87 protein-coding genes and 2 pseudogenes (1 of these 89 running past the window's edge) are annotated in these 83,215 nt (G+C 60.6%); 43 read left to right on the top strand and 46 right to left on the bottom strand.

Going from position 1 to position 83,215, the window contains the following annotated elements; translation table 11 throughout:
- Window positions 1-204: 204 nt before the first annotated feature.
- Entirely contained in the window at window positions 205-651 is a 447-nt protein-coding gene (locus FHT87_RS30305) for a DUF4168 domain-containing protein (protein ID WP_183806432.1), read from the bottom strand.
- A gap of 754 nt (window positions 652-1,405) precedes the next feature.
- Here FHT87_RS30305 and FHT87_RS30300 point away from each other — a divergent pair.
- On the top strand, window positions 1,406-1,606 hold the full coding sequence (locus tag FHT87_RS30300) for a hypothetical protein (RefSeq protein WP_183735913.1): 201 nt from the start codon (window positions 1,406-1,408) through the stop codon (window positions 1,604-1,606).
- Window positions 1,607-1,747: 141 nt separating this feature from the next.
- On the opposite strand, the gene FHT87_RS30295 is transcribed toward FHT87_RS30300, so the two are convergent.
- A complete protein-coding gene (locus tag FHT87_RS30295) occupies window positions 1,748-2,224 on the bottom strand; it encodes an Lrp/AsnC family transcriptional regulator (RefSeq protein ID WP_183806415.1) in 477 nt (158 codons plus the stop codon).
- Window positions 2,225-2,382: 158 nt separating this feature from the next.
- Between FHT87_RS30295 and FHT87_RS30290 the strand changes: the two genes are divergently transcribed.
- Window positions 2,383-2,916 (top strand): alpha/beta fold hydrolase, encoded by a 534-nt coding sequence (locus FHT87_RS30290; protein WP_183806413.1) that lies wholly within the window; start codon window positions 2,383-2,385, stop codon window positions 2,914-2,916.
- A gap of 76 nt (window positions 2,917-2,992) precedes the next feature.
- A complete protein-coding gene (locus FHT87_RS30285) occupies window positions 2,993-3,853 on the top strand; it encodes a transglutaminase-like domain-containing protein (RefSeq protein ID WP_183735910.1) in 861 nt (286 codons plus the stop codon).
- A gap of 88 nt (window positions 3,854-3,941) precedes the next feature.
- Here the strand turns inward: FHT87_RS30285 and FHT87_RS30280 are convergent, their stop codons facing one another.
- Both FHT87_RS30280 and FHT87_RS30275 read right to left on the bottom strand, forming a co-directional pair.
- Complete coding sequence (locus FHT87_RS30280) at window positions 3,942-5,816, bottom strand: methyl-accepting chemotaxis protein (protein ID WP_183806411.1); 1,875 nt, start codon at window positions 5,814-5,816, stop codon at window positions 3,942-3,944.
- 257 nt (window positions 5,817-6,073) lie between these two features.
- Window positions 6,074-7,045, bottom strand: a complete 972-nt coding sequence (locus FHT87_RS30275; protein ID WP_183806409.1) for a quinone oxidoreductase — start codon at window positions 7,043-7,045, stop codon at window positions 6,074-6,076.
- An 85-nt stretch (window positions 7,046-7,130) separates the two neighbouring features.
- Here FHT87_RS30275 and FHT87_RS30270 point away from each other — a divergent pair, with 85 nt between their 5' ends.
- Window positions 7,131-8,003 carry a LysR family transcriptional regulator gene (locus tag FHT87_RS30270; RefSeq protein ID WP_183806407.1) on the top strand — a complete coding sequence of 291 codons (873 nt, stop codon included), beginning with the start codon at window positions 7,131-7,133 and terminating at the stop codon, window positions 8,001-8,003.
- Between the two features lie 20 nt (window positions 8,004-8,023).
- On the opposite strand, the gene FHT87_RS30265 is transcribed toward FHT87_RS30270, so the two are convergent.
- The 3 genes from FHT87_RS30265 to FHT87_RS30255 all read right to left on the bottom strand — a co-directional run bounded on the left by FHT87_RS30265 (window position 8,024) and on the right by FHT87_RS30255 (window position 10,374).
- Complete coding sequence (locus tag FHT87_RS30265) at window positions 8,024-8,365, bottom strand: hypothetical protein (RefSeq protein ID WP_183735906.1); 342 nt, start codon at window positions 8,363-8,365, stop codon at window positions 8,024-8,026.
- Between the two features lie 253 nt (window positions 8,366-8,618).
- Window positions 8,619-9,572, bottom strand: a complete 954-nt coding sequence (locus FHT87_RS30260; RefSeq protein WP_183806406.1) for a glycoside hydrolase family 75 protein — start codon at window positions 9,570-9,572, stop codon at window positions 8,619-8,621.
- Entirely contained in the window at window positions 9,487-10,374 is an 888-nt protein-coding gene (locus tag FHT87_RS30255) for a M15 family metallopeptidase (protein WP_183806404.1), read from the bottom strand. The genes FHT87_RS30260 and FHT87_RS30255 overlap by 86 nt, the downstream gene beginning before the upstream one ends.
- A 1,042-nt stretch (window positions 10,375-11,416) precedes the next feature.
- Here FHT87_RS30255 and FHT87_RS30250 point away from each other — a divergent pair.
- From FHT87_RS30250 to FHT87_RS30240, 3 genes are all read left to right on the top strand, one after another.
- Window positions 11,417-11,617 (top strand): hypothetical protein, encoded by a 201-nt coding sequence (locus FHT87_RS30250; protein WP_183806402.1) that lies wholly within the window; start codon window positions 11,417-11,419, stop codon window positions 11,615-11,617.
- Between the two features lie 252 nt (window positions 11,618-11,869).
- Window positions 11,870-12,526, top strand: a complete 657-nt coding sequence (locus tag FHT87_RS30245; RefSeq protein WP_183806400.1) for a glutathione S-transferase family protein — start codon at window positions 11,870-11,872, stop codon at window positions 12,524-12,526.
- A gap of 191 nt (window positions 12,527-12,717) precedes the next feature.
- Window positions 12,718-13,260 carry a CbrC family protein gene (locus tag FHT87_RS30240; protein ID WP_183806398.1) on the top strand — a complete coding sequence of 181 codons (543 nt, stop codon included), beginning with the start codon at window positions 12,718-12,720 and terminating at the stop codon, window positions 13,258-13,260.
- A gap of 134 nt (window positions 13,261-13,394) precedes the next feature.
- On the opposite strand, the gene FHT87_RS30235 is transcribed toward FHT87_RS30240, so the two are convergent.
- A complete protein-coding gene (locus FHT87_RS30235) occupies window positions 13,395-13,868 on the bottom strand; it encodes a hypothetical protein (RefSeq protein WP_183806396.1) in 474 nt (157 codons plus the stop codon).
- A 234-nt stretch (window positions 13,869-14,102) separates the two neighbouring features.
- Between FHT87_RS30235 and FHT87_RS30230 the strand changes: the two genes are divergently transcribed.
- Both FHT87_RS30230 and gltS read left to right on the top strand, forming a co-directional pair.
- Window positions 14,103-14,837, top strand: a complete 735-nt coding sequence (locus FHT87_RS30230; RefSeq protein ID WP_183806394.1) for a phosphotransferase — start codon at window positions 14,103-14,105, stop codon at window positions 14,835-14,837.
- A 209-nt stretch (window positions 14,838-15,046) separates the two neighbouring features.
- Window positions 15,047-16,252, top strand: a complete 1,206-nt coding sequence (gene gltS / locus FHT87_RS30225; RefSeq protein ID WP_183806392.1) for a sodium/glutamate symporter — start codon at window positions 15,047-15,049, stop codon at window positions 16,250-16,252.
- A gap of 124 nt (window positions 16,253-16,376) precedes the next feature.
- Here the strand turns inward: gltS and FHT87_RS30220 are convergent, their stop codons facing one another.
- A complete protein-coding gene (locus FHT87_RS30220) occupies window positions 16,377-17,105 on the bottom strand; it encodes an SDR family NAD(P)-dependent oxidoreductase (RefSeq protein ID WP_183806390.1) in 729 nt (242 codons plus the stop codon).
- A gap of 89 nt (window positions 17,106-17,194) precedes the next feature.
- Here FHT87_RS30220 and FHT87_RS30215 point away from each other — a divergent pair, with 89 nt between their 5' ends.
- Window positions 17,195-17,578 carry a helix-turn-helix domain-containing protein gene (locus FHT87_RS30215; RefSeq protein ID WP_183806388.1) on the top strand — a complete coding sequence of 128 codons (384 nt, stop codon included), beginning with the start codon at window positions 17,195-17,197 and terminating at the stop codon, window positions 17,576-17,578.
- Between the two features lie 39 nt (window positions 17,579-17,617).
- Here FHT87_RS30215 and FHT87_RS30210 read toward each other — a convergent pair whose 3' ends face one another.
- Window positions 17,618-18,511 (bottom strand): LysR family transcriptional regulator, encoded by an 894-nt coding sequence (locus tag FHT87_RS30210; protein ID WP_183806386.1) that lies wholly within the window; start codon window positions 18,509-18,511, stop codon window positions 17,618-17,620.
- 157 nt (window positions 18,512-18,668) lie between these two features.
- On the opposite strand from FHT87_RS30210, the gene FHT87_RS30205 reads away from it, so the two are divergent.
- The gene (locus FHT87_RS30205; protein ID WP_183735890.1) at window positions 18,669-19,316 is read left to right on the top strand and encodes a hydrolase; all 648 of its coding nucleotides are present in this window, start codon (window positions 18,669-18,671) and stop codon (window positions 19,314-19,316) included.
- 180 nt (window positions 19,317-19,496) lie between these two features.
- On the opposite strand, the gene FHT87_RS30200 is transcribed toward FHT87_RS30205, so the two are convergent.
- Entirely contained in the window at window positions 19,497-19,955 is a 459-nt protein-coding gene (locus tag FHT87_RS30200) for a helix-turn-helix domain-containing protein (protein ID WP_183806384.1), read from the bottom strand.
- A gap of 111 nt (window positions 19,956-20,066) precedes the next feature.
- On the opposite strand from FHT87_RS30200, the gene FHT87_RS30195 reads away from it, so the two are divergent.
- Entirely contained in the window at window positions 20,067-20,789 is a 723-nt protein-coding gene (locus FHT87_RS30195; protein WP_183806382.1) for a hypothetical protein, read from the top strand.
- A 37-nt stretch (window positions 20,790-20,826) separates the two neighbouring features.
- Here the strand turns inward: FHT87_RS30195 and FHT87_RS30190 are convergent, their stop codons facing one another.
- The gene (locus FHT87_RS30190) at window positions 20,827-21,333 is read right to left on the bottom strand and encodes a GFA family protein (RefSeq protein ID WP_183806381.1); all 507 of its coding nucleotides are present in this window, start codon (window positions 21,331-21,333) and stop codon (window positions 20,827-20,829) included.
- Window positions 21,334-21,608: 275 nt separating this feature from the next.
- The gene (locus FHT87_RS30185; protein ID WP_183806379.1) at window positions 21,609-22,136 is read right to left on the bottom strand and encodes a DUF4142 domain-containing protein; all 528 of its coding nucleotides are present in this window, start codon (window positions 22,134-22,136) and stop codon (window positions 21,609-21,611) included.
- A 213-nt stretch (window positions 22,137-22,349) separates the two neighbouring features.
- Here FHT87_RS30185 and FHT87_RS30180 point away from each other — a divergent pair, with 213 nt between their 5' ends.
- The gene (locus tag FHT87_RS30180; protein ID WP_183806377.1) at window positions 22,350-22,730 is read left to right on the top strand and encodes a pentapeptide repeat-containing protein; all 381 of its coding nucleotides are present in this window, start codon (window positions 22,350-22,352) and stop codon (window positions 22,728-22,730) included.
- Window positions 22,731-22,884: 154 nt separating this feature from the next.
- Here the strand turns inward: FHT87_RS30180 and FHT87_RS30175 are convergent, their stop codons facing one another.
- Window positions 22,885-23,289 carry a PAS domain-containing protein gene (locus FHT87_RS30175; protein ID WP_183806375.1) on the bottom strand — a complete coding sequence of 135 codons (405 nt, stop codon included), beginning with the start codon at window positions 23,287-23,289 and terminating at the stop codon, window positions 22,885-22,887.
- 77 nt (window positions 23,290-23,366) lie between these two features.
- Here FHT87_RS30175 and FHT87_RS30170 point away from each other — a divergent pair, with 77 nt between their 5' ends.
- The gene (locus FHT87_RS30170; RefSeq protein ID WP_183806373.1) at window positions 23,367-23,729 is read left to right on the top strand and encodes a hypothetical protein; all 363 of its coding nucleotides are present in this window, start codon (window positions 23,367-23,369) and stop codon (window positions 23,727-23,729) included.
- A gap of 95 nt (window positions 23,730-23,824) precedes the next feature.
- Here the strand turns inward: FHT87_RS30170 and FHT87_RS30165 are convergent, their stop codons facing one another.
- On the bottom strand, window positions 23,825-24,544 hold the full coding sequence (locus tag FHT87_RS30165; protein WP_183806371.1) for a WYL domain-containing protein: 720 nt from the start codon (window positions 24,542-24,544) through the stop codon (window positions 23,825-23,827).
- Window positions 24,545-24,646: 102 nt separating this feature from the next.
- Between FHT87_RS30165 and FHT87_RS30160 the strand changes: the two genes are divergently transcribed.
- The 3 genes from FHT87_RS30160 (at window position 24,647) to FHT87_RS30150 (ending at window position 25,753) form a co-directional block, all read left to right on the top strand.
- Entirely contained in the window at window positions 24,647-25,078 is a 432-nt protein-coding gene (locus FHT87_RS30160) for a Rid family hydrolase (protein WP_183806369.1), read from the top strand.
- 30 nt (window positions 25,079-25,108) lie between these two features.
- Window positions 25,109-25,348: a hypothetical protein gene (locus FHT87_RS31350; protein ID WP_246699694.1), complete on the top strand. Its 240-nt coding sequence runs from the start codon at window positions 25,109-25,111 to the stop codon at window positions 25,346-25,348.
- Window positions 25,349-25,561: 213 nt separating this feature from the next.
- A complete protein-coding gene (locus FHT87_RS30150) occupies window positions 25,562-25,753 on the top strand; it encodes a DUF6494 family protein (RefSeq protein ID WP_183735878.1) in 192 nt (63 codons plus the stop codon).
- A gap of 51 nt (window positions 25,754-25,804) precedes the next feature.
- Here FHT87_RS30150 and FHT87_RS30145 read toward each other — a convergent pair whose 3' ends face one another.
- The gene (locus tag FHT87_RS30145) at window positions 25,805-26,302 is read right to left on the bottom strand and encodes a BA14K family protein (protein ID WP_183806367.1); all 498 of its coding nucleotides are present in this window, start codon (window positions 26,300-26,302) and stop codon (window positions 25,805-25,807) included.
- 258 nt (window positions 26,303-26,560) lie between these two features.
- Between FHT87_RS30145 and FHT87_RS30140 the strand changes: the two genes are divergently transcribed.
- Window positions 26,561-27,622, top strand: coding sequence for a class I SAM-dependent methyltransferase (locus FHT87_RS30140; RefSeq protein WP_183806430.1), 1,062 nt, complete (start codon window positions 26,561-26,563; stop codon window positions 27,620-27,622).
- Window positions 27,623-27,998: 376 nt separating this feature from the next.
- On the opposite strand, the gene FHT87_RS30135 is transcribed toward FHT87_RS30140, so the two are convergent.
- Entirely contained in the window at window positions 27,999-30,083 is a 2,085-nt protein-coding gene (locus FHT87_RS30135; protein WP_183806365.1) for a hypothetical protein, read from the bottom strand.
- Window positions 30,084-30,369: 286 nt separating this feature from the next.
- Window positions 30,370-30,539, bottom strand: a pseudogene (locus FHT87_RS30130) (IS66 family transposase); the annotation flags it as partial.
- A 1-nt stretch (window position 30,540) separates the two neighbouring features.
- On the opposite strand from FHT87_RS30130, the pseudogene FHT87_RS30125 reads away from it, so the two are divergent.
- From FHT87_RS30125 to FHT87_RS30115, 3 genes and pseudogenes are all read left to right on the top strand, one after another.
- Window positions 30,541-30,654, top strand: a pseudogene (locus FHT87_RS30125) (SAM-dependent methyltransferase); the annotation flags it as partial.
- 467 nt (window positions 30,655-31,121) lie between these two features.
- Window positions 31,122-33,743: an autotransporter outer membrane beta-barrel domain-containing protein gene (locus FHT87_RS31470; protein WP_348649398.1), complete on the top strand. Its 2,622-nt coding sequence runs from the start codon at window positions 31,122-31,124 to the stop codon at window positions 33,741-33,743.
- A 296-nt stretch (window positions 33,744-34,039) separates the two neighbouring features.
- Complete coding sequence (locus FHT87_RS30115) at window positions 34,040-34,246, top strand: hypothetical protein (protein ID WP_183806361.1); 207 nt, start codon at window positions 34,040-34,042, stop codon at window positions 34,244-34,246.
- A gap of 211 nt (window positions 34,247-34,457) precedes the next feature.
- Here the strand turns inward: FHT87_RS30115 and FHT87_RS30110 are convergent, their stop codons facing one another.
- The 4 genes from FHT87_RS30110 to FHT87_RS30095 form a co-directional block, all read right to left on the bottom strand.
- Complete coding sequence (locus tag FHT87_RS30110) at window positions 34,458-34,661, bottom strand: hypothetical protein (RefSeq protein ID WP_183735873.1); 204 nt, start codon at window positions 34,659-34,661, stop codon at window positions 34,458-34,460.
- A gap of 39 nt (window positions 34,662-34,700) precedes the next feature.
- Window positions 34,701-34,946, bottom strand: coding sequence for a 30S ribosomal protein S21 (gene rpsU / locus FHT87_RS30105; protein WP_183735872.1), 246 nt, complete (start codon window positions 34,944-34,946; stop codon window positions 34,701-34,703).
- A 28-nt stretch (window positions 34,947-34,974) separates the two neighbouring features.
- Window positions 34,975-35,265, bottom strand: coding sequence for a cold-shock protein (locus tag FHT87_RS30100; protein ID WP_183735871.1), 291 nt, complete (start codon window positions 35,263-35,265; stop codon window positions 34,975-34,977).
- Between the two features lie 130 nt (window positions 35,266-35,395).
- Window positions 35,396-35,605, bottom strand: a complete 210-nt coding sequence (locus FHT87_RS30095) for a cold-shock protein (RefSeq protein ID WP_183735870.1) — start codon at window positions 35,603-35,605, stop codon at window positions 35,396-35,398.
- A gap of 461 nt (window positions 35,606-36,066) precedes the next feature.
- Between FHT87_RS30095 and FHT87_RS30090 the strand changes: the two genes are divergently transcribed.
- Together FHT87_RS30090 and FHT87_RS30085 are read left to right on the top strand one after the other, a co-directional pair.
- Window positions 36,067-36,579, top strand: a complete 513-nt coding sequence (locus tag FHT87_RS30090; RefSeq protein WP_183806359.1) for a GNAT family N-acetyltransferase — start codon at window positions 36,067-36,069, stop codon at window positions 36,577-36,579.
- Window positions 36,580-36,782: 203 nt separating this feature from the next.
- A complete protein-coding gene (locus FHT87_RS30085; RefSeq protein ID WP_183806357.1) occupies window positions 36,783-37,157 on the top strand; it encodes a hypothetical protein in 375 nt (124 codons plus the stop codon).
- A 295-nt stretch (window positions 37,158-37,452) separates the two neighbouring features.
- Here the strand turns inward: FHT87_RS30085 and FHT87_RS30080 are convergent, their stop codons facing one another.
- Window positions 37,453-38,058, bottom strand: coding sequence for a nucleotidyltransferase family protein (locus tag FHT87_RS30080; RefSeq protein WP_183735867.1), 606 nt, complete (start codon window positions 38,056-38,058; stop codon window positions 37,453-37,455).
- 118 nt (window positions 38,059-38,176) lie between these two features.
- Window positions 38,177-38,533 (bottom strand): hypothetical protein, encoded by a 357-nt coding sequence (locus FHT87_RS30075; protein WP_183735866.1) that lies wholly within the window; start codon window positions 38,531-38,533, stop codon window positions 38,177-38,179.
- Between the two features lie 97 nt (window positions 38,534-38,630).
- Between FHT87_RS30075 and FHT87_RS30070 the strand changes: the two genes are divergently transcribed.
- The gene (locus tag FHT87_RS30070; RefSeq protein WP_183806355.1) at window positions 38,631-39,434 is read left to right on the top strand and encodes a phosphodiester glycosidase family protein; all 804 of its coding nucleotides are present in this window, start codon (window positions 38,631-38,633) and stop codon (window positions 39,432-39,434) included.
- 9 nt (window positions 39,435-39,443) lie between these two features.
- Here the strand turns inward: FHT87_RS30070 and FHT87_RS30065 are convergent, their stop codons facing one another.
- The gene (locus tag FHT87_RS30065; protein WP_183735864.1) at window positions 39,444-39,992 is read right to left on the bottom strand and encodes an isochorismatase family protein; all 549 of its coding nucleotides are present in this window, start codon (window positions 39,990-39,992) and stop codon (window positions 39,444-39,446) included.
- Between the two features lie 233 nt (window positions 39,993-40,225).
- On the opposite strand from FHT87_RS30065, the gene FHT87_RS30060 reads away from it, so the two are divergent.
- From FHT87_RS30060 to FHT87_RS30040, 5 genes are all read left to right on the top strand, one after another.
- The gene (locus FHT87_RS30060) at window positions 40,226-41,848 is read left to right on the top strand and encodes a GMC oxidoreductase (RefSeq protein WP_183806353.1); all 1,623 of its coding nucleotides are present in this window, start codon (window positions 40,226-40,228) and stop codon (window positions 41,846-41,848) included.
- A 255-nt stretch (window positions 41,849-42,103) separates the two neighbouring features.
- Complete coding sequence (locus FHT87_RS30055; RefSeq protein WP_183806352.1) at window positions 42,104-42,481, top strand: hypothetical protein; 378 nt, start codon at window positions 42,104-42,106, stop codon at window positions 42,479-42,481.
- 158 nt (window positions 42,482-42,639) lie between these two features.
- Complete coding sequence (locus tag FHT87_RS30050; RefSeq protein ID WP_183806350.1) at window positions 42,640-43,629, top strand: DUF2332 domain-containing protein; 990 nt, start codon at window positions 42,640-42,642, stop codon at window positions 43,627-43,629.
- Between the two features lie 305 nt (window positions 43,630-43,934).
- Entirely contained in the window at window positions 43,935-44,573 is a 639-nt protein-coding gene (locus FHT87_RS30045; protein WP_183735860.1) for a DUF1326 domain-containing protein, read from the top strand.
- Window positions 44,574-44,639: 66 nt separating this feature from the next.
- On the top strand, window positions 44,640-45,449 hold the full coding sequence (locus FHT87_RS30040) for a DUF2182 domain-containing protein (RefSeq protein WP_183806348.1): 810 nt from the start codon (window positions 44,640-44,642) through the stop codon (window positions 45,447-45,449).
- Window positions 45,450-45,564: 115 nt separating this feature from the next.
- Here the strand turns inward: FHT87_RS30040 and FHT87_RS30035 are convergent, their stop codons facing one another.
- The gene (locus FHT87_RS30035) at window positions 45,565-46,575 is read right to left on the bottom strand and encodes a methyltransferase (protein WP_183806346.1); all 1,011 of its coding nucleotides are present in this window, start codon (window positions 46,573-46,575) and stop codon (window positions 45,565-45,567) included.
- A gap of 296 nt (window positions 46,576-46,871) precedes the next feature.
- Here FHT87_RS30035 and FHT87_RS30030 point away from each other — a divergent pair, with 296 nt between their 5' ends.
- The 3 genes from FHT87_RS30030 to FHT87_RS30020 all read left to right on the top strand — a co-directional run bounded on the left by FHT87_RS30030 (window position 46,872) and on the right by FHT87_RS30020 (window position 50,557).
- A complete protein-coding gene (locus tag FHT87_RS30030) occupies window positions 46,872-48,578 on the top strand; it encodes an adenylate/guanylate cyclase domain-containing protein (RefSeq protein WP_183806344.1) in 1,707 nt (568 codons plus the stop codon).
- Between the two features lie 408 nt (window positions 48,579-48,986).
- Window positions 48,987-49,679: a hypothetical protein gene (locus FHT87_RS30025; RefSeq protein WP_183806342.1), complete on the top strand. Its 693-nt coding sequence runs from the start codon at window positions 48,987-48,989 to the stop codon at window positions 49,677-49,679.
- Between the two features lie 380 nt (window positions 49,680-50,059).
- The gene (locus tag FHT87_RS30020; protein WP_183806341.1) at window positions 50,060-50,557 is read left to right on the top strand and encodes a DUF488 domain-containing protein; all 498 of its coding nucleotides are present in this window, start codon (window positions 50,060-50,062) and stop codon (window positions 50,555-50,557) included.
- Here FHT87_RS30020 and FHT87_RS30015 read toward each other — a convergent pair.
- Entirely contained in the window at window positions 50,554-51,363 is an 810-nt protein-coding gene (locus tag FHT87_RS30015; protein ID WP_183806339.1) for a hypothetical protein, read from the bottom strand. The two genes, FHT87_RS30020 and FHT87_RS30015, sit on opposite strands and share 4 nt — an antisense overlap.
- 137 nt (window positions 51,364-51,500) lie before the next feature.
- Window positions 51,501-53,537, bottom strand: coding sequence for a P-loop NTPase fold protein (locus FHT87_RS30010; RefSeq protein WP_183806337.1), 2,037 nt, complete (start codon window positions 53,535-53,537; stop codon window positions 51,501-51,503).
- Between the two features lie 397 nt (window positions 53,538-53,934).
- Between FHT87_RS30010 and FHT87_RS31565 the strand changes: the two genes are divergently transcribed.
- Window positions 53,935-54,708 carry an RES family NAD+ phosphorylase gene (locus FHT87_RS31565; protein ID WP_183806335.1) on the top strand — a complete coding sequence of 258 codons (774 nt, stop codon included), beginning with the start codon at window positions 53,935-53,937 and terminating at the stop codon, window positions 54,706-54,708.
- A 466-nt stretch (window positions 54,709-55,174) separates the two neighbouring features.
- Here the strand turns inward: FHT87_RS31565 and FHT87_RS30000 are convergent, their stop codons facing one another.
- The 7 genes from FHT87_RS30000 to FHT87_RS29970 all read right to left on the bottom strand — a co-directional run bounded on the left by FHT87_RS30000 (window position 55,175) and on the right by FHT87_RS29970 (window position 67,150).
- Complete coding sequence (locus FHT87_RS30000) at window positions 55,175-56,632, bottom strand: HlyD family type I secretion periplasmic adaptor subunit (protein WP_183806333.1); 1,458 nt, start codon at window positions 56,630-56,632, stop codon at window positions 55,175-55,177.
- Window positions 56,629-58,773, bottom strand: coding sequence for a peptidase domain-containing ABC transporter (locus FHT87_RS29995; RefSeq protein WP_183735854.1), 2,145 nt, complete (start codon window positions 58,771-58,773; stop codon window positions 56,629-56,631). Before FHT87_RS29995 ends, FHT87_RS30000 begins: the two co-directional genes overlap by 4 nt.
- A gap of 36 nt (window positions 58,774-58,809) precedes the next feature.
- The gene (locus FHT87_RS29990) at window positions 58,810-59,118 is read right to left on the bottom strand and encodes a hypothetical protein (RefSeq protein ID WP_183806332.1); all 309 of its coding nucleotides are present in this window, start codon (window positions 59,116-59,118) and stop codon (window positions 58,810-58,812) included.
- A gap of 67 nt (window positions 59,119-59,185) precedes the next feature.
- Window positions 59,186-60,418: a GTP-binding protein gene (locus tag FHT87_RS29985; RefSeq protein WP_183806428.1), complete on the bottom strand. Its 1,233-nt coding sequence runs from the start codon at window positions 60,416-60,418 to the stop codon at window positions 59,186-59,188.
- A gap of 66 nt (window positions 60,419-60,484) precedes the next feature.
- Entirely contained in the window at window positions 60,485-65,770 is a 5,286-nt protein-coding gene (locus FHT87_RS29980) for a DUF4082 domain-containing protein (RefSeq protein WP_183806331.1), read from the bottom strand.
- A gap of 409 nt (window positions 65,771-66,179) precedes the next feature.
- Window positions 66,180-66,710: a dihydrofolate reductase family protein gene (locus FHT87_RS29975; RefSeq protein ID WP_183806330.1), complete on the bottom strand. Its 531-nt coding sequence runs from the start codon at window positions 66,708-66,710 to the stop codon at window positions 66,180-66,182.
- A 209-nt stretch (window positions 66,711-66,919) separates the two neighbouring features.
- Complete coding sequence (locus tag FHT87_RS29970; protein ID WP_183735849.1) at window positions 66,920-67,150, bottom strand: hypothetical protein; 231 nt, start codon at window positions 67,148-67,150, stop codon at window positions 66,920-66,922.
- 599 nt (window positions 67,151-67,749) lie between these two features.
- On the opposite strand from FHT87_RS29970, the gene FHT87_RS29965 reads away from it, so the two are divergent.
- Window positions 67,750-68,217 carry a DUF1440 domain-containing protein gene (locus tag FHT87_RS29965; RefSeq protein WP_246698235.1) on the top strand — a complete coding sequence of 156 codons (468 nt, stop codon included), beginning with the start codon at window positions 67,750-67,752 and terminating at the stop codon, window positions 68,215-68,217.
- 590 nt (window positions 68,218-68,807) lie between these two features.
- Here the strand turns inward: FHT87_RS29965 and FHT87_RS29960 are convergent.
- Together FHT87_RS29960 and FHT87_RS29955 are read right to left on the bottom strand one after the other, a co-directional pair.
- Complete coding sequence (locus FHT87_RS29960; RefSeq protein ID WP_183806329.1) at window positions 68,808-69,158, bottom strand: KTSC domain-containing protein; 351 nt, start codon at window positions 69,156-69,158, stop codon at window positions 68,808-68,810.
- A 40-nt stretch (window positions 69,159-69,198) separates the two neighbouring features.
- Window positions 69,199-69,576 carry a KTSC domain-containing protein gene (locus tag FHT87_RS29955; RefSeq protein WP_183735846.1) on the bottom strand — a complete coding sequence of 126 codons (378 nt, stop codon included), beginning with the start codon at window positions 69,574-69,576 and terminating at the stop codon, window positions 69,199-69,201.
- A 311-nt stretch (window positions 69,577-69,887) separates the two neighbouring features.
- On the opposite strand from FHT87_RS29955, the gene FHT87_RS29950 reads away from it, so the two are divergent.
- Together FHT87_RS29950 and FHT87_RS29945 are read left to right on the top strand one after the other, a co-directional pair.
- Complete coding sequence (locus tag FHT87_RS29950) at window positions 69,888-70,433, top strand: terminase small subunit (protein WP_183806328.1); 546 nt, start codon at window positions 69,888-69,890, stop codon at window positions 70,431-70,433.
- 2 nt (window positions 70,434-70,435) lie between these two features.
- Window positions 70,436-71,950 carry a terminase gene (locus FHT87_RS29945; RefSeq protein WP_183806326.1) on the top strand — a complete coding sequence of 505 codons (1,515 nt, stop codon included), beginning with the start codon at window positions 70,436-70,438 and terminating at the stop codon, window positions 71,948-71,950.
- A 153-nt stretch (window positions 71,951-72,103) separates the two neighbouring features.
- Here the strand turns inward: FHT87_RS29945 and FHT87_RS29940 are convergent, their stop codons facing one another.
- From FHT87_RS29940 to FHT87_RS31465, 5 genes are all read right to left on the bottom strand, one after another.
- On the bottom strand, window positions 72,104-72,379 hold the full coding sequence (locus FHT87_RS29940) for a hypothetical protein (RefSeq protein ID WP_183806324.1): 276 nt from the start codon (window positions 72,377-72,379) through the stop codon (window positions 72,104-72,106).
- A gap of 222 nt (window positions 72,380-72,601) precedes the next feature.
- Entirely contained in the window at window positions 72,602-72,982 is a 381-nt protein-coding gene (locus FHT87_RS29935) for a DUF6481 family protein (protein ID WP_183806322.1), read from the bottom strand.
- A gap of 29 nt (window positions 72,983-73,011) precedes the next feature.
- Complete coding sequence (locus tag FHT87_RS29930) at window positions 73,012-73,236, bottom strand: hypothetical protein (RefSeq protein ID WP_183806320.1); 225 nt, start codon at window positions 73,234-73,236, stop codon at window positions 73,012-73,014.
- A gap of 136 nt (window positions 73,237-73,372) precedes the next feature.
- A complete protein-coding gene (locus FHT87_RS29925) occupies window positions 73,373-73,582 on the bottom strand; it encodes a cold-shock protein (RefSeq protein WP_183806318.1) in 210 nt (69 codons plus the stop codon).
- A gap of 366 nt (window positions 73,583-73,948) precedes the next feature.
- Window positions 73,949-74,503, bottom strand: a complete 555-nt coding sequence (locus FHT87_RS31465; protein WP_183806316.1) for a TetR/AcrR family transcriptional regulator — start codon at window positions 74,501-74,503, stop codon at window positions 73,949-73,951.
- Between the two features lie 105 nt (window positions 74,504-74,608).
- Here FHT87_RS31465 and FHT87_RS29915 point away from each other — a divergent pair, with 105 nt between their 5' ends.
- From FHT87_RS29915 to FHT87_RS29905, 3 genes are all read left to right on the top strand, one after another.
- A complete protein-coding gene (locus FHT87_RS29915) occupies window positions 74,609-75,352 on the top strand; it encodes a glucose 1-dehydrogenase (protein WP_183806314.1) in 744 nt (247 codons plus the stop codon).
- A 153-nt stretch (window positions 75,353-75,505) separates the two neighbouring features.
- Window positions 75,506-75,862 (top strand): cupin domain-containing protein, encoded by a 357-nt coding sequence (locus tag FHT87_RS29910; RefSeq protein ID WP_183806312.1) that lies wholly within the window; start codon window positions 75,506-75,508, stop codon window positions 75,860-75,862.
- Between the two features lie 2 nt (window positions 75,863-75,864).
- The gene (locus tag FHT87_RS29905; RefSeq protein WP_183806310.1) at window positions 75,865-76,038 is read left to right on the top strand and encodes a hypothetical protein; all 174 of its coding nucleotides are present in this window, start codon (window positions 75,865-75,867) and stop codon (window positions 76,036-76,038) included.
- Window positions 76,039-76,084: 46 nt separating this feature from the next.
- Here FHT87_RS29905 and FHT87_RS29900 read toward each other — a convergent pair whose 3' ends face one another.
- Window positions 76,085-76,318, bottom strand: a complete 234-nt coding sequence (locus FHT87_RS29900; protein ID WP_183806308.1) for a hypothetical protein — start codon at window positions 76,316-76,318, stop codon at window positions 76,085-76,087.
- A gap of 628 nt (window positions 76,319-76,946) precedes the next feature.
- Here FHT87_RS29900 and FHT87_RS29895 point away from each other — a divergent pair.
- Window positions 76,947-77,234, top strand: coding sequence for a hypothetical protein (locus tag FHT87_RS29895; RefSeq protein WP_183806306.1), 288 nt, complete (start codon window positions 76,947-76,949; stop codon window positions 77,232-77,234).
- 256 nt (window positions 77,235-77,490) lie between these two features.
- On the opposite strand, the gene FHT87_RS29890 is transcribed toward FHT87_RS29895, so the two are convergent.
- Window positions 77,491-78,081, bottom strand: coding sequence for a flavodoxin family protein (locus FHT87_RS29890; protein ID WP_183806305.1), 591 nt, complete (start codon window positions 78,079-78,081; stop codon window positions 77,491-77,493).
- An 84-nt stretch (window positions 78,082-78,165) separates the two neighbouring features.
- A complete protein-coding gene (locus tag FHT87_RS29885; RefSeq protein WP_183735840.1) occupies window positions 78,166-78,903 on the bottom strand; it encodes a response regulator transcription factor in 738 nt (245 codons plus the stop codon).
- 330 nt (window positions 78,904-79,233) lie between these two features.
- On the opposite strand from FHT87_RS29885, the gene FHT87_RS31460 reads away from it, so the two are divergent.
- Window positions 79,234-79,368: a hypothetical protein gene (locus FHT87_RS31460; protein WP_281411242.1), complete on the top strand. Its 135-nt coding sequence runs from the start codon at window positions 79,234-79,236 to the stop codon at window positions 79,366-79,368.
- Window positions 79,369-79,690: 322 nt separating this feature from the next.
- Here the strand turns inward: FHT87_RS31460 and FHT87_RS29880 are convergent, their stop codons facing one another.
- The gene (locus FHT87_RS29880; RefSeq protein ID WP_183806303.1) at window positions 79,691-80,776 is read right to left on the bottom strand and encodes a hypothetical protein; all 1,086 of its coding nucleotides are present in this window, start codon (window positions 80,774-80,776) and stop codon (window positions 79,691-79,693) included.
- Between the two features lie 469 nt (window positions 80,777-81,245).
- Here FHT87_RS29880 and FHT87_RS29875 point away from each other — a divergent pair, with 469 nt between their 5' ends.
- Entirely contained in the window at window positions 81,246-81,818 is a 573-nt protein-coding gene (locus FHT87_RS29875) for a PE-PGRS family protein (protein ID WP_183735838.1), read from the top strand.
- A gap of 103 nt (window positions 81,819-81,921) precedes the next feature.
- Window positions 81,922-83,215, top strand: the 5' portion of a protein-coding gene (locus tag FHT87_RS29870) for a type I secretion system permease/ATPase (protein WP_183806301.1). 422 nt of this gene lie beyond the right edge of the window; the window shows 1,294 of its 1,716 coding nt (coding positions 1-1,294); it begins with the start codon at window positions 81,922-81,924; the stop codon falls past the right edge of the window.

The following is an 83,215-nucleotide window of genomic DNA, read 5'->3' as shown; positions in this document are numbered from 1 at the left end:
TCGACGTCCCGCTCGTCGAGGCCGCCTCCCGGTATTTCCAGGAAGAACCTGCCCGCCGCATGCCGATATTGGCGAACGAGCAGAAGGCGATCGTCGGTGATCGGGGGAACCAGGCCAGGATGGCGCTGACCTTGCCCCAGTAATCGAGCTGAATTCCTCGACGCAATCCTCTGCGATTTGAGGATTATGCAGAAGCGCGCAGCCCTATTGCTGCTGCGCCGGCGGCGGGGCGCCGATCTTTTCCAGAACCTTCTTGGCGAGAGCCGGGTCGCTCTGTGCGGCCGTCAGGATCGACGAGTATTCCTCGACAGAGATGTCCTTGGAGGCTTCGACGGTGTCGACCATCTGCTTCTTGGCTTCTTCCTGCAGCTTTTGCTTCGCAGCTTCGTCCGTCGTCGCGCCGATTTTGGCCGAATATTCCTTCCTGATCTTGTCGACCTGCAGATAGGCGACGGCAAAGGCGTCGATTTTCTGATCGCTGACAGGGGCGGCGGCACCATTGTCGCCGGTCTGCCCTTGCATCGGTGCTTGGCCCTGCGCCGGCGGCTGCTGTTGCGCCTGGGCCAGGTCCTCGGCGGATGCCGGGCTAAGGGCAAGCAGGCAGAAGACCGCAGCGGTCATCGTTGCGACGGGTGTGTAACGAGTGATCATAGTCATTCCTTTTCACGTGCATGATTTGATCGGCAGCAGGACCGCCTCGGTCGATCGCTCAGCCGCTGGAGGCTGGCGAGGTCGCAACGATGGACCTTTAAGAGGGCACAGTGCGGCGGTGGCGGGGCAATTTGCTGACGATTGAGCGGCGGCTTTGTGACCGGGATCGCGATCGACGGTGCTTTCGTCCGTCATGCCTGCATTCACCCTCTCATACCGTCTCATACTCCTTTTGGAGCAGAAATGTACGGAACGATAAGTTTCAGGACGCGGGAATAACGACAATTGCGTCCCATGGCTGTATTTAAATAGCTACGGTTAATTCCTGAATGAAGACGGAAAAGACCAGAATATTTCACCTGCCAGCGCCGCGTCGAGACGTAGCAATTCCAGGTGAAACGGCAGGAATTCAAGAAGAAACACAGAATACGAGGCGGACAGCGATGAACTGTCCGGGAAATATCCGTGCGTGTTCTGCATAGGCTTCGGCCTATTGTGGAGACTCTTCGTCACACAACCCGCAGTCGCCAAAAAGAATACTTATAACCGGCTGCGCAGGCCTCCTCGATCTCTCAACTGGGGGGAGGATTGAGGCGATCGATGGCAAGGCCAGGTGTGACGAAGCGAGGGGTTGCGCGCAAATTCAGGCGCTTGAGTCTATGCGTATGAGCCTGACGCTGACGCGCAACCCCATTCTATCGAACCTGGAGAATTCTGATGCGAACTGCCCTCTCATGGGCAAACGGAGGCTAAGATGATCACGACCGAAGACCAGAACCACATCGAATTGAAACAGACTGCGAACTGCAGAAGGGACGTCGAAATCGCAATGATGGGAATGCTCACCAATCTGCAGAAACATGGATGGTCAGCAGCGGAACTGGCACTGGCGCTTGCCGATGCCTCGGAAGAGCTCGTGATGCTGATCGCCAGCAAGACGGTGAGATCGAATTAAAGCATGTCGCGCAAAAGTGTGTAGCGGTTTGCGGCAACGACATGCGTAAAAACTGACGAAAGCGGCGAGTTCGTCGTATCGCGTTGCGATACGACGCCGCTGTTCGAGCCCGGCAACACTTCTATCGCGATTACCGCGAAATCAGCCCTTCATTATGAGCGCGCGCCCGATAGGTTTGGGAGGCTCACTGCGTAAAACGATCGCAGTGTTGACCGAGCCGTAGCGGGCAATGGCATCGACGATGCTCTCCAGCTCCGCCGGCGAAGGCACGATGACTTTCAGGTGGAAGCAGTCTTCTCCCGTCAGCCTGAAAACCTCGATGACCTCAGGCATTTCCGAAAACTGCTTCAGGCAGGTCTTGATATATTCGTGCGTGGTGCGCAGGCGGATGATCGCCATCATTCCGAGCCCGACCGAAGCAGGATCGATGACAGCCCTGTAGCCGCTGATGATGCCGCGTTCTTCAAGCCGTTTCAGCCGTTCCGACGCTGCCGGCTGCGAGAGGCCGACCCTTCTTCCAAGTTCGGAAACGCTGATGCGCCCGTCGCCCTGCAGGGTTTCGATCATGGCAATGTCGGTTGGATCGAGCTCGGCACGACTATCGAAATGTTTTGCCATCGACTTTGAATCCATCGGTTTGCAGTGAACTTTTCCGATGAATGCCAATTTATCATCTCTGAGTAAACGGTCATGTTGATGCCGTAATCACAAGCATCGGCCCGAAAATCAGAATCCATTTTCGGAAAGCCTGATGCGTAGATTTAAAGAGGCGAAGCATGACCGAAATCATCCATCTGCCGGGCATCGGCAATTCCGGCGAGTTCCATTGGCAAAGCCGTTGGGAGAGCGCCGATCCCTCCATCCGCCGTTTCGACCCCGCGAGCTGGGACGAGCCGGATCTTTCCGACTGGATCGCGGCGCTGGAGCAGGCCGTGCGTGCGGCGCGAAGGCCGCCCGTTCTGGTGGCCCACAGCCTCGCCTGCCTGCTCGTCGCCCATTGGCATGAAGGTTCCGATCTGCCGATCAAGGGGGCAATGCTGGTCGCCGTGCCGGATCCGGCGTCTCCGGCTTTTCCCGCGCAGGCGGCAAGCTTCGCAGAGGTACCCCGGAAGCGGTTTCGATTTCCCTCTCTCATCGTGGCAAGTACCGATGATCCCTATGGTTCGTTGCCCTATGCCGAGATGCGGGCAGAGCAATGGGGAAGCGCGTTGGCGGTGATCGGCGCGGCCGGCCACATCAACGGCCAAAGCGAACTCGGCGATTGGCTGGAAGGCCTGGCGCTCCTGAGAAACTTCGCGGGCCGCCTGTAGCCCGCGTCGCTCGATTGACAATTTTTGAAAATTTGCCCTTCTTGTCGTGTCTCAATCTCAACGGAAAGAGACACCAATGCACAAATCCTTCTATGCTTCCCAAAGCGTCTACTCGGAACCTGGCCCCTATCGCGAAACCTTGATGCGCGGTGGCGTCGAGCCTAAGTCATTTGCCCGGTGGATCAGCTCGTTCATGCAGCATCCTCGCGGGGCCGAGTCCGAAGAACGAGGCTTCAAACCTGAACAGGCCGCCGATCTGGAGCTTCGTTCGGTGGCAGAGATTCTGGCTGTCGCCGTAAAACGCAATTTGCTTGACGGCGTTTCCGCACAGCACAAGGTCGGCGGCGTATGCCGGGACTTTGCTATACTGGCGGTTAGCAGATTTCGTGAGCGCGGCACCCCCGCTCGCCTCCGTGTCGGGTTTGCCGACTATCTGGTGCCTGGGCATTGGGAAGATCATTGGCTTTGCGAATGGCATGACGGCGCGCGTTGGAAACGGCTCGATGTGGAGTTTGCAGCGATCGGGGGAGTTTCCTTCGATACGCTGGACGTGCCGCGCGAGCGGTTCCTAACAGCAAGCGAGGCATGGTTTCGGATCAAAGACGAGCCAGAGATCGCCTCCCGATTTGGCGTGTCGAGTCTCGACCTTGGCGGGGAGTGGTTCGTCGCGGGAAGCCTGCTTCGAGAAATGGCAGCCTTGCGTAAGCTGGAACTGAAGCCGTGGGATTACTGGGGTCCATCAAAGGACCTCTCCCCAGTTTCGACCGAGTTGTCGCATCAGGCGCGGACGACGTTCGACCAACTCGCTTCACGGCTCAGGACCGTCACTGTCGACGGGGAGGACGAGCCGGAGGCTTTAGCGGACTGGCCTTTACCAGAGGAGGTTATCAGCTTCCCACAAGGTGAGGCTGTAGCTGTCGTATTACGCAGTTTATAATACACGCTACGTTGCAAGGGGACGGGGCTGCCGTTGAGATCCCCGCAGACGGTGCCCGCTCCATGACAGCGCTCCTCGCTCGCAGGTTTCATCGTTGCGTGATGCGGCGTGCAGCCACCAGATCGACCACCGCGCCGGTTTCAGCCGACCGGGCGTTGCGTCCATGCTCGCCTGCCCCGGTCGCCCCCACCTGAAACTGGTTGACCAGCTCGCGCAGACGCCCTGCTTCTGAAGACAGCGACGCGACGGCTGCGGTCGATTGTTCGACCATCGCCGCATTCTGTTGCGTCGACTGATCCATCTGGTTGACGGCGGTGTTGATTTCGGCGAGTCCGGTCGACTGTTCGCGTGCCGCGGTCGCGATCGCGTCCATGACCTGATTGATCTGCGCGACATAGTCGCCGATCGACTTCAGCGACGCTCCGGTCTGGAGAACGAGTTTCACGCCGTTCTCGACTTCGGCCGACGACTGCTGGATGAGCACCTTGATTTCCTTCGCCGCTTGAGCGGCACGCTGCGCAAGCTCCCGGACCTCCTGCGCCACGACGGCGAAACCCTTGCCCGCCTCGCCAGCGCGGGCCGCCTCGACACCGGCGTTCAATGCGAGAAGGTTCGTCTGGAAGGCGATTTCATCGATCACGCCGATGATGTTTGAAATCTGCTGCGAACTGCCTTCAATGCGGCGCATCGCCTGCTCGGCTTCCGATACCACGGTCGCCGAATGCTGCGCGCTGGCATTGGCTTCCCTCGCCACGTGACGTGCTTCCTCCGTCCGCTTGGTCGCTGTCGAGACGGTCGACGTAATCTCATCGAGAGCCGCCGCGGTCTCTTCGAGGGAAGCCGCCTGCTGCTCGGTCCGTTTCGACAGGTCCTGAGCACCCGATGCAATCTCGCTGGTGCCGTTATCTATGCTGCGCACCGTCTGCAGCACGGCACCGATCGTCATCCCCAATTGGTGCAGCGAGGCGTTGAAGTCCTGGCGCAGCGCTTCATATTCCGCCGCGAATTGCTCGGAAAGCTGAAAGAATATGTCGCCTTCCGACAGACGCCGCAGTCCCTCACCCAGCGCCGTCGTCGCGAAGCGCAACTGCTCCGCCTCACGCTCAGCCCGCCGCTGAGCCGCCGCGCGCGCCGCTTCGGCTTCGCTCCGCGTTGTTGCAGCCTCCCTTTCGAGCCGCACCACATTGAGCGCATTCTGCCGGAAGACTTCGACGGCACCCGCCATGTCGCCGATTTCGTCGGCGCGACCGGCATAGGGGATATCGCTGTCGAGATCTCCGGCTGACAGGCGCCCCATTGCGGATGCGATCCTGCGGATGGGAGTGGCAATTCCCAGGATTGCGAACACAATGCCAGCCGCAGCGATCGTCACCGCGAGCGCTGCAATCGCCGCCGTCAGCGTGAAGGCCGAATTCGCCGAAGCGCCGCTCGCAGCCACGAAACTTCCCGCCTGGCTGAGGATGAACTCAACGAGATCGCCAATGCGAGCGTTCACCACCTTGGCCTGCGGCTCCATCATATCCTTGAAGAGGCGGGCGGCGTCGGATGGCTTGCCGCTGGTCTGCAGGGCGACCATCTGCTCCGCCATGTCACGGAATTTGGAAAGCTCCGGCTTGATTTGATTGATCAGTTCACGCCCCCGCTCGGTGCGAACGCCCTTTTCATAGTCGAGGACGAACGTGTCGAGGGAGGTGGCCGCCGTGGCGATCCGTTGCGTGCCGGCGCCCTGGTCTTCGGCCGTCGTATCCAGGAGGAAATCGGAATAAGCCAGTTGCAGATCGAGGAAACTGCCCTTGATCTCGCGCGCCGTCACGAGCCGCTCCATCCAGAAGTGCCCGATCTGCTCCGCGTGCGAGCTGATCGTGGAGATCGTACTCAGTGAAACATAGGATAGACTGATAACGAAAATGCTGATGGCAGACAGTGTCAGAACAAGGGCCTGCTTGATGCTTGGGCGTTTCATGCGAGTCTCCTCCCGAAGTGGCCTGACCAGCTTGCCGGCCGATATAAAATCTCACAGCGCATTGATAATTTAGTCTTAACTAAACCTCCTATCGCGCTCCCTTTCCTGACAATTCGGGGCCGATCATAACTTCCGCGATCATTCGATTGCGCCGCAATTTGTGGCTCCACAAACACCGGTATTAAAGGGTTTCAAAGGTGCAGCGACTGGTAGAAAACCGGCGATGCGCGAATCTTCTCATGCGGCATGATTCGCCATCACGGCAGCAGCAATATGCTCCCCGCCGACCGCCCCGACTCCATCTCCTCATGCGCCTTCGCAAAATCCGCCAAGCCGTATTCGGCAGCGATCTCGCAGACGATACCCCGCTCCATCGCTGATATCGCAGCCTCAGCGGCCTCGCGGTAGCGGCCGAGATCGGCGCTCCAGGCCATGATGCTCGGATGCGAGAGCGATTTGCCGGGCCGAAGCTCTTCCACGGCAACGGGCGGAATGGGACCTGCGGCCTGGCCGATGGTGACAACGGTACCGAACGGGCGCACGGCGCGAATGCTCTTCAGGAGCATATCGCCGCCAATGCCGTCATAGGCGACATCGACGCCGTTTCCATCAGTCAGCCGCTTGACCTCGGCGACGATATCGGCCCCTCGCCCGACGATCAGGTGGTCGGCGCCATAGGAGGCGGCGAGCGCTGCCTTCTCGGCCGAACCGACCGTGCCGATGACGGTGGCGCTAATCGATTTGGCCCAGCGCACGAGAATGCTGCCGAGCCCGCCGGCGGCGGCATGGATCAGAACGGTGCTGCCGTCGCCGACATTGCAGACCTTCTTCAAAAGCATATAGGCCGTCATGCCCTTGAGCAGCGAGCTTGCCGCCACCTTTGCGGAGACCGCAACGGGAAGCCGGATCACCCTTTCGGCTGGCAAGATGCGGGTGGAGGCATAGGCGCCGGCCGGCGGGCCGGCATAGGCGACGCGGTCGCCCGGCGAAAGCGCCGTGACATCGGGGCCGACCTCTTCGACGACGCCCGCCGCCTCCACGCCGATGACGGCGGGATAGGAGGGCAGCGCGTAGAGCCCCTTGCGGTGATAGACATCGAGGAAATTGGTGCCGATGGCCTGATGACGGATCTTGACCTCGCCTGCAGCGGGGGATTGCGGCGGCTGATCCTGCAGCCGGAACTGGGTGACATCGCCGGGGGCATTCAGCAGGACGATCTGGTCAGTCATCGTTCAATTTCCTTTGTGGGGGCTCCGTTACAGGAAGACAAACTAGCCGGTGGTCATATGTGTGAAAATTCCCTATTGTCGCACAATGATTGGGAAGGAATTCACACAGATAGCCAATTTCACACAGATAGATTGGGACGATATCAGGCATTTCCTGGCGCTGGCGCAGGCCGGAACCTTTCTCGGGGCGGCACGGCAGATCGGCGTCGAGCACGCGACGATCAGCCGGCGCGTCAGCGCGCTCGAAAAGAACCTCGGCCGCAAGCTCGTCGACCGCCGCGGGCGGCGCATCGTCCTGACCGCTGAAGGCGAAGAGGTTGCGAGGCACGCGGCCCTCGTCGCGCAGCAGACGGCTGTCATCGAGCAGCTTGGCCGCACGAGCGCCACCGACATGCGCGGCCATGTGCGGATCAGCGCCCCGCCGGCGCTGTCGAGCGTGCTTCTCGCCAAACCTGTCGTCGCCGTCAGGCGGCAGCATCCGGGCATCGAGATCACGCTGGTGGGCGAAAAGCGGCTCGCCTCGCTGAACCGCCGGGAGGCGGATATCGCGGTGCGGCTGTCGCGGCCGGAAGATGGCGACTATGCCATCGCCAAAATCGGGCAGATCGCCTTCCATCTCTATGCATCGAAGGCCTATCTCGAAACCGTGCCGGAGGCGCAATGGACCTTCATCGGCTATGACGAGGGCATGAACGCCTCGCCGCAGCAACTGCGGCTCCTCGAACGCGCCGCCGGCCGGCCGATCGCCATCCGCTCATCGGTTCTGGAGTTCCAGGCCGCCGCCGCAAGGCTCGGCGGCGGTGTCGTCATGCTGCCGGATTTCGCGGTGCCGGATGGCCTGCAGCGGATCGAGGATGAAGATCCGCTGACGCGGGAGGTCTGGCTGGTGGTCCACGCCGAGATCAAGGATGTGCCGGCTGTTCGAGTGGTGATGGAGGCGCTGAAGGGGGCGTTTTGAGATATGTGAAGGTGCGGCTGCTAGCCCGCAGACTTCGCCGGGTCTTTGCCTGCCCAGTAGTGGATGGATATGTTGCGGCCATTGTCGAGGAGACGCGCGGCGATCTCAGGATTCCCGCCCTCGAACGTATCGGGATCGGCGCCGCATAACATCAGGAACAGTTTCTGATGCATCACCGCGGCGAAATAATCATAGGCAGGCAGCATCTCCCGAGATCCGACAGTCTGCAGCTCTTCGCCGGCCCGGTTCCTGGCATCCTCGATAGCTTTGCGCACCGTCGCAAACATGGCCTGTTCGGTCCGACTCAGGATCTCGTTGACCTGCCGTTCGGCAGGGGTGAGGACGGGGCAGCTCTCATCCATTGGGCATATCTCTGCTTCGATCGGTTAACAGGGTTGCTCAGACACCAGCTTTGGGCGGTTTCCCGGCGACCAAGACGCTCTATCTAATGTCGGACGAATGAGCGTTCCAGTCGTTCACGCTTCCTGGCGAACCTCGCTGTAAGGATTCGTGCCCACCATCCCCGGCGGCTTGAACACCTGAAAGGCCTGAGTGTGTGGCCCCCTCACCCTAACCTGACCGGGGTCGAGCCATGGTTTTACCGGCTCCGGTCTCTCAGCCTGAGGAGGCACAGGTCTGAAGAACACTCTCGCCACCGATAGTCCCGAGCAAGGTCTCGACCGCCTGGTCGATCTGTGCCGGTGTCATTGGCCACTTTCGGGCGCGTTGATCGACCGATCGTGGAAAAACGAGATATAACACCTTACCGCTTGCCACGCCGCCTCCGGTGCGCGGGTTCGGATTGTTGCCGCCAAGTGCCTGAAACAGAGCAATCGAGCCTTCACCCAGCGGTTCGTCAGGCCCGATATCGGCCACGATAAAGGCTGTCTTCTTCTGCGTCTGGAGATGATATGCGATCCCCAAATCTCCCAGCTTGCCTGTTCCCGCCAATTGGAAGAACGGCCGGGGAAAGACGACATACGGGATTGTCGAAGCATCGACATAGCGCAGCGTTTCGCGCTCGTTTCCGTTGGCGGAATCCTGCAGCGCCGTCTTGGACACAAAAAATCCTTGAGCAGGACCCGAGGGCTGAACGAAAGCCTTGCCCGGGTCAGCAGGATCCACAGCCAGTACCGTCGGCCACCAGGACTTGTTCGGATATCCGGCGTTGGCAGGGCAATCGAGGCCTGCGCCGGTGGCGCCGCACGGCTTTCCGACATCGTCGGGATGATAGGCCCTTGGCGCACCATCCGCATCGATCGCCGTGCGGCTGGTAATCCAGAAATATGCTTTGTGATCGGCGGTACGGCGCAGCTCCGTGTTCTTGTAGGTACGCCAGTCCGCGAAGGGACAATCCGCGGCCTCGGCCTGGCGGATCTCTCCTTGCAGCAACGCCGCCAATAGACCAGCGGCAAGCAGTGGGTTCATTCGGGGCTTCATAAAGTCCTCCTTGGCTGCTTCGCGGAAGCAGGCAGCTTCTTGATCAGGACACTTTGCTGATCTCGAAATGCATGCCGTCTTGTGTGCTGAAATGTCCCCCCCAGAACAGGCCAAGATCGTTAGCGGCACGAACGAGCTCCCGGGTCGAGCCTCGCATGCCACAGCGCGCGGGAACATGACCCAACATATTGTCGGGAAAATTGATGTCGAATGCAGAGCCAAACGAATGGTTGCTGAGGGCACTGACATCGACACTTTTTTTCTCGCCGTGTCCGCCTGCGCCGGGCGGAGCCTGGTTACGCTTGTAACGTGGCACGAAGCAACCCTCATAGCTCATGATCAAATGCAGAAGGTCAGCCCGTTCCCATGCTTCGAACAGCTTGGTCAACATTGGTGCAGCGAGCTTGTGGCAGCGCACCTTGCCGTTAAACCCGCGCGCGAACCTGAGTTGCGGCATAGGGATCTCGGTGATTTTTGCCGCGGTCCAATCCGGCAGGGCGCCGTCGCAACTCCCCTTCATAACGATCGCTTCCGCGTCCGGGCGTTGCGCTCGTGGTCGTTGAGTGAACTTAAAGCATGTAAAAGCCGCGTTGCGTGACGCGTTGGACGGACTTTCAAGATTGTTTGGTTCAGCTGGGAAGGAAGTGCCCGCACGATCTGAATAATAGTTGTCCGGTAGTATCGTGTAGCCGAGCTCTTCGGCTTTTTGAAGCGTCTGGTCATTGACCTTGCCGTTTGAAGTCAAACCAGACTGTACCTGGAAAAATTTGGTCGCTGTCTCCGTTTTCATGCCAAAATCGCCGTCAATTTGTCCGGCCTGATTGATGCCAATTCTGAGCAGAAAATACTGCCAGCGCTGGACTTCGGCGATAACGTTCGGTCCGCCACGTGAAAGTCTAAATGGCACGGCTTCCTCCTTAAGTTCGAACATGCAGATATCGCTCTGCAAAGGCGTAAGGTTGCTACGTCAGCGGTTCTTGACCAGCGCAGGTGCGGTTGAACCACGTATGCTCTGTCTGACCGGTCAAGGCTGGCCTCAATGAACGGAGTGTTTGAGCCTCGCTGAGAGGCCGTTGCCTGGGTCACGGATTCGGCGGCGACATTTCGTAAAGCCGGGGTGCGCCGTTCAGCGGGCCATCTTCAAAGATGAGGATCTGAACCTTCCCGGCCTCCCGGCCACTGACATTGCTCGCCTCTTTGTCGGATACGGAAAGACTGGGTTCTCCACCAAGCGCTTTCAAAGACTGAAGGCGACGGGCATCAGCCGCCACGGCCGCGCAGAACACACCGTTACAATGATCAACGCCAAATATGCGAAGCGGCTCTTTTCAATTTTTTGCCCCCATCTCCAGCACTAGAACACTCTGCGCAGCACATTACGACCGCCGCCGATGGAAGTCGCAATCGGACGTTGAGTTCCAAAACAGCCGCTCAAACAGCGACAACATTTCATGCACGGAAAAGGCCCGATGCCCAATTCAGCAGCAGGCAAGCCAACCCCTGGAATTTCTTAGGAAGTCCCCAGTCGTCACTTATTTTATCCAGATAACGCTAAATTAGATTTTTGTTAGATTACAATTTTCGGTTTTTTAATGCAAGTCAGATGTGTCAACCGGATGGACGAAATTCAAGACTGTTGACAGTAGTCCAATTTCGGCCCGAAGAGTTGTCGGCGCCTGCCGGCAGATGGGTGTAGTGGCTCGAACAATGGGCCGACCTCGCTCGGCACCTGGGACTGACGGATATTCTGCAGCATGACCAACGGCAAAATTTGAACACCGGCTGTCGAATTCGCGCCCGCTCGCTCGTCATCTTGCCAGAGAGGTCAAGGAGAACAGCCATGACGATGACCACGACCGCCGTCGAATGCGCGCCGCCCTGCCTTGTTTTTGTCACTACTTTGACATGTGTTCTTTACAAATAACGCCTACCATAGGTAAAGACATGGAGGGCAGGCGATGGGAGGACAGGCGATGAATGAGATGACTGCATCGGACATGCTGAGGGATCCGCTGATCCGCCAGATGCTGCGCGCCGACAGGATCAGCCTTGCCTCCTTCGCCGCGCTGCTCGATGCCGCCAGCCGGCGGCAGGCCCGGCGCGGCCACGAAAGCGCTCCTCCGCAGCCTGCGGCACCGGAGGTCTGGAACGGCAAGGCTCTTTCCACCGTTTGACATCCCCCTGCCCGATCAGGGCAGAAACCTTCGGCTCGCCCTAGCCAGGCGGGCTTTTTTTTTGCGCCCTGCCCTCTGGCCCAAACGCACCCTGCCAAGCTTCCTCCTTGTGACCGCCGCCCCATCGTTCCAAGGTTGATCGATGGCGCAAGGCCGGCCCCGCTAGGTCCGCGCAGGGATTATGTCCGGCATCGCCTGTCGGATTCCCGCCCGGCCGCTCGTCTTCCAGACGGCCAGATCATGGAGGATATCATGACGATTACCATTACCGCCTTCGAACGCTCGCCCGATCGCGGCAGGGGCCTGGCGCGCGACATGCGCGTCCGCTGGGCGCTTGAGGAAGTGGGGGAACCCTATGAGGTCCGCCTCGTCTCGTTCAAGGCGATGAGAGAGCCCGCACATCTCGCGCTTCAGCCTTTCGGGCAGATCCCGACCTATGAAGAAGGCGATCTCGCCCTCTTCGAATCCGGCGCGATCATCCTGCATATTGCCGAGCACCATCCGGGCCTGCTGCCGGACGATGCCAACGCCCGCGCCCGCGCCATCGCCTGGCTCTTCGCCGCCGTCTCGACGATGGAGCCCGTCATCGTCGAGCGCGAAACGGCCAGGTTCCAGGAGGGCAAGGAGCCCTGGTACGAGGAACGCCTGGCCTACGTCCATGAGCGCATCCGCAAACGGCTCGGCGAACTCTCCGCCCGGCTTGGCACTGCCGACTGGCTGGACGGGAATTTCAGCGCCGGCGACCTGCAGATGATCTCGGTTCTCTTGAGATTGAAAGGCTCCGACATCATGGAAGAATATGCAAACCTTGCCGCCTATGTGGCGCGCGGCGAAGCCCGCCCCGCCTACCAACGCGCCTTCGCGGCGCAGAAGGCGGTGTTCCTGGCCGTGTCGGATGGCGGGCAATAGTCTTGATAAGGCCGAAAGACTGCGAGAGCCGTGACCGCTTTGCGTTATGAGGTATCTTTGCAGGGGGCGATCGGCAGAAGCCGAAGCGGCCTGGCGTAAATGTGAGTTTCCACCGGTCTGCGCAATGCCTAGATGTGGCAAGCGATGGCGTGCTCGATCCATCTTTTGCAATGTCGACAACGGAGTCACTGATGACGGTACCCGAAGAAGATCTTCCCGACTTCGAGTATTTTCTCGATCCCATCGCGAACGGCTGCATCGTGGCGATGCGTGCGACATGCCCATGCTGCGGAAAAGAGCGGGAATTCATGTACCGCGGCCCGATATACTGCAAGGAGGACATTCCGCACGTATGCCCGTGGTGCATCCGCAGCGGCGAAGCCGAACGGACGTGGGATGCCTCTTTCAACGACGCCCATTCGATACCGAAAAACGTCCCGAAACAAACGATCGATACGGTGTGCAGGAGGACGCCCGGATTTGAAAGCTGGCAGACCAATCGATGGCTCTTTTCCGAGACGGACGCCATGGTGTTCGTTGGCGAGATCGATGGGGCCGCCTTGTTGGCCGAAGCGGACGATGCAAAAATGGCGGCCTGCCGGAAGGCGCTGGACGAGTGGCACTTTCCTGAGGACTTCGACTTTGCGGAAATCACCCGAGGAGGCCAGCCGGCCGTCTATCTTTTCAGGGACAGGCAATCCGGTGAATACAGCGCATATGCTGACATGACCTGAGGCATGCGGGAACGCAGTCGTTGGGGATGTATTGCTTTTTTTGACATAACTGCCTTTGCAGGCATCACCAAGGCGACCTCCCTTACCGGCAGTAACCACCCGCGTTGCGGTATCCGCGAGCGCGCAGCAGCGATCTAAAGGAAAAGTCGCCCCTCGGCTTTGTAGCCTTCCGGTTTTGGATCAGGAATGGCATGAAGCTTTTCCTTCATGTCAGCCCGAAGATACGTATCGAATACACAGCCTCTTCCACGCCCCATAAGGTGCCTGCCCGTTTTCCGCTCGAGCCAGGCGCTGGCGGTCGCGCCGACGAATTTCCGGTACTGGACTCTGTTGGCTAACGGCTTGCTGAGACAGAATGTCTCGCGTTGGTTTCCTGAGGCTTCGGCCTGAGGGTGTTTCGAATGGTCGTAGTTCCACCAGACCGAAACACGCAACTCGCCGTAGCCGATGCTTTCCCAGAGCACCACGGACGGATATCCGGCAATACCGGCAAACAGGTAACCATCCTCGTCGGTCGGACCGTTACCGGCCGGGGCAGCAAGGGATATTCCGCCCTGCTTGATTGCCTCGTTCATTCCCAAGACCAGCAATTTCCGGTAGCTGTCCATGACCCCCTCCCCTGATTATCTGGCAATACCTCTGCATAGGCTTGGTTGAGGTGGTGGCGGACGAACGAGCGAGTTGGTGGCGCAAAGCCGTTCTAAAAAATCCGGGCTTCTACGTTCGCTTCGAGCCGAGCCGACGAAAGCCTTGACCGCTTTGCGCCACCATGGAACATCGTGGCGTCGCAAATTTTCGCTGTTTCTTCCGTCAATTTAATCAGGCCGCCAGGGATATCGCCAATGGGATGGGAAGCACTCAAGCGATGGAGTGACGATGCGGTTCGCATCGAACCCCTTACGGGTGGAGTTGCCAATGATGTGTGGAGCGTTCGCGTTCATGGGCAGATCGCAGTCGGTCGTCTCGGCTCCAGAACCGACGCTGATCTCGCATGGGAAACCGAGCTGCTCCAACACCTCGACCGTGAAGGCATGACCGTTCCAGTGCCGATCCCGACGGCTGACGGCCGGCTGTTCGTGGACGGTCTGGTGGTGATGAAATACATGGAAGGCGGACCGCCCGAGACGCAGTCCGACTGGCGTCGCGTCGCCGACACGCTCCGCGAACTGCATCGGTTGACGCAGGGCTGGCCGCAGCGCCCAGGCTGGCGGTCGTCGACCGACCTCCTGCATGCCGAAACCGGAACGAGGATCAACCTTTCCACGATGCCGCCTGAGGGCGTTATTCGATGTCGAGCAGCGTGGGCGCGGCTGATCGGGCGTCAGACATGCGTTGTCCACGGCAACCCGAACAACCCCGGCAACGTCCGCATGGCCGCAGATCGGGTCGCGTTGATCGACTGGGATGAGTCACACGTCGACGTCCCCGATCTTGACCTCGTACTGCCTGGCAACGCCGCCGATCTCGATGACGGCGCGTATGACATAGCCGCGCAGGCATCAGCCGCATGGGAAGCCGCCGTCTGTTGGCAGGACGAGTACGCAGTCAGACGGCTTGCCGAAGTTCGACCGGTCTGAGCAGTTTCGGCGGATCGACCGGCCTATCAAAGATGGAGCGTGTGCCTTGAAGCGCCGTAATGCGCCCCGCACCGAGCGCTAAAGTTCCGACGAACAAAGGTCATGCCCTGATAGCGGCGAGACGACAAAACAATATTTTCACTGGTTCAGTCAAAGCGCGTGTGTCAGTGTTTTGCAACCGACAAGGCGCGTGGCGGTGAAGGTGGCACATGTCGACAATACAGGTCCCGGGACTGCTGTCGTTCACCATAGCGATCCTCGTGTTCTTCGCCGGCGCGAACCTCAATCGGCTCATCCCCGCCCTCACCCGCTGGAGCATCCCGGAGGCGGTCACGGGCGGGCTCCTGGCAGCACTCGTGACGCTCGTCGCCTATGAGTTCTTCGGCATCGAGATCAGCTTTGCGCTTGGCGCACGCGACATGCTGCTGCTTTATTTCTTCACCGGCGTCGGCCTGAACGCGCGGGTCTCCGATCTCCTTGCCGGCGGCAAGCCGTTCCTCATCCTGCTCACCCTCACGCTTGCGTTTCTTGTGATCCAGAACCTCCTCTCCATGGGAGCCGGCGCGGTGCTCGGTCTTCCGCCGGGCATGGCAATCCTTCTCGGTTCGACCTCGCTGATCGGCGGACACGGCACGACGATTGCCTGGGCTCCGATCGTGTCGAGCCGTTTCGGTCTCACCAATGCTCTCGAAATCGGCATTGCCAGCGCAACGCTCGGCCTGGTCGTCGCCAGCCTCGTCGGGGGACCGGTCGCGCAGTATCTGATCACCCGGAATGGCTTGAGCGGCCCCAAGGACGAGGAGCTGACGATCGGGGTGTCGCGGGAGGCCGTTGCCGGCCACGAGGACGATGTCAGTTACATCAGCCTGTTGCGCACGTTGCTGGTGACAAATGTTGCAATCATCATCGGCTACGCCCTGCACGAGATTATCCTCGACGCAGGAATTAACCTTCCGCTGTTCGTCGTCTGCCTGCTGGTCGCCATCGTGATGACGAACAGCGTTCCGTTCCTGGCGCCGCGCCTGCCGTGGCCGACGCACACCCGCGGCCTGGCGCTCATATCCGATCTCTCGCTGAACGTGTTCCTGGCGATGTCCTTGATGAGCATGCAGTTGTGGGGCCTGAGCGGGCTCGGCCTTTCGCTGGCAATCGTGCTGGCGGTGCAGACGCTTGCGGCCATCGTCTACATCATCCTGGTCGTGTTCCCGGCCATGGGGCGCAACTACAATGCGGCAGTCATTTCCGCCGGCTTTTGCGGGATTGCGCTCGGCGCTACCCCGACGGCAATCGCCAATATGACGGCGGTCACCAAGATCCACGGAGCAGCGACCATCGCGTTCATCATCCTGCCGCTCGTCTCCGCATTCTTCATCGATCTGGCAAACGCAGCCGTGCTTGGGTTCCTTGTCCGGTGATTGGTCCAGCACCCTCTATGCCGTGATGTGAGGAGATCGCAACGGCGGGCTATGCGTAGAACAAAGCTCATCTTGAGCGGGGGCCAGCGGTGTTGCCGCTGGCCCCTTACGATGGCCCTGTTGATCAATGCGGGTAGCGACTGGCTGGCAGGATCGACTCGGCACGGGACCGGTCGGCCGCCATCGACCAGATTTCCTCCGCAAGTACGTCGGGATCGATTGTCGTTAAGCGCGGATCATCGAGCGGCATGCCACTTGCGGCCGCGACTCGAAGGCCGGTGGAGTTGTCGATCATGGCACCGATGTGGAGCATCCCGGCGAACACGCCGCGCGCCTTGATCTCTTCGTGGAGGCCGAGGATGTAATTGCGCGTAGCGGCAAAGGCCGGGCCTGGGCCGCTCAATCCGGGCATCGGCGTTACCGCCGAAAGACCGTCCGCGACGATGATCGCCCCATTGCCGCGAGCAAGCATACCCGGCAATACCGCACGGACGACTTCGACTGGAGCCAAGGTCAGGATATTGACGAGTTCCTTGAGCAAGGCGGCCGTCAGATCGACAGCCGGAAGCATACGAAAGCTGCCGACGGGCGCGAAAACCGCGGTGTGAATCGGTCCCGACTTCTCTTCGATCTTTTCCACCAGAGCCGCGATTGCGTCGATCTCATTGAGATCGCCGGGAAAGGCAGTTGCGTCTATGCCCTGTGCCGATAGCTCGGACACTCTCTGGTCCAGAGACTGGGCGTTGCGGGCGACGAGGGCGACGCGGAATCCGGCCTTTCCATAGCGCCTTGCGACGGAAGCACCCAACCCTGTGCCGGCACCAAAAATCGCGATTGTTTTCTGGTCAGTCATGACATCTCCTGTGGTAGTATGTTTTGCTGACTAGATATGTCTGCCAGACTGCATCAGCACAAGAACGCATAAAATTAGGGCCTGGTCACATGGATTTACCTACCCCGCCGCCGCAACCGGGAACGAGCATGGACTGTCGTCCAATCAGCCAGATGCTTGGTCGCCTTGGTGACAAGTGGACGATCATGACGATCACGATGCTGCTCGATGGTCCGAGGCGATTTAACGAACTGCGCCGGCTTATCGGGGGCATCAGCCAGCAGATGCTGACACGGACCTTGCGTGCCCTTGAAAACGATGGTCTCGTTTCCAGAAAGGTCTATCCGACAATCCCGCCTCAGGTGGAATATAGTCTTACCACCCTCGGCAGGTCCCTTGCCGAGCCTTTAACGCAGCTGACGCGCTGGGTTCTGTCGAATATGAGTGAAATCGAGCGCAATCGCCTGGAAGCGACCAAAGATACCACCAGATGAGAGCGCCGGGCGCCATTCGGACCCCGCGCCATCAGTACCTCAGCGGCCTCCGCCCAAAGGCGGCGGAGCCTCCACGAAACAGTCGATCAGCATGTCCGTGAGCACGCGTATCTTCCGTGCGGGATGCTGCCCCGCCGGGCGGACGAGATAGATGCCCGCCGGCGGTGGCGGATAGCGTGTCATGACCGGCACCAGCGCGCCGGAAGCGATATGCTCATGGGTCACGCCTTCGGGGATCCAGGCTATGCCGAGCCCCGCCAAGGCGGCGGCGGCAAGGGCGAGTGCGTTGTCGGCCTTGAAGCGCCCCCGCGGATGAACAGTGATGATCTCGTCTCCGTCGAGGAATTGCCAGGGTTCCGTTCCCTGCATGAGGGCCTCGTGGCCGGCGAGATCCTCCGGCGTCTCGGGCGCGCCATGCCTCCTGATATAATCAGGGCTTGCGACCAGTTTTCCGTAGAGCGGACCGATGCGCCTTGCGACCAGGTTGGAATCCGGCAGATAGCCGACCCGGATCGCGCAATCGAAACCCTCTGCGATGAGATCGACGAAGCGATCGCTGTAGGAGGCATGGATGTGCAGTTCGGGATGGCGTTGCGCCATCTGCGCAAGCACGTGCGCGAAGTGGCTGGGGCCGAAGGACAGCGGCACGGCAACACGCAGCCGGCCGCGAAGGTCACCGGAAGGCAGGATCGTTTCTCTCGCCACATCGATCTCGGCACAGACCCTGGCTGCATGATCCCGAAACGTGATCCCCGCTTCCGTGAGCGCCGCGCCGCGTGTCGTCCGTGCCAGAAGCTGGACGCCGAGTTCGGCTTCAAGCCGGATGAGCCGCCGGCTGACCATCGACTTGGAGATGCCGAGCCGCCGCGCGGCGGGCGAAACGCCGCCGGCATCGGCAACTTCGACGAATGTCCTGAGATCTTCGATTTCCAATTTGGCGTTCCCCATTTCGCGACACAGCTTGGCACCGTTGCAGGCTACCGTAACAAAAACAGGAATGACAGTGTGCGTTTCGCAGGCGGCGCGGCTGTCAGCGCATGTCTGCCGATAGCCCGAATTCACACATAAAACGGCAGCAGAGGATATATTCATGACCTTTCGTAATGGCCTTGCCTCGCTTCTTCGTCCCGAAGATTCGGTACTCGTTCTGATCGACCACCAGCCTTATCAACTCGCAAACCTGAACAGCCACGATCCGCAAGCTGTGGTCAACAACACGACCGCGCTGGCGAAGCTGGCAAAAGCTTTCAATGTTCCGACCATTCTCACCAGCGTGATCGCGGCGCGCGGCGGACTTCTCTTCAAGCAGATCACCGACGTCTTTCCGGACCAGGACGTCATCGATCGCACCTGGGTGAACACCTGGCAGGACGAGAATGTGGTTGATGTCGTCAAGGCGACCGGCCGCAAGCAGCTGATCATCGCCGGCCTGTGGACCGAGGTCTGCGTCGCAATGCCGGTGATCCAGGCCGCCGGCGAAGGCTGGGACGTGACCGTGATCACCGACGCGTCGGGCGGGATTTCGAAGGAGTCTCACGAAGTTGCCGTCCAGCGCATGATCGCGGCCGGTGCGAACCCGATGACCGTGATGGCGCTCGCCGGCGAATGGCAACGCGATTGGGCGCGCACCGAGCATGTCGAGGAGCTGACCGAGATTCTCATCCAGCACTTCGCCGGCAGCGGCATCGCCTATCTCTGGGAACAGCAGCTCCTCAATACGCCAATCCCCACTGCATAATTCCTTAAATCGGAATCGATTTAAGAACAAAATTATGCAGAAACTCAAAGTGTTACAGCGTCCTTTGCGCGTCTTAAAAGACGCGCGGCGCTGTAATAACGCAGGCTGATATGAGCGGGGGTGACGAGACCCTGACCGGAGCGACGTGAATAACCTCATCGCTTGCCAGGCTCGTCATCCCTATCCGTCGACCGGGAACGCTTCAATGCGAAACTGCCGGGGTCCCAGGGGCCGGCCATCCCGGGCCGCAAGCTGAAGCTTCTGCAAGGGCTGTCCGTTCAGGCTGTCCACTATTGCATAGTTCAGTTCACCTTCCGCAAAGCAATGCTCCTCCCCCCATTGCCAGAGAGCGACGAGGACCACGCTCAGCTCGTACCCTTTCGGCGTCAGAAGATAGAGATGGCTGAGTGCGGAGTCGGGGTCCGGCTCCACCGTGAAGATGCCCTCCTCCACGAGCTTTCGCAGGCGAACCGACAGGATGTTCTTTGCGAGCCCGAGGCTCTTCTGGAATTCGGAAAACCGTCGAAGCCCCTTGAAAGCCTCCCTGATGATGAGGAGCGACCACCAATCTCCGACGGCTTGCAGAGACCGCGCGATCCCGCACTGGGCGTCCCCCATGTCAGTCCGCTTGCCCTTCATTTTTCCGCCTTTCATCTAGATTATGGTTGCAAAGTTAAACCAATTGGAGATAGATGTCGATAGGTTTCAAAGTTAAACCTTTATGATCATCACGAACCGGAGGGTCTTTGAGTGACCGACCTATTGGATCTCGCAATCGAAGCGCATGGCGGCCTGCAACGCTGGCAGCGGATCGAGCAGTTGCATGCCCATATCAAAGTTGGCGGCGCGGTCTGGCATGTGAAGGGCTGGCCGGATGTCTATGCCGACATCCACACATCGGTCTCCGCCCGTCGTCCGCGCACCGAATTCACTCCCTTCCTGGAGAAAGGGCAGCATTGCGTCTGGGAGCCGGAGCGAACGGCGATCGTCGCGGATAGCGGCGACGTCGTCGAGCAACGCGTCGCGCCGCGCTCCTTCTTCGAAGGACACACGATCACCACGCCCTGGGACCGGCAGCATCTGATCTATTTCACCGGCTATGCCATGTGGACCTATCTGACGACGCCGTTTCTCTTCACGCTTCCCGGTTTCAGGACGCAGGAGATCGAGCCGTGGCAGGAAGAGGATGAAATCTGGCGCCGGCTGAAGGTAACCTTCCCCTTGACCATCCCCAGCCATTCCACCGTGCAGACCTTCTATTTCAATTCGGATGGTCTGTTGCGACGCCATGACTATAGCGTCGACATCATGGGCGGCACCAAGAGTGCCAACTATGCCAGCGACGTCAGGAGTTTTGGCGGTTTGATGATCCCGACGAAGCGCAGGGTCTACGCAACCGGCCCGGACAACCGGCCCATCCTCGATCGGGTCGCCGTCTCGATCGATCTGCTCGACGTCGACATAGAGCCGTAGCCCGCCCACCGGTGACCGGTGGAACAGGACTCAGCCATCACGCCCCCCTCACCGCCCCTTTGACCGCCCATGAGGTCGTGTCGTGATCGGGGTGCTGGTTGCTGCTCTTCTTGATCGCCGCCGCCCAGTCGGCGCCGTTGTTTTCGGTCGCGCCGGTATTTTCGATGCCCGTGATCGTATCGAACCATGCCACCATGTTCTCGGTGCAGGTATTGGCATGCGGCGCGAAGGCGTTTGGATCGTCGAGCGAACCGATCATCAGGTTCGTGCGGCCGTTTTCGAGGTGGTGGAAGAACAATGGCGTGCCGCAATTGGCGCAGAAGCCGCGCTCGACCAACTCCGAGCTCTTCCAGACATCAGGCTTGCCGCGTGTCCAGATGAGCGCGTCATCGGGCGCGGCGACGAGCGCGGCAAAGATGTTGCCCGAGGCCTTCTGGCACATGCGGCAATGGCAGAGATGCGAATTGTCGAGCATGGCGGTTGCGTGGTAGCGCACGGCGCCGCACTGGCAGCCGCCGCTGACCTCCATCTCGATACGTTTCATTTTTTGCTCCTTCAAAAGACAGGTTTGCGGTTAATCCCTTCTAGGTTCTCGTCTTTTGATCGTCCAGCGCAGCCAGGACGGATCCGGAAACCGTTGGACTGGTCCGCGGCCGCGAAGATCTGCCGGCACGTCCGCCATTGGCAGCAGCGCCCATCGGTCGATATCCCCCCGCAGCCCGCGTCTCTCGATGAAAGCGGTCACGCACACGAGCGGAGTGGGGCGGCCGCCGGTCGGCATAACCGGCGGACGGTTGCCGGCCACCCCTCACCCATCTCCTACTTGTTCAAATCCTTCGCCATCTGCAGGTGATGCTCCAGCGCCGGGCGCGTCTTGGCGGCCCAGGCCTTCAGCTCCGCATTGTCGCCTTCGTCGCCGTAGCGCTTGAAGAGATCGACGGCATCCTCATGGGCATTTTCCTGATCGGAATGATATTGCTTGGTGAATTCCTCGCCCTGCAGGCTCTTGAGCTTGCCGAGCATGGACTGCTGCCCCGATGTCATCGTCTGCGGGATTTTCGCTTCCACCTTGCCGCTGGAAACCAGCGCCTTCAGTTCCTGCGTCGTCTTCTGATGATCCTTCACCATCTGCTCTGCGAAGGCCTTGGTCGGTGCATCGGCGCGCGCGATCGCAAGCTTGCTGGATTCGATCTCGAACATGTCGGATGTCGCAGCTTCCGCCACGAAATCCTCCGTCTTCGGCGCAACGCCGAGCACGGAATTGACACCGGTTTTTTCCGCCGCCGTCTGAGCGAGTACGGGCGATGCGATCAGCACGGCAAGTCCGGCGATGAGGAAAGGCTTCATGATTGTTCTCCTGATTGGGGCGTCATCAGGCAACAATTCAGGCGGGCAAAAGTTCCTCTTTTCCATCAGTGCGTGAAATTTCCGCTGTGTAACGGCCGAGCTCCGACATCGGCCTGTGCCTGCGCAGGCTCGTTTCTATCAGATTTGACGGTCGTAAATGATTGCGCAATCTGGCATTCTCTAGGTCACAATCATTGACCAGAGGGTACAACAATGGGCGATTGCCAAGAACACAACCAATTTGACGGCCCTCAGATGCAGGGAGCGCATTACGAACGCGCCGATATGTCAGGCGCAAATTTCGATGGCGTAAACCTCGCGGACGCACGGTTTTATGCTGTTTTGACCAAGGCAAGATTCACTGACACCAATTTAAGCGAAGCGGTTTTTGACGATATCACCCTTGCAGACGCGCGCTTTAATAACGTCAATCTGTCTGGAGCCGCCATCACCAATGCAAACCTGTCGCGACTGACCATAAGCGGCGTCACGTTGGCGGATTCGAACATCAAAGATGCCGATTTGACCGGGATGCGGATCAACGGCGTTCTCGTAACCGATCTATTCATGGCCTATGAACAGGCGAAAGCCTGAAAGCCATTTACTCCCGAGATAATGCATGACGTCGTCGTTCGGAGAAGGAGAAGCTCGGCATCGGCCCATCAGTGACGCTTCCCGGGCCAGACGGCGGCTTGCAGCCGATATCCGCACTCCGTCCATATAGAGCGCGGATTGACGGCAGGCCGCTCTAATGTGTCAGCGATCCCTGATGCTCGCGCTCGGCCACCGGCACGACGATGCCGGAATAGAGGATGGGTGATCCGCTGTGATCGCGGAAGGCCCGGCCGAAGGCGGCGACCATCCGGTACCGCCCGTCCCTGCCCTCCACGCGATAGGTGCTCTGCTGCGCAATATCGGCGACGAGCACTTCCGAGATCTTCTTTGCCAGTTGCGGCCGGTCATCAGGATGGACACGCGCAAGATAGTCTTCCAGCGGCAGGCCGCGCACCGTGGCGGCAGCATCGAGGCCGAAAAGCTCGGCGAGCGCGCTGTCTGCGAAGACGAGGTTCTTGACAATATCCCAGGTATAGATACCCGCATCGCAGGCTGCTTCCTCGAATATCTCGAACGAATGAACGGATTGCCCAGTCATTGCCTGCATGTTCCCACGATTATTATAGTAGAAACTAAAGGTTTGCCGGATAACTTCAAGGTAGTGGAGAAAATCTGATGCTTAGTACCCCGTTGCCAAGACGTGGTTCGAGAAAGGACGCCACAGGCATGATTACCGATGAGGAACTCGATCATCTACGATCTCTACCCACCGCCAGCGACCGGTGTTGGGCGTTCAACGCCCTGCCGCAAGTGAAGCAGGAGAAATGGCGCATCTATCGGCGGATCAAGTTCCTGACCGACTATCTCGGCATCAATCCTGAGAATGCGAAGATTGAAACCTACGGCTATTTCTACAACCGCGGGAATCGCGAGGCGGCCAGGCTCAACTGGCACCCGAAGGACGGCAAGGGCGACATATACGCCCGCCCGGACAAGACGATGCCGCTGGTGAAGGATACGACCGTCATAGACTTCTGACGGCCTAGAGCGGACCTCCGACGCCGGTACCAAGTGCCAGATTTTCACCACTAGGATTGACCACAGTGCGGCGCAGGCTTCGATCTCGCCGATACTCAGCGTGCCATTTCGCTGAAAGGGCAGACATCATCTTCGAAGGGCACGTGCCTTCGACGAAACTGCGTGCCCTCCACAATCTCCGGCTTGCCTATCCGGTCCATGCGAAAGTGGCGGAAATCCGCACGCGCGGCATCCCAGCCGACGAGATACCAAAGTGGCGGCAGGATGAGCATGGCCTGCGGTTCGGCCTCGCGCAGCGTTTCCATTCCCCTGGCGTCACGGTAGCGGAACCGCAGATGCAGCCGCTGGAGAAAAGCCGTCTCGAAGGCCGGCAGCAGCCCGGAATCGATCGACCCAATGTCCGAAATATCCTGCCTGGGCGACAATTGCCCGACATAGAGGCAGTCGAGAAGCCGGCGCAGGTCCCGCACCTTGTCCGCCGAAAGTGCCCTCTCGATCTTCGCGAGCCCGGCATCGGCAAGATCGGAGAAAGGAAGGGACCTGGCCGCGCGCATGGCGGCCACGCTGATCAGGAGCGCGAACACCTCGGTCACGAAGAGCCGAGCGGTGGTCTGCACCGACTCCGGGTCGAGTTGCAGCCCGCCACCCCGGCCGGATTCGGAATGGATGAGGAAGCCCTGATCACGCAGCGCCCCGATGTCGCGCAGTACCGTTCGCCTGGAAGCACCCACCTCCTCCGCCAGATCGTTGACCGTCGAGCTTCCGTTGCGCCGGAGGATGCGCACGATGGCGTCGTGTCTGAGGCGGATGTTCATTTGCGCACCCCGGAGCTTTTCCTGGTTCCAGCATATTTGGTGCCAAAATCTGGCACCGATTTACCTTAGGCGGGTCATGGCAACCCGACAAGGAGACAGACCATGACACCCAAGTATCAAGCACCCATGACCGCCGTAACGCCTGTTATCGTGAACCCTCCCCACCTGCACGACCCGACACCAAACGGCTACAGCACGGCGGTCATCGCCCCTTCTGCCGGCCGGCTGGCCTTCATCTCGGGCCAGGGCGGACAGGACCGGACTGGCGCTCTCTCGCCGGACTTCGCCACGCAGGTGGGAGAGGCCTATGCGAACCTCGCCGCCGTGGTCGCAGCACTTGGCGCCCGCCCGGACAAGGTCGTGAAACTGACCGTCTACGTGGTCGATCACGATATGTCGAAGCTCGGCATACTGACCGAGACCGTCACGCGCATGTTCGGCGACAGGCTCCCGGCACAGACGCTGGTTCCGGTGCCGAAGCTCGCCATCGACCCCATGCTCTTCGAGGTTGAGGCTGTCGTCCTCATGGATTGAGCGCCGACCCGCGCGAACAATGGCTGGCCGTTGCGTGCCTTCCCCGGCCAGCCGAGCCCCTCCTCGGCAAGGGCTCGCGTCACCGAAGGCAGCGTTCGCATATGGACGAGGAACCTGCCGAGCGCCTCCGGCAGCTCCACGCCGCTCCTGGGAGCGACCCCGCTCGGGCACTCCCTGTCGGAAACCGTGCGCCACCTTGCCGATTGGGCGGCTGCGCATACGGAAAACATCAGGGATAACCACCTGCGCTACGACACGGATCACGCATGAGCCGATCTGCGTCGCCTGCCCCCTGACAAAACCGCAAGATCGGTCGAGCGCGTCATGTTGCCCGCGCTTATCTGGTGCCGCCACGGACGACACGGAACGAGGCGGCGCTTCGAAACTACCATGACCAGCCGATATTGGCACCGCGCGTCTCATCCCGCTTTCCCGACCGCTCGCCTTCCCTTACAATTCCTTCCGGACACGGAGGATTCCATCATGAGCGAAGACGCCTTCAATATGTCTATCCGCAAGTTCCTGAAGGAAGTCGGCGTGACCTCGCAGCGCAAGATCGAGGAGACGGTGCGCGACGGGCAGATCGCCGGCAAGAGGCTGAAGGTCCGCATGACGCTGACGGCGGAAGGCGCTGCCCTCAACCATGTGGTGGACGGCGAAATCGAACTTCCGTAAGGCGCGACAAGCCAAGGCGATGGGATGGCGCCAGCGACCCCATGCGGGCCATCAATAGTAAGGCGAGACGCACACGCGTCGTGGACCGTTATAGGGCTGGAACGTGTCGTCGTAAGCTCTGTAGGACCGGTAACGCGCATAGCACCAGCGCGTATGTGCATCGCCGCCATAGTAGGCTCGGCGGTAATAGCGTGGCGCATAATAGCGTGGCGCGTAATATCGCGTCGAGCCGTAGTAGTACGGACCGTAATAGGTCGAGCCGTAATAGCCCTGATCGTAATAGCCGGGGCCATAATATCTGGGCTGCGCCAGCAGTCCGCCGATGATCGCGCCTGCGGCCAGGCCGCCGAGCGCCCAACCCCAGTCGTCTCCACCATTATGGCGATAGTATCCGCCGCGATAGCCGCCGTAATAGCCGCCACGGTAACGCACCGGCTGCGCCTGCAGCGCCTCGACATCAGGGGCGACAATGGTGGGAAACGCCACGGCCGGCGGAGCGCTCGTCAGCGCCGTTGCCAGCGACAGGGCAATGATTGCGAGCCTCTTCATTGGCTTCACCTTCCGTCCATATTGCAGCCGATCATTATACCGCGGAAAGGGCGGCGTGGCACTTAATTTCCAGCCCGGCGACGGTGCGTCCGAATGGACGCGCGGCGCTCAAGGCTCCTCACCCGCTCCCCTCACCCGAACGCAGCATTGACTGTCCGCCGTCCCGGCCTAGAATCACAAGTGGGTCGATGTTTCGGGCTGGGGCGGGCGCATCTTGAGGAGGGTGCCATGCAGAAATCCGACAAGCAGAAATCCGATATGAGCCAACCTGACATGCAGAAAGTCGATGCACTCGTCGGTCGCCTGGTCGGCGATCTCGGGGCCGGCGTCTCGGGCGTTCTCGTCGTGCTCGGCGATCATCTCGGCCTGTTCAGGGCGATGATGGACGGGCGGCCGCGCTCCTCGATGGAGCTGGCGGAAACGACCAGTCTCACGGAACGCAACGTGCGCGAATGGCTGGCCGCCATGGCGGCTGCCGATTACATCACCTATCACGAAGCCTCGAACAAGTTCGCCATGACGCCCGAACAGGCGCTGGTTTTCGCCAATGAGGACAGCCCCGCCTTCTTCGGCGGCGCGTTCGAAATCGTGCAGTCCATGTGGATGGACGAGCCGAAGGTGGAGGACGCCTTCCGCACCGGCAAGGGCCTCGGCTGGCACGAACACAGCACCTGCCTCTTCCGCGGCACAGAGCGCTTCTTCCGGCCCGGCTATAACAGCCATCTCGTCGAGGAATGGATTCCCTCGCTGAAGGGTGTCAAGGAAAAGCTGGAGCGCGGGGCGGAAGTCGCCGATGTCGGCTGTGGCCACGGCGCCTCGACCATTCTCATGGCCAAGGCCTTCCCGAAATCGCATTTCCACGGCTTCGACTATCACGGCCCCTCGATCGAACGCGCCAAACGGGCCGCAAAGGAGGCAGGTGTCGACGACCGCGTGAGCTTCCACAAGGCCACTGCCAAGGAATTCCCGGCCGGCAACTACGATCTCGTCGCCATGTTCGACTGCCTGCACGACATGGGCGACCCTGTCGGCGCCGGCCGGCACATCCGCGAGACCATGGCCAAGGACGGCACCTGGATGATCGTCGAGCCCTTCGCCCATGACGGGCTGAAGGACAATCTCAACCCCGTCGGCCGCGTCTATTACGGCGCCTCGGCGATGATCTGCACACCGGCTTCGATGGCCCAGGAAGTCGGCCTCGGGCTCGGCGCGCAGGCAGGCGAGATGAAGCTGCGCAAGGTGGCGATGGATGCCGGCTATCACCACTTCCGCCGGGCGAGCGAGACGCCGTTCAACATGATCTTCGAGGTGCGGAATTGAGTGGGCCACGGCGCATACCTCGCTGATTTTTGATCAAGCAAGGGGAGAGCGGAAGCGCGGCCTCGCTGGCTCCCTGTGAACAGGTACAGGTATGGCGCAGAGCGATAGATCAGCCGCTCGCCCAACACGCCTTGCCTCGGAAAACTAGATGATCCCAATATCGTGCTGATCGAGGACGACGAAAGCGTTCGCCCAGCCTTCATGTTCCTCGACGCGGGCCGCCTTCTTGAGAGCCGCCGCAGCGTTTGCTGCTGTTGCGACAACCTCCCGGTCGCGAAGGGCTCGCCGGAAATGAACGAAAGCGGTGTGCCGCTCACACCCTCATGATGAGCGAAGCAACTATGCGATAGAGGCGGTCACGCCCGGCACTGTATGCCTACCAGCGTTGGACTTGGCTGCCGACTACCGGGGTCCTGACGGGTTTCGCCAGGCCGAAGAAGACGACGAAGCCGTTGCCGCCACAGCGCGTTGAGAGCGTCTCGTCGGGTATCTTTGTCAGGCAGACCTCGTCCATGAGGTCGATGTTGTCGGCGGCCCACACGTTCCCCGCCGGATCGACAGCAACGCCAGTCAGAAACTGCATTCCTTTGCCCGCGTAGCCGGTCTTGGGAGGTGAGATCGGATCGCCGGTCTTGAAGCCCGGAGGGCATGTCTCGGTGCGTACGCCGCAAAGCTCGGTCAATGTTTTGCCAAAGCCGTTGGCGACCCATACGTGATCGTTGCCATCGACAGTAATGCCCCATGGACCGCTGATGCTTCCTCCGCCGTCAAACTGCGGTGCAGGCGCTTGTTTGTCGTCCGGGCGTATCAGGCTGACGCTGCCGCCGGGGAATTCCTCTATGATGCGGACCAGGGCGATGAACTTTTCCACCGTCTCGTCAGCGCCGCCCGCCGGCTCCAGTTTGCTTTCCAATTCGCTCCGCATCTTGGTCCGGAGCAAGCCGAGCTTTTCGCGGAGACTCGGTTCTCCCAATGTATTGGCCACCCACGCATTGCCCTGGCTGTCGATCGCGATGGCATGGGGGCTGTAGCCGACCGTCAACTGTTCGGCTTTGCCCGGATCGTTTGCCGGGAAACGGGTGACGGTGTTGGAGTTGGCGTTGGAAACGAGCACCCGGCCTTGCAGGTCGAACGCGACATGGAATGGCCCGTTTACCTGGCACGTGCCGTCGACGGGCTTGTCGTCAACGGTACGGCAGAGAATTCGCGCCTGCGCCGGATCGCCTTTCGGCAAATGGACGATCTGGCTCTTGCTCGAATCCAGCGCCCATACATCCCCGTCGGGGGTCGTATTGATGCCCTGCATTCCACCGAGCTGTCCGTTCAAGTCATAACCAGTGTCTGGGGACAGCGGTTTCCCAGTCGCATCGAACACCGAGATCGTCTTGCCTTCGATGCTGGTCACCCACACCTTGCCATCGGCCGCAATGGTGAGGCCCCAGCCGGGAAAATCCACGCCACCGCCGGTATAGCCAGTGGTCATCGGCGAGATGGGCCGACCATTCGATGCAAGCTCCGAGAGCGTGCCGCCGATCCCGCCGAACATGGTCGATTGCGACCCTGCCATCTGGTTGTTTGCCGCCCAGGCGTCGCCCTCGCTGTCGATACCGATACCGCCAAGGCCGCTGAGACCGCCACCGGCGTAACGCAGCGCAATGGTCCAGGTGCTGGGAGCGAACAGAAGGTAGGGTCGGTATGGCACGGCACGCGAGCCAGGCCCCTGTCGGGCCGGATAGAAGTGGTCCAGCAGTGCAAACAACTTTGCAGGCTCATTCCACGGATGCAGTGCGATCGCTTGCGCCGCAGTCAGCGTGTCGGTCGGAGCAGGTCCTCCGGGCGGCGTGGAAGCCTCGAACAACCTTTCGCAGGCGTCCGGTTGCACGCGGGTGATGCAGCCCGCCAGCAGGTCACCTATGGTGTTCAAGGTGGCCAGGGAAGTCGTCTGCGTGCTGTTTAGAGGGTCTTGGATGGCCGGGCCTAATCCGCCCGTCGTGAGATTCACCAGGTTCGGCACGTTGCCCGAGGCGATCTTCAATCCGAGCGCATGCCCGCTAAGCGATTCGCCTTTCAGGAACTGCGCGCCCGTCCATACCGACGCCACCGTCGTGAGCTCGTTGATGGTCACTTCTCTCGGGGCCGCCGTGCCCAGGGTTGCCATCAATGCGACGGCCGGGTTCTCTCCCTTCGGCCCGCCGATAGTGGGCTCACCGCCCTTGGCGGTCAGGTACAGCACAGCATTGCCAGCTTTCTCGGTGTCGAACTGGAACTGAAAAGCGCCGTCATCGCCCGTGCTTGTTTCAGATAGCTTGGTGGGTGCTCCCTCGCCGGCAGCCCACAGCGTCACTGTTGACTTTGCGATGGGTGCTCCGCCGCCGTTGACTTGACCAACAAGTTGCTCGGCGGCGGCGATTTGGGCAAAGGCTGTTGTAACAAGAGCGAGAGCAAGAAATGGCAGGCGCATGATCGTCACCTCATATAGTCGCGCTGGTGCCGCAGGCTGCGGAACATGATCTATCGCTAACATGGCGCTCTGATGCCTGTCAAAGTTGCATTACTTTGACGGTCGCCGTCTCTCCTTTAGGCGTCACATTCGCCGGGTAATTCCACGGGAGGAGTTCTTCTATCCGGCTCTGCTTGTGTGACCATTGACGATAGCGGTAAGGGTTGCGGTCAAATAGGCAAGCAAATCGACCGCGTTGAGCCGCGCAGCTCTGCCTCGATCCGATAGAGTTCGTTTGTCCGCCTCAGGCCTTCGGGCAGATCAGGCTTTCCGGCTCGATTATTCCTCGACACGAGGAAGGTGAGCGGGAAGAGAGCCGCGATTGGCGGCGCGTGATCTGGGGCGCGGTTTACCCGAAGGGCTATCGGCCTCGTCTTCGGCATGAACGACCGCGATGGCCGTTTCCAAGCCTTCCAGTGGCGCGCAGGCAGGCGAGAGGAAGCTGCGCAAGGTGGCGCTCGATGCCGGCTATCATCACTTCCGCCGCGCGAGCGAAACGCCGTTCAACATGATCTTCGAGGCGCGCAACTGAGGCCATCGGAGGAAGGACCAGGGTCCGGGCGTCAGCCCGACCGGTGGGCATCCCGGCGCTTCGTTGCCCGCCAGTCAGGCAAGACCGAACGGCTGGCAGGAGATCTCCTGCCCAATCGTTTTTCTCGCCTGAGTAGATGTTTTCGATCTGACTGAGCAGATGCTCTGCTCTTTCTCGTGCTGTTGTCTCAGGCCGGGTCACACTCGATCGCGGCTAGGATGAACAGTTTAACATATTGATTTAAATAAGTGTCACAAACAGCCTCTACGGCTTTGACCAACAGATTCTCATTTCCAACCCGGCATAAATTGGCCTTTATCAATTTCGTCCGGCGCGGTATCGGAAGGTGGGAAGCGCAGCAACCTTGCCTTGTGATCCCCTCACCCGCTGCGATGCAAGCAGACAGGGCAAACACACATTTTCAAAAGCATGACGCAATATTCCTATCAATTTATACGGGGGCGAGCGTGAGTGGTGCGATTGGCATCCTGAATTCTGAAAAAGCCAAGTTTCTCACGGGCGTCAGCCTCCCAGCGTTGGCGCTGGCCTGTTGCATCTCGTCCCCGGCATGGGCCGGAACCTATCCCGCAGGCAGCGACGCCGCCCTGCGCGCCGCCATCCAGTCGGCCAATGCCGATGGCGACGCCAATGCGACGATCTACATGACCGGCAGTTTTTCTATTTCAACGGCGACACTGCCGATCCCGACGAAGCCGATCACGATCGACACCAACGGCTTTGTCCTCTCAAATACCTACGATGCGACAGCCCTCACGACCAGAGGCGCTCTCACAATCCAGCAATCGACTGGAGCTCTCGTCCCGGTCACGTTCTCCGGCACTCTGGTGGGAGCAAATGCCGGCGCCGCCGCCACGACGGCAGGGCAAATCGGCGCTGTCGTTTCTGCCACCACATTCACCAATCAAGGATCGATCCGTGGCGGCAATGGCGGCGGCGCCGGCGGTGCCGGTGCGTCAGGCGGTGCCGGCGTGCGCGTGCTGACTGGTTCGTCGCTCACCAACAACGGCATTATTGTGGGTGGCGACAGCACGTCGGCTGGCGGTGGAGCGGGCGTCTCTTACGGCAATGCGATTGGAGGCCCTAATACGATCCTCAACATAGGGACGATCCGCGGAGGAAACGGGCCAACCAACGGAATTACTGCAGGTGTCGGCATTCTCGCGCAAGGAGGAACTGCGGGCCAGATCGTCAATTCCGGCACGATCGAGGGCGGAACGGGTGCTGCTGCCATCGGCGCGTCTAGCGGAACATTGAGCCTCGACATCGTCAATAGCGGCACGATCCGCGCCGGCACCGGCCAGGCGAACGCGATCGACCGGTCGGCCGCGACGACGGGCAAGGTTACGCTCGAACTGCAGCCGGGCTCGATCATAGAAGGCAACATCATTGCGGGCGTCACGCCGACGACAGACGTGCTGCGCCTCGGCGGCACCGGCAGCGACAGCGACAGCGACAGCTTCGATGTTTCGGCAATCGGTGCTGCCCAGCAATACCGGAACTTCGACACCTTTGAGAAAACCGGCACGAGCACCTGGCTGCTGACGGGCGTCGGCACCGCCACGACGGACTGGACGATCTACGACGGCACGCTGCTGATCGGCGATCATAGCGCGCCCGCCAGCGTCATCGGCGATATCACCAATTTCGGCACGCTCGGCGGCAGCGGTACGATCTTTGGCGACGTGAGCAATTCCGGCACGGTTGCGCCCGGCAATTCGATCGGCACGCTGACGATTTCAGGCAACTACATCGGCAACGGCGGCACGCTCGCCATCGAATCCGTGCTCGGCGGCGATGCCTCCCCGACCGACCGGCTGGTGGTGACCGGCAATACGTCGGGCACCACGAATGTGCGTGTCACCAATCTCGGCGGCACCGGCGCGCAGACCGTCGAGGGCATCAAGATCGTCGATGTCGGCGGCACCTCGGCCGGCAGCTTCTCACTGCTCGGTGACTATGTCTTTCAGGGCGATCAGGCCGTGGTCGGCGGCGCCTATGCCTACCGGCTCTATCAGAATGGCGTGTCGACGCCTGGTGATGGCGACTGGTATCTGCGCTCCGATCTCGCCTTTCCCGGTGCTGCCAGCGGGCCGCTTTATCAGCCGGGCGTTCCCCTCTACGAAGCCTATCCGCAGCTCCTGCTCGCCCTGAACGGGCTTTCCACGCTCCAACAGCGCATCGGCGACCACTACTGGAGAGACGACGGCAAGGCAACATCAGCCAAAGGACTCGACAATGTCTGGCTGCGCACCGAGGGCACGCACGCCGAAATCGAGCCCGATAGCGCCACGACCGTCGGGAGCTACGACTATGACATGTTCAAGCTGGAAGGCGGTCTGGATGGCGAGCTCTATCAGGATCAGGGCGGCCGGCTGATCGGCGGCCTCACCGTCCATTACGGCACGGTCTCGGGCAATATCGACTCCCTCTACGGCAATGGCGATATCGACACGACGGGCGTGGGACTTGGCGCCACGCTCACCTGGTATGGCGATAACGGCTTCTATGCCGACGCGCAGAGCCAGGTCACCTGGTTCGACAGCGACCTGACATCCGATCTCGTCGACGGCGCGATGGAGAGCGGCAACAATGGCTTCGGTTACGCGCTGGGCATCGAGACCGGCCGGCGTTTTTCAGCCTCCGGACCGTGGTCGATCACGCCGCAGGCGCAACTCGTCTATTCCTCCGTCGACTTCGACACGTTCAATGACCGCTTCGGCGCGCGGGTTTCGCTCGATGACGGCGACAGCCTCGTCGGCCGGCTCGGCCTAGCGCTCGACCGCGAAGAGCAGGTTCAGCGGGCAGACGGTGAGACGGCACTGACGAAATTCTACGGCATCGCCAATCTCTATGGCGAGTTCCTGGACGGCACCGCCGTCACCGTCTCCGGCCTCGGCTTCGAAAACAGGAACGACCCCGTCTGGGCCGGCCTCACCTTCGGCGGTTCGTATCGTTGGAGCGGGGACCGCTATCAGCTCTATGGCGAAGTGGCGGCGAAATCATCGCTGAAGGATTTTGCCGACAGCTATGCGCTCAGCGGAACGGCGGGCCTACGCGTGAAATGGTAAGTGGCGAGGCTTTGCTGCGAAAACCCCTCCTCACAAGCGGGCGTTCCGTGTGGCACAACGCAAAAAGGCGGCCCCAAGGAGCACCGCCTCAAAATATCAATCACACCAAAACCAAATCAAGGCGAGACCCAAAAGCCCCTACCCCTTCTTCGGCGCCCTGGGCTTCTTCGCCGGCGCTTCAGGCGCAGGCTGGGCGAGCCTCAGTCGCAAGCTGTTAAGTATTCATGCAAGAACATGCTGCGGAATTGGAACTATAACCGGGCACGCCGGTTATGTTCGCAGAAAAGGATAAGGCCATGACCAAGGTCCTGAATTCACGCGCAACAATTATTGTTGCTGCAGATCGTCTCAACGATTGCAAGGACTACCTCGAAACCGATTTTCACCAGCTGATCGACCATGCTCTGAGCGTCGGCTGGTCCATTGACGAGGTGGTCGTCGCACTCAGCGGCCTTGCAGAAGAAGAGATCTCCGTGCCGGAACGGGCAGTTACGTTCCATTGAAATCCGCAACGGTGAAACCCGGCCTTTTCGTGACCGCTTTGGAAATGTGGCCTGCACGACGATCGCTCCCCCCTGAGCCGGGCAGATCAGCTACCCGCTCCCCCCGAGCGGGGGTGCCCACGGCACAACGCAAAAAAGGCGGCACCCTAAGGAACACCGCCTCAAAATATCAATCATACCAAAGCCAAATCAAGGCGAGACCTAAAAGCCCCTACCCCTTCTTCGCCTTACCCTTCTTCGCCGGTGCCTCGGGCACCGGCTGGGCGAGCCTCAGCGCACGCAGCTTTTCCGTTTTCTTCTGCCGGGCGGCAGCTTCGCTTTCGAGGATGCCCTTGGCGACAGACGTCGTCTGCTCAGCCTTCGCCTGCGGCGAAAGCTTTTCGGGCTTGAAGAACGTATCCTTCGACTCGGTCATGTCTCCTCCTCCTCGTTGGATCCTGAGACCGGGAAAGCGTCAGCGGGCGCCGCGAGCGATCACCTTCTTCTTCGGTGCCGGCAGCAGGCCTTCGCGCTGCGCCTGCTTGCGGGCGAGCTTGCGGGCGCGGCGGATGGCTTCGCCCTTTTCGCGGGCGCGCTTTTCCGACGGCTTTTCATAGGCGCTGCGTTCCTTCATTTCGCGGAACACACCTTCGCGCTGCAGCTTCTTCTTGAGCACGCGGAGGGCTTGGTCGACATTGTTGTCTCGGACGAGTACCTGCAAGTTTTCTCCTTAATCAGCGTTGCTGCTGTTATTTCCTGATGCGGATCGAATTCGAATTGATCCAGCTCGATTTCGGACTCTCGGTAACCGCCCGCGCCTCGGAAGGCAAGGGCGACGAGGGCGATGCGAGCACGTCTATATCATCCTGGCGGACGCTGCGCTCGAAATTTTCGTTCTGAAACCGCACGCGGTAATGAACGAAACCCTGCGCAGCCGGCAGGACGGATAGAATGTTGCCGGAACCCGAGGGCTGCGCGTTGCCGAGAACGCCATTCTTCAGCACAATGGTGTCACCCGGCCGGTAACGACGATATGCCATGTCGTTCTACCCTCATGAAACAAAAATTAAAGGCCGGGACTGCTCCCGACCTTCCCTGGCCAGTGCCTGGCCTCAGTCATCGTCTCCGCGCGCCAGTACATCCGTGGTCGCGCGAAGTCGTGACAAGTTCTTAGGCAGCCCGGAGGTTATCGGCAGAGCTCTTGCCCGAGCGGCGGTCCTGCACGATGTCGTAGCTGACCTTCTGTCCGTCTGCGAGCGAGCGCAGGCCTGCGCGTTCAACTGCAGAAATATGGACGAAAACGTCGGCGCCGCCGTTATCCGGCTGGATAAAACCGAAACCCTTGGTGGCGTTGAACCACTTGACTGTACCTGTATTCATAACGATCTCCTTTCAAAGCAACCGTTGAAATTCCCGCGATACCCTGCGGGCTTGGGTCGATTATTTGGAAGGAAATCTGGCGAGAGCGCAATGGCTCTTCAACGACGTCACAAGCAATGGTCGATTTGCGTAATATACGGTCAATTTTAAATTTGGCAACAGACACAGCCGGAAAAACTTCGAATCACCTGCAAGTTTTTGCTGCAAGCGGCTGATTTGGTGATGGAATTTTTATTCGGGCCGACTAACGCAACGTCATCCTCGGGCTTGTCCCGAGGATCTACTGCGGGCGGCGGCAGATCCTCGGGACAAGCCCGAGGATGACGAAGGGGCCAGTGGCAGTCCGGTGCTGGTGGATCCCGGATAACCGGCGTTCGGCCGCCACTCGCGGAGATATGGCCTTGCAACCGGCCGCAATGTCGTCAGGATCCCCGATCGAAAGCCCACCTGGAATCACACCTATGCCGACGAAGCCGGTTGAACATGTAGTCAAGATCCGCCCTGCCAATCCCCGCGACATGGAAATCCTCGGCGGCTTCGGCGCCCTGCTCGTCGCGATGCATCATGAACTGGATGCCAGGCGCTTCATCGAAGCGGCGAAAAGCACGCCGTTGCGATACGGGCAGTTCCTCAAGAGCCAAGTCACCCGACCCGAAGTCATCGTCATCGTCGCCGAAGAGGACGGCGCGCTGGTCGGCTATGCCTATGCGGAGCTGCAGGGCTTCGACTACATGTCGCTGCGCGGGCCGGCGGGCGTCATCCACGACCTCTTCGTCGATCCGGCACGCCGCCGCGAAGGCGTCGGGAGACTGCTCCTGGAAGCGGCGATGGCCGGATTGAAATCCCTCGGCGCCGAACGCTTCGTGCTCTCGACCGCCTACCGCAACGAGACCGCCCGCAGCCTCTTTGCCGCCATGGGCTTCCGCCCGACGATGATCGAGATGACGCGCGAAGCGGATCAGGCAGACGGCTAGACCGGCTTGTGCGCCCTGCCCCACCGGTATCCGGCTACCGGATGCCCTTTGCCCTATATGCGCCATCGCGAATAAAATTGTGCAGTGCCGCCATCCCATCTTGCCCTTGCCTTCGGTTGGCGGTTTTTGGGAACTTCCGGCTGCAGGGAGAATTCATAGGATGACGCACCTCTCGCCCCTTCCTCGCACGGCAGGAGTGGACCATGGCAAAGACGACTGAGTTCAAGACAATAAGGGCGCTTGCCGTAGCACTTTGCGCCGCCCTGCTTTTCAGCGGCGCCGCCAAGTGGCCGGCTCTGCCGAACTCGGGCTTTTTAACCGGCCGGGCCGCGGCCCCCGAGGATGTCGATAACGGAACGGCGATCTTTGCCACCGGGCAGGATGACCAAAGCTACGGCAAGCCGATCGATATCGAAATCCCGCAATACGGCTATTTCCGCCAGGAAGACAAATACGTCATCATCCTGCAGGCCGAAAAATATGATGGAAAAAGCATCATCGGCGCCGAGACATTCGATGGCAGGAAGGTGGTGGGGTTGATCGACGAATTCGACCTGCTGGGCGTCCACGCCCGGTAGTTTCTGCGCAGGCTGAACCATGCCCCCCGGCGCATAAAAAAAAGAGGCTCGTCGGGAGAGACGGCCTCGAAATTGCGTCAATTTGGCCCAGCTCCACAAGGCCGACTTCAGCCTAGCCATCATCAGGGAAATCGCTACCCCCAATCGGGTGATATCCGGCGGGATTGTAACGATTTTCTTGAGAAATTTCCGTTTCCTTAGCCAGCCCGACGAGCACAGAGGCGGCGTACTATGGCGCCCGTCTCACTGATAGTTAGAGCCAAGCGGGATCTTCGCGATAGACAGCCGGCGTGGATTATGTGCGAACGTCAGCGTCGTGGTGCGCTGCCGCCCCTGTTTGGCCATCAACAATCGTCAGCCACGGCCACCGCTGTAGATACTGGGTGCATTTGATCAGGTATAATTCAAGCTGAGGATTGAGAGAGTTCAGGCGCAGGATGCCATTCCACATGTCATCCAAGCCATCGGGAGCATAAAGGCTGTCGTCGCAAAGGCGAATACCAACCCTTGTGCAAAGGGTAAGATAACGGTCGATGCCATCCTCCGCCTTTTGTAGTGCTGGATATTCCGCTCCGAACTTGTCCTTGTACCAGAGGTGGACCCGCGCCTGGTTCTTGATCTCCACCTTCGCGGATAGATCGGCGACCGCCTGCTGCACTCGGCGAATGACGACGTCTTCCGCCTCCCATGACAGGTCGGAGTCATCGAAATAAAAGATGTCGTAGTCTTTTATCCCATACTGAGGATCATGACCGGACTTTAAATTCCAAACCGTCTGGACGAGGCAGCCGGCGGTTAGAATGCCTTGGGGGATCTGGAGGGCGCGCAGCCGGCTCAATAATTCAGCGTTTACAGGGTTACGGCGGACGAATTCGAAGAACTGCTGCTCCGTAAGCGACATAACTCCTCCTCTGTCTATCAGTCTCGTGAAACCGCCGTCGCAAAAAACCGGCGAAGCGACACCTGCTTTCCTGATTTCTGCGACATCGCGACGACTGATTCAATGACCTCGCTTCTGATCAGGCTCCATACACGGCAAGCCCGATGACCGCCGTGAGCAACAAGAGGCAGAAGCCGGCGATGGTACCGGCGAAGATGCCGGCGGCAAGGCTCGATTTCGGTGCGATCCAGACGGTGACCGCCGGCGGCCCGATCAGCAGGCAAAGCGCCTGCGCAGCGCCCGCAGGGCCGAACCGCATATCGAGCTGCGGCGCGGTTCCTATCACCACTTCGACCCACAGGACGATGCCTCCAAAAACGATGATACTTGCGATGCTGCCGAGCGCCCAGCCATAGGCTTTTCGCACGCGCCAGATCTCCCAAAGGGCGGGCGGTAGGGCCAATATCCAGGGCAGCAGGTCGGTCAGCGTGTGCATACGGCAAGCTTCGCAGGTAGACGTTAATTTGCTCCTCGCTCTCGCCTTCTTTCCCGGTCATCAGCTACGAGTGACGGGTTACGAGTCAGGAGATGCCATGCTTCGCACCATGTTCGCCTTTGCCCTGCTCCTTGCCGGTGCCCTCACCGCCAAAGCACAGGCTCCGGATGCAGACGCCACGCCGGCGCCGGCAGACCCCTGCGCGCGCCAAAACTTCGAAGGCGCCGACTATATCGTCTGCGATGTCGATCCCGCAGAGTCGGACCTGCGCCTGTTCTGGAAGGATGCCGGCGGCAAGCCCTATCGCAGGTTTTCGGGCGTCGCCGATGCTGTCACCGGTGAAGGACATCGGCTCCTCTTTGCCATGAATGCTGGCATGTACCGCGAGGATTTTACGCCGATGGGGCTTTATGTCGAGGATGGCAAGGCGCTGATACCGGTCAACGTGGAGGCGCCGCCCAAGGTTTCCGGCCCGGTGCCGAACTTCTTCAAGCAGCCGAACGGCATCTTCTATCTCGATAAGGCCGGCGCCCACATCGTCTCAACCGAAGACTTCCTGAAGCAGAAACCGAACGTGCAGCTCGCCACCCAATCCGGCCCGATGCTGGTCATCGAAAACAGGATCAACCCGATCTTCATACCAGGCTCGAGCGACCGCACGCGCCGCAACGGCGTCGGGCTCTCAGCCGACGGCACGCTGCGCTTCGTCATCAGCGAAGGCGACGTGAACTTCCACGATTTCGCAAGCTTCTTCCGCGACGGGCTGAAATGCCCCGACGCACTTTTCCTCGACGGCGGAAACGGCACCGGGCTCTACAATCCGGCGCTCAGCCGCAACGACACATCCTGGCACGGCGGCTACGGACCGATCTTCGCTCTGGTGGGCGAGAAGCGGGATTAGACGTCGAAGTCAAGCAGGCTGCATGGCCGTCAGCTGCCGCGTCTCGACCATCTCGGCGAAATCGGAGGCCAGATGCGCCATCGTCACGTCGAAGATCTCCCGTGCCGACAGATCGGCATCCGGCAGGTCGAAGCCGAGCACGGCGTCCTTGACGACGCTCATCTTGAAGCCGAGGTCGGAACCGGCGCGCACGGTGGTATTGACGCAGAAGCCGGCGACCGCTCCCGTCACGACCAGATGCGTGATCCCGACCTCGCGCAGATAGCCTTCGAGCTCGGTGGAGGCAAAGGCAGACGAGGTGGATTTGATGAAGACCGGCTCGTTCTCCCGCGCCACGGCGCAGGGCATCGGCCGGTATCCCGGCGCATGTTCGTTGAGCGCCGAGCTCTCGTCGGCCTCGCGATGGCGGATATGGATGACCGGCTTGCGGGCGGCGCGGAAGGCGGCGGCAAGGGCTGCGATATTATTCCCCGCCTCGCCGTTCACATGCGCGCGCCCGGCATCGAGCCGCTCCTGCATGACCATCTGCATATCGATGATGAGGAGTGCACTCGTCATGGTTCCCTGATCCTTTTCCGCGCCCAAAGGGCTCTGACCAGAGCTCTAGCATTTGCCGCGGGCCAAGTCGCTGACAAAACGGGGCAACGGGGTCAACAGGTCATCACTTCTGCGCCAGCTCCGCAAGCCTTCACGACATCGCAACAACCGACGGCTGAATAACGCTAAAATTACATTACACGACACCGCAAAATACGGCTATGATCCCGCCATCATAGCCGGGGGGTGGTGAAATGATTTCGTCGCTTCAAAGCCTGCTTGCGGGGCGCGTCGACGTGTGCGTCGTCGGCTCCGGGCCTGTCGGTCTGGCGCTGGGCACGGCACTTGCCCGGTCGGGGCTTTCGGTCGCGCTCCTGGAATCCGGCGGCAAGGCCGTCTCGGCCAAGACGAACCGGCTGGCGGCCGCCGCCTCCATCAGCACCGCCCACCATGCCGAAGCGAGCCTGACCATCAGGCGGGCGGTCGGCGGCACCTCGAAAGCCTGGGGCGGCCGGTGCGTGGAGTTCGACGACAGCGATTTCGATGGCAGGCCGGTGCGCGGCGATGCGCGCTGGCCGATCGAACACAGCGCCTTCAGGGCCTATTACGACGACGCCCGCGCCTTTCTCGGCGCCGAGCTGCCCGCTTCCGGGAGGCCGGATCCACAAAGGGACCTGCAGGATGATCCGGGCGGAGATTTCGAACCCTCGGTCGAAAGCTGGGCCAGCCAGCCGGATATGGCGAAGGCCCACGGGACGCTGATCGAGAGCTTGCCGAACCTGCATCTCGTCACCCAGGCCACCGTGATCGGCCTCGATCTCGACCGCGAAGGCGCCCGCATGAAACGGGCGCTCGTGTGGCATCGCGGCAAGCTGCATTCGCTGGGCGCCACGATCTTCGTGCTGGCCTGCGGCGGGCGGGAAAATGCCCGGCTGCTGCTGGCGGCGCAGGAAATCGCGCCGCGGCTCTTCGGCGGCCCGGAAGGCCCGCTCGGGCGCTATTACATGGGGCATCTGGCCGGCGAGATCGCCCGCATCCGCTTTGCCGACCGCTCCTTCATGGAAAAGCTGTTCTTCCGGCGCAACGGCACGGGCGCCTGGTTCCGCTCGCGGCTGATCCCGAGCTGCAGGCTGCAGAAGGAACATGAGCTGCTGAACAGCGTCTTCTGGCTGCGCAGCCCGCCGCTCGAGGAAGTCTATTCGACGGCGGGCGCCCGCGCGACGCTGAACATGATCAGGGCGATATCAGGCAGGCGCAGGATGCGCCGCATGTCCTTCAAGGCGAAGGCGCCGGATACCGCCTCGCTGTCCGATCTGGTCGCAAACCCCGTGGAGAGCTTCAACGCCGCCCTGCAGCTGACGACGGCGGCGCTGAAATCCGAGCGCCAGCCGAATTTCTTCGTGAAGAACGACGAACATCTCTATTGGCTCGCCTATCACGGCGAGCAGCTGCCGGCCGCCGCAAACCGCGTGCGGCTGAGCTCCGAGGTCGACGAAACCGGCCTGAAACGGCTGGCCGTCAGCTTCGATTTCGCCGAGGAGGACCTCGCCTCGCTGATCAGGAGCCACCATGCGCTGGCCGAATGGATCACCAGACGGCGGATCGGCACCGTCGAATGGCTCTACCCCGAGGAAACGCTCTCCGCCGCCGTCCGCCGCCAGGCGCTCGACGGCTACCACCAGATCGGCCTGACGAGAATGGGCGCCTCGCCGCGCACGAGCGTCGTCGACGGCAACTGCCGCTGCCACGACCTCACCAACCTCTATGTCGCCGGCAGCTCGGTGTTTCCGGTGTCAGGACAGGCCAACCCGACGCTTCCGGCCGTGGCGCTGGCGCTGCGGCTGGCGGACCATTTGAAGGGGGAGCTGCGGGGGTGAGGTAATGGTGTGCCGTGGGGCACTTCACCCAACTTCGCATAGAGCGGAACCGGCATACACCCTGACGGGATTCGCGAGGTTGCACAATTCAAGATAGCACAACATCTGTTAGAACATTTTCCGACCACCAATGTTCTTTCATACCATAATCAGCAATGGCTAATTGTTGTTATCGACACCTGGAGTGCATCATTTCCCCGGCAGGTTGGAGAGACGCAATCAGAGATCATCGACATCCAGGTGGAGGGAAGAAACATGAAACGCATCGCAGCTTTCGCAGTGATCCTTGTTTTCGGCGCATTTCCCGCAATCGCCGCGACCGCGATGACCGGCAAGGAACTGACGGCCCTGTTGTCGAATGGCAAGGAACTCACTTTGGGTGGGCCGAAGGAAGGATATAGCGGCACCCTGTCCATATCGAAGGATGGGACCGCCAAGGGTCAGGTCAAGCTCGACAACGGTGACGTGATCCCGATCGAAGGCAAATGGCACATCGCCGGCAACAAGTTTTGCCGAACCTGGAAGGCCGGCCGGGACGCCGGAAAGGAAATCTGCGAGACCTGGAACAAGACCGGCCCGAACTCCGTGCGCGTCATGAACGGCAAGCGCGATCTCGGCCCCAATTCATGGTGATCGCCCGACCGGCTATCGCTCCTGTTCCTCAGCCTCATCCGCCGTGTGGGCTTGATGTCCTTGGTCATTCGACCACCGCGTATCGGTCGTCTATTGACTGCCATCAGATCCTGATATCGTGTATTGTGGCCAGACGTCGTGGTCGAGGATCAGCTGATATGGACGAGGAAGGCTTGGCTGAGATCTCGGCCCGGTATGTTCACTTCGCCGATACGGAAGCCCACGGCCGTTCGCCGCTCTACGAGGCGTTGGCGCGCGCGGTTGCCGGGGACCGGGAGACACTCGGCTTCCTGTCGACCCTCCCCGATATGAAAAGGCAACCGAACCTTCTGCTTGCGGCGGTGCGTCACCTGTTCGGCACGCCGACGGGCTGGGCCGAGTTCCGCCAGGCACTGCTGGCCCACCCCAACGCTGTCCGTTCGCTGATGCTCGAGCGTTCGACACAAACCAACGAACCGGGACGGTGCGCCTCGCTGCTCCCTGTCCTGGCGCGATTGCCGCAGCCGCTGGCGCTCCTCGAGGTCGGCACCTCCGCAGGGCTCTGCCTCCTGCCCGACCTCTATGGTTACGACTACGGCGACAAGGCGATCCGCGCCCCCGTGATGGGCTCAGAGCCGCCAGTCTTGCGTTGCTCCGCCAGTAAGACGACCCCATTGCCGACGGCCGCACCACGCGTCGTCTGGCGAGCGGGGCTGGACCTCAGTCCAATCGATGCTTCGGATCCTGCGCAGGTCGCATGGCTTGAGACACTGGTCTGGCCGGAGCAGACGGAACGGCTTGCCAATCTGCAGGCGGCCGTCAGAATCGCCGCCACGGTCAAGCCACGGATCGTGAAGGGTGACCTGCGCGGGAGCGAGTTCGTTCGACTCTGCAAGCAAGCCCCAAAGGACGCCACCCTTGTCGTCTTTCACACGGCTGTCCTCGACTACGTCTCCGACCCCGCAGACAGGGAGGCTTTCGCCGAGCAGGCGATGCGGCTCGCGCCCTATTGGGTATCGAACGAGTTCCCCCGCGCGTTCCCATCCATTGCCGCGCGCGCAGGAACAACCTGGCCACCCGGGCGCTTCCTCCTGTCTGTGAACCGCTCTCCTGTCGCCTGGACCGACCCGCATGGAGCTTCGCTCGCATGGATCGCGGACGAGGCTTAAGGGACTGGCCGATGCAGAGCGTCGCCAGAGATGATGTCCATGGAGCGTCCAGAGCGCCATCCGCCGACGATCGCTGAATACCTGGAAAAGTACGGCTCCGAGATCCCGATTGAAGACGGCGCGACGGTGAAGCGGACAAAGCGATCCAGTCAACCGGATCGTTTTACTCATACGGAACGGGCGGGAGCATCACGTGAGAGATATGTGGCCGGGCGGCCAGTCTATCAGCGAACGACAGACGTACTACTGGATTGTGACCCGGCATCGACGTATAATCCGGTGTTGAATTTCCGGGAGGGACAGCCATGAATGCAGTACCTCAATGGCGGCTCGCAGGCGACTGGTTCGACATCTGCAGCTGCGACATTCCCTGTCCTTGCGAGTTCGCACAACGGCCAACAGGCAATCATTGCCAGGGCGTGCTCGCCTGGCATGTGCGCGAGGGTCAATATGGCGGCGTGAAGCTGGACGGTCTGACGCTCGTGGCGCTCGGCGAGTTCGAAGGCAACCTCTGGGCTGGAGAGGCCAAGGCCGTGATGGGCATGTACATCGACGAGAAGGCGGACGAGCGGCAGCGCGAAGCCCTGCAGGCGATCTTCGGCGGCCAGGCCGGCGGCTGGCCGGCGGGGTTTGCGGCCAATATCGGCGAGATGCGTGGCATGGAATTCGTGCCGATCACTTTTGAGGTAGCGGGCGACCTCGCCACCTGGCGGGTCGAAATTCCCGGCCGCGTCGTCGGGCGCGCAGAAGCGCTTTCCGGCCCAACGACACCACCCGGAAAGCGGGTGCAGACGATCAACCCGCCGGGCTCGGAGGTTGGCCCGGGCCAGGTTGCCACCTGGGGGCGCTCCGTAGAAGTGAGCACCAAGGGCTTCGGGTTCGACTGGACGGGCACGGCCCGCTCAAGCAAGCACATCCCGTTCGACTGGACCGGCCCGAACTAGGGCGGCGTTCCATTGCCTGGCGCGTTCCCAAGGAAATCGTGGCGTTTCACCCGGAATCTTCGTGGCATGCCGCTGTATCTCCTTGCATCGCTCGCTGTGCTGACAGCGGCGGCATGGGCGCTCACCCTCTACCAGACCTTCAGCATGGACATGCCCATGGGCATCACCGTGCGCGGCGGGATGGAGGGTATGGAAGGCATGGCCGGCATGGCTATGGCCGGAATTGCTACCGCCGGCTGGTCAGTTGCCGGCGCCGTCACCTTTGTGGCGGTGTGGACTGTGATGATGGCGGCTATGATGCTGCCGGCCGCCGCACCCATGATCTTCATGTTCGCGGCGGCACAGGCGAGACGCGAACAGCACGTGGCCATCCCGACATGGATCTTCGTCGCTGGCTACATGCTCGTCTGGGCGGCGGCAGGCCTTCTCGTCTATCTCCTGGTTCAGTTCGGCAGCGAGTTTGCAGCGAGCCTCGATCCGCCTCAGCGGTCGACATGGGCACCGCTCGCGCTCGGCGCCACTCTCGGCGTAGCCGGGCTCTACCAGTTCACGAGCCTCAAGCACATTTGCCTGAGCCATTGCCGTTCGCCGCTCGCTTTCGTTGCGCAGCACTGGCGCGATGGCCGGGTTGGCGCCCTTGAGATGGGGCTGCGCCACGGCGTCTATTGTTTCGGGTGCTGCTGGGCGCTGTTTGCCGTGCTGGTCGCGGCCGGCGTCATGAGCGTCGCCTGGATGCTGCTTCTGACGCTGGTCATTTTCGTCGAGAAGCTGCTGCCGCGTGGCCGCCGCTTCGAAGGTGCTTTGGGCATTGCGCTAATGGGTCTCGGGATCCTTGTATCGCTCGGGACGATTGAGATGCCTTGGATGAGCCGTTAAGGGCGTTCCCCCGCGGCAAAGCCGCTGGAAATGTTCTTCAAGCGCGCAAGAGAGGCCGACGTCCGACAATGAGAATGCGGACGGTATGCATGGGTGACTGCTTTTGCCTCCCACCTCAAGGCTTGAAGCCGATCACCATCGAATCCGGCCCCACCAAGGGCTCGACGCGCGTGGACACGAAGCCTGCTTCGCGCATCCATGCCTGACAGTCGGCACCGGAATAATCGAATCCGCCGGGGGTTTCGATCAGCATGTTCAGGCTCATCAGCAGCCCGAAGGCGTTCTCGCGGCGCTCATCATCGATGATGGCGTCATAGGCGATCACGGCCCCGCCTTTCGGCAGCGCGGCGAAGGCTTTTTCCAGCAGCAGCTTCTTCTCGGCGAGATTCCAGTCGTGCAGGATATGTCCCATCACGATCACATCCACGTCAGGCAACGGATCCTCGAAGAAGTTGCCGCCCTGAAAGCGGATACGGTCGGCAAGGCCCTGCTCTGCAACGAACGCCTCGAATATCGGCTGGGCGGCGGGCAGATCGAAGCCGATCGCCTTGAGGTGAGGATGCGCCCGCGCGATCACCACCGGCACCATGCCCTGTGCCGCGCCGATATCGGCGAATGTCGCGTATTTCGACCAATCGAACCTGGCTGCGATGACCTGCGCCGCCCCGGCGCTGAGGCCGCTCATGGCCTCGAGGAAGCTTCGCAACCGTTCCGGTTCCGCATAGAGTGCGGCGAAGAAGTCCCTCTTATGCTTGCTTTCATTCTGCATTTCCCCCGTCCGCAGGGCTTCGGTGAGCGACCCCCAGAAGCCGTAGAGCCGGGCATTGGCCATTTCCAGGATGCCGCCGACATAGGACGGCTTGGCCCGGTCGAGGAAACGGTCGGTATCCGGGCAATTGCGATAGATGCCGTCCTCGCGTTCGAGCAGCTTCAGGGCAACCAGGGCATCGAGGAAATCGCGGGCCGAGCGGGGATGCAGTCCGAGCCTCGCCTGCAATGCCGGCAGATCGGCCGGGCGTGCGGCGAGCTCGGTGAAGACACCGAGTTCGATAGCGCTCAGCATTGTCTTGGAGGCCCAGAAACCCATGCCGATCTTCATGATGTTGTCAGGTGTCAATGCGTCCATCGCTCATCTCCTCTTGGATCTGTGCCGCTGAACCGGCAGTCTGGAGTGGTGCTGAAACGAAACGCTCCGAGAATGCTCCTGCTCCGCGATTGTGCAAGCAAGATAGAGCGCTTTTCCCTATGATGGAGTCGGATGGCTGCCGGCAGGCTTCGCTTTGGGCAGCCGCGCCCACCCCGAATTCATCCCTGTCCTGGGCTCGATGGAGGCGGAGATCGCCTCGACTATCTCCTACCACTTGTTGACTCACCCGTGGTTGAACAATAACTTGCTAATTTGGTCATCAGGCTCGTCCTCACATGACGGATCCATCTCTTCAGCGTCGCCTTGCCGCCATCGTCGTTGCCGATGTGGTGGGATATTCGCGCCTGATGGAGGCAGATGAAGTCGCAACGCTGGAAAACCTCCGGGAGCTCCGTTCCGGCATCATCGAGCCGGCTGTGAGGCGTCACAAAGGCCGCATCTTCAAGGTCATGGGCGACGGATTCCTGATCGAATTCGGCAGCGCGGTGGAAGCGGTCGCGGCAGCGTTGGAAATGCAACGGGCCACCGCTGCTGTCGAGGCTTCCGCAGACCAGCGCCTGCTTTTGCGTATAGGCGTCAATCTGGGAGATGTCATTGACGAGGGTTCGGACGTCCTCGGCGACGGGGTCAATGTCGCGGCGCGCCTCGAGAGACAGGCCGCGCCGGGAGGCATCTGCATTTCAGGCGGCGTTCACGGCGAGATCCTCGACAAGATCGACGACCGGTTCTTCGATGCAGGCGAACGCTACCTGAAGAACCTGACCCGCCCGGTCCACGTGTGGCATTGGCCGGATGCGCTGCCGAGCATATTGCCACTGCCGGAAAATCCCTCGATCGCTGTCTTGCCGTTCACGAATATGGGTGGGAATGAAGCGGACGAGCCTTTCGTCGACGGCTTGACTGAAGACCTGATCACCGACCTTTCCCGCACGGCTGGCCTGTTCGTCATCGCGCGCAATTCCGTCTACGGCTACAAGGGCAAGCCGGTCGATGTACGCCTCGTCGCCCAGGAGCTCGGCGTCCGCTACGTCCTGGAGGGGAGCGCCAGACGCGCAATGGGCCGTGTCCGCATCAATGCCCAATTGGTCGATGCGCTTGGCGGCGGGCACTTGTGGGCCGAGAGATTTGACCGGACGGTGGAAGATGTTTTCGAATTGCAGGATGAGGTCAACGCCAAGATTGTCGAAGCCCTCGTCGGCCGGCTGACCACCCCGCCGCCCCGCAATCGGCCGAAGAACTTTGAGGCCTACGACCTGTGTGTGCGCGCCCGTCTGCTGACGGAAGAGTCGCCGCAAACCGAGCGTGAGGCCTATATGCTGCTCCAGCGCGCGGTCAAGCTCGAGCCATCCTATGCCGAGGCGCTTGGCCTGCTCGCCTATAACCGTTGGCTGGCCTGGACCCATTTCGGCGAGCCCGAAGATCCCAACCGTCAGATGGCGGTGACATCAGCGCAGAAGGCGGTCGAGCTCGATCCCAATGATGCCGGCTGCCGTTACGTTCTGGGGACCATCCTGGCTTATGAGCGGCGATGGGAGGAATCCGAGGCCGCCTTCGCCAAGGCCCTGGAGCTGGACCCCAACCACGCCGACACCTGGGCCGCCATGTCGGACATTTCGGTGCTGGACGGCAGGGTTGCCGACGGACTGGCGCAGATCAAAAAAGCCCTGCGGCTCAATCCCCGTCCAGCCTGCTGGTATCTTTGTCATCTCGGGCAGGCGCAATACGCCGCGCGTGATTATGAGGCGGCAGCCGCGACACTGCGCAAGGAAGACACGTATCGGACCAACTCCCGCAAATTCCTGGCTGCCACGCTTGCGCAATTGGGCCACCAGGAGGAGGCGCGGCGAGAAGCAGAACTCTTCCTGATCGCCCACCCTCATTTCACGATCGGCCATTGGCTCAGCTCCCAGCCGCTGCGCGATGCATCTGTACGAGACCACTTTGTCGACGGTTTTAGGAAGGCTGGCCTGCCGGAGATATGAGAGGGGATGGGGACAACACGGAGGCGTTCGAGGACTCCTTCGGACGCTTCACAAAAAGCGTCCACCCGGCCCGAAGCCTCCAATGCCTGCTGATGCTCCCTTACGGCGACGGTCCGCCTAACGGCAGATGACATCTCGGTCGCTTTGGGCACCGAGGCTCACCCCAACCTCCCTCATCCCTGTGCTTGTCACAGGGATCCAGCCTGCCCAAGTCCTTGAGCAGGAGAGACTCTTTCGCCTGCGCCGTGCCGCCTGCACGTCAAGGATATCATCGGATTAGCGCCACCGCTTGCAGCGATATCACAGCGCGCAAAAGCAAACATTGCCTCAATTGCAGAGCGTCGCCAGGCATGCAAAATATTGACGTCTGCGCGTTTGGAAAATTCCATTCATCTCCGATAGGTCCGTATGAACTACGTCATTTTCATGCTGTGCGTGTTCGCGATTTTGATTCTGTTTTTCGTCGCCACAATTGCAATTTTCTTTCTTTGGCTACGCCGTCTCTGGCGACGAACGCGACCCGACCAATCCATCCGAAGAGGTCTGATTGTCGCTTTTGGTCTGGGGGCGATCGTATCGCTCTTCGTTGGGATGAAAATTTGGGAGCGAAACTTTGTTCTCGCACGTGTTCCCGAACCACTTGAAGTAGCGGAGATCGAGTATCGTCTGGAGGAATCCTGGGGCGTCGGTTTCATGCCCGGCGACAACGAGACCGGATTCGTTGTCTATCGGCTGACCGATACGAGCGCAGATTGGGCACGGAAACAGGGGAGCCACCTGAAGGATATGCTTGCAGGGGGACAGGGAGCCTGGCACGCAACACCGGTCGACGACCGTGGCGACGAAAGAGCCTTGGGCATGTGGCATCCTTACGACGACGATCCAGATATGATGTCCGTGGAGCTTCCAGAAGGCCATCTGCCTACGATCTCTGAATACCTGGGAAAATACGGCTTCGATATCTCGATTAAAGACGGTCGAGACGGTGAAGCGGACAAAGCGATCCAGTCAACCGGATCATTTTACTCATACGGAACGGGCGGCAGCATCACGATTGTCGATCCAGGCCGCGGCAAGGTTTTTTTCGCTTATGCTGGATGATTAGCCGCATTGATGGTCGCGCCCTCATCCCTCCCCGGTTAGCCCTTTCTCGTGCTGGCACGAGGGATGTCACAGGGATCCAGCGCTTCTCCAACTTGATAAGCGACGAGGCGGCGGCATTTGGCGGACAACGACGGCAGTCTTGGCGGGAATTTCCCCAATTGCAGTCGTTGGCCCCGAATCAAGCGACGACCGTTTGGGGGCCGAAATCGGGCGGGCAGCTATCGATAAGAGAGCCCGATACCATGCGGTGCGACTGGTGCCATCGGAAAAATTCCCTCGCCTCTGGCGGCACGCATGCTGATGTCGTATCGAGACGGGCTGCCTGCGCAAGCGTGGAGCCAGCGAAGCCATTCACATTGGCGGAGAAGGAGCACTTGATGAAAACTGTCTACACGATCGGCTATGAAGGCACCGACATCGAACGGTTCTTGAAAACGCTCACCGCCGTTGGGGTTGAAGCTGTTGCCGATGTGCGGGCTGTTCCATTGTCTCGCAAGAAGGGCTTTTCGAAGAATTCGCTCCGAGATCATCTCGAGAATGCTGGTATCAGATACCTTCCTATGCAGGAGCTCGGAGACCCCAAGGAAGGACGAGAAGCCGCGAAGTCTGGTGACTATGCTCTTTTCCGCACGATCTACTCGGCACATGCCGATCAGCCGGAATCCATTGCAGCCATCGAGAAGCTCGCCGTCACATCGCAGGAACAGGCGGTCTGCCTTCTTTGCTTCGAGCGCGATCCGAAAACCTGTCACCGATACATCGTCGGCGAGCGGATGGGAGCCTTCGGCTACGAGATGTTACACCTCTTTGGCGACGATCCAGCCCGTTACGTGCGCCACCAAGATAAGCTGCCGAAGCGCCCGGGTTCGAACTAGAAGAGTTCGCCCTGCAACTGGTGTGGCGGGTAGATCAAGCTGATGATCAGCCACTGATCCTGAAATCTATGCTGGTTCCCCATCAGCAGCATCAAGTCCTTTGAAGGGATATCTCGCTCAAGCTTGTCGCGGAAGTGACGCTCCCAATCATCGCCATAAAGTTGGTCGCAGGTCAGGTACAGCGCACCAACCTCCCAGTCGACCAGCTTGTGCCTGAAGGCGTTGGTGGCAGCACCCTCGCCGCACTCATATCTATAATAGAAGTCATAGGGCAGTTTCCGTAGCGTCCTGATAGACGGCTTGTCATCCTTATCGAAGAGCCCACCCTGAGTCTGGCCGCCAAGAAGCTTCGCCAGATCATCTTCTGTCCACTGTGGATTGGAAACTGGCTCGATATCCAACCCGAGAATTCTCTTGGGCTTCAACAGAGCCAGCGATATGCGGTCCCGTTGGCGCGCAGCCTCTATGTCGTCGAAATTAATGAAGGGCTTGACTGGAGACAGCAAGCGACGGCGCTCGCCCCAGTTCCTTCCGGTTTCGACCAACGCCCCACCCTCAATGGTGTCTGTCTTGATCGTGAAGCTTTCAGGTCGGTGATCCTTCTTGGCCTTCTCGACCTTGGCCTTGATCCACTGCCACTTCTTGAACTGCTGCTCTTCAGCGATCAGGCGAAACGGCACCGGGAACAAGCGAACAAGGTCGCCTTTCTCGTCCATGCCAGCCACGCAGGTCGTTTCCGCATACTTGCCACTGGGCGACGGATACGTTTTGCAAAGGATGAGAATCCGGGCATCGACGACAGGCATGGCTTGCTCCGAGACAATCCGCCGTTGCGTCACGGCTGACCCGAAGTGCGCCAGCGTGTAGCCTCCAAGTCAATCCAGTGTTACCGTTTAAAACAGAAGACACACAACCATTTCTGGCTTTTATTTCGATCGAGCCTTTAACCGTTCCAATCGCGCACTACTCCGGCTTCTTTCGGCGCACGCTTAGGCTTTTCCGGAACTGCACCCGCCTCGCCTTCCGCAGGCGTAGGAATCGCAGCCGCCACTGTCGGTTTCAGCGTAGCTTTGGCTGAGGCGCGGGTCGCAGGGGCGTGCTTTGGGATGCCCATCAATTCTGCAGCGCGTTCCATTCGGATTCGCGCCAATCCCTCCTGGCTGTGTGCTCGCTGGACCATTTCTTTATGGACCTGCGGGTACCACGCACTTTCGGAAGCCAGCGCAGGATATTGCGTGAGTACTTTGTGTCGTTCTTTCAGCGCGTTACCGATCCAGTACCAACCCGTCTTCGGAGATTCCAGCCAGGCATCCACAAATGCCGCCGGATCCACGTACGCAAAAATCGGAATGTCCTCGTATTCCAAAGTCGCGTTGCGGCTGTGGCAAACCATATCGAAGAACTTTTGTCCATCCGTTTTGACGGCTTCCAGCAACGCTGGAACTTTGCCGGGGAGAGTGTCCGTCAGAGCACTCGTACGAGCCTTGACGAGATAGTCGAAAACACCCTCGAAATCAGTTCGATAGGAATCAACGACCCAATACATCACGCCGCCGGATGCGTCCTTGAACTCTTCGGTCCACATCCAGCCAGCCTTTCGCGGCGGCAACCGCTTTGCAGCCACGAGATCATCGATGTAGAGCTTGGCATCGTCGGCGATCTGCTTTGATGTGACCTTCAGCACGCCACGGGACGCCATCATCATCTTCAGTGCAACAATATGCAGGAACTCGCCGGAATCTGTTACCTGACGCTTTTCGAATTGCTCGTTCATTCGTGCCAGCGCGGGATCGCAGTACTCGTCATCGAGCTTGTCAAAGCTGCCGACGATCTGCCAAGGCGGCGCAGCCTCCTTTTCGAGAAAATAGGCACTGTTGTTCAATGACGTGCGGATGTGCTCCTCCGTGAAGCGGCCATCAAAGAGCATTTCGGCCAATACGTCATCGCCAAGCAATGTGCTTCCAATGTCGATTGACGTGTATCTTTGGGCAGCGTCGTATAGCCGGGATTTCGGTGGCTCTTCCGTTTTCGCGCGCCCCATATCCATTTTATGCGAGAAGATCTTTTCCTTTCTCCTGAAGAGGTCTTCGCGCTCCAGCTTGTTCGTTCTTGCTTCCACCGCGAGAGCGGAAAAGAGGCGGACCAATTCCACCATCGCCATGTCGTTCTCGAAATGACGATCCTCGAGGGCATCGGCGAGGCGACCGACATCCTCGATGACGTGTCGAAGGATTCGCAGAGAGGAAGTTCCGGACTCCCTGAACGTCGAAAGCACCTCCCGGCGATGGGCGCCAAGCTTGTCCGGCTTCTGCGGATCCTTGAAAAAAGCGACGAACTCCGCCAAGGCCGCCTCGACATTCGGTTCGACGTGAAGGGTTTGGCCGAAGACCTTTTCCTTGGTGTCCGCGAAGGTCTCAACCACCTTGGTGTCATGCGCGATGACAATCACCCGGCAGCCGTGGTGCTCCACATATCGATTGATCATTCCGAGCAGCACAGCGTTTTCGACGGTGCACCGCTCGAGGTCGTCCAGGATGAGTGGGCGTGAGTTGTCGACCTCATTCTTGATGAAGGGTCCAGTCAGAAGACTCGCCAGACCTCCAGTTCCCAGAGATCCAAGTACCGGAATGCCGACGGACGTGCTATCCATCTTCTCGGCGAAGCGCCTCACTGCCGAGGCCTTCGGGAACATCTTGGTGAAGATCTGTGCTTCAATCTCGCTGGGCGTGTTAAGGCCAAAGAGACTGATGTAGTGGGCATGTGTGTCTGGAAGCGCGCGCCGGACCTGATGGGTTTTACCCGTTCCCCACTCCCCGGTCACCAGTACGGCATAGCCGGGCTTCAGCCGCCCGACATAATAGGCGAGATACTTCTCGAGATGGCTTTGCGGCTCGATCGCCAGTGAGATTACAGACACAGGTTCCTCGAGCTCGGTAGCGGTGGCCCCGACAGGTTCATTGCGCAGAAATGGGATTTTCATAGTGTCGCTCGTTTCCCGATCTTCAACCAGTAGGCGCTCGATAGCAAAGACTTCGCCCGTTCTGCAAGTTTGGTTGGGGCAAACAACATTCATCCCATAGCCATACCTTCCCAATCGCCCAAAGAGTCGGCTTTCGAGCAGCGTGTATGCGGCCTCGCACGACTGGAAAGCGAGGGCGAAGCGGAAATTGTTTCCGCTGTCGGCCCGGAGCTGACTTCCTGTCGCACCTGAGAACCGCTACCTCAAGGCCAGTAAGTTGAGCGGGGGCGGGCTTGAATGCGCGACTTATTCGACATGCGGAGCGCGCATTGTCGGGGAAACCTTCTTGAGCATGTTCCCTGATCAGTTGAGCATCTAGTACTGACGTAGTGATTGTCGAATTTTGGGGAGTGAAGTCGTGACAGAAGAGAGTTTGGCTCTGACTTTCAAGTCGCATCGTGATTACCATCATTTCCGACGCGAGGTCGTGAAGTCACGTCGTTTCATTCGCTCTCCGGAGACGGAAGAATTTCTGCAAGCCGTCGCTGCGACGTGTCATACCCGAGAGAATATCGTCAACGTGGGCGCGAGGTTAAGGCGCGCTCAAGTGGCACATGGCCTGAGGCCGATATATCAAACCGGCGACGACGGTGAGGACATCTACGTCGACGATATCGCGTGCGCGGCCAACAAGACCCGCATGATGCCTTTGCGTGACCGGGCCAGCGACGGGCGCGTGAACCCCCGCGGCATACCCTGTCTCTATATGGCGACAGACGACGCCACGGCAGTATCGGAAGTCAGACCTGCGATCGGCGCTTACGTGACTGTCGCCGTTTTGAAATGTTTGCGCGAACTGAAATTGATCGACTGCAGCATTCTCGCCGAAAAGCAGTTCATATACTTCAAAGAGCCAGAACGCGCGGAGTTGGAGAAAGCCGTCTGGTCGGATATCGACAGGGCATTCTCAACGCCGGCAGACAGGTCCGACGACGCAGCGGAGTACGCTCCCACGCAGATCCTCGCTGAGTTGTTTCGCTCCCTCGGTTACGACGGCGTGGCGTACAAAAGCGCGTTCGGTGAGGACGGCTACAATGTCGCGATTTTCAATATCGACGATTTTGAAGTCGAGTGGTGTCGACTGTTTCAGGTGGAAGACATTACGCACAAAATCAAGCGGCAAGCCGACTAATCTGCGCTAAAGGGGCGCACAATTCGCGCCTCTCTGAGGACGAGACAGCTTTCAGGAATACACGCATCAGCTCTGAAGAACCTAAATGGTGCCGAAACAAGTCCTTCAGCAGGCGTAGAGGCACGTCTCCTGTTTGCGCACAGCAGACGTGAGGTCGGGATGTCTGCTTTCAGGTGCGTTTCACTACGGCGTGTATAACTGACATGGGGGCGCAAAGCGGCCCTATCTTTCGAAAAAGTCCGCTTGTGCTCAGAAGCGGCCATGGCTATCGGCGAGCCCGCCTCAACCGTTGTCGTGACAGATTCCCACAGCGATGACGGAGATGCGCCGCTTCCCCCTCCACGCTCGCGCACCTAAAAAACAGCCCCCCATCACAGGTCTGGGGGCAGCGCCGTCAGTGACAGCGCGCCCCCATCCCATGGCGCGTGCAGGTGGCCCCTCGCCCTACACCTCGCCGGCGGAACCCTCAATTCGGCTCCCGTATCGCATCATCCAGCCCGCGCATGAGCGGATAGAGGAAATACGAGATCACCGTCCGCTGGCCGACCTTGATTTCCGTCGACACGGTCATGCCCGGCAGCAGCCGAACCGGCACGTCCGAGGCATTCAGCCTTGTATCCGCAAGCAGGATGCGAGCCTTGAAGAAGGGTGCGGCCGGCTGGCTGGGCGTGGCGGTTTGTTCCGGCTGCTGGCCGGTCATGAACGTGTCCTGGCTGATGGTGCGTACCTCGCCAGATGCGGTGCCGTATTTCTGGAAGGGATAGGCGTCGAGCTTGATGCGCGCCTCCTTGCCGACGGCGATGCGGCCGATGTCGCGGGTGTTGATCGACACTTCCGCTTCGAGCGGCACGTTGATCGGCACCAGCGTGACAACAGGTTCGGCCTCGCGCACGACGGAGCCGATGGAGCGCTGGGCGAGATCGAGCACGACGGCATCGGCAGGTGCCGTCAGCGACACCATGTTGCGGCGCAGCTCCATCTTCTTCAGTTCCTCGTCGGCCATGTCGCGCTGGCCGCGCAGCTCCACCAGCTGCTCCATCGCGGCGCGGCGGAAATCCTCGATGAAGGCCTGGCGGTCGGCGCGCAGCTTGGCATAGGCATGCGCCGCCTCGTCACCCTTGCCGCGAACGGCGGTGAGATCGGATTCCACGTCGAGGCGGGCGTCGCGGGAGCCGAGCATGGTGATCAGCGAACCGCTCTGCTTGTCGTAGAGCCGCGTGCGCGCGCCCTCGATCTGCGAGAGCGTGTCGCGCCGGTCGATGAGCACGGCCTCCTGGTTCTTGGCTGCGGCAAGGGCTGCCGACTGGCCGGCGATCTGCTGGTCGAAATTCTGCAGCTGCGCCCTGTAGAAAGCATGCCGCTGGGTAAAGAGCTGCACCTGCAGCATCTCGTCGGGCGTCTTACCAGCCATGGCGGAATAATCGTCGCCGGCAAGCTCCGCCTCGATGCGCTTCACCTGCGCGTCGAGCGCCGAGAATTTCGCCTGCTGCTGGTCGACATCGGCCTGGCTGAAGGTGGCGTCGAGGGTCGCCAGCGTCTGGCCGGCATGCACCACCTCGCCGGCCTTCACGTCGATCGTGCGGATGATCGAGGTTTCCAGCGGCTGGACGACGATGGTCGGCTGGGTGGTGACGAGCTTGCCGGGCGCAATCACCACTTCGTCGATCTCGGAGACCGAGGCCCAGGTGATGGTGGCGGCAAGCAGCGCCGTCACGCAATAGAGCGTCATGCGCGCCACGCGCGGCGGCGCGCGTTCCTCCAGCTCGACGGCATCGGACTGGAACTCGGCAATCGCCGGCGGCAGCGGCGGGCGGGCGACGAGCTGCTTTCCCTTTTCCTGGCCTTTCCCCGGACCCTTGTCCGATGGCCCCTTGCCCGAGGGAACCGGCATGTTTTCTTCGGATTTTCTGACATGCGCGTTCATGCGACCTGCCTCATCTGCTGTGCCCAGAGGTGGCGGTAGGTCATGCAGCGCGACACGAGCTGGTCGTGCCGGCCGATATCGGCGACCTTGCCGCGATCGATGACGAGAATGGCATCGGCATCGACCAGCGTCGAAAGCCGGTGCGAGACGATGATGACGGTGCGCCCGGCAGCGATGCGGCTCAGGTTCTCGCGGATGATCGCCTCGCTGTCAGGGTCGAGCGCGCTGGTGGCCTCGTCGAAGATCAGGAGTTTCGGATCGGTGATCAGCGCCCGCGCGATCGCAAGCCGCTGCTTCTGGCCGCCGGAGAGGTTGGCGGCATTTTCCTCCAGCATCGTGTCGAAGCCGCGCGGCAGCCGCTCGATGAACTCTTCCGCGCCGGCGATGCGGGCAACCTGCATGATCTCCTCGATGCTGGCATCGGGTCTGGCGGCGGCGATATTGTCGCGCACCGAGCCGCGGAACAGGAAATTATCCTGCAGCACGACGCCGATGCTGGTTCTCAGATGCACGAGGTCGATCTCGCGGCTGTCATAGCCATCCATGCGCACCAGCCCTTCCTGGCTCTGGTAGAGCCCCTGGATAAGCCGGGTGATCGTCGTCTTGCCCGAACCGCTCTTGCCGACCACGCCGAAGACCGAGCCCGCCGGAATGGCGAAGGAGACATTGTCGAGCGCAGGCGCTGCATCGGGCGCATAGCGGAAGGAGACCCTGTCGAATTCGATGCGGCCATGCAGATGCGGCCGCACCCCTCGCCCGCGGCCCGCCTGCTCCGGCCGCTGGTTCATGATCTCGCCGAGCATGCGCACGGAGAGCGCCACTTCCTGATATTCATGCACCATGGTGACGATCTGCACGAGCGGCCCGGAGACGCGGCCGGCGAGCATGTTGAAGGCGACCAGCGCGCCGATCGTCATCGTGCCGGAGAACACGTCGAGCGCGCCGAGCCCGATGATCGCAACGCTCATCAGCTTCTCCAGCAGCCCGGTCATCGCCTGGGCGATGGTCGAGATCTTCTCGACGCGGAAACGCACGGAGATCGACTGGGCAGAATAATCGTCCCATACCTTGCGCTGGCGCGGCTCCAGCGCCAGCGATTTGACGGTGCGCATGCCGTGCACGGTTTCCACCAGCAGCGCCTGGCGGTCGCCTTCGGCCTGGTAGAGCGCCTGCAGGCGGCGCTGGAACGGCCCGACGAGCAGCATCACCACGAGCCCGACAAGGGCTGCGAAGCCGAGCACCACGAGCGTCAGCTTGACGCTGTAGAGAAGCAGGATCGGCACGAAGACCAGGAGCGACACGCCGTCCAGAAGCGTGAGAAACAGCCGCCCGGTCAGGAATTCGCGGATGCGGCCCGTCTGCTGCATATGCTTGACGAGAACGCCGGCCGAGGCCTGCTCGAAGAGCGCGATCGGCAGGTTGAGCAGGTGGCCGAAGGTGCGCGTCGCGACCCGGATGTCGATCCTGTTGGTGGCATAGAGCAGCAGGTAGCGGCGCAGGAAGGTGAAGGTCGCGTCGAAGACGAGCGCGATCGCGATACCCGCCGTCAGAACCGTCAGCGTCGCATAGCTCTGATGCACGAGCACCTTGTCGATGACGAGCTGAAAGAAGATCGGCGTCGTCAGCCCGAGGCCGTAGAGCACGAAGGCGGCGAGCGCGACATCGCGGAAGAAGCTGCGCTGCTTGATGATCTCGGGGATGAACCAGCGGAAGCCGAAGGGCCGGTCCTCGTCGGACATGCGATAGTTGCGCTTCAGCAGCACCACCGATCCGAGCCAGGCCTTGGCGAACTGCTCCTCGCTCAGATCAATCACTTCGGCGCGGCTGGCAAGCGGGTCGAGAACGCGGATCCTCTCCTCCTCGCCCTCCCCGACGGCACCGGCGATGACCACCCAATTGCCGTTCGAAAGTTCCGCAAGCACCGGGAAGGCCTCGCCGAGCTGGAACAGGCTTCGCCAGGTGAGATCGAGATGCCTGGCCCTCAGGCCGGCATCCTTGGCCATGCGCAGCAGCTGCCGCACGGCAACCGGATCGCTGCCGACGGCATAATCGTGCTGCAACCGCTCAGGAGAAAGATCGACGCCGTGATGACGTGCGACGAGCGCAAGACAATGCAGGTTGGTATGCAGAAATTCACTCATGGCCCACCCGAAACAAAAGAGACCGAGGTACCGCTATCAGTTGAAGTTCGGCGAAGCGTTCGAAGTACCGCCCTGCGCCGCCTGGATATCGGCGGCCGCGGCAGCCGACATGTCGCCGATGCGGCGAACCGCACCCGCCTCGACCAGCCCGCCGAGCGCCTTCTGCATGAGATCGACCGCATTGGCGAAGGCATCGACCGGCATGATGATGCGCTGGCGGAAGACCGGCTTCGGATTGTTGTTGGCATCGCGGTCGGTGGCCGACAGCGACATCAGGTCGATCCGCACGATCGTTCCCGTGATGGTGATTTCGCCGATGCCGTCGGCATAAAGTTCGCTGCTCATTGTTCTCTCCTCTGGTTGATAATCAAAACACCTTCACCTTAGGGCGTCTTACGTCCATTAGGACGCTCTAACTCTTTGAATGCGCATGGATATGTGCGTGCCCCCATGCTGGAAACGGATCTCGAAGGCCGACGGCAGTCAGCGGATCGAAACCCGTCTCCTCACCGGTGAGGCAATCGTCGAGGGCGGCGCGGATCGCCGCCTCGTCGAAGCCGGAACCGATGAAAACCAGCTCCTGGCGACGATCGCCCCAGCCGTCGTCCCAGTGCCGGTCCAGCAACTGGCGGAATTGCGGATGGCGCGGCCAGTGCGCCCGCGGCACCGATGCCCACCAGAATCCCCTGGTATCGATGCGGCATTGTGTGCCGGCAATCGACAGGAGGCCGATCTCGTCCGGCCGGGTCGCCAGCCAGAAATGCCCCTTCGCCCTGATGATGCCGTGCAACGGCTGATCGAGGACGCGGGCGAGCCGCGCGGGATCGAAGGGCCGGCGGCTGCGATAGACGAAGCTCGATATGCCGTATTCCTCGGTCTCCGGCACATGGTCGCCCCAGCCGTAAAGCTCCTTGTGCCAGAACGGGTGGCGGGCGGCCTTCGCCTCGCTGAACAGGCCGGTATCCATGATCGCCGATAGCGGCACCTGGCCGAAGACCGCATCGATGACGCGGGCATCCGGATTGAGCGCCGCGACGACCCGGCGAACCTCCGAGAGCATGGCGGACGGCACCTCGCCTGCCTTGTTGACGATGACGACATCGGAAAATTCGATCTGCTCGACCAGGAGTTCGACGAGCTTGCGCTCGTCGTCGCCGTCACGCCTCTCGCCGCGATCGGCCAGGAATTCGCCGCTCCGGTAATCGGCCAGAAGATTGACCGCATCGACGACGCAGACCATCGTGTCGAGCCGCGCCACATCGCAGAGCGCTGCGCCGTTCTCGTCGCGGAAGGAGAAGGTGGCTGCGACCGGCAGCGGCTCGGCAATGCCGGTGCCCTCGATCAGGAGATAGTCGAAACGGCCGGTAGCGGCCAGCCGCCGCACCTCGCTCAGGAGATCGTCGCGCAGCGTGCAACAGATGCATCCATTGGTGAGCTCTACCAGCGTCTCGTCCGTGCGCGAGAGGTCTGCACCCCCCTCGCGCACGAGATCCGCATCGATGTTGACCTCGCTCATATCATTGACGATGACAGCAACCCGGCGACCCTCTCGATTACTCAGAACATGATTGAGGACAGTCGTCTTGCCGGCGCCGAGAAACCCGGCGAGAACCGTTACCGGCAATCTGTTGTCTGCATGCATCATCGATATCATCACCCTTTCCGGATGCCCTGTCTTACAGGTGCTTGGGCCTCACATGTCAGCGGGGTTTCACGCCGCAAGCTGCGGTCTGAACGCCACGTCCACATAGTAGTTTGTGCTGTTATAGCTGGCGCTCGGGAACAGCCCGCCCGCCCCGTAGGCATAGACGCCATTATTGCCTGATGGCGCCTTGAGATCGCCATTCGTCACATCGGCGCTGAAGTAATTGCCGGTCGCCGAATAGTTGCCTGATGTGCTGTAGGAGACGACGTAGGTCGTATCCGCCGAGATCGCCACCTGCTGCGTGAGCGCGGCGGTCTGCCAGCCGCTCGCCGTTTCGTTGTTGAAGGTGACGCTGCCGAGAAGCGTGCCCGAGGCGGTCCAGAGATAGCCGTTGTGCGGGCCTGTATTGTCGGCCCCCTTGTAGAAGCGGATGCCGGTGATCCAGCCTGCCGTATCGGCCTGGAATTTCATGCCGAGATTGACCGGCTGGTTGTCGTTGGTGTTGACGATGGCAGGCGTTGCATTGGCAGCAAACAGGTTCTGCTCGGTCGCCGGGTCGTTGATATCTAGCGAGACCTGTGCCGATGCCGTGCCGCCGTGACCGTCGGCAATCGAATAGCTGAAGCTTGCCGGGCCGGAATAGCCGGCGTTCGGGGTGAAGGTGACGGTCTGCGCCTGGCTGTCGAACGTCACCGTTCCGTTGACCCCGCCGCTGGCGCCGGTGATCGTGAGCGGATCGCCATCGGCATCCGTGTCGTTGGCCGTGAGAACAGAGGCCTGGAGGGTGATCGGCACGCCCGTATTCGTCGAGAAGCCGCTGTCATTGGCCGCGACCGGCGCGACGTTCTGCTTCACCTGATAGACGACGTCGACCCAATAGTTGGTGGCACTGTAGGAAGCGGTCGGGAACAGGCTGCTCGAACCGTAGGCATAGACGCCGTTGCCGCCGCTCGTGGCACTTGACGGCGCCGTCAGCGAACCATTCGTAAAGTCCGTGGTGAAATAATTCGGCGTCGCCGAGTAGAAGCCGTTCGAATGGTAGCTCGCTACATAGGTGGTGCCGGCCGTGACATTGATCGGCTGCGTAAAGGAAACCGTCTGCCAGCCGCTCGCCGACTCGTTGATGAACGTCGCCTGCGCCAGCAGCTGGCCGCTCGCGGTCCAGAGCGAGCCGACATGCGTGCCGGTATCCTGGGCGCTCTTGTAATAGGTGAGCCCGGTGATCTGGCCGTTGGCTGAAGCGATGAACTTGACGCCGAGCTCGACCGCGTTCGCATCGTTGGCGGCGGTGACACCAGACGTGTCCGCGCCGGTGAACAGGCTGGACGTTGTGCCGCCGCCGGGCTGCGAGTTGACCGTGAGGCTGACGGTCGCCGACGCCGTGCCGCCATTCCCGTCCGAGATCGAATAGGAGAAGCTTGCCGCACCCGTATAACCCGTCGTCGGCGTGAAGGTGACGGTATTGGTCTGGCTGTTGAACGTCACCGTTCCGTTGACCGCGCCATTGGCGCCGGTGATCGAGAGCGGGTCGCCATCGGCATCGGTATCGTTGGCGAGCAGGTTGGCTGCGGCAATCGACAGTGCCGTGTTGGCATAGGTCGTATAGCCATTGTCGTTGGCGGCGACCGGCACCGTGTTGCCGGTCGATTGGTTATAGACGACATCGACCCAGTAATTGCTCGACTGGTAGCTCGATGTCGGGAAGGCCGTACCTCCGACCGCATAGACGCCGTTATTGCCCGCAAGTGCGGTCAGCGAGCCGTTGGTATGGGCTGTGGTGAAGTAGTTTGCCGTCGCCACATAACTGCCGGTCGTGTGGTAGGAGGCGACATAGGTCGCACCCGCCGTGATCTGCAGCGGCGTGGAGAAGGTCGCCGTCTGCCAGCCGGAGAGCGACTCGTTGTTGAAGCTGACCGTGGCGATCAGCGTGCCGTCCGCCCTCCAGAGAGAGCCGGTATGCACGCCGGTATCGCCCGCAGCCTTGTAGAAGCGGATGCCCGATATCGTGCCGTTTGCCGAAGCGACGAACTTCATGCCGAGTTCCATCGGCGTATTGTCGTTGAAGCCGGCCCCCGTCGGCCCTTCGCCCGATGTAAACACCGTCTCGCCGGCCGGTCCTGACTGGATCGTGAGGCTGACATTGCCCTGATCCGTGCCGCCGCGGCCGTCCGACACCGTATAGGTGAAGCTTGCCGGGCCTGAATAATTGTTGGCCGGCGTGAAGATGACGGTTCCGGCCTGCTTGTCGAGGGTGACCGTGCCGTTCAGCGCATTGCCGACGGCGGTGATGGTGAGCGCATCGCCATTGGCATCGGTATCGTTTGCGAGCAGCGCGGCAATGGAGATGACAAGCGTTCCGTTATGGCTGGCGATCAGCCCGCTGTCGTCGGTCGCGACCGGCAGGCTGTTGGGGCCGGCATCGAAGACCACATCCACCCAGTAGTTGGTGCCGCCGGGGCTCTGGCCGGGGAATGTGCTGGCACCGCTATAGGCAAAGACGCCGCCGCCATCGACCGCCTTCAGCTGGCCGCTCGCATAGGGCTGGCTGAAATAATTCTCGGTCATCGAGTAGTAGCCGTTGCTGTGATAGGAGGCCACATAGGTCGTGCCCGCCGCGATCTGGATCGGGCTGGAGAACATCACCGTCTGCCAGCCGGAGAGCGATTCCCCTGTCGAGACGCCCGTCGCCAGCAGCGTTCCGTCGCTCGCCCAGAGGCTGACGACATGCTCGCCGATATTGTAGAAACCCTTGTAGAAGCGGATGCCCTGCACCAAGCCCGCCGTCGTCGCCTGGAAGCGCAGGCCGAGCTCGACGGGATCGCGATCGATGGCCACTTCGGTAGCCGGCTTTTCCGCAAGCGTCCACAGGCCCTGCGTGCCCGGCAGGTTGACCGTGACCTGCTTGCCGGCCGAGGGCGCTTCCAGATTGACGCTGTCGTCGACGGCGCGCGACAGGATCGTATAGGTGCCGCTCGCCTGGACGACCCAGTTATAGCTCCAGTTCTCGCGGCCGGTCGCCTTGAACCAGTGCTGGCCGCCATCGGTGGAAACCTCGACGCCGGCGATGATGCCGCCGCCGAAATCCTGCGCCGTGCCCGTGATCGTCACGTGCTGCCCTTCGAGGAAGCTTGCGCCGATGACCGGCGACGTGATCGACGAGGTGGGCTTCAAGAGGTCGGTCGATTGGGTGGCGAGGATCAGGCTCGCATCCAGCGTCGTCGGCTGGATGCCCATGTCCGCAAACATGTTGACCATCGCCTGCTGGACGTTGCGATCGGTCGATGTCGTCGGACCCTGGTGGTTGTCGCTCAGGCCCCAGGACCAAAAGACGGTGCCGGCGCCGAAGACCAGCGCGCCGCTTGCCGCCCGGTACATGGTGAGGCTGTGGGTTGCGACGGCAGAGCCGATCGTCGAGCCGTAATCGCGCAGATACGTATCGACCGAGACCGAAGAGAGCGACAGGTTGATCAGTCCAGCCGGACGGAACCCGTTCTCGACATCGGAATCCCATTCGTAGCCGAGCAGGTTCTGCACCAGATTGTAGGTATCGCCCTCCTGCAGCTCCGAAACCTCGGTGTTGCGCCAGAAGCGCAGGTTCGAATAGTCGTAGGGGATGGAGATCGTATCCTGGCGGTAGCTGTCCACCGTAAACATCGTGCCCGTCAGCGAATTCTCGGGCTCCTGCCCCGGATCGGCATAGCGCGGATCGCGCCACGTGCCGGTGCCGACACCGCTCGGGTCCGTGCTCGTGCCGTAGGTCTCCTTGTAGCAGACCATGGTGCGGTAGGCCTGGCCGCTGCCGTCGATGCTGCTTTCCCAGCGGACTTTCCAGTAAACCTCGTTGCCGCTCCAGAAGGCGAGGTTCACGCCGGCATCGCGCGCGGCCTCGACATTGGCGCGCTGCTCGGCAGACCAGTATTCGTCATGGCCGACGGAGAGATAGGCATCATGGTTGAGCAGCAGGCTGCCGCTGCGCGTCGCATCGACGCCCGAGATATAGGACACGTCGTAGCCGTTCTGCTCCAGCCACGAGATGGCAGAGGATTCGACGCCGAAGATGAAATCGTGCGAGCCGCCGACCGGGCTCGTATTGGTGATGATGGGCCTGTTATAGCTGACCGCCGAGGCGCGGCCGATCGCGGTCAGCCCGCAGCTGCAGTTCGGCGGCAGGTAGCCGATCATATCGGCGGGATCGACGGGCACTTCACCGTAATAGAGGCTGGCGCCGCCCCAGGCATTATAGGCCTGCCATGTCGTATCGGACGTCTGGAAGACGATATCGCTGGTGGAAGCATCGTCGCGCACGACGAAGGGGATGATACCAGCATCCTCGACCCCATCCTCGCGCACCAGCTTGGCAAAATAGACGCCCGAGACGAAATCGGAAGGGATCTGCCAGCTGGCCGACACCGACCAGTTGCCGCAATCGATGAGGCCGAGCGACATGTCGACGATCGGATGCGGCTGGACCTGCGCCGTGGTCAGCGTTTTCTCGATCGAGTCCACCTTGCGCGCGCCCATACCGCCATAATAGCCCATGCGGTAGATATCGATGCGGTAATGGGTGGAATCCGTGGCGATCTTGAAATCGACCGTCCCGCCGACATTGGTGCTGATTTCGGTGGCAAAGCCCTGGATGGTGCCGTTGCCGTCGCCCTCCAGCCCCCATTCGCTGATGGGGTTGCCCTGCTTCATGTTCTCGAGCGCGATCTTGTTGGGAACAGCCGCAGCCGCAGCCGCGGGCGCTGCAAGCGTCGCCGAGGCCACGGGGGTTTCGGCCGAAACGCTCTCGCTCGGCTGCAGCGAGATGGAGGCGATCGAGGTCTGAAGGCGTAACGACTCCGTGCCGGTACCGGCGGCAGGATCGGTCGCAGACGTGGTGGCGGTCGCAGTGCCGGCATCGCTGGTGACGCCTGTCAGCGTCGGCGCCGCAGGCAGCGTCGCCGCCTCCTGGTACGGGTCCGGGCCGAGCACGGTGCGCTCGGTGGACGTGGTCGTCGTCTGCTGCGCCGGGAGGATCGACGCCGTCGTGGTAGACGCGTCCAGCGCGCCGCCATCGCCCGCGGGCGCCGGCATCGCCGTCGGCGATAGGGAGGCAGTCTGCACGCCGCCGAAGGAGATCGGTGCGGCAGGCTGCATCATATTGCCTGCGAAGGAGGACGGGACGGCGCCACCGCCCGGATCGGTAAAGCTGCCCTGATTGGCAAAGCTTAGGGAACCCTCGGCACTCGTGGAAGACACAACCGTCGCGGTTCCCAGCACTGCGCTCCAGGCTGAGGGTGCACGACAGATACTCAACGCTCCACCAAATGTACTCAGGTACTCAAGACTACTAACCCGAATTCTCCGCATAAGCGGCGTCCCCTCTCCCGTCCACCAGCCTCCTGGATCTGCCCCTCAACCGGCTCCACGAAGCAGCATTCCAAGGCTGCATACTGGCAGCTTTCGCGCGGGAACGAACGACAGCAATCCGGGGTATGAGGGTGATGCCCCCCTACGCCCATATGATGACCCCCGGCATGCCCGACTGGCATGGCAGCAGGTTTGCCTGTGGAGGTTGAGAGGAAATTTGGAGCGTTGCGCGGCCGGTGGGGCGCTCGGGATCGTTCGAGGCCTGGAGATGACCTTTTCGTCTTCTGACGTGCCGTGCGTCACCCCGGGATGCACGCAAAAACACAGCTTGTGCGGTATATTTTCGAACAGGCTGGTGCTCGCCACGCGCATCGAAGCGAGCAATCGTGACCTCTGGCGCGCGCCTGCCTCAGGCCGGAACGTAAGTCAGCCTGATCACGTCCTCGTCGATACGATCGCTGGCCACAAGGCGCAGCCGCGGCCTGGGTGCTGTGAAGAACGGCGTGCCGTGGCCGAGCACGACAGGATGGAAATAGAGCTGATATTCATCGATGAGGCCAAGCTCCGTCAGGCTTCGCGCCAGGTCCGATCCGCCAACTCCGATCTCCCCGGTAAGCCGGTCCTTCAGTCCGCGTATGGCAGTTTCGAGGTCACCTTCGACGAGGGTGGCATTGGGGCCGACCGATTTCAGCGTGCGTGATACGACCCACTTCTGCCGGCTCCGCCACGCCGCCGCAAACTCGCCTCCCGCCGGCTCCCAGTCCGCATGATCTTCGTCCCAATAACGCATGAGTTCGTACATACGGCGACCGTAGACGATGGCCGCCGCGCCGCGCACGCTCTCGATGAAGTGGCGGAAGAGAACGGGACCGGGCATGAATCTGTCGTGATCGATGTAACCGTCCAGTGACACGTTCAACCCGTATACAAGCTTGGCCATGTCCTCTTCCTCCTCCAGAGTGTGCTTTGAATCGATGCTGTAAGCGCCGCACCATCGAGATTCTGATTGCCCTATACAATCAGTTGCAGGATAGCTCGACTGGTTTCAAATCGCAATCAGTTTTTGGAATGCGCGTAAACGCTCGACACTCGGGCTGCCCGCTCGATCCGACGCTGGAGACGCCGCTGCGCACTTTTGCTGGAAATGCTCTATATATCGGCAAGCCTGAGTTCGATCAGTTCACGCGCCAGCTCGTAGGTTCCGTCCTCGTCGTCGCCGGAGGCTTCATCGATCATCTCGGCGGCGGCGCGGTAGACTTCCCGCTCTTCCTCAGGGGAAAGCAGACCCCTATTGCCGAGCACGGAGATGAGTGAGTTCAGAATGGCGGCAGCCGATAGTGTAATTGCCTCGGATGTGAGACGCGTGGATTCTGAAGACATCTTTATTCCTCGATCGATAGAACAACGCCTGAACAATACGCTGGGCCAAGCAACAAGTTCCAAGTCGAGGCCCGCCCGGAGATCAGGCCGATATTATCGCGACAATAATGGCGGCACCACCCCTGATGATTGCAGGAATTGGGCTAAGCCGTTTTGGTAGATTTTATCTTGAGGATGCCATCATTCAGGCCATCCTGCCGGGGAGTTTCACTGGTATGCAACTTGACCTGCGCGGGAATGGCACAGTAGTGCGAAGAAGCTGTCTCACGGATGAGTGCCTTATCCGGATGCCGGATCGAGCCTGAATTCTCTCTTGCGTCCCCCGGCCCCCCTCTGTCCTGCCGGGCTGCCGGGGGTGGGCCATACGTGCTGTTGCGACGTCCGAACGATACCGCGAGGCGTCGGCCGAGCGCCTGATTGCCACATCAAATTGCTGATCTTTTAAGCGCAATCGGTGTATAATGATGTTGGAGCCTGCTAGCGGTACATGCCGGGTTCCCATGAAATCGAGGATGCGGTCATGCCTCTGGCAGGCGCGCGGCTCCGAATCGACCCGGTTCGGAATTCGCGTGTCAACCTTATGCTCATGAGGCAACGCCATGAAACTCCTCCACCACCCAATGCCGACGCTCCTGGATGAACGGGCCGGGCTGATCGCCGGCTTCACTGCCACGGTCGTAATTTCCATCCTGATGATAGCCCAGAAGGCGGCGGGCCTGATGCCGCAGCTCGATGTAATCGCAGATATCGCGCGTCTGGCCCAACTGCCGGCAGGCACGATCATGGCCCTGTCGTTCGGATGGATCGGCCACTTTGCCCTCGGAACAATCGTCTGGGGCACCATCTATGCGGCGATGCACGCAGACCTTCCGGGCCTCCCGGTCGTCAGGGGCCTCATTTTCGGAGCTTTAGCCTGGCTCGCGATGATGATCGTCTTCATGCCCATGGCCGGCCATGGCCTGTTCGCACTGTCGCTCGGCCTTCGGGCGGTCGTGGCCACCCTTGTTCTTCACCTGGTCTACGGTGCGGTTCTGGGTGTGGCTTACGCCAGAGCTGCGCATGAATAGCATCCGAGGCCGGAAAAGCTGAAACCTTTGGCCTGCGTCCGTCGGTGGTGGAAGATGCGGTGGCGCAGCGAAGCCACCTGACGGATCGGCACCTCATTCAGATGCCGGATTGAGCTTGCCTTCGCATGCTGACTTGAACTCCCTGGCACCCCCCTGTGCCCTGCCGGGCATCTCCCCCACAAGGGGGAGATTGGCTGGGCGCGCCGGTTTCCCCAAACAACAAGCGTTGCAAACTGCGCAACGTTTGTGATGTGCGAAGGTCTGGCCGCTTGTCGATCTCCCTCCTTGTGGGGGAGATGCCCGGCAGGGCAGAGGGGGGTGTCCCGCGGCACAACACCAGCCATCCCTCACCCCCGTTATCCCGCTTCCGGGACAGCCGATACCAGCCCCATTTCCTCTTCCATCCCGGCTAACCACCTGAAAATGAATAAGAAATCGGATTAGTGCAGCAAAAACGCCCCAAAATCCTGCTAAGTCATTGATTCTGAATAAGTGATCCACTTTCCCTGAAAATACGCGTAAAGAAATTCAATTCAGAAGAGAGTGCCGGATGACGAGAAAAATTTGAAAGTTTTTTCGCCCCTGGTGCGTCACTTATTCATTTTCAAAGACTTAGACAGTTTTTGCAGCCATGCCGGCAGCATTGTGCCCTGATGGCGCGGCGTCTCGGCCTTCAAAATTCCGCCCGCCGCGGGATGGCGGTGCAAGCGAAGCCGGAAAAAGGAGAAACGTGGAGGAGGTTCGTCGTCGGTGCGGGCAAAGGCATGGTGGATGTGCTGCGTGTAATACCAGCCGGGCGACGGCGCGGTGAGCAGGTTTTTGACGACGGCGGGAGGCACGTTGAAATAGCGGCGACGGCCTTTCAGGCGAAGCTTGACGTCGAGGGTCTGCGTCGCCGCATCATAGGTGATCTCTTTGATCAGTCGTGATGAGAGTTCCATCGTCGCTATCCGGAAGCGGATCTGAGGCGAGATCTCAGGACTATGCCTCGCGCTTTCTTGGCGCCGCCGCCGCTCTTGCTCCCATGTTTTGGGCTCTCATGCTCTGGGCTCCCATGTTTACACCTGGCCTGATATGGATGCTTGCTCTCGTGCTCGTATTGGCAATTGCCCTTGCGCCCGATACTTCGAGGGCGACATTTGCGGGCACGATCTGGGATTCGTAGTAATCCAGCTTATCGGCCGCCACCCGCAGGCCGACGATGTAGCCCGGCATGACATTGAGATGGGTGCGCTTGGTGCCATCGGTGAATTCGATCACCAGCCGGGAAGTTTTTTCGCTGTAGCCGATCCAGTTTATTTCTCTCTCCCGGCGCTTCTTCTTGGAAACACCAAGAGATTTTATCAATTTTTCAAGCATCGTAAAGCTCCCTCTCCTCTCTGCCGCAGTATTATCAAATTGATTTTCTCAGCAACGAAGAGCTTTTCCTTCGGTTAATAGCGGTGGTTAATCCCCGTGGCCGCGATCCGGTCCACACCGGGTGCAGGCATCGCCCGTTCAGGACATGCCCACGGGCTCTTTCTTCTCCAGCGCCAGGAACGCAGGGAACGAGGTCTGGCAGAAGCGCAAAACGCCACGTGTCCGAAAAAGTTCCTGCATAGGACTTTGGTCCGATATCGCCTCGACAACCATTGGCCTGCACTCTCTCGGGCAAACCGGGAGCCGATCGCATGACGGAACTGACGGCGCGCCAGCAGCGCTTCGTGGAAGAATATCTCGTCGATACTGTGGGCGCGCACGCGGCGATCAGGGCCGGCTATTCGCCGCGCGGCGCCAAGAAGAGAGCCTGGCTGCTCCTGAAGAAACCGGCCATCGCCGCCGCCATCGAAACGGCGACGGCGGAGCGCTCGGAGCGCACGAAAATCGATGCGGACTGGCTGCTGACGCGGCTTGCGGCCGAAGCGGAAGCCGATCTCGGCGATCTCTATGACGAGAACGGCGATTTCAAGCCGATCAGGGAATGGCCCTCCATCTGGCGGCAGGGGCTGGTGACGGATGTCGAAATCTCCGCGCTCTATGAGGGCACCGGCAAGGAACGCAGGGAGGTCGGCCATGTGAAGAAGGTGAAATTCGCCGAGCGGCTGCGCCGGCTGGAGCTGATCGGCAAGCATATCCGCATCAACGCCTTCAAGGAGATCGTCGAGCACAAGGGCCTCACCGCGCTCGCCGAGCGGCTGGAGCGGGCACAGAAGCGCAATGATGGCGAGGCGCAATAACCATGACGCCTCAAAAACCCCTGCCCGCCGCCGCCCTGCCCGCCGTCTCGGGCGACAGCCGCGATCCCAACGACGAGATCATCGCGCTTGCCGCGTCCTGCCGTTTCAGCCCGAAACGCTGGAGCCGGCTCGCCTGGGACTGGGGTATCGGCGAACTCGCCGGCTATGACGGCCCCCGCCCCTGGCAGGACGAGATCAACGATCTGATCGGCGCCCATCTGGCCGATCCCGCCACCCGCTATCAGCCGCTGCAGATCGCGGTCGCCTCTGGCCACGGCATCGGCAAATCGGCTGAAATGGGCATGCTCTCCAACTGGGCGATGTCCTGTTTTGCCGATTGCAAGGTGGTCACAACAGCCAATACCGAGGGCCAGCTGCGCACCAAGACGGCGCCCGAGATCGGCAAATGGTTCCGCCTCTCCATCACCGCGCACTGGTTCGATGTGCAGGCCATGTCCATCAAGTCACGCGATCCCGAGCGCAGCGAAAGCTGGCGGCAGGATTTCATCTCCTGGAGTGAGCACAATACGGAAGCCTTTGCCGGACTGCACAACAAGGGCAGGATCATCCTGTTGCTCTTCGACGAAGCCTCGAAGATCCACGACAAGGTCTGGGAAGTGGCCGAGGGCGCGCTGACGGATGAGGACACCGTCATCATCTGGATCGTCTTCGGCAACCCGACGCGGAACAGCGGCCGTTTCCGCGAGTGTTTCCGCCGCTTCCGTCACCGCTGGACCGGAAGGCAGATCGACAGCCGCTCGGTGCCTGGCACCAACAAGCAGTTCCTGCAACGTCTCGTGGACGATCACGGCGAGGATAGCGATATCGTCAAGGTGCGCGTGCGCGGCCAGTTTCCGAGCCAGTCCGCCATGCAGTTCATCTCCGCAGATGATGCCGACCGGGCGCGCAGCGTCCATCTTCGATCCGAGCAATATGGCTTCGCGCCGGTCATTATCGGCGTCGACCCCGCTTGGACGGGCGATGACCCGACTGTCATCATGCTGCGCCAGGGGCTCTACTCGAAGCGGCTCGCGACCATCGCCCGCAACGACAATGACATCGAGGTCGCCAATCTTATTGCCCGGCTGGAGGATGAATATGAGGCGGATGCGGTCTTCGTCGATGCCGGCTATGGAACGGGCATCGTCAGCGCCGGCATGGTCATGGGCCGCTCCTGGCAGCTCGTCTGGTTCGGTTCCACCAGGGTGCTGGACCCTGGTTACTACAATATGCGCGCCTATATCTGGGGGCAGATGAAACGCTGGCTGAAGGCCGGCGGCGCGATCGACCCCGCCAATGAGGCTCTCTATCAGGATCTGGTGGGGCCGGAGACCGTGGCGCGGCTGGACGGCAAGATCCAGCTCGAAAGCAAGGAAGACATGAAGGACCGCGGGTTGCCATCGCCCAACGAGGGGGATGCGCTGGCGCTGACATTCACGCAGCCGGTCGTAAAGAAGGTTCGTCACCGGGCGGAGACCGGCGTCAAGGCAGCGGTGGATTATGATGTGTATGGGTAGTGTGGGGAATGACGGGGTTGCGGAATTCGGCAGCAGAGGCCGCCAACGTGGTCGGCCGCTTCGCGCCAAATGCGGTCGTCAGAACAAGCTTTCGTTGCCAGCGTCACAATGCGAAAGGTTGACATGTCGCTCGATCTGGAGCGTCAGCCTCCATCAGGTGCGATCGTATGTGAACGATGTCAGCAGCGTGGTGACAAAGTTACTCGCCCTCTCCTTGACAAGTACTTCCGTCCATTCGTTCGTGCCGCGCAGCCGCAGGTCGGAATAAATGCTGTCGACCGCAGCCTCTTCAATGCGCCTGATGTTCGCCAAAAAGGCCACCTCTCCGTCCGCATGATAGATGTCGCGGATCACCATCCGCAGGATTTCCTGAATAGCGATCTGCCAGGCCGTGTTGATTGCCTGGAGTTCGCCGGGGGTTTCTGGCATGGAGGCTCCTTTCGGTTTGATGGGTCTTTGGCAGCAGTTTACGCCGTGCCGGCGGTGGCAGATTGCAACAGACCGGAGAAACCGCTAGCCGCGCCGGGCTTCGTCGTCGCCGAAGGCGCCTACAGCATCGGCCCGAAAATCAGAATCGATTTTCGGAAAGCCTGATGCGTAGGTTCAAAGGGATAGAGCCTCCTTTGTGCGTCCGATTGGACGCACGGCGCTCTAGGACCGCCTGGCCTTACGGTTGGCATAGCGCCGGTCGCGCTCAGCCTTGCGGATAGCCTCGTCTTCGAGCACCCGGGCGATCCGATCTCTTTCCGCCACCTCGCGCGCTTCGGTTTCGGCGCGCGCCGCAGCATCGGCAGCCGCCTGCTGCCCAGCGGTCTCGGCCACCCGGCGTTCGGCCTCGTCGCGCTTTAACCGTTCGCGTTCAAGGCGCCGCTCTTCCCTGGCAGCGGCGATGGCCATGCGTTCCGCTTGCCTCGCCAATCTGGCGGGTTCGGCGACACTCCTTGCCGCACGATAGGCCTTCAGGAGAGCGGACTTTGCTTCCGCAGCCGCAGTACGGCGATCGGAAAGGTCGTTATTTCTGGCGTTCTTCAAATCTTTGTCCTGCAAACGTGTTGAACGAGTCAGGCCTTCTTGGCTCGTTTAGCAATGAGAGAGGCGGTCGCCGCCGCCCGGTCCTTCAATTCTTTTGCAAGGCGGGCTTCACGAAGCCGCCGGGTCTTTTCGTCACGGGCCAGAACGAGGGAATCGAGTTCCTCGACGGCGTTGTTGCGAGCGAAGAATTGTGATTGGGCATTGCCGAAGGCAATCTCCGCCTTCTGGCGGGATTTGCTGTGTGTCTGTGACATGGTCTTTTCCGGATTGGGCGCCGCAAGGTACCGCGGGAACAAAAAAAGGCCAGGCAACCTGCCTGACCTTGCTGGTCTCATGCTCTCGACAGTGCCAGTACATCCGTGGTCAACGGAGAGCGGATACCGGGATGATTCAGGCGGCCTGCAGGTTGCAAGCCGACATCTTGCCCGACTTGTTGTCGCGCTCCAGCTCATAGCCGATCTTCTGGCCTTCCACGAGATCGCGCATACCGGCGCGCTCGACGGCAGAGATGTGAACGAACGCATCGGCGCCGCCATTGTCAGGCTGAATGAAGCCGAAGCCCTTGGTCGAATTGAACCATTTAACTGTGCCAGTGGTCATGATGAACCCTTTCATAGCAATAAGAGAACCACAACGCTCAAGGCGCCGCGGACGGTGATAGCGATTTTTGAAAGAAAAGGTTCGTTCAGGGAGCGGTGTCAGACGCGCGATAACCAAAGCTCAGCAAGCAAATATCGACTATTGATATATGGCCCCTCCCTGTCGGGTTGTCAACTTTTAGTTTTTGTCTTCGATCTCATCGGCGTTTAGTTGTAATTCCGCAAATCCTTTTCACAACCGAGACTACAGAGCCGAGCTAGGAGAGTGACCCGACACCTGCCAGTCTGCTTCTCCACCCTTATCCGACATTTTCTGACCAGCCTTCTCATGACCGCTTCGGGGCCGACAGCAGTCATCGGCCAGACCTCAGCGCACAGCCATCCCATCCATGAACACTCCCACGAGACGAGCTATGTGTGCCTGCGGCGCGCTATCTTGTTGCGTGGCGAGCGAGATGGCGGTTGCTATGCTTACTATGTCGCTGAAGCTGATGTCGTGCCGGATAACCCCCACCGCCTGCGCATTTTCCAGAAGCCGCACACCTTCCCTGCTGGTTTCCACGCAGCCGGGCGTGCCGACCTGCAACACTGTTCCGAGCGACGCGGCGAGGCCACGATAGACGTTGGTGTGCTGAACGAGTTCTTCCAGATAAGAGCGCATCGCGTTCAGCGGATCACGTCCCGCGTCTCTTGATCGGCTGGTTTCGGCAAGGGCCAAAAAGCGAGAGCTGTAGGCCGCGGCCAGAAGCTCCTCTCGTGTCGGGAAGCGACGGTAAAGCGTCCCGATGCCGACGCCGGCGCGTTTTGCGACATCGTCCAGGGACACGTTGGCCCCTTTCTCGAGAAAGACTTCTTCGGCTGCGGCGAGAATGCGTTCCCGGTTTCGCTGGGCGTCGGCCCGCAATGGGATTTCGTCAGCCAAAAGATTCGCCTCCAAAGATTTGCCTCAACGCGACTTGCTAAGTGGAGCGTACCTCCATATAGAAAGTGGAGCAATCCTCCACTTAATTAGGAAGCGAGCAACGACATGGCAAAACGGTTTGATAAAAAGGTTGTGGTGATTACGGGCGGCACGGACGGCATCGGCTTGGCCACAGCCAAGGCATTCGCAGCCGAGGGTGCCCATGTGTATGTCACGGGGCGCCGGCAGGAACGCCTGGAAGAAGCGCTCGAGGAGATCGCGAACGGTGCCATCGGCGTTCAGGGCGATGTCAGCGATCCCTCGGACCTCGACAGGCTCTACGCTCGGATAAAGCAGGATCACGGTCGCGTGGACGTGGTCTTCGCCAATGCCGGCATATCCGAGTCCGCCCCGATCGGCGGTATCGAGGAAGACCACTTCGACCGTGTCTTCGGCATCAACGTCAAGGGCACTGTCTTCACGGTGCAGAAGGCTCTGCCGCTGATGTCTGCCGGCGGTGCCGTCGTATTGACCGGATCGGGCGCCGGCAGCAAGGGCTTCGCCAACCTTTCCGTCTACAGCGCGACGAAGGCAGCGATCCGCTCATTTGCGCGAACCTGGACGGTCGATCTGAAAAGCCGCGGAATACGTGTGAACGTCGTCTCCCCCGGCATGGTCCTGACCCCGGCAATGCAGACCTACCTTCAAAACAATGCCGGTGCCGAGGAATGGATGAAGCAGGCTATTCCTTTCGGCCGGCTCGCCGAGACCGCAGAGGTCGCCAAGGCGGTATTGTTCCTGGCATCGGATGAAAGCAGCTTCGTTGGCGGCGAGGAACTGCTCGTCGATGGCGGCTTCGTCGCGGTCTGACGCAGACGGTCAGAGCGTCAGGCGCGATCCGTCAATGCGCACAAACGTTCAAGACCGCGACGCGGACCCCGTGTTTCTACCGGGTCTCCAGTCTTCCGGGTCACCAGGCCACCAGTGAGCGACCGTCCGGATCCATTTGTCAAAGGCGAGAAAATGAAAACAGTTAATCTCGAGGAAAAGCTCGGCTGCTTCTCAAGTCACTGGGATCCCCACGTCATTGCGGATTACAACGAAAATGACGTGATGGTCGTGAAGTTCCTGGGGGAATATCCCTTTCACAAGCATGAAACGACCGACGATTTCTTCCTCGTGCTCGAGGGTGAAATCGAGATCGATATCGAGGGAGAGCCTTCCCGAACGGTGCGGGCCGGCGAACTGTTCGTCGTCCCCAGGGGCGTCGTTCACCGTCCGCGCGCCGCAAAGGAAGCCAAGGTCCTGCTGATCGAACCCAAGGGAGAACCCAACTCCGGCAATTCCGACCGGAAGCCTTCTCCGAAACCGCGGATCTGATTGTGGCACCCGTCGGCGACAAGGCCTGCAAGCTGACGCTGACCCATGACGATTTCGGCGGAGAAACCGCCACCAGCAAGGCCGTCGGCGGCGGCTGGCCGGAAGCGCTGTCGCGATTGAAGACGCTCGCGGAAACCGGCGAGCCTTTCTATATGCCGGCACCCATATCGGCCTGATCGGGAACGAACGGATGGTCCCTTCCGCTCTTATCGCGTCAAGCCTTCACTCGGCCGAGAATTTGACCGTCACCCCGCGCTGGCGAAAATAGGCCTGCATCAGCTTCCTGCCGGACCGGTTGTTCTGCACGAGCCTGGTGGGGTCGAATACGGCCTCTTTCATACCCGCGCGCGCCAAGGCTGCCTTGAGAGCGGCGATATGCAGGTCGATATCCTCATTATCGGCCTGAAGTGACTTATAAATGCGGTTCGTCGCATCTTCTACCGTCGGTTCGCTCACCGTTACTCTCCCTTTGTTTTCTGGCGCTTGCCGCCCATTTCGGCTCGATCCTATTAAGGCGAAAAATGCCTTCGTCAATCTGAGACCTGGCTGGAACGCTGCGTTCGCCTCAAGAAGGCAGCACGCAAAGCCGAAAGCGGGGTCGTCTCCACGCGGCCTGCCCTCGCCCAACGAGGGGGATGGGCGGGCGCTGACATCAGCGCAGCCGGTACGAAGAAGACGCGTCACCGGGCGGGGACCGGAGTGAAGGCGGCGGTGGATTATGATGTCTATGGGTAGTGCGGCAGTACCGGGAGAGGATTAGACCAGCGGCCGCAGCAGGCTAATCACAATGCATCGCGCCGATTTTATCCACAGGTTTATTTTTGGACTCCGGGCGTAAAAAATCCCGCAGAAGCTGGATTTTTTGCAGCCAACAGCCGAGCTAATCCAACTGGTCGAATTGCCGCGCTTCAGGCTCGGGCGTCTAATCGTGATGTCGCGGTGCCGGGCACAGATGAGACAAGCACCGGGGCTGGGGCTCGTCTTTGTGCTGGGTGGCGAGCCCCGATGTCTTCGCCAGCCACCTGACGAAAAGACTGCCTCGGGGGACACTTAAGGATGAACGCCACCTTCAGCAGGTCCGCCAATGCCGCCGTTGCTCGATGCCGACGACCCCGACAGCCTTGATATTGTATGCGATGTCATCCTGGTAGACTGGTTCAACGCAGGAGTGGACACCTTCGATATCAGAGACTTCAGGGAAGAGATGGAGCTGCATTATCGGGAGATGGGCAGACTCGTCCCTGCAGAGATTGCCGATCCCCAAAAACTCGTTCCCACCCTCCGGCTGTTGCAGGCGCGCATGCACATCGTCAAGCCGACGCGGATTACCGGTATCGAGTGGCAATTCCTGCGAAACGGTAACGGGGATTGAGAGGCGCCGGGATAATCCCCCCGTTCTTAACGGGGCCGATCGGCAGAACTCACACCTATCGACCGCACCGCCTCGGCGACCGATTTGCCCTGCCCACTCAGCACATCAACCTGCCGAAGCTTCGTGATGATCTCTTCCGCGCTGTGTCTTCTCGGCATTCTTAAGTCCTCCATCGGCTCGAAAGCCATACATCAGGGAGGACCACTTTTCAGGGAGCAGACCATCACCACGCGAGGAGGCAAGAGATGTGCCGGTATCACCTGCTCCCGACCCACTGCCGGATCTCGTCAGCCAATTGCTCGAGAACGCCCGTCGTCCCCTCGGGGAGCGGGTCCGGAAACCGTTGCTCGGGATACGCGAGCGTTCCCCCCAGATGGACCGGCTGGACGCAGGGCATCTCGTGCTGTTCGAAAAACTTGATCATGTTGTCCGCGCATTGGCGTACACTCGGATCATCAGCGGGATCGGTGGCGCCGTTGACGATGACCGCTCCGAGTTTTCCTTTGAGCTGTTGTCCGTCGCGCCACAGGGGATCTGATCTGTCGAGCAAGACGACGCCCAGGGCCGGCGGTATTCCGAAGCAGGTGGGAGTAGCCATCAGAACCACGTCCGCCTCTTTCATGCGTGACAGAACACGATCGATCCCGTCGCCGTGGTATCCGAACGTTTGATAACACTGCTCGCACCCGAGACAGTCGATACGCTCATCGGCCAGACGCACCTGTTCTGCGACCTTCACCCGCCGATCTCTCTCGAGCGAGCGAAGAACCTCGCCAAGCATCCGCCCTGAGTTACTGGACGCGCGTGGGCTGCAGTCTATTCCAATGATGGTCGTCGCTTTGTCCATGTGAGGATCCCTAGTAAGGCGGCATCAAATCCTGCCCGAAACCCGACGAAAACGGTGCGCCAGCGCCCTACCCTGAGACCTCGCCTAACCCGGCGAGACGTCAGGCCCGCCGGCGGCTCTTTGAACAAGCCGGGCGACCACTTCGGTGCGGTTCTGCGCCTGCAGCTTGCGCATGATGTGCTGCAGATGCATCTTCACCGTATGCCCCGACAGATTGAGTTTTCCGGCAATCACCTTGTTCGAGCAGCCGCTCTGCAACGCTGCCAGCACATCCGCTTCCCGCGGCGTGAATTCGGCCATCGCCAGGTATTGCGTCCTGTCATCCAGGCTTCTTTCGGCCTCGCTTCTGGCCGGAACATGCTCGTTCGGGCCGTTCGTCACCGCGCCCAACAGCTGCGGGAAGAACGTTCCTCCCGCCAGGACGAGACGAAGGCCGGCAAGCGCGATGTCGATCGGAACCGACGTCGAGAAAAAGCCGCGGATACCCATCTTGAGCGCCTGACGGGCTATGTCGACGTCGTCGGTCCCTGAGAGCAACGTGATAGGCGCCTCAGGAAAACGTGCAGCAATTGCCGCGAGATCATCTCGCAGGCTGGGGCTCTCGACACCTCTGCCTGCCAGATCCAGTGCGATCAAACGCACCTCGGCTCCAAGAGCCCGATCGAGGCTCTCGGTCGAGATCAGGTCGATAAAGTTCCACCCCGCGAGCTCATGCTGAAGAAGCTTCACGACGGTAGTGCGAGCCAGTGTAGAATGCTCAATTATGATCACAGTTGGTGCATTGCGCCCCGTACGGCGCTTAGATTTAGCACTGTCGGACACTTGCGTGCTCCCCACAAGATTTGCAACCCAACAGCTATTCACATTATTCCTGTTCTCGCTTCATGTCATGAGAAAAAACGAGTGTATTGCCAGCCTCAATAGTCTGATCTCTCATGATAATTCTTATAGTCTATAAGATTCAGGTGAGAGACAACTGGGCCTGTAGAGCCCTTTGGAAAGCGTATCTGCGAGGACTTACCGGTTCGACTTGTCGCTGCAAACTGTCCAGTCTTTGCCGAATTCACGTATGGAAAGCGCCTCAACAAAGCTTTCAAAGGCACTGAAAAGGCAGGCGATCTGCTTCAGATCCATTGGGGAATGAGACGTTGGATGGAACGCGCTGGTGATCCGTTCGGTTTTGTTCCCATATCTCATTTCAAAGCAGCCGCAAACCTCGACGCCGAAACCTCCAACGCGAAAAGCGGCAAAAGCCTGAGATCGCTGGTAACCCTTTATGATTACTGAATAACTGGGGGCCATTGGGTGTTAATGCCGGCTCTCATCGTTTTCACGCAGGCAGCACTGCGCTGGCACAGACAGATGCCGGCCGGAGGCAACGGCCAGTAGGGTCGCCCCTCGGTCGTCATCCTCGGGCTTGTCCCTGATATCTGCTACGGCGACGACATAGCGCAAGATTGAAGGCGGCGCGTCAGGGGGCAATTCCAGCAAAGCCGGCCCGCCACTTCCTGCATTATGCCATGGATGGGCGTCGGACAATCGCAAATGTAGCAGATATCAGGGACAAGCCCGAGGATGACGCCAAAATTCGAAGAAGAACGGAAATGCGCTAGCCGTGCAGGAAGCCCATGATATCGTCGACGAGAGCCGAATGGGCGTCCGTGAGGTTGCCCACTCCGCCGTGGCCCCCGATGCCGGCCATCTGGAGCGCGTCCTGATCATAGAGAACATGATCGATCTGTTGGGCGTCTGCCGTACCGCCGGCGGGAACGGCAATGTTGATGGGATGGAAATAGCCGAAATTGACGTCGACCATGCTGCCGGTCGAGGAGCCGACCCCGCCGCCGCCGCCCGTCTGGCTGCCGGTGAAAATCGTGTCCGACGACAGGTTGAAGCTGCCGCCATTGCCGCCGATGCCGGCGATCTGCACGGTCCCCTGATCGAAAATGACATTGTTTGTCTGATGCGCCGTTGCCGAGCCGCCTGCGGCGCCGATGGCGATGTTGATCGGCGAGAAGATGGCAATACTCACGTCGACCATGCTGCCGACGAAATATCCATTGCCGCCGTGGCCCGCATAAAAGTCGCCGGTCAATGTCAGCGATGTTCCCGGGCTCAGCGAGTCATGGCCCGCGACATTATGGTCTCCGCCCGAGCCGCCCATGCCGCCGATCTGGGTTGCGCCCTGCAGGAACAGCGCGTTGTTCGATTGGTCGGCGTGAGCCACCGCACCAGGGCCTGCAGCCACGGCAGTATTGACAGGGACAAACAGCGCGGTTTCGGTGCTGACGAGGCCGCCGTAGAAGACCCCATTGCCGCCGCTGCCGGCATGACTGCCGCCGTCGCCGCCGCCGATGGCAACATTGCCGCTTCCACCATTCCCGCCGATGCCGGCCATCTCGGTGGCATGCTGATTGATGAGCGCATCGTTGCCCTGAACGGCGTCGACACTTGAATGAGGTCCCGCAATCGCGGCATTGGACGGCATGAAGACGGCCAATGCGTTGCTGCTGATCACGCCCTCGCTGATCCCGTTACCGCCGCTGCCGGCTGACGTGTAACTCGGACCGGAAGCGACATCCAACGGAAGCCAGGTCGGCACCAGCGCCAGATGCCCCGCGGCCACATTGGAGGCGGGGTTTTGATCGGTGCCCGTTTTGGGCACGTCTTCCGACAAGGGACGAGTTTCCGTCATTACCGTCTCCGTTGCGCGGCCAGCGCGCGTCCAGCCCATCTAGCCCGAATTATCAGGGCATTGTGCCTCCGAACGTCAGAAAAGCAGAGCCTGCAATTCGTCTACATCCCCTCGGCTAGGACGTAGCCATTTGGCCGTCATGGCCGCAGCCTCCTCTTGTCCGGGTTCGACAGCACCAGATCCGCCTCCGGACGAGAGGTTCCAACAGCCTGCATCCCCTTTCTCGCGGCGGGACATGAACGTTTTTCGGTCAACGCCGGATCGCCCGGCACCAATCCAAAGCAACGCTCCGTCATATCGAAGTATACACCCAAAGGAACGTCGCCGAATATCTAGATAGTTAGAAGTTTAAATCGAAGGCAATATTCGCCCGCGGTTGTATTGGCTGGCGGTGACATCGAATACCCACGCCGTAAGGGGGACGCCGTAAAAGATTCACGGACGAAACGAAGTAGAAGGAGTGAGATCAATGCCTATTCCACAAATGTCTGACACGATTTATCTCAACAACCCGGATGCGGGCGACGCCAATGCCGGCAACGGCGGTGATGGCAACAACCACGGCAACATCAACTACAATCCGGTTGCCTATGTGGACCCCTCACAAACGGTCTACGGGGCAGAGACCCATCTGCACAACGGCGATCACGTCTGGCAGACGGCAGATTGGGACGCCGGCGGCGGCGGACCCGGCGGCTTCAGCCAGGCCCAGAACGGCTTCCTGGCATCGCTCACCAGCGGCGCCGGCGGCGCGGGAGGAGAAGCACACTCCAACGGCGATCAAGGCAATACGAGCGGCGGCGACACGGCTACGGTGAATGCGGCGACGACCGCGACACAATATACGCAGCTCGTGGCTGACCAGCATGCCACCATCCTCGCAGGCGTCGGCGGCAACGGCGGCAACGGAAACAACGCTCTGGGCGGCGATATCGCTTCGGCATTGGTTCACACCGATCCCGAAACGACGACGGTGAACAATTCACTCGATCATTTCATCAACGCCTTCGGCCATATCGACGTCAGCCATCTCGGCTCATGATTTCAGGCCCTGAGGGTCGCCGGTTCCGGCTGGCGACCCTGATCTTCTGCCGAACCGGCAGGCAGCTTCTCCTTGTCAGTATCAAATGCAGCGAGATCTGATAATGGCAACGATGTCTACAAAGCTATCGCGCCCGCAGACACACCTCGTTGTCGCGCTCCGAGCTTGTGCCGGAGCCTTCGGGTTGGTCTTCCTTTACAGCTGCGGCTACAATCTCTTTCTTCTGGCGCCTTCCATCTATCTCCTGCAGATCTATGACAGGGTCCTGTCGAGCCGAAGCGTCGACACGCTGCTGATGCTGACCTTGATCATCGCCGTCGCCGTGCTGGTCGGGTCCGTGCTCGATATCGTGCGCAGGGCGGCCCTTTCGCGCATCGGCAGCTGGCTGGACCACAGGCTGCGGCCCATGGTGCTGACGGCATCGTTCGAATATGCCGCTCGCGCCGATACGGGAGCCGCCACGGAGTGCTACAGGGACCTCGCCGCACTGCGCCAGTTCCTCGATTCACCGGCCAGCTCGCTGTTCTTCGACGTTCCCTGGGCGCCGCTGTTCCTGCTCCTGCTCTTTCTCGTTCATCCGCTGCTCGGGGCCATCGGTCTTCTGAGCGCATGTGCGCTTCTGCTGTTTGCGTTCCTGACGGAACTGGCGACGCAGGAGCCGCTTGCCAGCGCCAATCTTGCCCTTTCGAGAAGCTATCTCAGATTTGCGACCGCCCTCAAGAACCTCGAGGTGATCAGGGCAATGGGCATGCAGGATGGCGCAGCGCAGATCGTCTATCGCGATGCGGAAATGGCAAGACGGTCACAGGACATCGCGATGCATCGCACGGAGATCATTCTCGGTTTCTCCAAATCGATCCGCACGCTCGCGCAGATCCTCATGATGGGATCCGCGACATGGCTGGTGCTCGAAAACAACGGCAGCCCCGGAATCATCTTCGTTGCCAGCCTGCTGCTCGGGCGCGGGCTCGCACCGATCGAGGGCGCGATCGGGGCATGGCGCGCCTTTACCTATGCGCGCAACGCCTTCAACCGCCTGAACAATATGCTGATATCAGTTGCATCGGGATCCGACCCCCGAATGGTGCCGGTGCCGGAACCCGGTGGCCTCATTCTCGACAATGTCAGCTATATCAGGCCATCAGCCAATCAGCCGATTTTGACCGATATCACCCTGCGCCTGGCACCTGGCGATTGCGTCGCGCTCATCGGCCCCTCAGGATCGGGGAAATCGACACTCGGACGCGTCATGGCAGGCGTCGTGGAGGCAACGAGCGGATGTGCCCTTCTCGGCGGGGTCGATATCTCGGCGCTGCGCCTTTGCGGCGGGACCCGCCATGTCGGCTACCTGCCGCAGGATATCGAACTCTTCGGCGGCGCAATCAAGGACGTGATTG

The sequence above is a fragment of the Rhizobium sp. BK316 genome (assembly GCF_014193695.1).
GTDB lineage: Bacteria > Pseudomonadota > Alphaproteobacteria > Rhizobiales > Rhizobiaceae > Rhizobium.
The sequence above is the reverse complement of the archived record's forward strand: the minus strand, read 5'-3'. Positions and strand labels throughout refer to the sequence as shown.

Bases quoted from the DNA above. Each gene is read 5' to 3' on its own strand.
- FHT87_RS30025 (WP_183806342.1), top strand. From the start codon at position 48,987: ATGAACTACGTCATTTTCATGCTGTGCGTGTTCGCGATTTTGATTCTG.
- FHT87_RS29875 (WP_183735838.1), top strand. From the start codon at position 81,246: ATGCCTATTCCACAAATGTCTGACACGATTTATCTCAACAACCCGGAT.
- FHT87_RS30190 (WP_183806381.1), bottom strand. From the start codon at position 21,333: ATGAAACGTATCGAGATGGAGGTCAGCGGCGGCTGCCAGTGCGGCGCC.
- FHT87_RS30160 (WP_183806369.1), top strand. From the start codon at position 24,647: ATGACACCCAAGTATCAAGCACCCATGACCGCCGTAACGCCTGTTATC.
- FHT87_RS29955 (WP_183735846.1), bottom strand. From the start codon at position 69,576: ATGCTTGAAAAATTGATAAAATCTCTTGGTGTTTCCAAGAAGAAGCGC.
- FHT87_RS30250 (WP_183806402.1), top strand. From the start codon at position 11,417: ATGAATGAGATGACTGCATCGGACATGCTGAGGGATCCGCTGATCCGC.
- FHT87_RS30065 (WP_183735864.1), bottom strand. From the start codon at position 39,992: ATGACGAGTGCACTCCTCATCATCGATATGCAGATGGTCATGCAGGAG.
- FHT87_RS29995 (WP_183735854.1), bottom strand. From the start codon at position 58,773: ATGAGTGAATTTCTGCATACCAACCTGCATTGTCTTGCGCTCGTCGCA.
- FHT87_RS30055 (WP_183806352.1), top strand. From the start codon at position 42,104: ATGAAACGCATCGCAGCTTTCGCAGTGATCCTTGTTTTCGGCGCATTT.
- FHT87_RS29910 (WP_183806312.1), top strand. From the start codon at position 75,506: ATGAAAACAGTTAATCTCGAGGAAAAGCTCGGCTGCTTCTCAAGTCAC.
- FHT87_RS30300 (WP_183735913.1), top strand. From the start codon at position 1,406: ATGATCACGACCGAAGACCAGAACCACATCGAATTGAAACAGACTGCG.
- FHT87_RS30275 (WP_183806409.1), bottom strand. From the start codon at position 7,045: ATGACTGACCAGATCGTCCTGCTGAATGCCCCCGGCGATGTCACCCAG.
- FHT87_RS30040 (WP_183806348.1), top strand. From the start codon at position 44,640: ATGCCGCTGTATCTCCTTGCATCGCTCGCTGTGCTGACAGCGGCGGCA.
- FHT87_RS29980 (WP_183806331.1), bottom strand. From the start codon at position 65,770: ATGCGGAGAATTCGGGTTAGTAGTCTTGAGTACCTGAGTACATTTGGT.
- FHT87_RS30220 (WP_183806390.1), bottom strand. From the start codon at position 17,105: ATGACTGACCAGAAAACAATCGCGATTTTTGGTGCCGGCACAGGGTTG.
- FHT87_RS30035 (WP_183806346.1), bottom strand. From the start codon at position 46,575: ATGGACGCATTGACACCTGACAACATCATGAAGATCGGCATGGGTTTC.
- FHT87_RS30270 (WP_183806407.1), top strand. From the start codon at position 7,131: ATGATTGGGAAGGAATTCACACAGATAGCCAATTTCACACAGATAGAT.
- FHT87_RS30290 (WP_183806413.1), top strand. From the start codon at position 2,383: ATGACCGAAATCATCCATCTGCCGGGCATCGGCAATTCCGGCGAGTTC.
- FHT87_RS29890 (WP_183806305.1), bottom strand. From the start codon at position 78,081: ATGGACAAAGCGACGACCATCATTGGAATAGACTGCAGCCCACGCGCG.
- FHT87_RS30150 (WP_183735878.1), top strand. From the start codon at position 25,562: ATGAGCGAAGACGCCTTCAATATGTCTATCCGCAAGTTCCTGAAGGAA.
- FHT87_RS30175 (WP_183806375.1), bottom strand. From the start codon at position 23,289: ATGACTGGGCAATCCGTTCATTCGTTCGAGATATTCGAGGAAGCAGCC.
- FHT87_RS30140 (WP_183806430.1), top strand. From the start codon at position 26,561: ATGAGCCAACCTGACATGCAGAAAGTCGATGCACTCGTCGGTCGCCTG.
- FHT87_RS30045 (WP_183735860.1), top strand. From the start codon at position 43,935: ATGAATGCAGTACCTCAATGGCGGCTCGCAGGCGACTGGTTCGACATC.
- gltS (WP_183806392.1), top strand. From the start codon at position 15,047: ATGTCGACAATACAGGTCCCGGGACTGCTGTCGTTCACCATAGCGATC.
- FHT87_RS30235 (WP_183806396.1), bottom strand. From the start codon at position 13,868: ATGGACAGCTACCGGAAATTGCTGGTCTTGGGAATGAACGAGGCAATC.
- FHT87_RS30015 (WP_183806339.1), bottom strand. From the start codon at position 51,363: ATGCCTGTCGTCGATGCCCGGATTCTCATCCTTTGCAAAACGTATCCG.
- FHT87_RS29950 (WP_183806328.1), top strand. From the start codon at position 69,888: ATGACGGAACTGACGGCGCGCCAGCAGCGCTTCGTGGAAGAATATCTC.
- FHT87_RS30080 (WP_183735867.1), bottom strand. From the start codon at position 38,058: ATGTCGCTTACGGAGCAGCAGTTCTTCGAATTCGTCCGCCGTAACCCT.
- FHT87_RS30000 (WP_183806333.1), bottom strand. From the start codon at position 56,632: ATGAACGCGCATGTCAGAAAATCCGAAGAAAACATGCCGGTTCCCTCG.
- FHT87_RS30165 (WP_183806371.1), bottom strand. From the start codon at position 24,544: ATGAACATCCGCCTCAGACACGACGCCATCGTGCGCATCCTCCGGCGC.
- FHT87_RS29895 (WP_183806306.1), top strand. From the start codon at position 76,947: ATGCCGCCGTTGCTCGATGCCGACGACCCCGACAGCCTTGATATTGTA.
- FHT87_RS30245 (WP_183806400.1), top strand. From the start codon at position 11,870: ATGACGATTACCATTACCGCCTTCGAACGCTCGCCCGATCGCGGCAGG.
- FHT87_RS29925 (WP_183806318.1), bottom strand. From the start codon at position 73,582: ATGACCACTGGCACAGTTAAATGGTTCAATTCGACCAAGGGCTTCGGC.
- FHT87_RS30075 (WP_183735866.1), bottom strand. From the start codon at position 38,533: ATGCACACGCTGACCGACCTGCTGCCCTGGATATTGGCCCTACCGCCC.
- FHT87_RS30135 (WP_183806365.1), bottom strand. From the start codon at position 30,083: ATGCGCCTGCCATTTCTTGCTCTCGCTCTTGTTACAACAGCCTTTGCC.
- FHT87_RS30180 (WP_183806377.1), top strand. From the start codon at position 22,350: ATGGGCGATTGCCAAGAACACAACCAATTTGACGGCCCTCAGATGCAG.
- FHT87_RS30095 (WP_183735870.1), bottom strand. From the start codon at position 35,605: ATGAATACAGGTACAGTCAAGTGGTTCAACGCCACCAAGGGTTTCGGT.
- FHT87_RS30085 (WP_183806357.1), top strand. From the start codon at position 36,783: ATGGCAAAGACGACTGAGTTCAAGACAATAAGGGCGCTTGCCGTAGCA.
- FHT87_RS30240 (WP_183806398.1), top strand. From the start codon at position 12,718: ATGACGGTACCCGAAGAAGATCTTCCCGACTTCGAGTATTTTCTCGAT.
- FHT87_RS29985 (WP_183806428.1), bottom strand. From the start codon at position 60,418: ATGATGCATGCAGACAACAGATTGCCGGTAACGGTTCTCGCCGGGTTT.
- FHT87_RS30060 (WP_183806353.1), top strand. From the start codon at position 40,226: ATGATTTCGTCGCTTCAAAGCCTGCTTGCGGGGCGCGTCGACGTGTGC.
- FHT87_RS30110 (WP_183735873.1), bottom strand. From the start codon at position 34,661: ATGACCGAGTCGAAGGATACGTTCTTCAAGCCCGAAAAGCTTTCGCCG.
- FHT87_RS30305 (WP_183806432.1), bottom strand. From the start codon at position 651: ATGATCACTCGTTACACACCCGTCGCAACGATGACCGCTGCGGTCTTC.
- FHT87_RS29960 (WP_183806329.1), bottom strand. From the start codon at position 69,158: ATGGAACTCTCATCACGACTGATCAAAGAGATCACCTATGATGCGGCG.
- FHT87_RS29945 (WP_183806326.1), top strand. From the start codon at position 70,436: ATGACGCCTCAAAAACCCCTGCCCGCCGCCGCCCTGCCCGCCGTCTCG.
- FHT87_RS30010 (WP_183806337.1), bottom strand. From the start codon at position 53,537: ATGAAAATCCCATTTCTGCGCAATGAACCTGTCGGGGCCACCGCTACC.
- FHT87_RS29880 (WP_183806303.1), bottom strand. From the start codon at position 80,776: ATGACGGAAACTCGTCCCTTGTCGGAAGACGTGCCCAAAACGGGCACC.
- FHT87_RS30030 (WP_183806344.1), top strand. From the start codon at position 46,872: ATGACGGATCCATCTCTTCAGCGTCGCCTTGCCGCCATCGTCGTTGCC.
- FHT87_RS30090 (WP_183806359.1), top strand. From the start codon at position 36,067: ATGCCGACGAAGCCGGTTGAACATGTAGTCAAGATCCGCCCTGCCAAT.
- FHT87_RS30145 (WP_183806367.1), bottom strand. From the start codon at position 26,302: ATGAAGAGGCTCGCAATCATTGCCCTGTCGCTGGCAACGGCGCTGACG.
- FHT87_RS30255 (WP_183806404.1), bottom strand. From the start codon at position 10,374: ATGTTCGAACTTAAGGAGGAAGCCGTGCCATTTAGACTTTCACGTGGC.
- FHT87_RS29930 (WP_183806320.1), bottom strand. From the start codon at position 73,236: ATGTCACAGACACACAGCAAATCCCGCCAGAAGGCGGAGATTGCCTTC.
- FHT87_RS30200 (WP_183806384.1), bottom strand. From the start codon at position 19,955: ATGAAGGGCAAGCGGACTGACATGGGGGACGCCCAGTGCGGGATCGCG.
- FHT87_RS30265 (WP_183735906.1), bottom strand. From the start codon at position 8,365: ATGGATGAGAGCTGCCCCGTCCTCACCCCTGCCGAACGGCAGGTCAAC.
- FHT87_RS29990 (WP_183806332.1), bottom strand. From the start codon at position 59,118: ATGAGCAGCGAACTTTATGCCGACGGCATCGGCGAAATCACCATCACG.
- FHT87_RS30215 (WP_183806388.1), top strand. From the start codon at position 17,195: ATGGATTTACCTACCCCGCCGCCGCAACCGGGAACGAGCATGGACTGT.
- FHT87_RS29940 (WP_183806324.1), bottom strand. From the start codon at position 72,379: ATGCCAGAAACCCCCGGCGAACTCCAGGCAATCAACACGGCCTGGCAG.
- FHT87_RS30280 (WP_183806411.1), bottom strand. From the start codon at position 5,816: ATGAAACGCCCAAGCATCAAGCAGGCCCTTGTTCTGACACTGTCTGCC.
- FHT87_RS30170 (WP_183806373.1), top strand. From the start codon at position 23,367: ATGCTTAGTACCCCGTTGCCAAGACGTGGTTCGAGAAAGGACGCCACA.
- FHT87_RS30295 (WP_183806415.1), bottom strand. From the start codon at position 2,224: ATGGCAAAACATTTCGATAGTCGTGCCGAGCTCGATCCAACCGACATT.
- FHT87_RS30070 (WP_183806355.1), top strand. From the start codon at position 38,631: ATGCTTCGCACCATGTTCGCCTTTGCCCTGCTCCTTGCCGGTGCCCTC.
- FHT87_RS30115 (WP_183806361.1), top strand. From the start codon at position 34,040: ATGACCAAGGTCCTGAATTCACGCGCAACAATTATTGTTGCTGCAGAT.
- FHT87_RS30100 (WP_183735871.1), bottom strand. From the start codon at position 35,265: ATGGCATATCGTCGTTACCGGCCGGGTGACACCATTGTGCTGAAGAAT.
- FHT87_RS30205 (WP_183735890.1), top strand. From the start codon at position 18,669: ATGACCTTTCGTAATGGCCTTGCCTCGCTTCTTCGTCCCGAAGATTCG.
- FHT87_RS30185 (WP_183806379.1), bottom strand. From the start codon at position 22,136: ATGAAGCCTTTCCTCATCGCCGGACTTGCCGTGCTGATCGCATCGCCC.
- FHT87_RS30020 (WP_183806341.1), top strand. From the start codon at position 50,060: ATGAAAACTGTCTACACGATCGGCTATGAAGGCACCGACATCGAACGG.
- FHT87_RS30230 (WP_183806394.1), top strand. From the start codon at position 14,103: ATGGGATGGGAAGCACTCAAGCGATGGAGTGACGATGCGGTTCGCATC.
- FHT87_RS29965 (WP_246698235.1), top strand. From the start codon at position 67,750: ATGAAACTCCTCCACCACCCAATGCCGACGCTCCTGGATGAACGGGCC.
- FHT87_RS29970 (WP_183735849.1), bottom strand. From the start codon at position 67,150: ATGTCTTCAGAATCCACGCGTCTCACATCCGAGGCAATTACACTATCG.
- FHT87_RS30285 (WP_183735910.1), top strand. From the start codon at position 2,993: ATGCACAAATCCTTCTATGCTTCCCAAAGCGTCTACTCGGAACCTGGC.
- FHT87_RS29975 (WP_183806330.1), bottom strand. From the start codon at position 66,710: ATGGCCAAGCTTGTATACGGGTTGAACGTGTCACTGGACGGTTACATC.
- FHT87_RS29915 (WP_183806314.1), top strand. From the start codon at position 74,609: ATGGCAAAACGGTTTGATAAAAAGGTTGTGGTGATTACGGGCGGCACG.
- FHT87_RS31460 (WP_281411242.1), top strand. From the start codon at position 79,234: ATGGAACGCGCTGGTGATCCGTTCGGTTTTGTTCCCATATCTCATTTC.
- FHT87_RS30050 (WP_183806350.1), top strand. From the start codon at position 42,640: ATGGACGAGGAAGGCTTGGCTGAGATCTCGGCCCGGTATGTTCACTTC.